Source organism: Micromonospora sp. NPDC023869, from assembly GCF_055559695.1.
Genome location: NZ_JBVHKD010000002.1, coordinates 913733 through 1029075, shown reverse-complemented (window position 1 = coordinate 1029075; position 115343 = coordinate 913733). Strand labels below are relative to the sequence as shown.

Annotated in this window: 103 protein-coding genes, 3 tRNA genes and 1 other RNA gene (1 of these 107 cut by a window edge); 49 read left to right on the top strand and 58 right to left on the bottom strand. The window is 71.6% G+C overall.

Annotated features, from left to right (window positions below; all coding sequences use genetic code 11):
- Positions 1 to 62: 62 nt before the first annotated feature.
- The 3 genes from ACZ31C_RS10510 to ACZ31C_RS10500 all read left to right on the top strand — a co-directional run bounded on the left by ACZ31C_RS10510 (position 63) and on the right by ACZ31C_RS10500 (position 1579).
- A complete protein-coding gene (locus ACZ31C_RS10510; RefSeq protein WP_191088564.1) occupies positions 63 to 230 on the top strand; it encodes a hypothetical protein in 168 nt (55 codons plus the stop codon).
- A gap of 130 nt (positions 231 to 360) precedes the next feature.
- Positions 361 to 891, top strand: a complete 531-nt coding sequence (locus tag ACZ31C_RS10505; RefSeq protein WP_465794970.1) for a tRNA adenosine deaminase-associated protein — start codon at positions 361 to 363, stop codon at positions 889 to 891.
- On the top strand, positions 881 to 1579 hold the full coding sequence (locus ACZ31C_RS10500) for a nucleoside deaminase (RefSeq protein ID WP_465794969.1): 699 nt from the start codon (positions 881 to 883) through the stop codon (positions 1577 to 1579). Before ACZ31C_RS10505 ends, ACZ31C_RS10500 begins: the two co-directional genes overlap by 11 nt.
- Positions 1580 to 1679: 100 nt before the next feature.
- Here ACZ31C_RS10500 and ACZ31C_RS10495 read toward each other — a convergent pair whose 3' ends face one another.
- From ACZ31C_RS10495 to deoD, 3 genes are all read right to left on the bottom strand, one after another.
- Positions 1680 to 2144 carry an acyl-CoA thioesterase gene (locus ACZ31C_RS10495; protein ID WP_465794968.1) on the bottom strand — a complete coding sequence of 155 codons (465 nt, stop codon included), beginning with the start codon at positions 2142 to 2144 and terminating at the stop codon, positions 1680 to 1682.
- Positions 2144 to 2779, bottom strand: a complete 636-nt coding sequence (locus tag ACZ31C_RS10490; protein WP_465794967.1) for a TetR/AcrR family transcriptional regulator — start codon at positions 2777 to 2779, stop codon at positions 2144 to 2146. The genes ACZ31C_RS10495 and ACZ31C_RS10490 overlap by 1 nt, the downstream gene beginning before the upstream one ends.
- A gap of 143 nt (positions 2780 to 2922) precedes the next feature.
- Positions 2923 to 3630, bottom strand: a complete 708-nt coding sequence (gene deoD / locus ACZ31C_RS10485; RefSeq protein WP_465794966.1) for a purine-nucleoside phosphorylase — start codon at positions 3628 to 3630, stop codon at positions 2923 to 2925.
- 75 nt (positions 3631 to 3705) lie between these two features.
- Here deoD and ACZ31C_RS10480 point away from each other — a divergent pair.
- A tRNA-Ser gene (locus ACZ31C_RS10480) sits at positions 3706 to 3792 on the top strand.
- 86 nt (positions 3793 to 3878) lie between these two features.
- Here the strand turns inward: ACZ31C_RS10480 and ACZ31C_RS10475 are convergent.
- From ACZ31C_RS10475 to ACZ31C_RS10460, 4 genes are all read right to left on the bottom strand, one after another.
- A complete protein-coding gene (locus tag ACZ31C_RS10475) occupies positions 3879 to 4373 on the bottom strand; it encodes a hypothetical protein (protein ID WP_465795029.1) in 495 nt (164 codons plus the stop codon).
- Positions 4374 to 4447: 74 nt separating this feature from the next.
- Complete coding sequence (locus ACZ31C_RS10470; protein WP_465794965.1) at positions 4448 to 5005, bottom strand: hypothetical protein; 558 nt, start codon at positions 5003 to 5005, stop codon at positions 4448 to 4450.
- Positions 5006 to 5191: 186 nt separating this feature from the next.
- On the bottom strand, positions 5192 to 6256 hold the full coding sequence (locus tag ACZ31C_RS10465; RefSeq protein ID WP_465794964.1) for a hypothetical protein: 1065 nt from the start codon (positions 6254 to 6256) through the stop codon (positions 5192 to 5194).
- A complete protein-coding gene (locus ACZ31C_RS10460; protein WP_465794963.1) occupies positions 6253 to 6594 on the bottom strand; it encodes a PadR family transcriptional regulator in 342 nt (113 codons plus the stop codon). The genes ACZ31C_RS10465 and ACZ31C_RS10460 overlap by 4 nt, the downstream gene beginning before the upstream one ends.
- Before the next feature lie 215 nt (positions 6595 to 6809).
- Between ACZ31C_RS10460 and ACZ31C_RS10455 the strand changes: the two genes are divergently transcribed.
- Positions 6810 to 7778 carry a DNA-processing protein DprA gene (locus ACZ31C_RS10455; RefSeq protein ID WP_465794962.1) on the top strand — a complete coding sequence of 323 codons (969 nt, stop codon included), beginning with the start codon at positions 6810 to 6812 and terminating at the stop codon, positions 7776 to 7778.
- Positions 7747 to 8526: a hypothetical protein gene (locus ACZ31C_RS10450; RefSeq protein WP_465794961.1), complete on the top strand. Its 780-nt coding sequence runs from the start codon at positions 7747 to 7749 to the stop codon at positions 8524 to 8526. Before ACZ31C_RS10455 ends, ACZ31C_RS10450 begins: the two co-directional genes overlap by 32 nt.
- 261 nt (positions 8527 to 8787) lie before the next feature.
- Here ACZ31C_RS10450 and ACZ31C_RS10445 read toward each other — a convergent pair.
- Positions 8788 to 8872 (bottom strand) — tRNA-Ser (locus ACZ31C_RS10445).
- An 81-nt stretch (positions 8873 to 8953) separates the two neighbouring features.
- On the opposite strand from ACZ31C_RS10445, the gene ffs reads away from it, so the two are divergent.
- The 9 genes from ffs (at position 8954) to ACZ31C_RS10400 (ending at position 19471) form a co-directional block, all read left to right on the top strand.
- Positions 8954 to 9043, top strand: an RNA gene (gene ffs / locus ACZ31C_RS10440) — signal recognition particle sRNA small type.
- Positions 9044 to 9278: 235 nt separating this feature from the next.
- Complete coding sequence (locus ACZ31C_RS10435) at positions 9279 to 12158, top strand: DNA polymerase III subunit gamma and tau (protein WP_465794960.1); 2880 nt, start codon at positions 9279 to 9281, stop codon at positions 12156 to 12158.
- Positions 12159 to 12282: 124 nt separating this feature from the next.
- Positions 12283 to 12591, top strand: a complete 309-nt coding sequence (locus ACZ31C_RS10430) for a YbaB/EbfC family nucleoid-associated protein (RefSeq protein WP_350698740.1) — start codon at positions 12283 to 12285, stop codon at positions 12589 to 12591.
- Positions 12592 to 12599: 8 nt separating this feature from the next.
- On the top strand, positions 12600 to 13193 hold the full coding sequence (gene recR, locus ACZ31C_RS10425) for a recombination mediator RecR (RefSeq protein ID WP_465794959.1): 594 nt from the start codon (positions 12600 to 12602) through the stop codon (positions 13191 to 13193).
- Between the two features lie 260 nt (positions 13194 to 13453).
- On the top strand, positions 13454 to 15115 hold the full coding sequence (locus ACZ31C_RS10420) for an ABC transporter substrate-binding protein (protein ID WP_465794958.1): 1662 nt from the start codon (positions 13454 to 13456) through the stop codon (positions 15113 to 15115).
- A gap of 78 nt (positions 15116 to 15193) precedes the next feature.
- Positions 15194 to 16198, top strand: coding sequence for an ABC transporter permease (locus ACZ31C_RS10415; protein ID WP_117227296.1), 1005 nt, complete (start codon positions 15194 to 15196; stop codon positions 16196 to 16198).
- Positions 16195 to 17157 carry an ABC transporter permease gene (locus tag ACZ31C_RS10410; RefSeq protein WP_350698735.1) on the top strand — a complete coding sequence of 321 codons (963 nt, stop codon included), beginning with the start codon at positions 16195 to 16197 and terminating at the stop codon, positions 17155 to 17157. Before ACZ31C_RS10415 ends, ACZ31C_RS10410 begins: the two co-directional genes overlap by 4 nt.
- Positions 17158 to 17168: 11 nt before the next feature.
- Positions 17169 to 18371 carry an ABC transporter ATP-binding protein gene (locus ACZ31C_RS10405; protein WP_465794957.1) on the top strand — a complete coding sequence of 401 codons (1203 nt, stop codon included), beginning with the start codon at positions 17169 to 17171 and terminating at the stop codon, positions 18369 to 18371.
- A complete protein-coding gene (locus ACZ31C_RS10400) occupies positions 18368 to 19471 on the top strand; it encodes an ABC transporter ATP-binding protein (protein ID WP_465794956.1) in 1104 nt (367 codons plus the stop codon). Before ACZ31C_RS10405 ends, ACZ31C_RS10400 begins: the two co-directional genes overlap by 4 nt.
- Positions 19472 to 19550: 79 nt before the next feature.
- On the opposite strand, the gene ACZ31C_RS10395 is transcribed toward ACZ31C_RS10400, so the two are convergent.
- Both ACZ31C_RS10395 and ACZ31C_RS10390 read right to left on the bottom strand, forming a co-directional pair.
- Positions 19551 to 19997, bottom strand: a complete 447-nt coding sequence (locus tag ACZ31C_RS10395) for a hypothetical protein (protein WP_449953048.1) — start codon at positions 19995 to 19997, stop codon at positions 19551 to 19553.
- The gene (locus tag ACZ31C_RS10390) at positions 19979 to 20641 is read right to left on the bottom strand and encodes an HNH endonuclease family protein (RefSeq protein ID WP_131053464.1); all 663 of its coding nucleotides are present in this window, start codon (positions 20639 to 20641) and stop codon (positions 19979 to 19981) included. Before ACZ31C_RS10390 ends, ACZ31C_RS10395 begins: the two co-directional genes overlap by 19 nt.
- Before the next feature lie 108 nt (positions 20642 to 20749).
- Between ACZ31C_RS10390 and ACZ31C_RS10385 the strand changes: the two genes are divergently transcribed.
- Entirely contained in the window at positions 20750 to 22246 is a 1497-nt protein-coding gene (locus ACZ31C_RS10385; RefSeq protein WP_465794955.1) for an MFS transporter, read from the top strand.
- A 67-nt stretch (positions 22247 to 22313) separates the two neighbouring features.
- Here the strand turns inward: ACZ31C_RS10385 and leuA are convergent, their stop codons facing one another.
- The 3 genes from leuA to ACZ31C_RS10370 all read right to left on the bottom strand — a co-directional run bounded on the left by leuA (position 22314) and on the right by ACZ31C_RS10370 (position 25946).
- Entirely contained in the window at positions 22314 to 24071 is a 1758-nt protein-coding gene (gene leuA, locus ACZ31C_RS10380; protein ID WP_465794954.1) for a 2-isopropylmalate synthase, read from the bottom strand.
- 240 nt (positions 24072 to 24311) lie between these two features.
- Entirely contained in the window at positions 24312 to 24860 is a 549-nt protein-coding gene (locus ACZ31C_RS10375) for a nitroreductase family protein (RefSeq protein ID WP_396751445.1), read from the bottom strand.
- Positions 24861 to 25037: 177 nt separating this feature from the next.
- Complete coding sequence (locus ACZ31C_RS10370; protein WP_465794953.1) at positions 25038 to 25946, bottom strand: hypothetical protein; 909 nt, start codon at positions 25944 to 25946, stop codon at positions 25038 to 25040.
- Between the two features lie 186 nt (positions 25947 to 26132).
- On the opposite strand from ACZ31C_RS10370, the gene ACZ31C_RS10365 reads away from it, so the two are divergent.
- A complete protein-coding gene (locus tag ACZ31C_RS10365) occupies positions 26133 to 27398 on the top strand; it encodes an aspartate kinase (RefSeq protein ID WP_396751449.1) in 1266 nt (421 codons plus the stop codon).
- Between the two features lie 5 nt (positions 27399 to 27403).
- Positions 27404 to 28465 (top strand): aspartate-semialdehyde dehydrogenase, encoded by a 1062-nt coding sequence (locus ACZ31C_RS10360; RefSeq protein WP_465794952.1) that lies wholly within the window; start codon positions 27404 to 27406, stop codon positions 28463 to 28465.
- 9 nt (positions 28466 to 28474) lie between these two features.
- On the opposite strand, the gene ACZ31C_RS10355 is transcribed toward ACZ31C_RS10360, so the two are convergent.
- Positions 28475 to 29848, bottom strand: a complete 1374-nt coding sequence (locus ACZ31C_RS10355; protein WP_465795028.1) for a GGDEF domain-containing protein — start codon at positions 29846 to 29848, stop codon at positions 28475 to 28477.
- A gap of 231 nt (positions 29849 to 30079) precedes the next feature.
- Positions 30080 to 30967 carry an META domain-containing protein gene (locus tag ACZ31C_RS10350; protein WP_465794951.1) on the bottom strand — a complete coding sequence of 296 codons (888 nt, stop codon included), beginning with the start codon at positions 30965 to 30967 and terminating at the stop codon, positions 30080 to 30082.
- Positions 30968 to 31312: 345 nt separating this feature from the next.
- Between ACZ31C_RS10350 and ACZ31C_RS10345 the strand changes: the two genes are divergently transcribed.
- From ACZ31C_RS10345 to ACZ31C_RS10335, 3 genes are all read left to right on the top strand, one after another.
- On the top strand, positions 31313 to 31771 hold the full coding sequence (locus ACZ31C_RS10345) for a lamin tail domain-containing protein (protein WP_465794950.1): 459 nt from the start codon (positions 31313 to 31315) through the stop codon (positions 31769 to 31771).
- Between the two features lie 166 nt (positions 31772 to 31937).
- Positions 31938 to 32168, top strand: coding sequence for a hypothetical protein (locus ACZ31C_RS10340; RefSeq protein ID WP_465794949.1), 231 nt, complete (start codon positions 31938 to 31940; stop codon positions 32166 to 32168).
- Positions 32169 to 32271: 103 nt separating this feature from the next.
- Complete coding sequence (locus tag ACZ31C_RS10335) at positions 32272 to 32508, top strand: hypothetical protein (protein ID WP_465794948.1); 237 nt, start codon at positions 32272 to 32274, stop codon at positions 32506 to 32508.
- A gap of 42 nt (positions 32509 to 32550) precedes the next feature.
- Here ACZ31C_RS10335 and ACZ31C_RS10330 read toward each other — a convergent pair whose 3' ends face one another.
- From ACZ31C_RS10330 to ACZ31C_RS10245, 18 genes are all read right to left on the bottom strand, one after another.
- Complete coding sequence (locus ACZ31C_RS10330; RefSeq protein ID WP_465794947.1) at positions 32551 to 33300, bottom strand: SDR family oxidoreductase; 750 nt, start codon at positions 33298 to 33300, stop codon at positions 32551 to 32553.
- A gap of 14 nt (positions 33301 to 33314) precedes the next feature.
- Positions 33315 to 34568 (bottom strand): ATP-grasp domain-containing protein, encoded by a 1254-nt coding sequence (locus tag ACZ31C_RS10325; protein ID WP_465794946.1) that lies wholly within the window; start codon positions 34566 to 34568, stop codon positions 33315 to 33317.
- A 22-nt stretch (positions 34569 to 34590) separates the two neighbouring features.
- Positions 34591 to 35535 (bottom strand): TauD/TfdA family dioxygenase, encoded by a 945-nt coding sequence (locus tag ACZ31C_RS10320; protein ID WP_465794945.1) that lies wholly within the window; start codon positions 35533 to 35535, stop codon positions 34591 to 34593.
- 191 nt (positions 35536 to 35726) lie between these two features.
- Positions 35727 to 36521 (bottom strand): GntR family transcriptional regulator, encoded by a 795-nt coding sequence (locus ACZ31C_RS10315; RefSeq protein WP_465794944.1) that lies wholly within the window; start codon positions 36519 to 36521, stop codon positions 35727 to 35729.
- 87 nt (positions 36522 to 36608) lie between these two features.
- Positions 36609 to 37358 (bottom strand): tryptophan synthase subunit alpha, encoded by a 750-nt coding sequence (gene trpA / locus ACZ31C_RS10310; protein ID WP_465794943.1) that lies wholly within the window; start codon positions 37356 to 37358, stop codon positions 36609 to 36611.
- Entirely contained in the window at positions 37355 to 38548 is a 1194-nt protein-coding gene (gene trpB, locus ACZ31C_RS10305; RefSeq protein ID WP_465794942.1) for a tryptophan synthase subunit beta, read from the bottom strand. Before trpB ends, trpA begins: the two co-directional genes overlap by 4 nt.
- Before the next feature lie 70 nt (positions 38549 to 38618).
- Complete coding sequence (locus ACZ31C_RS10300; RefSeq protein WP_465794941.1) at positions 38619 to 39917, bottom strand: MFS transporter; 1299 nt, start codon at positions 39915 to 39917, stop codon at positions 38619 to 38621.
- On the bottom strand, positions 39914 to 41158 hold the full coding sequence (locus ACZ31C_RS10295; protein ID WP_465794940.1) for an ATP-grasp domain-containing protein: 1245 nt from the start codon (positions 41156 to 41158) through the stop codon (positions 39914 to 39916). The genes ACZ31C_RS10300 and ACZ31C_RS10295 overlap by 4 nt, the downstream gene beginning before the upstream one ends.
- Positions 41159 to 41211: 53 nt before the next feature.
- The gene (locus ACZ31C_RS10290) at positions 41212 to 42246 is read right to left on the bottom strand and encodes an SGNH/GDSL hydrolase family protein (RefSeq protein ID WP_465794939.1); all 1035 of its coding nucleotides are present in this window, start codon (positions 42244 to 42246) and stop codon (positions 41212 to 41214) included.
- A gap of 46 nt (positions 42247 to 42292) precedes the next feature.
- The gene (locus ACZ31C_RS10285) at positions 42293 to 43348 is read right to left on the bottom strand and encodes a helix-turn-helix transcriptional regulator (RefSeq protein ID WP_465794938.1); all 1056 of its coding nucleotides are present in this window, start codon (positions 43346 to 43348) and stop codon (positions 42293 to 42295) included.
- 7 nt (positions 43349 to 43355) lie between these two features.
- Complete coding sequence (locus ACZ31C_RS10280; protein WP_465794937.1) at positions 43356 to 44591, bottom strand: ATP-grasp domain-containing protein; 1236 nt, start codon at positions 44589 to 44591, stop codon at positions 43356 to 43358.
- Between the two features lie 130 nt (positions 44592 to 44721).
- Entirely contained in the window at positions 44722 to 45369 is a 648-nt protein-coding gene (locus tag ACZ31C_RS10275) for a LysE family translocator (protein WP_465794936.1), read from the bottom strand.
- A gap of 36 nt (positions 45370 to 45405) precedes the next feature.
- Positions 45406 to 45546 (bottom strand): hypothetical protein, encoded by a 141-nt coding sequence (locus tag ACZ31C_RS10270; RefSeq protein WP_161594902.1) that lies wholly within the window; start codon positions 45544 to 45546, stop codon positions 45406 to 45408.
- A 31-nt stretch (positions 45547 to 45577) separates the two neighbouring features.
- A complete protein-coding gene (locus ACZ31C_RS10265) occupies positions 45578 to 47413 on the bottom strand; it encodes a carbamoyltransferase family protein (RefSeq protein WP_465794935.1) in 1836 nt (611 codons plus the stop codon).
- Between the two features lie 39 nt (positions 47414 to 47452).
- Positions 47453 to 49612 (bottom strand): iron-containing redox enzyme family protein, encoded by a 2160-nt coding sequence (locus ACZ31C_RS10260; RefSeq protein WP_465794934.1) that lies wholly within the window; start codon positions 49610 to 49612, stop codon positions 47453 to 47455.
- 302 nt (positions 49613 to 49914) lie between these two features.
- Positions 49915 to 50901 carry an Inducer of phenazine A gene (locus ACZ31C_RS10255; protein WP_465794933.1) on the bottom strand — a complete coding sequence of 329 codons (987 nt, stop codon included), beginning with the start codon at positions 50899 to 50901 and terminating at the stop codon, positions 49915 to 49917.
- Positions 50902 to 51414: 513 nt separating this feature from the next.
- Positions 51415 to 51488: transfer RNA gene (locus ACZ31C_RS10250), tRNA-Pro, on the bottom strand.
- A gap of 66 nt (positions 51489 to 51554) precedes the next feature.
- A complete protein-coding gene (locus ACZ31C_RS10245; protein WP_449949938.1) occupies positions 51555 to 52448 on the bottom strand; it encodes a metallophosphoesterase in 894 nt (297 codons plus the stop codon).
- A 25-nt stretch (positions 52449 to 52473) separates the two neighbouring features.
- Between ACZ31C_RS10245 and ACZ31C_RS10240 the strand changes: the two genes are divergently transcribed.
- Entirely contained in the window at positions 52474 to 52929 is a 456-nt protein-coding gene (locus ACZ31C_RS10240; protein WP_465794932.1) for a GatB/YqeY domain-containing protein, read from the top strand.
- Positions 52930 to 53043: 114 nt separating this feature from the next.
- Here the strand turns inward: ACZ31C_RS10240 and ACZ31C_RS10235 are convergent, their stop codons facing one another.
- The gene (locus ACZ31C_RS10235; protein ID WP_465794931.1) at positions 53044 to 55500 is read right to left on the bottom strand and encodes a penicillin-binding protein; all 2457 of its coding nucleotides are present in this window, start codon (positions 55498 to 55500) and stop codon (positions 53044 to 53046) included.
- Between the two features lie 403 nt (positions 55501 to 55903).
- On the opposite strand from ACZ31C_RS10235, the gene ACZ31C_RS10230 reads away from it, so the two are divergent.
- Positions 55904 to 56218: a WhiB family transcriptional regulator gene (locus ACZ31C_RS10230; RefSeq protein ID WP_350698672.1), complete on the top strand. Its 315-nt coding sequence runs from the start codon at positions 55904 to 55906 to the stop codon at positions 56216 to 56218.
- A 9-nt stretch (positions 56219 to 56227) separates the two neighbouring features.
- On the opposite strand, the gene bagB is transcribed toward ACZ31C_RS10230, so the two are convergent.
- Genes bagB through ACZ31C_RS10215 form a run of 3 tightly spaced genes read right to left on the bottom strand, consistent with a single transcriptional unit; the run spans position 56228 to position 59030 of the window.
- On the bottom strand, positions 56228 to 57379 hold the full coding sequence (bagB, locus tag ACZ31C_RS10225) for an ATPase BagB (RefSeq protein ID WP_465794930.1): 1152 nt from the start codon (positions 57377 to 57379) through the stop codon (positions 56228 to 56230).
- A 53-nt stretch (positions 57380 to 57432) separates the two neighbouring features.
- Positions 57433 to 58410 (bottom strand): ATPase BagA, encoded by a 978-nt coding sequence (gene bagA, locus ACZ31C_RS10220; protein ID WP_465794929.1) that lies wholly within the window; start codon positions 58408 to 58410, stop codon positions 57433 to 57435.
- Between the two features lie 26 nt (positions 58411 to 58436).
- Positions 58437 to 59030 (bottom strand): Rv0361 family membrane protein, encoded by a 594-nt coding sequence (locus ACZ31C_RS10215; protein ID WP_396751498.1) that lies wholly within the window; start codon positions 59028 to 59030, stop codon positions 58437 to 58439.
- Positions 59031 to 59356: 326 nt separating this feature from the next.
- Between ACZ31C_RS10215 and ACZ31C_RS10210 the strand changes: the two genes are divergently transcribed.
- From ACZ31C_RS10210 to ACZ31C_RS10180, 7 genes are all read left to right on the top strand, one after another.
- Positions 59357 to 59833, top strand: a complete 477-nt coding sequence (locus ACZ31C_RS10210; protein WP_396751500.1) for a hypothetical protein — start codon at positions 59357 to 59359, stop codon at positions 59831 to 59833.
- A gap of 62 nt (positions 59834 to 59895) precedes the next feature.
- The gene (locus tag ACZ31C_RS10205; protein ID WP_013736319.1) at positions 59896 to 60051 is read left to right on the top strand and encodes a DUF4177 domain-containing protein; all 156 of its coding nucleotides are present in this window, start codon (positions 59896 to 59898) and stop codon (positions 60049 to 60051) included.
- Between the two features lie 4 nt (positions 60052 to 60055).
- Positions 60056 to 60517, top strand: coding sequence for a RidA family protein (locus ACZ31C_RS10200; RefSeq protein WP_449949917.1), 462 nt, complete (start codon positions 60056 to 60058; stop codon positions 60515 to 60517).
- A 117-nt stretch (positions 60518 to 60634) separates the two neighbouring features.
- Positions 60635 to 61459, top strand: coding sequence for an MBL fold metallo-hydrolase (locus ACZ31C_RS10195; protein ID WP_465794928.1), 825 nt, complete (start codon positions 60635 to 60637; stop codon positions 61457 to 61459).
- The gene (locus ACZ31C_RS10190) at positions 61456 to 65073 is read left to right on the top strand and encodes an adenylate/guanylate cyclase domain-containing protein (protein ID WP_465794927.1); all 3618 of its coding nucleotides are present in this window, start codon (positions 61456 to 61458) and stop codon (positions 65071 to 65073) included. Before ACZ31C_RS10195 ends, ACZ31C_RS10190 begins: the two co-directional genes overlap by 4 nt.
- A gap of 143 nt (positions 65074 to 65216) precedes the next feature.
- Complete coding sequence (locus tag ACZ31C_RS10185) at positions 65217 to 65660, top strand: hypothetical protein (RefSeq protein WP_465794926.1); 444 nt, start codon at positions 65217 to 65219, stop codon at positions 65658 to 65660.
- A 31-nt stretch (positions 65661 to 65691) separates the two neighbouring features.
- Positions 65692 to 67164 carry a serine/threonine-protein kinase gene (locus ACZ31C_RS10180; RefSeq protein WP_465794925.1) on the top strand — a complete coding sequence of 491 codons (1473 nt, stop codon included), beginning with the start codon at positions 65692 to 65694 and terminating at the stop codon, positions 67162 to 67164.
- Positions 67165 to 67170: 6 nt separating this feature from the next.
- Here ACZ31C_RS10180 and ACZ31C_RS10175 read toward each other — a convergent pair whose 3' ends face one another.
- Entirely contained in the window at positions 67171 to 67500 is a 330-nt protein-coding gene (locus ACZ31C_RS10175; RefSeq protein WP_465794924.1) for a hypothetical protein, read from the bottom strand.
- A gap of 223 nt (positions 67501 to 67723) precedes the next feature.
- On the opposite strand from ACZ31C_RS10175, the gene ACZ31C_RS10170 reads away from it, so the two are divergent.
- The 3 genes from ACZ31C_RS10170 to ACZ31C_RS10160 all read left to right on the top strand — a co-directional run bounded on the left by ACZ31C_RS10170 (position 67724) and on the right by ACZ31C_RS10160 (position 71707).
- The gene (locus ACZ31C_RS10170) at positions 67724 to 69526 is read left to right on the top strand and encodes an alpha/beta hydrolase (RefSeq protein ID WP_465794923.1); all 1803 of its coding nucleotides are present in this window, start codon (positions 67724 to 67726) and stop codon (positions 69524 to 69526) included.
- 136 nt (positions 69527 to 69662) lie between these two features.
- A complete protein-coding gene (locus ACZ31C_RS10165; protein ID WP_465794922.1) occupies positions 69663 to 70604 on the top strand; it encodes a transporter substrate-binding domain-containing protein in 942 nt (313 codons plus the stop codon).
- The gene (locus tag ACZ31C_RS10160; RefSeq protein ID WP_465794921.1) at positions 70601 to 71707 is read left to right on the top strand and encodes a hypothetical protein; all 1107 of its coding nucleotides are present in this window, start codon (positions 70601 to 70603) and stop codon (positions 71705 to 71707) included. Before ACZ31C_RS10165 ends, ACZ31C_RS10160 begins: the two co-directional genes overlap by 4 nt.
- Before the next feature lie 9 nt (positions 71708 to 71716).
- Here ACZ31C_RS10160 and ACZ31C_RS10155 read toward each other — a convergent pair whose 3' ends face one another.
- The 8 genes from ACZ31C_RS10155 to ACZ31C_RS10120 form a co-directional block, all read right to left on the bottom strand.
- A complete protein-coding gene (locus ACZ31C_RS10155; protein ID WP_465794920.1) occupies positions 71717 to 72895 on the bottom strand; it encodes an acyl-CoA dehydrogenase family protein in 1179 nt (392 codons plus the stop codon).
- The gene (locus tag ACZ31C_RS10150; protein ID WP_465794919.1) at positions 72892 to 74898 is read right to left on the bottom strand and encodes an acetyl/propionyl/methylcrotonyl-CoA carboxylase subunit alpha; all 2007 of its coding nucleotides are present in this window, start codon (positions 74896 to 74898) and stop codon (positions 72892 to 72894) included. Before ACZ31C_RS10150 ends, ACZ31C_RS10155 begins: the two co-directional genes overlap by 4 nt.
- A gap of 147 nt (positions 74899 to 75045) precedes the next feature.
- The gene (locus ACZ31C_RS10145) at positions 75046 to 76647 is read right to left on the bottom strand and encodes an acyl-CoA carboxylase subunit beta (RefSeq protein ID WP_396742224.1); all 1602 of its coding nucleotides are present in this window, start codon (positions 76645 to 76647) and stop codon (positions 75046 to 75048) included.
- Entirely contained in the window at positions 76644 to 77846 is a 1203-nt protein-coding gene (locus tag ACZ31C_RS10140; RefSeq protein WP_465794918.1) for an acyl-CoA dehydrogenase family protein, read from the bottom strand. The genes ACZ31C_RS10145 and ACZ31C_RS10140 overlap by 4 nt, the downstream gene beginning before the upstream one ends.
- Entirely contained in the window at positions 77843 to 79621 is a 1779-nt protein-coding gene (locus tag ACZ31C_RS10135) for an acyclic terpene utilization AtuA family protein (RefSeq protein ID WP_465794917.1), read from the bottom strand. The genes ACZ31C_RS10140 and ACZ31C_RS10135 overlap by 4 nt, the downstream gene beginning before the upstream one ends.
- Positions 79618 to 80427 carry a TIGR03084 family metal-binding protein gene (locus ACZ31C_RS10130; protein WP_465794916.1) on the bottom strand — a complete coding sequence of 270 codons (810 nt, stop codon included), beginning with the start codon at positions 80425 to 80427 and terminating at the stop codon, positions 79618 to 79620. Before ACZ31C_RS10130 ends, ACZ31C_RS10135 begins: the two co-directional genes overlap by 4 nt.
- A gap of 18 nt (positions 80428 to 80445) precedes the next feature.
- Entirely contained in the window at positions 80446 to 81081 is a 636-nt protein-coding gene (locus ACZ31C_RS10125) for a TetR/AcrR family transcriptional regulator (RefSeq protein ID WP_465794915.1), read from the bottom strand.
- A 204-nt stretch (positions 81082 to 81285) separates the two neighbouring features.
- Positions 81286 to 81963 carry a Crp/Fnr family transcriptional regulator gene (locus ACZ31C_RS10120; protein WP_013736306.1) on the bottom strand — a complete coding sequence of 226 codons (678 nt, stop codon included), beginning with the start codon at positions 81961 to 81963 and terminating at the stop codon, positions 81286 to 81288.
- A gap of 217 nt (positions 81964 to 82180) precedes the next feature.
- On the opposite strand from ACZ31C_RS10120, the gene ACZ31C_RS10115 reads away from it, so the two are divergent.
- The 6 genes from ACZ31C_RS10115 (at position 82181) to ACZ31C_RS10090 (ending at position 87534) form a co-directional block, all read left to right on the top strand.
- Positions 82181 to 82843, top strand: coding sequence for an adenosylcobinamide amidohydrolase (locus ACZ31C_RS10115; protein WP_465794914.1), 663 nt, complete (start codon positions 82181 to 82183; stop codon positions 82841 to 82843).
- 57 nt (positions 82844 to 82900) lie between these two features.
- Complete coding sequence (locus ACZ31C_RS10110) at positions 82901 to 84109, top strand: CapA family protein (protein ID WP_465794913.1); 1209 nt, start codon at positions 82901 to 82903, stop codon at positions 84107 to 84109.
- Between the two features lie 60 nt (positions 84110 to 84169).
- Entirely contained in the window at positions 84170 to 84949 is a 780-nt protein-coding gene (nth, locus tag ACZ31C_RS10105; RefSeq protein ID WP_465794912.1) for an endonuclease III, read from the top strand.
- A 17-nt stretch (positions 84950 to 84966) separates the two neighbouring features.
- Positions 84967 to 85554 carry a TlpA family protein disulfide reductase gene (locus tag ACZ31C_RS10100; RefSeq protein ID WP_465795027.1) on the top strand — a complete coding sequence of 196 codons (588 nt, stop codon included), beginning with the start codon at positions 84967 to 84969 and terminating at the stop codon, positions 85552 to 85554.
- Positions 85555 to 85571: 17 nt separating this feature from the next.
- Entirely contained in the window at positions 85572 to 86291 is a 720-nt protein-coding gene (locus tag ACZ31C_RS10095) for an NUDIX hydrolase (RefSeq protein WP_465795026.1), read from the top strand.
- A 64-nt stretch (positions 86292 to 86355) separates the two neighbouring features.
- A complete protein-coding gene (locus tag ACZ31C_RS10090) occupies positions 86356 to 87534 on the top strand; it encodes a MarP family serine protease (RefSeq protein ID WP_465794911.1) in 1179 nt (392 codons plus the stop codon).
- 3 nt (positions 87535 to 87537) lie between these two features.
- Here ACZ31C_RS10090 and ACZ31C_RS10085 read toward each other — a convergent pair whose 3' ends face one another.
- The 3 genes from ACZ31C_RS10085 to eccCa all read right to left on the bottom strand — a co-directional run bounded on the left by ACZ31C_RS10085 (position 87538) and on the right by eccCa (position 93668).
- Positions 87538 to 88263 carry a phosphatase PAP2 family protein gene (locus ACZ31C_RS10085; protein WP_465794910.1) on the bottom strand — a complete coding sequence of 242 codons (726 nt, stop codon included), beginning with the start codon at positions 88261 to 88263 and terminating at the stop codon, positions 87538 to 87540.
- Between the two features lie 66 nt (positions 88264 to 88329).
- On the bottom strand, positions 88330 to 89646 hold the full coding sequence (gene mycP / locus ACZ31C_RS10080) for a type VII secretion-associated serine protease mycosin (protein WP_465794909.1): 1317 nt from the start codon (positions 89644 to 89646) through the stop codon (positions 88330 to 88332).
- Between the two features lie 74 nt (positions 89647 to 89720).
- Positions 89721 to 93668 carry a type VII secretion protein EccCa gene (eccCa, locus tag ACZ31C_RS10075; RefSeq protein ID WP_465794908.1) on the bottom strand — a complete coding sequence of 1316 codons (3948 nt, stop codon included), beginning with the start codon at positions 93666 to 93668 and terminating at the stop codon, positions 89721 to 89723.
- A 101-nt stretch (positions 93669 to 93769) separates the two neighbouring features.
- Here eccCa and eccD point away from each other — a divergent pair, with 101 nt between their 5' ends.
- The gene (eccD, locus tag ACZ31C_RS10070; protein ID WP_465794907.1) at positions 93770 to 95167 is read left to right on the top strand and encodes a type VII secretion integral membrane protein EccD; all 1398 of its coding nucleotides are present in this window, start codon (positions 93770 to 93772) and stop codon (positions 95165 to 95167) included.
- 30 nt (positions 95168 to 95197) lie between these two features.
- Here eccD and ACZ31C_RS10065 read toward each other — a convergent pair whose 3' ends face one another.
- The gene (locus ACZ31C_RS10065) at positions 95198 to 95704 is read right to left on the bottom strand and encodes an inorganic diphosphatase (protein WP_350698623.1); all 507 of its coding nucleotides are present in this window, start codon (positions 95702 to 95704) and stop codon (positions 95198 to 95200) included.
- Between the two features lie 478 nt (positions 95705 to 96182).
- Here ACZ31C_RS10065 and dacB point away from each other — a divergent pair, with 478 nt between their 5' ends.
- From dacB to ACZ31C_RS10045, 4 genes are all read left to right on the top strand, one after another.
- Positions 96183 to 97673 (top strand): D-alanyl-D-alanine carboxypeptidase/D-alanyl-D-alanine endopeptidase, encoded by a 1491-nt coding sequence (dacB, locus tag ACZ31C_RS10060; RefSeq protein ID WP_465795025.1) that lies wholly within the window; start codon positions 96183 to 96185, stop codon positions 97671 to 97673.
- A gap of 66 nt (positions 97674 to 97739) precedes the next feature.
- Positions 97740 to 98807, top strand: a complete 1068-nt coding sequence (locus ACZ31C_RS10055; protein ID WP_396742203.1) for a zinc-dependent metalloprotease — start codon at positions 97740 to 97742, stop codon at positions 98805 to 98807.
- 2 nt (positions 98808 to 98809) lie between these two features.
- Positions 98810 to 99838 (top strand): tRNA lysidine(34) synthetase TilS, encoded by a 1029-nt coding sequence (gene tilS, locus ACZ31C_RS10050; RefSeq protein WP_465794906.1) that lies wholly within the window; start codon positions 98810 to 98812, stop codon positions 99836 to 99838.
- Positions 99835 to 101469 carry a gamma-glutamyltransferase family protein gene (locus ACZ31C_RS10045; RefSeq protein WP_465794905.1) on the top strand — a complete coding sequence of 545 codons (1635 nt, stop codon included), beginning with the start codon at positions 99835 to 99837 and terminating at the stop codon, positions 101467 to 101469. Before tilS ends, ACZ31C_RS10045 begins: the two co-directional genes overlap by 4 nt.
- 211 nt (positions 101470 to 101680) lie before the next feature.
- On the opposite strand, the gene ACZ31C_RS10040 is transcribed toward ACZ31C_RS10045, so the two are convergent.
- Positions 101681 to 102640: a GlxA family transcriptional regulator gene (locus ACZ31C_RS10040; RefSeq protein ID WP_465794904.1), complete on the bottom strand. Its 960-nt coding sequence runs from the start codon at positions 102638 to 102640 to the stop codon at positions 101681 to 101683.
- A gap of 130 nt (positions 102641 to 102770) precedes the next feature.
- Here ACZ31C_RS10040 and ACZ31C_RS10035 point away from each other — a divergent pair, with 130 nt between their 5' ends.
- From ACZ31C_RS10035 to folE, 4 genes are all read left to right on the top strand, one after another.
- Positions 102771 to 102926, top strand: coding sequence for a hypothetical protein (locus ACZ31C_RS10035; RefSeq protein WP_465795033.1), 156 nt, complete (start codon positions 102771 to 102773; stop codon positions 102924 to 102926).
- Between the two features lie 99 nt (positions 102927 to 103025).
- On the top strand, positions 103026 to 103601 hold the full coding sequence (gene hpt / locus ACZ31C_RS10030; protein ID WP_013736289.1) for a hypoxanthine phosphoribosyltransferase: 576 nt from the start codon (positions 103026 to 103028) through the stop codon (positions 103599 to 103601).
- Positions 103602 to 103940: 339 nt separating this feature from the next.
- Positions 103941 to 105959, top strand: a complete 2019-nt coding sequence (gene ftsH, locus ACZ31C_RS10025) for an ATP-dependent zinc metalloprotease FtsH (protein WP_396742194.1) — start codon at positions 103941 to 103943, stop codon at positions 105957 to 105959.
- Positions 105960 to 106051: 92 nt separating this feature from the next.
- Positions 106052 to 106669, top strand: coding sequence for a GTP cyclohydrolase I FolE (folE, locus tag ACZ31C_RS10020; protein WP_117227356.1), 618 nt, complete (start codon positions 106052 to 106054; stop codon positions 106667 to 106669).
- Positions 106670 to 106733: 64 nt separating this feature from the next.
- On the opposite strand, the gene ACZ31C_RS10015 is transcribed toward folE, so the two are convergent.
- On the bottom strand, positions 106734 to 107456 hold the full coding sequence (locus ACZ31C_RS10015; protein ID WP_465794903.1) for a hypothetical protein: 723 nt from the start codon (positions 107454 to 107456) through the stop codon (positions 106734 to 106736).
- A complete protein-coding gene (locus tag ACZ31C_RS10010; protein ID WP_465794902.1) occupies positions 107453 to 110017 on the bottom strand; it encodes an FtsK/SpoIIIE domain-containing protein in 2565 nt (854 codons plus the stop codon). Before ACZ31C_RS10010 ends, ACZ31C_RS10015 begins: the two co-directional genes overlap by 4 nt.
- A gap of 197 nt (positions 110018 to 110214) precedes the next feature.
- On the opposite strand from ACZ31C_RS10010, the gene ACZ31C_RS10005 reads away from it, so the two are divergent.
- Positions 110215 to 110775, top strand: coding sequence for a hypothetical protein (locus tag ACZ31C_RS10005; RefSeq protein ID WP_465795024.1), 561 nt, complete (start codon positions 110215 to 110217; stop codon positions 110773 to 110775).
- A gap of 4 nt (positions 110776 to 110779) precedes the next feature.
- On the opposite strand, the gene ACZ31C_RS10000 is transcribed toward ACZ31C_RS10005, so the two are convergent.
- From ACZ31C_RS10000 to ACZ31C_RS09980, 5 genes are all read right to left on the bottom strand, one after another.
- Entirely contained in the window at positions 110780 to 111373 is a 594-nt protein-coding gene (locus ACZ31C_RS10000; RefSeq protein WP_465794901.1) for a hypothetical protein, read from the bottom strand.
- A gap of 13 nt (positions 111374 to 111386) precedes the next feature.
- Positions 111387 to 112556, bottom strand: a complete 1170-nt coding sequence (locus ACZ31C_RS09995) for a M23 family metallopeptidase (protein WP_465794900.1) — start codon at positions 112554 to 112556, stop codon at positions 111387 to 111389.
- 156 nt (positions 112557 to 112712) lie between these two features.
- Positions 112713 to 113270 (bottom strand): hypothetical protein, encoded by a 558-nt coding sequence (locus tag ACZ31C_RS09990; RefSeq protein ID WP_465794899.1) that lies wholly within the window; start codon positions 113268 to 113270, stop codon positions 112713 to 112715.
- Positions 113267 to 115222 (bottom strand): MFS transporter, encoded by a 1956-nt coding sequence (locus ACZ31C_RS09985; protein ID WP_465794898.1) that lies wholly within the window; start codon positions 115220 to 115222, stop codon positions 113267 to 113269. Before ACZ31C_RS09985 ends, ACZ31C_RS09990 begins: the two co-directional genes overlap by 4 nt.
- A gap of 1 nt (position 115223) precedes the next feature.
- Positions 115224 to 115343 carry the end of an ATP-binding protein gene (locus ACZ31C_RS09980; protein ID WP_465794897.1) on the bottom strand. 3249 nt of this gene lie beyond the right edge of the window, so the window shows 120 of its 3369 coding nt (coding positions 3250–3369); its start codon lies beyond the right edge, outside the window — the gene reads right to left on this strand; it ends in the stop codon at positions 115224 to 115226.

Genomic DNA, 115343 nt, shown 5'->3' with positions numbered 1-115343 from the left:
GTTGTTGTGCAGGCACCGAAACCCGTCTTGACTCGGCCGCCGTGACTCGGCACGCTCCCGGTATGGCCTGGACCACTCCGCGGCTCGATCCGGATCGCAGCCGTCGCCGCCTTCAGCTCCTGGCGCAGTTGGCGGACGCCCGCTCGGTGCGCGAACGCGAGCGGCCACAGCGGGCACGCACCGATCGGCTCCGCCAGCTGATCGCCACCCGCCGCCGCCTGACCGGCTGACCGGCGCCCGTCACTTTCCCCAGGAATGACCGGCCCTTCGGGGCGTTGACCGGTCGCCTGCCGACCCGACCGGCTAACGTGCACGCGTAACGGGTCGGCGTGTGCTGTGCCGAGGCTACTTGGGGGAACCGTGTCGTACTTCGCTGCGGCCGTCGTGCGGGAAAAGGGTGGCTGGACTGCCGCCGAGCTGAGTCTGCGGGGGGCCGCCGACGTCGACGAGGTGGCCGAGCGCCTCCGTGACCTCGCCCCTGACGCGGACCTGTCGCTGTTGTTCGTCGAGGCGGACGACACCTACCTGGTCATCCTCCGCCTGGACGAGGGCGAGGACCTGCGGGTCTTCGGCTCCGACTCGGCGTACGCCGAGGAGTCCCGGCTGGGCGGCCTGCTGGTCGGCGACCTCAAGACGTCGGTCACCGGGCTGGAGGACACCGAGGAGGTACGCCCGGCGGCGACCAGCGGTGGCGACGACAACGAGCAACCCGCCGTCGACCCGGAGGCGGACCCGGTCGGCGAGGCGGACCTCCTCACCGACCTGGGCATCCCCGCGCAGCGGCTGCTCGCGCTCTGCGCCCACGAGGGCATGATGCCCGCCGACGTCACCGCCGAGGTGTGCCAGGTGCTCGGCTGCGTGGACGACGTCGAGGAGTTGCGTGAGGTCTGAGCCCGTCGAGGGTGCGCCGGAGTCCGGCGGCGGTGGACCGGTCGACGCGACCGACCCGGCACTGGAGACGGTCCGGCCCGGCCAACCCACTCCCGGCGCGGTCGGCCGGGTGGGGCCGGGAGCGCACGAGGCGCTCGCCGACCTGACCGGCACCGGCCGACGACAGCGGCACGAACTCTGGATGCGTCGGGCGCTGGAGATCGCCGTGACCGGTGCTGCCGTTCCGGCTGCCGGCGTCGCACCCGTACCGGCCGAGGCCGATGCCGATGCGGCCGTACCGGTCGACGCCGATGCGGCCGTACCGATCGACGACGTGCCGGTGGGCGCGGTGCTCTACGGGCCCGACGGCGCCGAGCTGGCGATCGGCCGCAACGAGCGGGAGCTGACCGGTGACCCGACCGCGCACGCCGAGGTGCTGGCGCTGCGCCGGGCCGCCCAGCGGCTGGGCCGGTGGCGGCTGGACGGCTGCACGCTGGTGGTGACCCTGGAGCCCTGCACCATGTGCGCGGGCGCGTTGGTGCTGGCCCGGGTCTCGACCGTGGTCTTCGGCGCGTGGGAGCCGAAGACCGGGGCCGCCGGCTCGCTCTGGGACGTGCTGCGCGACCGCCGGCTCAACCACCGCCCCGAGGTCTACGGCGGCGTGCTGGAGGCGGAGAACGCCGCCGTCCTGCGCGCCTTCTTCCGCTGACACCGCCGCGTGTCGCGGCCGGGGTGTGCGCTGCCGCGTGTCGCGGCCGGTTGTGCGCTGCGTGTCGCCTGATCGCCGTCGGGCGGTGCCGTCCGAGGCGTCAGGCCGGGGTCGGGCGGAGCAGCGTGTCAGCCACCGCCCGGGCCGCCTCCGTCCACGGTGTCGGGCGCATGGTCGCCGGGTCCACCCGGACGATGACCCGCCGCCCCTGGGCGTACGTGGTGGTGTCGTCGTCCAGGGAGTGGAACCGGAAGGCGTACACGGCGCTGCTGGTGCCGAAGTGCTCCAGCCAGAAGTGCACGGCGATCGGGCCGGTGCCGGTGACCGGCGCGCGGTAGGTGATGCTGAACTCGCGGACCGCATGGAACACGTCCGGCGTGGTGGCCCGTCCGGCGCGGTAGGCCACCCCCCGATCCGACCAGTACGCGGTGATCGCCCGCTCCAGCAGCAACGCGTACCGGGCGTTGTGCAGCAGACCGAGCGCGTCGAGGTCGTCGAAGTGCACCATGGGCTGCCCGACGTGGCCGTACGTGACGGCGGACTGGTCGGCGAGGGCGTGTGTCATCAGGGGCCTTCCGGTAGCAGGGTGGGATCGGGGCACAGCGCCCGCAGGCGGGCCAGCACGCCCCGGCGGGCGTGTCGATAGGTCGTGTCCGGGTCGAGCAGGCGCGAGCGCATCGCCGCCGCGATCCCGTACGCGTCGATCTCGTACGCCAGCAACGCGACGTCCAGGTCGGCGGGGAGTTCGCCCAGCTCGACGGCCTCCCGCACGAGCCGCTCCAGGAACTCCGTCCAGGCGGCGAAGACCGCGGCGAGGCGATCCCGGACCGCTCCGGGCCGGGCGTTGAACTCGAACTCGGTGGTGGCGAAGAAGCAGCCGCCGGGCAGCACCCGCGCGGTGTAGAAGTCGATCCGCGCCTCGTGCAGCGCCCGGATGCGGCGTACGCCCCGGGGCGCGCGCAGGGCCGGCGCGATAATCCGTTCCTGCCACTGCGTGACCGCCCAATCGATGGTGGCGAGTTGCAGGGCCTCCTTGGACCGCCAGTGCGCGAAGAGGCCGGACTTGCTCACGCCGAGGGAATCGGCGAGGTGCCCGAGGGAGAGGCCGTCGAGCCCGTTGGCGGAGGCCAGGCTGACGGCGGCGTCCAGCACTGCGGTGCGGGTGCGCTCGCCCCGGGCGAGCCGGCCGTCGACGGTCATGCGGCGACCCTACTAAAGAAGACCGACCGGTCGTATTTATTTACGTGGTGACCATCGTCACCGGCCCTGACGTGCCGCGTCCCGCCACCGCGAGGCGGTGACGGGACGGTCGATGCGGCTGTGTCGGTGCGGCGGTGTGGTGCTCAGGCGATGATCGTGTCCAGTGCGATCTCGACCATCTGGCTGAACGTCTGCTCACGCTCCTGCGAGGTGGTCTTCTCGCCGGTCTTGAGGTGGTCGCTGACCGTCAACAGCGTCAACGCCCGCGCCTTGAACCGCGCGGCGATCGTGTACAGCGCGGCCGACTCCATCTCCACCGCCAGCACACCGTACTGCGCCAGGCTGTCGTAGAGGTCCGGCCGGTCGGTGTAGAAGGCGTCCGCCGCCAGGATCGGTCCCACCCGCATCGCCACGCCGCGCTGCTCGGCCACCTCCACCGAGGTACGCAGCAGCCCGAAGTCGGCCACCGGGGCGTAGTCGATCAACCCGTCGAACCGCATCCGGTTCATGTTCGAGTCGGTCGACGACCCGATCGCCGCGATCACGTCACGCAGCTTCAGGTCCTCGGTCAGGGCACCGCACGAGCCGACCCGGATCAGCGACGTCACGCCGTAGTCGTTGACCAGCTCGTGCACATAGATCGAGGCCGACGGCATGCCCATCCCCGAGCCCTGCACCGAAACCTCGACACCGTTCCAACGCCCGGTGAAGCCCAACATCCCCCGGACCGTCGAGTAGCAGGTCGCGCCCTCGAGGTAGGTCTCCGCGATCCACTTGGCCCGCAGGGGGTCACCCGGCATCAGGACCCGCTCGGCGATCTCGCCCGGCTTCGCGCCGATGTGCGTACTCATGGCAGAGATCCTGCCAGGCCCACCTGCCCGGGACCGGTTCGGCGTCGGAACCGACAGTCCTGTAACCTCGTCGGCGGTGGCGTGTCCGAGTGGCCTAAGGAGCACGCCTCGAAAGCGTGTGAGGGTTTACGCCCTCCGCGGGTTCAAATCCCGCCGCCACCGCTCGTGAACAACGAGAACGCCCGGCACGATCCCTGCGGATCGTGCCGGGCGTTCTCGTTGTCGCCCGTCGGTCGCCCCGCTGGCCGTCAGCAGGGACCGTGGCCCTCGACGAAGAGGCGGTGCGCCCAGTCCGCGTACCCGGCGATGATCTTCTGGACCGTGTGGCCGTCGTGCAGGAACAGGTAGGCGCGGTCGCCGTCGCGGGCGAGCAGGCCGTCGAAGCGGTGCGTTCCCGGCGGTGCGTGCAGCGCGCGTACCTCGGGATAACTGGTCCTGACCTCGGCGATCGGTGACCCGGCCGCGATCCCCTCCGGGGTGCGGACCGGGTCGCCGGCCCAGAGCAGGACCAGCCGGTCGTCGATGAAGACCGGGCTGATCATGTCGTGTCCGGCCAGCGTCGGACCGCAGGCGTCGACGTCGGTGCGGAGTATGCCGCGCCGGGTCAGTTCGCCCTCCGTGTCGCCGAAGTCGACATCGGACAGTCCGTCGAGGTCGACGACGCTGGCCGCGGCGACCGGCTCGCGGACGGCGATGGTGTCCGGTGGCATGGGTCCGCTGCCCGAGATCGCGGCAGCAAGCAGCAGTGTGGCGATGAAGCCGAATTGTCGCAATTTCATGGAATCCCCCAGTCCCCAACGTGACGGGAGCGAAGAGGTTATTGCCGCGCCTCCCATTCGTCGGCCAATTCGTCCCAGTAGTCGGCGCTCAGCCCGCGCCGGCCGTGCGTGAGCCAGCCCTCGGTGCTCCGCTCCACGTGCAGTCCCAGCTCGGCGAAGGGGTCGAGCCAGCGGCCCGGCTCCGCGCCAAGCTCGGTCAACGCGGCGTTGATCGGCCACTCTGGACGCGGCCCGTCGAACGCCGCGTCGAAGCGCGGCCCCCAGGACAGGGCGCCGCCCAACCAGACCGCCGCCGCCTGGCACCCGACCCCACCGGCGAACTCCGCCTCGACGTACGCCACCGGCCCCCGCCGCGACCAGCGGTCCAGCACCTCGACCAGCGTGGGGGAGAGCACCAGCGCGAACGGTTCCGCCGCGCTCGGCTCGTCGGCCGCATAGTCGGGCGGGGTGCCGGTCAACTCCGCCACCAACTGCGGCGTCACCGGCAGCAGGGCGAAGTCCTGCCGCAACTCGCCGAGCACCGCGTGGTCCAGGTCCCGGGTCTCCTCGCGCAGCAGGTCGGCGTCCGCCACGATCGCGCTGAGCTGGTAGCTCACCGAGTGTCCACAGCCTGTGGATAGAACGTGTGTACGACGGTGGTCGGGCGTGCTCGCCGTCGTCGGGCAGCGCTCGGCTCCATCCGGTCAGTATCGCGGTAACGGCGACTTCCGGCTGCCGTCGTCGGTCGTACCGCCAGAGGCCGCCCGGTTCGGGGCGGCCCCTGCCCTCGTTGCGGTACGTCCTCAGCCGGCCAGGGCGGGCTGCTGCGGTGGCTGTTCGCCGGGCCGGGCAACCAGGATCGCGGCGACGGCGACCAGAGCCCCGGCCACGGTGAGCCCGAGGATCAGCCAGGACGGCCCGAACGGGTAATAACCACTCGGGGTGAGCGCACTGTGCACGGTGATCACCCTCAAGTCATCGCCGCCGCCCCGGAACACCTGCGCGACGTGGTCGTACAGCGCCGCCGCCGGCATCGCCAGCGTCAGCAGTGACGCCGACCAGAGACCCAGGGCGCTCCAGCGCCGTCCGGGCGACGCCGCCACCATCCGGTACGCGACGGAAGCCGCGACCAGCCAGCCGAGAACCAGCCCGCCAGCGATTCCGACCGCGATCAACGGCAGGAAGGCGGCGGTACGCACCTGTCCGGCGTCGACCGAGACGGAGCCGGTATCCCCTGCGAGATGACCGGCTACGTGGACGATCAGACCGCTCGACTCGGCGCTGAACCAGGTGCCGTGCAGCGGCGTCTCGGTGAAGGTTCCGCCTTCTTCGACTGTGAGTCGTGTTCCGGAGATGGGCGTGAGCGGTGAGACCGACCAACCGTCGGCGGCGAATCTCTGACGTGCCTGCTCGGCGTCCCAGGTGTCGGTGATGCTTGCGGTGCTCCCGGCCGTGTCGGTCCGCCCCTGCATCGTCACGCTGGACAGCAGCGCTTCGTCGCTCGTTCCGGTGGCTTGTGCGGTGAGCCGGTTCATCTCGGCGACGTCGGGCAGGTCGGCGAACGTCTGCGCGCCCAGCCACGAGCCGGCGGCGGCACCGAAGGCTCCCATGGTCAACGCGGTGAGGACCGCCACGACGGCCAGGAGCGGACGGCCGGCGGGTAGCCGGAACCGCAACCGCAGACCGCTGGCGATCAGGTGCACCGCGTCCCCGGCGCGGGGACGGCGCTGTCCCGGTGCCGCCATCTCCAGCAGCGTGGTCGTCAACTCGGTGCCGTGCCGACGCCGGTGCCGTCGCGGATAGGCGAGCAGCAGCCTCCGGTAGCTGCGCTCCAAACTGTGGTCGGCCTCCGGCCACACGGTGGTCACGCGGGCACCGTCCCCAAGCCCGGTGCCCCGCCGAGGCGCTTGCCGAGCTGGCTCTCCGCTGCGGTGGCGTGGCGGCGTAACCGCGCGATCTGCTCCTGGAGGGCGGCGGCGCCAGTGTCGCTGAGCCGGTAGTAGCGGCGCAGCCGACCCTCGACTGCCTCCTCCCGGTCGACGACGAGCAGGCGCTGTTCGGTGAGCCGGTCGAGAGCGCCGTAGAGCGTGCCCGGTCGCAGTTTGACCTCACCGGCGGAGAGTTCCTCGACGGCCCGGATGACGCCGTAGCCGTGCAACGGCTGCGCAGCCAATGCGGTGAGGATCAGAAATGTGGGTTCTTGCATGGCAGCCAATATTACGGCCACCGTCATATACCGTCAACCGTTCATGCTCCGCCCGCTCCTGGGCGGTGCTGCTTTGGTCGGCGGTGCTGTCGCCGGTGCGGCCAGATGCGCTCTCGGGGCGTGAGCCTGGACAATGGCGCTACCGTGACCGGGCGGAACAGTCGTACGGCTGTACGAGGATTCGGGTCGTTGGTAAGTCGAGGGAAGGAGCGGCAATGAGCCCCGTGTCGCTGCCACCGATGCACAGCACTTCTAGGATCGGTGCCATGCCAGAAGGCCATCAAGTGCAGGTGGCGGCCCTCGTCGCGCTGCTGCGCCAGCCTGGTGCCCGCTGGACTGAGGTGGCTGCGGAGGTGCTTGCCGAAGGTAGTGCACTTGCTGTTCTGCGCCGCCAGATCGGTGCGGGAGAGACTCTCTTCGGCGATGATCCGGTGCGGGATGCGCTGGGCGCTGCTCGGGCCGAAATGCAAGCCTGGGCAGCGGAGGGCATCGGGGTCTACTCGTTCTTTGATGACGCCTATCCCGCACGTCTGCGTGACATCCACCAGATGCCGCCGATCGTGTTCACGCGGGGCACGCTCGCCGAAGACCGGCGGGCGGTGGCTGTGGTCGGAACCCGTAGGCCCACGGAACGTGGCGTGGGTATCGCCGAGACCTGTGCCACTGCTCTGGCGGAGTCGGGTATCACCGTTGTCTCAGGTCTAGCAGCCGGAATCGACACGGCGGCGCACGCCGCAGCCCTGCGTGCAGGTGGTCGCACAGTGGCGGTTATCGGCACTGGGGTCAATAAATCCTACCCCACAGCAAACAGGCAACTGCAGGATCAGATCATCGAAGACGGCCTGGTGCTCAGCCAATTTTGGCCAGACGCGCCACCCGCCAAGCACACCTTCCCAATGCGAAATGCCGTCATGAGCGGCTACGCGGCGGCGACGGTCGTGGTGGAAGCGGCATACCGTAGCGGAGCTCGGATGCAGGCTCGCCTCGCGCTGCAGCACGGCCGACCAGTGGTCCTGACCGACTCGCTCATGCAACACGACTGGGCGCGTGAGTACGCCGACCGGCCAGGTGTGCACGTCGTATCGACAGCTAACGAGCTCGTTGCCACGGTCGAACTCATCGTGCACCAGATACCCCATTCCCCTCAGGCACTTGAAGGTCTACCGCGTCTTGCCGACCTATAGACAATGGGCGACCGCCCAGCATGACGAGATGCAGGTGGTTGAGCGACAGCGCAACTATCTGCGCAGCCCATTGCCGGCGGGCGATGGCATCTGTGTCGTCTGCCGCAGCACTGCGGGGAGCGGATTCGAGCTGTGCTATCAGTGTGGCCAGCACCGTTCTGCATCCGGCGGTATTCAGGCAGACGTCGTTGCCCCGATCGCCTATTCGGTGGCGAGGGAGCAACATGATCACAATCTCATCGTCTACAAGTCCGCTCAGCCGTCGGCGGTCGCGATGGGAAACCTCTCCTCGCTGACGGTCCTCTACCTCGCGTTTCACTGGGATTGCTTCGCGGACGTGCTTGGTGGTCGTTTCACCCACGTCGTCACGGTTCCCTCCACGCGGGGCCGACCGGGCGTCCACCCGCTCGAGACCATCGTGGCGAGACGTCTGCCTCTCCCTGTTCTTCGCCCAGTCTCGAACCCTGCCTACCGTGGTGACGATCGGAGTTTCCGTCACGACCGTTTCCAGCTGCCGCAGAGCAGCGCCTCCGGCGGCAGAGTTCTGCTACTCGATGACACATGGACGACGGGCAGTCGGGTCCAGTCGCTGGCTTTCGCCCTCAAGGCAGCCGGGGCGGTAGCCGTTGCAGCAGTCATCATCGGTCGCCGAGTCAACCCGTCGTATGGCCCGTCAGCCCTCCTCATGGAGCGGCTACGGGCAGCGCGGGAGTTCGACATCGCACGCTGCGTGGCGGAAGGCGCGTGAAGCTTTGCATGAGTATGGCCAGGCACGAACTGTCACCCGCCGGTCTCACCACCGGTCTTCCGCCTGCATGAGCATCCGCAGCTGCTCGCCGGTCCGACGCCGCTCGGCCACGCTGCACGACGAGAGAGCCAGCCGCCGTACCTGCTGGTTGGTTCGGAAGGCGGAAACCGGAGGAGGGCGAGTGGCCCTGGCAGGCATCACGTAACGACTCAGGGCCGGTCCCCGTGGGGCCGGCCCTGTCGTTCGTGCTGCTCAAGCGAGCGGAGGATACGAGATTCGAACTCGTGAGGGTGTAAACCCAACACGCTTTCCAAGCGTGCGCCCTAGGCCTCTAGGCGAATCCTCCGTCGAACAGAGTACAGGTCCCTGCCGACCCGCCAACCCCACCACCCCCTGAAGATCGGGGACGGGTCGGGTAGGCTGGAGCCACCTCCCGTGCGGCGGTATCTCGTGAACCTCCCCAGGGCCGGAAGGCAGCAAGGATAAGCGAGCTCTGCCGGGTGCACGGGAGGCCTTTCTGTCTCCGGCACCGCGCCTCCCCTCCTACCCAGCGTGGTCAGGCGCTGAGCTGTCGGTGTTAACAAGGGGCCCTTCCTCTACCGGAGGCGTTAATAAGGTGCCCTTCCTTGCACTCGGCGCTGCACCCGGTGCCGCCCTCGGAACGACAACCGGAACACCCGGTTCAGCGGGGTGGGTGGTCAGTGGGGTGTGCGCGGGGCGAGAATGGCGCGGTCGAGAGGAGGCGGGACGCCGTGGCACTGGCGCTCTACCGCAAGTACCGGCCGCGAACCTTCGCCGAGGTCATCGGGCAGGAGCACGTCACCGAGCCGCTGTCGCAGGCGCTGCGTAGCGGGCGGCTCAACCACGCGTACCTCTTCTCCGGGCCGCGTGGCTGCGGCAAGACCTCCAGCGCCCGGATCCTGGCCCGGTCGCTCAACTGCGAGCACGGTCCCACCCCGGAGCCCTGCGGCACCTGTGACTCGTGTCGCTCGCTGAGCGGCGACGGGGCCGGCTCGATCGACGTCATCGAGATCGACGCGGCCAGCCACGGTGGTGTGGACGATGCCCGTGAGCTGCGGGAGAAGGCGTTCTTCGCGCCGGCCAACAGCCGCTTCAAGATCTATGTCATCGACGAGGCGCACATGGTCTCGTCGGCCGGCTTCAACGCCCTGCTCAAGCTGGTCGAGGAGCCGCCGGAGTACGTCAAGTTCATCTTCGCCACCACCGAGCCGGAGAAGGTCCTCGGCACGATCAAGTCGCGGACCCACCACTACCCGTTCCGGCTGATTCCGCCGAAGACCCTCCGGCCATACCTGGAGCAGCTGACCGAGGCCGAGGGCGTGCAGGTCGAGCCGGCGGTGTTCCCGCTGGTCGTGCGCGCCGGTGGGGGCAGCGCCCGGGACAGCCTCTCGGTGCTCGACCAGCTCATCGCCGGTGCCGGCCCGGACGGGGTCAGCTATGCCCGGGCCGCCGCGCTGCTGGGCGTCACCGACGCGGCGTTGATCGACGAGATGTGCGACGCGCTGGCGGCCGGGGACGGCGCGGCGGCGTACGCGACCGTCGACCGGGTGGCCGAGGCCGGGCACGACCCGCGCCGGTTCGCCTCGGACCTGCTGGAACGTCTGCGCGACCTGATCGTGCTCCAGCAGGTGCCGGACGCCGCCACCAAGGGGCTCATCGACGGGCCGGACGACCAGATCGAACGGATGGCCGCCCAGGCCCAGCAGCTCGGGCCGGGCACGCTGTCCCGGTGCGCCGACATCGTGCACGACGGCCTGGTGGAGATGCGGGGTACCACCGCGCCCCGGCTGCTGCTGGAGTTGATCTGCGCCCGGATGCTCCTGCCCGGCGTCGACGACTCCACCGGCGGCCTGCTCCAGCGCCTGGAACGCATGGAACGTCGGCTCACGCTCGCCGGCACGGACGCGCCGTCGGCCGCCGTCGGCTCCGCACCCGCGACCGAGCCCGCCACCGTACGCACTGCGCCTCCCGCCGCGCCCGCGGCTGCCGCCGCGCACCGGGCCGGGACCGGCACGCCGGCTGCCGCCCCCACCTCGACCGGTCCCGCCCCGACGGGGAGTGCCGCTGGCACACACGACTCCGACGACACCGCCCACACGGGCGGAGGTGCCGCAGGTGGCTCCGGCGGCGATGCGGGTCAGGCCGTGCCGGTCGCGCCGCGTCGTCAGGTGCCGCCGTCGGCCGTCATGCCCGACCCGGCGACCCCGGAGCCGCCCCGCCCCGGTGCGGCGGCGACCGGCGAGCTGGACGCGGTGGCGGTGCGCCGGGTCTGGCCCGAGGTGGTCGGCAAGGTCAATCGGAGCAACAAGCGGATTGCCGCGCTGATGCGGGACGCGGTGGTGCGGGACCTCGACGGTGACACGCTCGTGGTGACCGTGAAGTCGACCGTGCTGGCCAAGATGATGACCGACCACGCCCGGGTGCTCACCGACGCGCTCTATGAGGAGTTGGGCGGGCGCTGGCAGATCCGGTGCGAGGTGGCCGGCGAGCGGGGCGGTATGTCGCCCGGCAACCCTCGTGCCGCCGGCTCGGCTCCCGCCCGTCCGACGCCCGCCGCCGAGGCTCCGAGCCGCCCCGCCGCTGAGGGGCCTGGCCGTCCCGCTGGTGCGGGGACTCCGGTCGACAGCGGTTCGTCTGACGGCACGGCCCACCCGGGCTCCGCTGGCCGCGCTCCCGGAGGTGCCGCTGCTGCGGGTCCCGCCGGTGCGGCAGCGGCCGGTCGACCCGGCGGCGTCGACGCGGGCACTGGCGGTGGTGCGAACGCTGGCCCCGATGCTGCTGACGCAGGCCGTGCCGGGGGCACGGCCGGTGGGAGCCTCGGTGGCGCGACTGGTAGCGCACGCTCCGGTGGTGCGGCCCACACGGGTGCGCCCGGTTCTGCGCACCCCGGTGCTGCCGGACGACCGCAGGGCCGGGCCGGTGGCGGTGGAGGCCCGTCGGCCGCGTCGAGCGAGGACGACGACGGGGGCTGGCCGGAACCGGCGCGTCCCGGTGGCTCGACGCCGCCCGCCGGGTCGGGCGGTTCAAGCGGGTCGGGCGGGTCGGACGAGGCATGGCCGGAGGCGGCCCGGCCGGGCGGTGCGTCCGCGTCGACCGTCGCCCCGGCAGCGCAGGCCTCGGTCGCGGATGGCCGGTCCGCTCCGGCGTCGGGCGGTCACGCCGTGGAGGCCGCGGCAGGCCGGTCCGGTGCGGCGGCCCCGCCCCGGCAGGCTCCGGCGGGCAACGGCAACGGCAATGGCAGCGGCGGTGCCGGTGGCGCACCGGTCAGCAGCGCGATCGCGGCGGCCCGGGCTGCGGCGGCCGGGCGGGGTACGCGTACCGCTGGGGCGGGCACACGTACCACTGCGGCGGGCCGGCGGACCGCGGACGCGGAGTTCGCCGGTGAGCCCCCGTACGATCCGGACTTCGACGGTCCGGGGCGCGGCGGCGGGCGTCCGAGCGGTGGCCCGCCCGCCACGGCGCCGGTCTACGAGGGTTTCGACCCGGGCGACGAGCCGGGGGACGAGGTCATCGACGAGAAGACCGCCCGGGAGTCCGGCGAGGCGCAGGCAGTACGTCTGCTGCGGGAGGCGTTCGGCGCCGAGAAGATCGACGAGGTGCCGACCCGCTGACCCACGCACCGCGCCCGGTGGGCGGGTGTGGCCGCCGGAGTGTGGTCGGTGGGCATGGTTAGGGTGGGCGTGGTCTTGTAGACGAGTCGAGGGAGCGATCGTGCGGCCTGGTGGACAGCCGAACATGCAGCAGATGCTGAAGCAGGCGCAGAAGATGCAGCAGCAGATCGCCAAGGCGCAGGCCGAGTTGGCCGAGGCCGAGGTGACCGGCACCGCCGGTGGTGGTCTGGTCACCGCGACCGTGTCCGGTGCCGGTGAGATCAAGAGCATCAAGATCGACCCGAAGGCGGTCGACCCGGAGGACGTGGAGACCCTGGAGGACCTGGTCCTCGCGGCGCTGCACAACGCCACCGCGGCGGCCCGTGAGCTGACCGACCAGAAGATGGGCCCGGTCGCGGGTGGGATGGGCGGCCTCGGCCTGCCCGGGTTCTGAGCCACCCGATGTATGAGGGTGCCATCCAGGATCTGATCGACGAGCTGGGGCGCTTGCCGGGTGTGGGCCCGAAGAGCGCCCAGCGGATCGCCTTCCACATCCTGTCGGCGGATCCGGCCGACGTGAACCGGCTGGCCGGAGCGCTGCGCAAGGTCAAGGACCTGGTGCGCTTCTGCACCACCTGCTACAACGTCGCCGAGTCGGAGCAGTGCCGGATCTGCCGTGATCCGCGTCGCGGCAACGAGGTGATCTGCGTGGTGGAGGAGCCGAAGGACGTCGTCGCGATCGAACGGACCGGTGAGTTCCGGGGGCGGTACCACGTGCTCGGCGGGGCGATCAATCCGCTGGAGGGCATCGGGCCGGACAACCTGCGTATCCGGGAGCTGCTGGCTCGGCTGAGCGGCGGCGAGGTCCGTGAGTTGATCCTGGCCACCGACCCGAACACCGAGGGCGAGGCGACCGCGACCTACCTCGCCCTCATGGTCAAGCCGATGGGGATCTCGGTGACCAGGTTGGCCAGTGGCCTCCCGGTCGGCGGCGACCTGGAGTACGCCGACGAGATCACCTTGGGCCGTGCTTTCGAGGGCCGCCGCGCGGTCTGACCGAGGGCGGGTGGGTGTGACACCAGCGGCGGCGGCTCACCCGACCACGTAACAGATTGATATCGATTGTATGGGTTGATTGGCCCCTTTTGTCGCATAGCCTCTGAGTGTGTCTGCTGGTGGCCGGTCACTAAGGACACGATCCGGTACCAAGAGCTTCGCGCGCCGTTTCCCGGCGGTCGAAGTGGGAGCTATGGTCACCGCCATCGGTGACCCTGTCACCACGTTGTCCGTAACCCCAAGGACGAGGTGAAGCACCCATGCGTGCATCCAGGCCGAAGGTCGCTATCGCGGCTGTGGCGGCCGCGGCCCTCGCGGTAGCAGGCTGTGCCGAAAGCGATCGCGAAGGTTCCAGCGGTAGTAGCAACGAGACCCTCGTCTTCGGCGTCGCCGGAGACCCGAAGGTGCTCGACCCCAGCTTCGCCAGCGACGGTGAGTCGCTGCGTGTGGCGCGTCAGGTCTTCGAGACGCTGGTCCGCCCGGAGGAGGGCGGCACCAAGGTCAGCCCCGGCCTCGCCGAGTCCTGGGAGCCCGACGCGGCGGGTACGACGTGGACGTTCAAGCTGCGTTCCGGCGTGAAGTTCCACGACGGCACCGACTTCAACGCCGAGGCCGTCTGCACGAACTTCGACCGTTGGTACAACGCCAAGGGCCTCATGCAGAGCCCGGACGTGACGGCGTACTGGCAGGACATCATGGGTGGCTTCGCCGCCAACGAGGACGACACTCTCCCGGAGAGCCTCTTCAAGTCCTGCACCGCCACCGACGCGACCACGGTCAGCCTGGCCTTTACCCGGGTCTCCAGCAAGATCCCGGCCGCCCTGATGCTGCCGTCCTTCTCGATCCACAGCCCGAAGGCGCTGCAGGAGCACGACGCCAGCAACGTCACGGGCAGCGCGGACGACATCAAGTACCCGGCGTACGCGACCGAGCACCCGACCGGTACCGGTCCGTTCAAGTTCAAGTCCTGGGACGTCCCGAACAAGACGCTGACCCTGGAGCGCAACGAGGACTACTGGGGCGACAAGGCCAAGCTCAAGAGCCTGATCTTCCGCACCATCTCGGACGAGAACGCTCGTAAGCAGGCGCTGCGTTCCGGTGACATCCAGGGCTACGACCTGGTCGGACCGGCCGACGTCGAGCCGCTCAAGGGCGAGGGCTTCAATGTCCTGACCCGTCCGGCCTTCAACATCCTCTACCTGGCGATCAACCAGAAGGGGAACCCGAAGCTGGCCGACCTCAAGGTCCGGCAGGCGCTGGCGCACGCGATCAACCGCCAGGCGCTGGTCGACTCGAAGCTGCCCCCGGGCGCCCAGGTCGCGGTGAACTTCTTCCCCGAGACCGTCGAGGGCTGGAACGGCGACGTCACCAAGTACGACTACGACGTCGACAAGGCCAAGTCGCTGCTGGCCGAGGCCGGCGCGTCGGACCTGACCCTGCGGTTCCACTACCCGACCGAGGTCACCCGGCCCTACATGCCGAACCCGAAGGACCTGTTCGAGCTGGTCTCGGCGGACCTCCAGGCGGCCGGCATCAAGATTGAGCCGATCCCGCTGAAGTGGAGCCCGGACTACCTCAACGCCACCACCTCCGGCTCCGCGCACGACCTGCACTTCCTCGGCTGGACCGGTGACTACGGCGACGGTTACAACTTCATCGGTACGTTCTTCGACCGGCAGAAGGACGAGTGGGGCTTCAACAACCCCGCGCTGTTCGAGAAGTTCAAGCAGGCGGACACCACCGCGGACCAGGCGGCCAAGGTGGCGCTCTACAAGGAGATCAACGCCGACATCATGAACTTCCTGCCCGGTGTGCCGATCTCGCACGCACCGCCGGCCATCGTGTTCGGCAAGGACGTGACCGGGGTCAAGGCGAGCCCGCTCACCGACGAGCGGTTCTCCACCGCCGAGTTCAAGTCCTGATCTGACGCATATAGAACGCGGGCGGGCGCTGTACCACAGCGCCCGCCCGCTACCCTCAGCACACCCTTCGAGGCCGCCGTGTTCCGGTTCATCGTCAGACGCCTCCTGCAGCTGATACCCACGCTGTTCGGGCTCTCCATCCTGTTGTTCATCTGGCTCCGGCGGTTGCCCGGTGGCCCCGAGACCGCCATCCTCGGCGAGCGGGGCACACCCGAGATGCGCGCCGCGATCCGCCGCAATCTCGGCCTCGACGAGCCGATCCTGATCCAGTACGGCCGGTTCGTGCGGCGGATGGTCCGCCTGGACCTGGGTACGTCGATCTCCACCAAGCGCGAGGTCACCACCGAGTTCCTCCAGCGCTTCCCTGGCACCGTCGAGCTGACCGTCACCGCGATGGTGATCGCGATCGGCATCGGTATCCCACTGGGCTACCTGGCCGCCCGCCGACGCGGCCGCTTCCTCGACCACGCCTCCGTCGGCGGGTCGCTGATCGGTATCTGCATCCCGGTCTTCTTCCTGGCGTACGTGCTGAAGGCGATCTTCTCGGAGAACCTCGGCTGGTTCCCCTCCAGCGGACGGCAGGACCCGACGATCGGCGCCACCCGGATCACCAACTTCTTCGTGCTGGACGGGCTGATGACCCGGGAGTGGGACGCCGCCGCCGACGCGCTGTGGCATCTGGTCCTGCCCGGGCTCGCGCTGGCCAGCATCCCCCTGGCGATCATCGTCCGGATCACCCGGGCCAGCGTGTTGGAGGTGCTCAACGAGGACTTCGTGCGTACGGCCGAGGCCAAGGGCCTGACCGAGAACGTCGTACGCCGCCGGCACGTGCTGCGTAACGCGATGCTCCCGGTGGTGACCTCGATCGGTCTGCTCACCGGCGGTCTGCTCTCCGGCGCGGTGCTCACCGAGACCGTCTTCGCGTTCAGCGGGATCGGCGCCTTCCTCGCCGAGGCCATCAACCAGCGCGACTATCCGGTCCTGATGGGCTTCATCATGATCATTGCGGTGGTGTACGTGCTGGTGAACCTGATCGTGGACCTCTCGTACAGCCTGATCGACCCGAGGGTGAGGGTCCGATGACGATCATCAGTGGCAAGAAGCGCGAGAAGATCGACCGGCTCGCCGAACTCGCCGCGCGCGAGGAGGAGCGGGGCGTCAGCCTGTGGCAGGACGCCTTCCGGCGGCTGCGGCGCAACCCGGCGGCCATCATCGGCGCGGTCATCCTGGCCATCTTCGTGCTGGTGGCGCTGATCGGCCCGTTCCTGGTGCCGTACGGCCCGACGGACACGATGGGCATCCGCGAAGGCGTGATCCGACCGGGCACCATCCCCGGCCCGTCCAGCGAGCACTGGTTCGGCTACGACCACCAGGGTCGGGACGTGTTCAGCCGGATGGTGGTGGGCGCCCGGCAGACCCTGCTGGTCGGCGTGGTGGCCACCCTGATCGGTCTGGCCGTCGGCGCGCTGATCGGCGGCGTCGCGGGTGCCGCCGCCGGCCTGGGGGGCCGCTGGGGGCGCTGGATCGACAGCGTCCTGATGCGGTTCATCGACATGCTGCTGGCGCTGCCCAGCCTGCTGCTCGCGGTCAGCATCGCCGCCCTGCTCGGCCGGAGCCTGACCACCGTGATGATCGCGGTCGGCATGGTCTCGGTGCCGGTCTTCGCCCGGCTGCTGCGCGGCTCGATGATCGTGCAGTCGAACAGCGACTACGTCCTCGCCGCCACCTCGCTCGGCGTACGCAAGTCGAAGATCGCGCTGACCCACGTACTCCCCAACTCGCTCGCCCCGGTCATCGTCCAGGCGACGCTGACCCTGGCCACCGCGATCATCGAGGCCGCCGCGCTCTCCTTCCTCGGGCTCGGCAACCCCGACTCGGCCACCCCCGAGTGGGGCGTCATGCTGGCCGACGCGCAGCAGTACCTCGGAGTACGGCCGGAGCTGGCCATCTATCCGGCGGTCGCCATCATCATCACCGCCCTGGGATTCACCCTGCTCGGTGAGGCGATGCGCGAGGCCCTCGATCCGAAGCTGCGGAAGTAGGAGGGTTCGTAATGGCACTACTCGAAGTGGACGACCTCTCCGTCACCTTTGCCCGGCGCGGTCAGCGCGCCGTGCACGCCGTCGACGGGGTGTCCTTCTCGGTCGACGCCGGTCAGGTGGTCGGCCTGGTCGGTGAGTCCGGCTGCGGCAAGTCGGTGACCTCGCTGGCCATCATGGGCCTGCTGCCCAAGCAACCCGGCCTGCGGGTCGGCGGCAAGGCGGTGTTCGACGGCACGGATCTGCTCCAGCTCGACGACCGGTCGCGGCGGGACATCCGGGGCCGCGATGTCGCGATGATCTTCCAGGACCCGCTGTCGTCCCTGAACCCGGTCGTACCAATCGGACTCCAGGTCACCGAGGTGCTGACCCGGCACCGGGGGATGAAGGGCGCCGCCGCGGCGAAGGAGGCCGCCGCACTGCTGGACCGGGTCGGCATCCCCGACCCCACCCGGCGGCTCAAGGAGTACCCGCACCAGCTCTCCGGCGGGATGCGGCAGCGCGCGTTGATCGCGATGGCGGTGGCCTGTCAGCCCCGGCTGCTGATCGCCGACGAGCCCACCACGGCGCTCGACGTGACCATCCAGGCGCAGATCCTCGAACTGCTCAAGGACCTGGTCCGAGACTCCGACACCGCGCTGGTGATGATCACGCACGACCTGGGCGTGGTCGCCGGCATGTGCGACACGATCAACGTGCTCTACGGCGGCCGGGTGGTCGAGACCGCCCGGCGGCGTCCGCTGTTCCGCGAGCCCCGGCACCCGTACACGGTGGGGCTGCTCGGCTCCGTGCCGCGCCTGGACGCCGGGCGCGGCGAGCGGCTCACGCCGATCCCCGGTTCGGTGCGTGACCTGCTGCCCTGGCCCGAGGGCTGCGCCTTCGCGCCGCGCTGCACCCGTCGGGTGGACGCCTGCGTCGGCCAGCCGCCGGAGCTGGTGCTCACCCACGCCGGCCGCAGCTACCGTTGCGTCAACCCGGCCCCGTTGCCGGACCCCACGCCGGCTACGCCGTCCGCCGAAGCCGCACCGTCGTCCGCCGAGGCACCGTCGTCCGCCGAGGCACCGTCGTCCGCCGAGGTCGAGCCGTCTGCCGAGGCCCGGGCGTCCGCCGGGACTGCGGCGGTCGCCGAGGCACCGTCGGTCGCCGAGGCGGCCGCGCCCGTCGAGGCGTCGGGTACCGGCCAGGTGCCCGCGCCGCGCGAGGAGGAGAAGTCATGACCGAGAGCGACGTCCTCGTCGAGGTGCGGGACCTCAAGGTGCATTTCCCGATCAAGCGGGGGGTGCTGTTCGACCGGACGGTCGGCCACGTCAAGGCGGTCGACGGCGTCGACCTGAGCATCTCGCGCGGCAAGACGTACGGCCTGGTCGGTGAGTCGGGCTGCGGCAAGTCCACGCTCGGCCGGGCGCTGCTCCAGCTCAACCCGCCCACCGCAGGTGAGGTGCGCTTCGACGGGGTGGAGTTGACCACGCTGGCGCCGCGCAGGCTGCGGACCATGCGGCGACGGATGCAGATGATCTTCCAGGACCCGATGTCCAGCCTCGACCCGAGGCAGAACGTCGAGTCCATCCTCACCGAGGGCCTGCAGACGCACGGCATCGGTGGCGACCGAGACGGCCGCAGGAAGATCATCGGCGAGACGCTGGACAAGGTGGGCCTGCCCCGTTGGGCGTTGTCCCGCTACCCGCACGAGTTCTCCGGCGGTCAGCGACAGCGCATCGGCATCGCTCGCGCGCTGGTGCTCGGGCCGGAGCTGATCGTCGCCGACGAGCCGGTCTCCGCCCTGGACGTGTCGATCCAGGCGCAGGTGATCAACCTGCTCGACGAGTTGCAGGACAGCCTCGGCCTCACCTATCTGGTGATCGCGCACGACCTGGCGGTGGTGCGGCACATCTCCGATACCGTCGGGGTGATGTACCTGGGCGGCCTGGTCGAGGAGGCGCCCAGCGACCGGCTCTACACCGAGCCGCTGCACCCGTACACCCGGGCGCTGATGTCGGCGGTGCCGGTGCCGGACCCGGACGTCGAGGACCGCCGGGAGCGGATCCTGCTCTCCGGTGACCTGCCGTCGCCGGCCAACCCGCCGTCGGGTTGCCGCTTCCACACCCGGTGCCCGTGGGCGCAGCCGACCCGGTGCGCCGACGAGCGGCCGGTGCTGCGGGAGATCGGCGGCAGTCGGGTCGCCTGTCACTTCGCCGAGCAGATCGCCAGCGGCGAGATGCGGCCGCACAAGGTGAGTGCGGAGATCGTCCGCCCGGAGGGCGAGGGCGAGGAGCCCGGCGTGGTCTCCGCACCCAGCGAGCCGGGCACGTTCGTCTAGCTGAGCTGTTAGCAGGGGTCCCTTTCTATGCCGCAGGCGTTAGAAAGGGACCCCTCCTTACATCCGGGTGCAACCAGGATCAGCCCTCGGGACGGTTCAGCAGGCCGACCGCGATGCTGTGCACCGCGTCCAGCCCGGCCGCGTCGGCCAGCGCGGCGCTGCCGCCGGTGACCGCGTACCACTCGTCGGCGTCCTTGTACTGCACGTGGAGGGTGACCCGGCCGTCGGCGAGGTCGGTGCGCAGGGTCAACTCCCCGGTGACCACGCCGACCTCGTCGGTCATCACCCCGCCCGGTCCGGGCACGATGTCCGTGGTCCGACTCTGCGGACCGGTGGCACCACCGGCGTCGGCGGTCATCCCGGCACCGGGTACCTCCACCTCACCCGCAGCCGCGCCGTCGGCGGTCATCCCGGCGGTTGCCGGGCCCGGGCTGCCGCCGGCCGCCGCGGCGTCGTCTCCGCCCGCGTCGGGCGTCCGTTCGGGTGCCGGGGTGCCGCCGGCTCCGGTTACGGCTTGCTCTCCCATGTGCAGCCCTCCAACATGTCGGCCAGCGCGGCCTTCTCAGCACTGGTGATCGTGAGCTTCCAGTGGTGCTTCACCGCCACCCAGTCGCCGGCATACTGGCACCAGTATGACCGGTTTGGCGGTTTCCACTGGGACGGATCCTGATCACCCTTTGCCCGGTTGGAGGAGGCCGAAACCGCGAAGAGCTGCGGCCGGTCGAGGTCGTTCGCGAAATCACTACGCTTCGAGTCCTCCCACTCGTCCGCGCCGGAGCGCCACGCGTTGGCGAGCGGGACCATGTGGTCGATGTCCACGCTGGACGGGTCGGTGAAGGTCCGTCCGTCGTACACGCTCTCCCAGTTGCCACCCACCACGTTGCACCCGGAGTGCTGGATGTCCTTGCCGTCGCGTTCCAGGACGGTGTCACGGACGTCGCAGTTCTGGCCGGTCTTGCGCCAGTGCGAGAAACGGTTGCGGCTGTAGCCGCGCATCGGGTTGGCTTCGGCGACGGTCAGTTCGGAGAGCATCTGGGTGGCGGTGCCACCGTCACCGCTGGTGGGCGACACCTCCGGCTCCACCAACTCGACGCAACCGGCCGCGCCTAGGGTCAGCGCCGCGACGAGCGCGAGCGCCCCCAGGGCGCGAGGTCCTGATCTGGTACGCACAGACGACACCTCTCCAGCTTGCGGGCTTTCGGCGATCCCGCACAGTACCCGGGCCCAGTTTCGGCGATTCGTGGTGTCTCACGTATGGCGCACGGCACATTGGTAGTCATGCCCGACACCGCGCCCGCACTCCGGCTGAAGTCGCACGCCGGCCGAGGCACGCTGGCCGCCGCCGTCCTCGCCTCCGGCATGGTCTTCCTGGACACCACCGTGGTCAACGTGGCCCTGCCCCGACTCGGCGCGGAGCTGGGCGCCTCGGTGGCGGGACTACAGTGGACGGTCAACGGCTATCTGCTCACGTTGGCCGCGTTCGTGCTGCTCGGCGGGGCGCTCGGCGACCGCTTCGGGCGACGGCGGATCTTCCTGCTGGGCGTGGTCTGGTTCACCGCCGCCTCGGTGCTGTGCGGGCTGGCACTGCGTACCGACTGGTTGGTGGCCGCGCGGTTCCTCCAGGGTGCCGGCGGCGCGCTGCTCACCCCCGGCTCGCTGTCGCTGCTCCAGGCCAGCTTCCACCCGGACGACCGGGGCAAGGTGATCGGGGCGTGGTCCGGGCTCTCCGGCGTCTCCACCGCACTCGGCCCGTTCATCGGCGGATGGCTGATCGACGCGCTCTCCTGGCGGTGGATCTTCTTCCTGAACCTGCCGCTGGCCGTGCTGGTGGTGCTGGCCGCGCTGCGCTGGGTGCCGGAGAGCCGGGACGAGAGCGCCTCGCGTAGCCGGGGCGGGCGTCGACGCTTCGACGTGGCCGGTGCGCTGCTCGGCGCGGTGGCACTGGCCGGGGTCACGTACGCGCTCGTCGACGCGCCGGGTCGCGGGATCAGCTCACCTGCCGTGCTGGTGTCGGCCCTGGTCGCGGTGCTGGCCGCGCTGGCGTTCGTGCTCGTGGAGCGCCGTCGCGGCGAGACCGCGATGCTGCCCACCGGGCTGTTCGGCAGTCGACTCTTCTCGGTGCTGAACGTCTTCACCGTGCTGGTGTACGCCGCACTCGGCGGGTTCACGTTCTTTTTCGCCGTCTACCTGCAGAACGTGGTCGGCTGGTCGGCGCTGCTCACCGGCCTGGCCCTGCTGCCGATGACGGTGCTGCTGCTGGTCGGCTCGCCGAAGGCCGGAGCGTTGTCGGCGAAGATCGGGCCGAGGCTGCCGCTGGCCGTCGGCCCGGTGCTGGCCGCCGTCGGGCTGCTGATGCTGCGGGAGGTGGACGCGGGTGCGTCGTACTGGCGGCAGGTGCTGCCCGGGGTGGTGCTGTTCGGTGCCGGGCTGACCCTGGTGGTGGCGCCGTTGACCGCGTCCGTGCTGGCCGCCGTGGCGGACCGCTTCGCCGGGGTGGCCAGCGGCTTCAACAACGCCGCATCCAGGGTGGGCGGTCTGCTGGCGGTAGCCGCGTTGCCGCTGCTGGTCGGGCTCAGCGGCACAGGCTACGAGCAGCCCGCCGAACTCACCGCCGCCTACCGGGGCGCGCTGCTCTGGTGCGCCGGCCTGCTGGTGGCCGGTGCGGTCATCGCCGCCCTGCTGGTACGCCGTCCGAACCGCCGACCACCGCCCGCACAACCCTGCCACTCCATGCCCGTCTCCACCCCGGACGACTCGGCCGCCCGGGACAGGTGAAAGGAGGGGTCCCCTGCTATGCACGAGGCGTTAGCAGGGGACCCCTCCTTACATTGCAGCCGGCCGGTCAGCGACGGGCGCGGTTGACGGCGCTGGTGACCGCCTTGACGGAGGCGGTGACGATGTTCGCGTCCATGCCGACGCCCCAGACCGTCCGCCCGTCCACCTCGCACTCCACGTACGCGGCCGCCTGCGCGTCACCGCCGGAGGAGAGCGCGTGCTCGTGGTAGTCGAGCACCCGTACGCTCACCCCGGCCGAGCCGAGCGCGTTGACGTACGCGTCGATCGGGCCGTTGCCGATCGCGGTCACCGAGCGGGCCTGGCCGCCCACACCAACCTGCGCGGTGATCTCGACCTTGCCGTCGGCGCTGCCGATGGCGTACTCGGTCAGCGTCACCGCCGGGTCGCTCTGGTGGTCGAGCAGGTACTGCGTGGCGAAGATCTGCCACATGGTGTCCGGGCCGACCTCGCCACCGTCGTGGTCGGTGACCTGCTGCACCACGCCGGAGAACTCGATCTGGAGCCGTCGGGGCAAGTCCAACTGGTGCTCGGTCTTCATGATGTACGCGACGCCGCCCTTGCCGGACTGCGAGTTGACCCGGATCACCGCCTCGTAGCTGCGACCCAGGTCCTTCGGGTCGATCGGCAGGTACGGCACCGCCCAGGTGAATTCGTCGACGGGTACGCCGGCCGCCGCCGCGTCGGCGTTCAGCGCGGCGAAGCCCTTGTTGATGGCGTCCTGGTGGGAGCCGGAGAAGGCGGTGTAGACCAGGTCACCGGCGTACGGGTGGCGCTCGTGCACGGGCAGTTGGTTGCAGTACTCGACGGCCCGCTTGACCTCGTCGATGTCAGAGAAGTCGATCATCGGGTCGATGCCCTGGGAGAAGAGGTTCAGGCCCAGCGTCACCAGGTCGACGTTGCCGGTGCGCTCGCCGTTGCCGAACAGGCACCCCTCGATCCGGTCCGCGCCGGCCAGCAGGCCCAGCTCGGCGGCGGCGACGCCGGTGCCCCGGTCGTTGTGCGGGTGCAGGCTGAGCACCAGGCTCTCGCGGCGGGGCAGGTGCCGGTGCATCCACTCGATCGAGTCGGCGTACACGTTGGGCATGGCCATCTCGACCGTGGCGGGCAGGTTGACGATCAGCTTGCGGTCCGGCGTGGGGTCGACGACCTCGATGACCTTGGCACAGACCTCCAGCGCGTACTCCAGCTCGGTGCCGGTGTACGACTCCGGCGAGTACTCGTAGTGGATCTCCGTGTCCGGCGTGTGGATCTCCGCGTACTTCTGGCAGAGCCGGGCGCCGGTGGTGGCGATGTCGGCGATGCCGTCGCGGTCCAGCCCGAAGACCACCCGTCGTTGCAGCGTGGAGGTGGAGTTGTAGAAGTGCACGATCGCCCGGCGCGCGCCGCGCAGCGCCTCGAAGGTCCGGTCGATCAGGTGCTCCCGGCACTGCGTCAGCACCTGGATGGTGACGTCGGCGGGGATCATGTCCTGCTCGATGAGCTGCCGGACGAACTCGTAGTCGGTCTGGCTGGCCGACGGGAACCCGACCTCGATCTCCTTGTAGCCCATCTGGACCAGGAGCTGGAACATCCGGCGCTTGCGCTCCGGCGACATCGGGTCGATCAGCGCCTGGTTGCCGTCGCGCAGGTCGACCGCGCACCAGCGCGGTGCGGTCTCGACGTGCCGGGTCGGCCAGGTGCGGTCCGGCAGGTCGATGCGGAACTGCTGCTGGTAGGGCTGGTAGCGGCGGTGCGGCATCTGGCTGGGACGTTGCCGGGCGATGGCATCGGAGTCAACGTCGGTGGTGCCGGCTGGGTGAGCCATGGCGGATTTCTCCTGGGGTCATGTGTCGTCAGCGACGGGGGTCGGCAGGGATGCCGAGCGAAAGATCCGGGACTGTGCTGGCGGCGCGGTTCGACTCCGCGACGAGGTGCCGGCCGTCAGGCCTCGTCGCGGCGACCAAGGAGGAGGTACGCCTGCCACATGACAGGGTGACCCTACGTGATGGGACGTGGTGTGGGAAAGACCCGTCCGGAGTGTGAGATGGAAATTGCGCCTAACCGCTCAGTCGACGGCCTCGCCGCAGCTCAGGACGAGTTCGGAGAGTGGGCGACGGTGGCGTAGAGCGGTCTCGTCGGCCAGCAGGTCGGCCGGAAGGCTCAACGGATCGCCGAGTTGGCCGACCGCGACCACCACGTACGGTCGCACCTCGCCGGGGAGGTCCAGGTCGGCGATCAGCCCGGCCCGGTCGAAATCGGTCACCTGGCGTACGTGCAGTCCCAGCGCGGTTGCCTGCACGCTCAGGTGGGCCACCGCCTGCCCCAGGTCGTACGCGGCGTACGCCTGCTCGGTCCGTCGGTACGCGCCGAGCACCAGGGCGGCGGCGCGTCCGGCCCACCGCTGCTCGGCCGGTGCCAGGTTGACCAGGATCCGCTTGAAGGTCTGGTCGTCGCGGTGTCCGAGGGCGAACCGCCACGGCTGCCGGTTGTCGACCGACGGTGCCCACCGGGCGGCTTCCAGCAGGGCGGCCGCCTCGGCCCGGGGCAGTTCCGTCACCGGGTCGAAGGACCGGGGGCTCCAGCGGAAGGCCAGCACGGGGGTGAGGTCGGTCATGCGTAGAAGCGTCCCGTATGAGGCATTTGGCGGTTATGTCGGGGCCGCCGAATGTGGGAAACGACACCCGTAACGGGACGGCCGGCCGGACGTTGCCGATGGGGCCTGCCCCGACCCGCCGCCGGACCAAGCACCAGGCCCGGAGTGGTGGCCCGGATCTGGAGACCCGGCCCGGGCCTACCCGCCGCCGGTCGGCTCGGTGTCTCCCGGTTCGGCGTCACCCGCTCCGGGTTCACCCGGCACAGTGCCGCCCGGATCGGTGCCGCCCGGATCGAGATCGGACGGCGTGGGCGGCGGTGGCGGTGCCTCCATGCCCAGCGGTTCGCCGTCGACCACCGGCCCCGCGAGCTGCACGGTGGCCGGCGCGGGCTCGGGCGGACCGGCCAGCGTCAGGGTGCCGAACGCCGCGCGGACCGCGGTCGGGGTGCCGTCCTCGTCGAAGCAGTAGATGCCGACGTCCAGCGGTGGGTTGATCGAGGCGGCCGTGGTCTCCACCGAGTAGCAGACGCCGGTGGCCTCGGGCGGAGCCATCGCGGGGGAGACCGACAGCGGGGCACGCCGGTCGGTCAGCACGTCCAGCCAGTCGGTGAACGGGTGCTGCACGCGGGGGTCGAGTCGGCGGGGCAGCGTGTCGTCGCGCTCGCCGACGCGTACGCAACTCGCCGCCTCGGGCCGGGTCGCCGAGGGCAACGCGCACTGGAACAGTCCGTCGGCGGTGGCCGCGAGCGAGACGTCCGCCGTGCCGCCGAGCGCGCCACCGGGTACGTCCACCCGCCAACTGCCGTCGTTGGCGCTGGTCACCACGACCGAGCGGTCGGGAGTGTCGGCCACCCGCAGGGTGTACCGGGCGACCATGTGCCGATCCTGCGCGGCGGCGGCGAGCGCGGCCAGTTCGTCGCGGGCCGCGTCCTGGCCCACCGGTCGTGGCGAGGCGCTCGGCGGTGGCGGCGGATCGTCCGGCGGGTCCGAGGAGCAGCCGGCGAGCAGGACGGGCAGGGCGAACGCGATCGGGGCGGTCAGGCGGACGGCGGGACGGTGGGCGGCGTACACCCGGCCATTCTCGGCGTTGGGTGCGCTTGCGGACACCCCCGGAAAGGTCGGCCTTTCCGGCGTGTCGCACACCACCTCGCCCGCCGCGCCGGGCCGGATCGTGGGATCACCTGACCCGGCGGTCAGAGCGGCCCGATACCCTGAGGTCGTCCGACCCGCGCCGCCGGCCCCGGTGCCGGCGGCGTCGGCACGCTCAGGGCAACCGGGAGGGAGTGCGCCGTCGTGGCACTCGTGGTGCAGAAGTACGGCGGGTCCTCCGTCGCCAACGCCGAGCGGATCAAGCGGGTGGCCGAACGGATCGTGGCCGCCCGTAAGGCCGGCGACGACGTCGTCGTGGTCGTCTCGGCGATGGGCGACACCACCGACGAGTTGCTCGACCTGGCCAACCAGGTCAGTCCGCTGCCGCCCGGGCGCGAGCTGGACATGCTGCTCACCGCCGGGGAGCGGATCTCGATGGCGCTGCTCGCCATGGCGATCCACAACCTGGGCTACGAAGCCCGTTCGTTCACCGGTTCGCAGGCGGGTGTCATCACCACCTCGGTGCACGGCCGGGCGCGGATCATCGACGTCACGCCGGGGCGGCTCAAGGGCGCGCTGGATGAGGGCGCCGTGGTCATCGTCGCCGGGTTCCAGGGTGTCTCGCAGGACACCAAGGACGTGACGACGCTGGGCCGGGGCGGCTCGGACACCACCGCCGTGGCGCTGGCCGCCGCGCTGCACGCGGACGTGTGCGAGATCTACACCGACGTGGACGGCATCTTCACCGCCGACCCGCGGATCGTCCCCAACGCCCGGCACATCAAGCAGATCACCTACGAGGAGATGCTGGAGCTGGCCGCCTGCGGCGCAAAGGTGCTGCACCTGCGCAGCGTGGAGTACGCCCGCCGGGCGGGACTGCCGATCCACGTCCGCTCGTCATACTCGACCAACACCGGCACCATGGTCATCGGATCGACGGAGGAGCTTCCTGTGGAGCAGGCACTGATCACCGGCGTCGCCCACGATCGCAGCGAGGCCAAGATCACCATCGTCGGGGTGCCCGACGAGCCGGGCGCCGCCGCGCGGATCTTCGACACCGTCGCGGGTGCCGAGATCAACATCGACATGATCGTGCAGAACGTCTCCACCGAGGGGACCGGGCGCACGGACATCTCCTTCACCCTGCCCAAGGCCGACGGCCCGACCGCGATGGCCGCGCTCAGCAAGATCCAGGAGTCGGTCAACTTCAAGGGTCTGCTCTATGACGACCACGTCGGCAAGGTCTCCCTGATCGGTGCCGGGATGCGTTCGCACCCGGGCGTCGCGGCCGGCTTCTTCGCCGCGCTCGGCCAGGCTGGCGTGAACATCGAGATGATCTCCACCTCGGAGATCCGGGTCTCCGTGGTCTGCCGGGACACCGACCTCGACGCGGCCGTCCGGGCCATCCACGAGGCCTTCGACCTGGGCGGCGACACCGAAGCCGTGGTGTACGCGGGAACGGGACGGTAGCGCGGATGGCCGGGCTGCCCACCCTGGCCGTGGTCGGGGCGACGGGCGCTATCGGCACCGTGATGTGTGAGTTGCTCACCGGGCGTCGCAACGTCTGGGGTGAGATCCGCCTGCTCGCCTCCGAGCGGTCGGTCGGGCGCAAGCTCCGCTGTCGGGGCGAGGAGTTGACCGTCCAGGCGCTGACCGAGGAGGCGTTCGACGGCGTCGACGTGGCGATGTTCGACGTACCGGACGAGGTCGCCGCGCACTGGGCGCCGATCGCGGTACGCCGGGGCGCGATCGTGGTGGACAACTCGGGCGCCTTCCGGATGGCGTCGGACGTTCCGCTGGTGGTTCCGGAGATCAACCCCGAGCAGGTCCACGAGCGGCCCCGGGGCATCGTCGCCAACGCGAACTGCACCACCCTGGCGATGATCGTCGCGGTCGCACCGCTGCACCGCGAGTACGGCCTGCGTGAGCTGGTGCTCGCCTCGTACCAGTCGGTCTCCGGGGCGGGTCAGCGCGGCGCGGACACGCTGCACGACCAGTTGGCCAAGGTGGCGGGCGACCGGCTGCTCGGCTCGCGTACCGGTGACGTGCGGCAGGCGGTCGGTGACGACCTCGGCCCGTTCCCCGCACCGATGGCGCTCAACGTGGTGCCGTGGGCCGGTTCACTCGTCGACGACGGCTGGTCCTCCGAGGAGATGAAGATGCGCGACGAGTCGCGCAAGATCCTCGGTACGCCGCACCTGAAGGTCACCGCCACCTGCGTACGGGTGCCGGTGCTCACCGGTCACTCGGTCGCCGTACACGCCGTCTTCGGCACCGAGATCAACGCCGAGGGGGCCCGTGGCGTGCTGCGCAACGCCCCCGGTGTGATCGTCGTCGACGACCCGGCCGCCGGTGAGTTCCCGATGCCGATCGACGCGGTCGGGACCGACCCGTCCTGGGTCGGCCGGATCCGTCGTGCCCTCGACGACCCCCGCGCGCTGAACTTCTTCGTCACCGGCGACAACCTCCGCAAGGGCGCCGCCCTGAACACCGCCCAGATCGCCGAACTCCTGGCCAAGGAGATCACCCAGCGCTGAGCGTCGCACTCAGGCGGCGGCGAGGCGGACGCCGTCGCGACCCTGCCGTTTCACCGCGTAGAGCGCCTGGTCGGCGCGGCGCAGCGTCACCTCGGGCGACTCGCCCGGCCGGGGCAGGGCGACACCGACGCTGATCGTGCGGCCGATCCGGCGGGCCGCCTCGGTGAGCCGTTCGGCCACCCGGACGGCCTCCTCGGGACGGCTCACCTCGATCACTGCGACGAACTCGTCGCCGCCGACCCGGTACAGCTCGTCACCCTGGCGCAGCGCGCCCTCCAACGCCCGGGCCAGGCCGACCAGCACCCGGTCACCGGCCTGGTGCCCGTACGTGTCGTTGATCGTCTTGAAGCCGTCCACGTCGATCGCGAGCAGCGCGGTCCGCCCCGGCGTGGCGCTGGCGATCCGCTGGCCGAACGGGCCGGTGTGCCGCAGCCCGGTCAACGGGTCGGAGCTGGCCTGCTCGCGCAGCCGATCCAGGGTGCGCAACCGGTCCAGACAGCTCCACGCCTGACCGGCCAGCAGCTCCATCAGGTTGACCGTGGTGGGATCGGGACGCAGCAGCCGGTCGTCGGCCACCAGCAGCACCCCGCCACGCCGGGCCGGGCCCACCGGCACCGTGACCAGCGTCCGGACACCGGCCCGCACCAGCGGCTCGTGTTCCACGGTCGGCGGGTGGCCCGCCTCGCCGAGGGTGTACCCGGCCCCGTAGCGATGCGCCCGGTCGATGATGCCGCGCAGCGCCTCCGGACCCGCCTCGGTCAGCTCGGCCCGCATCCGACTCTCCAGCTCGCCGGGCGCCACGGTCGGAGCACCCAGCCGTACGCCACCCCGGCCGCCGAGCACCAGGACGGCCGCGCCGAGCGTGGAGACGTCCCGGGCCGCCCCGATCGCGGCGGTCATCAGATCCCACTCGGTGCCGGCGGCGGTCATCGCGGCGGCGTGCCGGAGCAGCTTCTCGCTGCGGCTCTCCGTCGGTCCGCCCAGCGCGACGATCCGCGCGCCGAGGCGGGCGGCGACCCGCTCGGCGGTGGTCCGCCAGGCGGCGAGGTCGGCCGGGCCGGTCCACTGCACGTCGAGTACGCCGATGACCCGCCCGGCCGGATCCGGAACCGGCACGCACACCTCGGCGGTGACGTCGGGGCGTACCGGGATGTGATCGGGATCGGTCGTCACGTCCGGGGCGACGACCGCCGTGCCACCGGTGTAGACCCGGCCGACGATCCCGGCGTCCGGCGCGACGGTGGCGAAGACCTGCCAGGAGCCGGTGGCGGCGACACACCGGAGCCGGTCGTGCACGTGCAGCAGGACGGCGATGGTGGCGGGGGTGTGGCGGGCCAGCGAATCGACGGTGGCCTGGCACACCTCGGCGACGGTCGACGCCATCGGCAGGCGGACCGTCACGTCGCGGAGGACTTGCTGCTGATCCACTCGCACGTCGTTCCAGGTCGGGTACGCCTCCCGGCGGCACCGGGAGGATGACCAAGCGTACTCACCGGAAACTGGGAGCGAGCTGGACTCGTACACATGTGCTATCCACAGGCTGTGGATGCAGGCTGTGGACCAGCGCGGACGCCTGCGGCGACAGCGTGCCGGCAAGCGCGCCGAGCCGGCGGATCAGCCGCGAGCCAGGCGGCCGGTCTCCGCACCCTGCGCGTCCCGCAACACCAGCACGTCGCCGTCCAGGCCCGCCTGCCGCGCGGTGATGAGCCAGAGACCGGTCGGCACGTTGTCGCAGCCGATCATGGTGGAGACGCCCCCGGTCGCCAGGAACGCGCCGTCACCGCCGGTCGCCCAGCGTCCGGGCGCATAGCTGTTGCAGCCGTCCGAGCCGGTCCAGGTGCCGTCGGCGACGAACTCAACGGAGGCGGGCTTCGGCCATCGGCCTGCTGAATCAGCCGCCGCCCCCACCGGCACCCAACGTCCGACCAACTCCTCCGACGTGGGGCCGGCGAGGTGGGCGGGTAGCGCCGGGGGCGCGGCCAACCAGCGTCGCGTCTCGTCGGTCACCGTCGGCGGCCGGAGCCAGGACGGGTCCATGTCCGGTTCGCTGTCCGGTCGCCCACCGGGGCGCAGCCGGGCCAGTTCCGCACCGGCGTCGTCCAGGAGGACGCGGGTGTCACCGTCGGCGCGGAACCCGTCGGCCCGGAGCAGCCAGCCCGGTCCTGCGTCCGGCGCGGCAGTGCAGCCCCCACCGTCTCTGGTGGGAACGGTGTGCATGTCGGCGATGAGGAGGCCGCTCTGGTCGGCGTTCCAGCTCCCGTGCCGTACCCCGCAGCCGTCGAAGACCCGGAGAGAGCGGTCGGTGAACTGGACGACGGTGCCTGACCCCACGTCCGTACCGGCCGCCGTCCACGAGCCGATCAGCGCGGTCGGTTCCTGCTGTGCCGCCGAGGCGGCGTCGATCGTGACCGGATCCGGTCCGGTCGACGTGGTGTCGTGCTGTGCACATCCGGTGAGCACCAACGCGGTCGCGGCGATGGTGCCGATCAGGTATCGGCGCATGGTCCCCTCGTTCCCTCGGCCTGATGATGGGACGTCGGGTACGCCGACCCGGTTGCACGGGGCGACGAGAGGTTCCCGCCCGAAGGTCCACAGTGGTCGCCGAACGCATCGGACCAGGTCACCGTTCGGCCGGCATGTGGTCCGCCCCTCGCCGCACGGTGGGGCGCGGAGCGGTCGGCGGAGACGACCCGGCCGGCTGTCGATCGACAGCCGCCCGGCCGTAATCAGTGGCGCGCGGTGCGTGAGTACCTCACATTGCCGCAACTCGTCGTTAACCTCGCTCCGTCACGCGTCGGCGTGACATGTCCGCGCCGCAATTCGGCGCTTCCCGTGGGGGTAACACGCATGTCGAGAAGGTTCATCGGGCTGGTGTCCGCGCTCGCCGTGGCGCTCGGTGGCTCGCTGGCCGTCGGCGCTCCGGCGCAGGCCGCCACCCCGGCCATCGAGATCACGAAGGTCTACTACGACTCGCCGGGCACGGACAACCGCTCGAACGCCAGCCTGAACGCCGAGTACGTGAAGCTCACCAACCGGCGCGCCCGCACCATCAACCTGAAGAACTGGACGCTGCGCGACAAGGCCAACCACGTCTACACGTTCAGTGGGGACGTGAAGCTCGCCAAGGGCAAGAGCGTGGTCATCCGCACCGGCAAGGGCACGAACACCGCCAAGAACCGCTACTGGGGTTCGGGCAACTACGTCTGGAACAACACCGGCGACACCGCGTACCTGCGCAACGCCAGCGGCAAGCTGATCGACAAGTGCGCCTGGTCGAAGAAGGGCAAGGGATACACCGCCTGCTGAACGGGTAACCGTTGTTCGGCGCAAGCGTTGTGGCGTCGAGGGGAGTCTCTCGCACGGGCTTGATCTCACCGAGGCGTCGCGGTTCTCGGTGAGATCGAGTTCTGTCCGTGGGCCAAGGGATCACGGATGATGTGCCTCCTTGGCAGCGAGCCGTAGCCTGAGAGTCGTGCGCCGCCCACGCCTCCGATCGATCCTGTTCGGTCTCGGTCTCCTGCTCTGGCTGGTGGCCGGTCTCGGCCTGTGGTTCGGCTGGTCCGGTCGGTACGGGTCCCTGCTTCTGATCGCCGCAGGCGCACTCGTCCACGGTCCGAGCCTTGTTCAGGAGTGGCGGGAACGCAGGTCGAAGTCGCCGGAACCGGCGGACCGGGTACTCCGGCACTACCCCAAGTGGTGGTGACCACGTACATCGGAGGGCACGTCCCGCCACGGGACGTGCCCTCCGATGGTGCTGGTCGGCGGACGTGCGAGGGAGTCCTTGCCGGGTGAGATCTAATGATCTCGTGCCCAAGTTCTTCGACGCCACACTCAGCAACCACCTGCGCTACCCGCTGTGGGTCTTCGCGGTGCCGGTGGTCCTCTTCGCGATCATTCCCACCTGGATCCTGGCCGAGCGCGGCGAGATCTTCGCCGCCGTGCTGGTCGTGCTCGGCTACGTGCAGGCGGTCATGCTGGGGCGGGTCCGTCTCGCGAAGAGTCTTGTCGCCCAGGGGAAGGTGAAACCCGAGGACCTGGGCTGAGTCGCACCGCTCGCGGCGCGACCCAGCGCGGAGTCCCGTCCGTCAGCCGCCGAAGATCGGCTGACGGTGCACCTTGTGCTGGGCGGCCTGGGCGACCGGGCGGACGACGAGACGATCCACGTTGACGTGGCTGGGCAGCGCCACCGTCAGGGCGATGCACTCGGCGACGTCCTCGGCGACCAGCGGCCGGTCCACGCCCGCGTACACGGCGGCGGCCTTGTCCGCATCGCCGGCGAACCGGTTGACCGCGAACTCGTCCGTGCGGACCATGCCCGGGGCGATCTCGATGACCCGCACCGGTTCGCCGCAGAGTTCCAGCCGGAGCGTCTCGACCAGCGCGTGTTCCGCGTGCTTGGCGGCGGTGTAGGTGCCGCCGGACTCGTAGGTCACGTGCGCGGCCGTCGAGGTCACGGTCACGATGGTCGGCGCGTCGGAGGCGCGCAGCAGCGGCAGCAGCGCCTGGGTCACGTACAGCATGCCCAGGACGTTGATCTCGAAGCTCCGCATGAGGTCCGCGGGCGAGGTGGTGGCCAGCGGGTCGGCGCCCACCGCCCCGCCCGCGTTGTTGACCAGCAGGTCGCAGCGGTCGAGCCCGGCGGCGAGGGCCTGCACGGACGCCTGGTCGGTGACGTCGAGTGCAACGGCCTGTCCACCGATCTCGGCCGCCAGCGCTTCGAGTCGGTCCAACCGGCGGGCCGCCACCACGACGAAGAATCCGTCCTTGGCCAGCCGGCACGCCGTGGCCGCGCCGATCCCGCTGCTGGCACCCGTCACCACTGCGGTGCGCTTCATGGTGTTCTCCCTCATCAACCGGTGACGAAGTCTATCTGCGCGTTGATCGCCTCGGCCTTGGCGATGGCGTCGAGCGCGTCCGTGCCGGAGGCCAGGATGTAGCCGTTGCTACAGTCCGCGACCGTCAACAGCGGTGCGACCTCGTCGCCGGGGTTCTTGGTGATGACCACGGCGGTGTCCTCGGCGCCCAGCTCGAACAGGTACGGCATGAAGACCCGGGCCGACTCGCCGGGCGGGATCCGGCGTACCGTCGCCGGGATGTCCTCGCTGACGGTGATCGACGTGATCGGTCCCGGCTTCGGGGTCAGGAACAGGGCGACCGCGCCCCCGATCGGTGCGGGCGATTCGAGCGGCAGCTCGTCGATGCCCAACGGCACCGTCAGGAACATGCGGTTCAGGTCCAGACCGAAGGCACGGCGTACCAACTCCGGCGCGCCGCTGCCGGCCAGGCGCGCGTGGGATTCGAGCACCCGGGGTCCGTTCGGGGTGAGGACGAACTCGCTGTGTGATGGCCCCTCGGTGACACCGACGGCGTCCAGGAGCTTCGCGGTGAGTTCCCGGAGTTCCGCGAGGTGGGGCACGGCGACCCGACTCGGGGTGCTGACCTCCCACTCGACGAACCGGTCGTTCATCCGGTATTCCGAGTAGCCGATGGTGAGGTGCCGGCCCTCGAAGGAGAACGAGTCGACGCTCACCACCGGGCCGGAGAGGAACTCCTCGGCCATCGGGGCGGTGATGCCGGCGGCGGCCAGCTCCGACATGGCCTCGGCCACCTGCGCCGGGGTCCCGACCTCCTTGATGTGCAGGCTCGCCGCACCGTCGATCGGCTTGAGGACGATCTTCCCGCCGACCTGCTCCAGGAACGAGACGGCCTCCTCCACGGAGTTGACCACCTGGTAGCGGACGTTCTCCACGTCGGCCTTGGCCAGGCACTCCCGGGTGAGGGACTTGTCCTTGAGCGCGCGGGCGGTGAACTCGGTGACGCCGGGCAGGCCGAACATGTCCACGACGTAGCCGGACGAGATCGCGGCGACCTCGGTCGTGGTCATCACGCGGTCGAACGGGCGCTCGGCGTGCAGCGGGCTGAGCGCGGCGTGGATGGCCGGGCCGTCGTCCAGCGGAGCGTGTACGACCCGTTCGGTGTGCGCCAGGATGGACGGCTCGTACTTGCCCTCCTCGTGCACCAGCACGACGTCGATGCCGAGTTCCTTGGCGCCGTGGATCGGCGCGGGCATGCCACCGATGACGGCGACGCGATATTCACCCATGGTCATCCTCCTGGTGTCCGGGTCAGCTTGCATAGCAGCGGCGCAACCAGCGGGCGGTGTCCGCCGGACCGGGCCGGAACGCCCGACGGCGGTGCAGCACCCGGTAGTTGTCGAAGATCAGGAAGTCGCCGGGTCGCAGCACGAACGCCTCGGACCGCGCCTGGTCGAGGGCTCGTACCCACCGGTCGAGGGCGGCGGTCGCCGCCGGCGTGTTCGGTGCGACCGTGCCTAGGTCGAACCGCGCCCGCGTTCCCTCGTAGCTCTGCTCCAGCAATGCGGTGTCCCGCAGCGGCGCCGTCTCGTCGGTGGAGGCGGGTGGGCCGACGGTGAACTGGGCCGACTGCAACTCCTGCACGGTGGTCTCGTCCAGCGCGGCCACGGCCTCCTCGATGGCGAGGACCTCGGTGGGCACCTGCTCGTCGTTGCGGACCGCATAGAAGCTGAGATAGCGCGGGACGTACCGGCGCGGGTCGACGCCCTTGCCGCCGAAGGGGAGGTGCGGGTTGTCGGTGTGCCAGGAGAACTCGGAATCCGCCCCCCAGGAACTGGTGGTGCCCGCCGCCGCCGGGTTCGGGGCCACGTTGCGGATGTACCGGCCGGTGTTCTCGTAGTCGACCGCGAACGGCGTCAGCGAGAGCAGTTGCAGCAGACCGAAGTGCAGGGCGTTGGTCACGGCCATCGCGGGTTCGTCGGTGAAGCCGTCGCGCGGCGTGGCCGGGAACTCCTGCTGCGGCAGGTTGCCGATGGTCAGGACGTGCGAGCCGGTGGCCGGGTAGAACGTCAGTGCCTGGAGGATCTCGCCGGGCAGGTGGGTCTGCAGGGCGTGTGCACCGATGCCGGCGAGGATCGCCTCGTGGGCGTCCGAATCCAGTTCGATGTCGCAGACGGCGGCCGTGAGCTCCTTGTCGAGCAGGTCACGGGTCCGGTCGTTGAGATGGTGACGGGCCACCCGGAGTGCACGGGTCATCGTCGGCTCCGATCATGAGGGGTCGCCGCGAATCACCAACTCGCGGTCGGATCAGGTGCCACGTCCAGTCGTCGTGCACCCGAGACCTCACGATGCCGCACGGCGACAGCGGGTAACAACGCCGTCACGGAGGCCAGAAGTGGCCAGGCACCTTGCTGCCGTCTCTGCTCACCGGCCGGAGGTGAATAGACCTACGGGGTGCCGTCGCCCGGCGCGACCGGGGAGCGCACCGCGCCCCACCGGACCGACAACCGCGTTGCCGCCCGCTCGGCACGGATCTCCATGGCGTCGCCGACGACCACCGCCCGGTCGACCACCACGGCGGTCCCGTCCAGGGCGATCGTCGTCCGTTCGCTGACGAAGACGGGACTGCCGGGTGGTTGGCGCAGGTGCCCGACGGCCGGCGCGGCCAGCAGGGACGGGACGATCCGTTCCGAGGCGCGCAGGATGGCGACCCCGGCGTCGGCCAGCGCGGCATAGAGCGACGTCCGGACGAAGTCGCGGTCCTGGATCGTCGCTGCGTACGGTGGCCGGACCCAGGAGACCTGGTGGATGGCGGGACGGCCGTTGAGCAGGCGCAGCCGTTCCAGCCGCAGGGAACGCTCGCCGCCACCGTCGCCGAACCGATCGACCACCCAGGCCGGCGGTCGGCGCATCGCACCGGACAACACCTGGGTGACCACGTCGTGGCCCTGCTCGCGAAGGTCCTCCGTGAAACTGCGCAGCGTGTCCACGCGGTACGCGGCCTGGACCGGTGTGACGTAGGTGCCCCGCCCGGCCTGCTGGACGATGAGCCCCTGCTCGGACAGTTCTTGGAGGGCCTGGCGCAGCGTCATCAGCGTGACGCCGTAGTGGGTGCTCAGCTCCCGCTGCGCCGGCAGCGCCTCGCCGGGCTCGTACTCGCCCTGCCGGATCCGGGCCGCCAGGTCGGCCGCGATCTGCCGGTAGCGCGCGGTCGGTCGCCCACCCGCCGTCGCCTCACCCATGGGTGTCTCCCGTCCCTGCGGCCGTACCGGTGCCCAGTGTGGCCCACGGTCGGCGACCGGCCGCACCGGGCACCCGCCCGGCTCGCGTCACCCGGGAACTGGCGCGCCCACCTCGTCCAACGCCGCGCGGAACTCCGCGACCACGGCCCCGACCTGGGCGGGGTCCGCACCGTCGAGGACCATCCGCATCAGTGCCGAGGCCACCACCACACCGTCGGCGGCCTTGGCCGCCTCCACCGCGTGCGCGGGCTGCGAGATGCCGAAGCCGAGCAGCACCGGCAGGTCGGTCAGGGCCCGTAGGTCGCGGGCGAGCCGGACGGCGTCCTCGGCGAGCCGGTCGCGCTCACCGGTGGTGCCCATCACCGAGACGGCGTAGACGAAGCGGCGACTGCGCCGCGCGATGGCGGCCAGCCGAGGGCCGGGGGTGGTGGGCGCGGCGAGCAGGACCAGGTCGACACCGGCCGCCGTGGCACTGGCCGCCAGCTCGTCCACCTCGTCGATCGGCACGTCGGGCACGATCAGCCCGCTCACCCCGGCCGCCGCGAGGTCCGCGCAGAACGCCGGGTCGTGCATCACCAGGTTGTAGTAGGTCATGGCGATCAGCGGTACGTCGACGTCCACCTCGGCGAGATCGTCGAGGATCGACCGGACCGTGGCCCCCTGTTGCAGGGCGCGGTAGGACGCCTGTTGGATCGTCGGCCCGTCGAGGATCGGGTCGGAGAAGGGGAGCCCGATCTCGATCATGTCCGCGCCGCTGCGCGCGTACGCCTCGACGTACCTGGTCCAGTCGGGTCGGATGCCCCCGGTCACGTACGGGACCAGCAGCTTGCCGCTCATGCGGTCTCCCGGATGGTGTGGATGTCCTTGTCGCCCCGGCCGGAGAGCGCGACCAGCACGGTGCTGAACGGCGGCAGCTCGCCGCTCTCCGCGGCGCGGATCACCCAGGCGATGGCGTGGGCCGATTCCAGGGCGGGCAGGATCCCCTCGGTGCGGGCCAGCCGCCGGACCGCTGGGATGACCTCGGCGTCGTTGACGGTGACATAGCGCGCCCGGCCGGAGTCGTTGAGGAAGGCGTGCTCGGGGCCCACGCCCGGGTAGTCGAGCCCGGCCGCGATCGAGTGCGCCTCGCTGACCTGGCCGTGCTCGTCCTGCAGGACGTACGAGCGGAATCCGTGCAGCACGCCGACCCGGCCGAACGCGACCGCCGCCCCACCCTCGGCCTCCACGCCGACGAGTCGGGCCGGGGTGTCGACGAAGCCGGCGAAGGTGCCGGCGGCGTTCGAGCCGCCGCCGATGCAGGCCACGACGTAGTCGGGCACGCCGGTGCGTAGTTCGGCGGCGCACTGTGCGCGCGCCTCCTCGCCGATGACCCGCTGCAACTCCCGCACGATCCACGGGTACGGGTGCGGGCCCATGACCGAGCCGATGCAGTAGTGGGTGTCGTCGACCCGGGTGACCCACTGCCGCAGCGCCTCGCTGGTGGCGTCCTTCAGGGTGCGGCTGCCGCCGGTGACCGGAACGACCTCGGCGCCGAGCAACTCCATCCGGAACACGTTCAGCGCCTGACGCTCGACGTCCTTGGCCCCCATGTAGACGGTCGCCTCCAGGCCGAGCAGCGCGGCGGCGGTGGCCGTGGCGACGCCGTGCTGGCCGGCGCCGGTCTCGGCGATCAACCTCGTCTTGCCCATCCGGCGTGCCAGCAGGGCCTGGCCGAGCACATTGTTGATCTTGTGCGAGCCGGTGTGGGCGAGGTCCTCCCGCTTGAGCAGCACGTTGATGCCGAGCTCCTCGGAGAGCCGCCAGGCGGGCGTGAGCGCGGTCGGGCGTCCGGCGTGCACCGCGAGCAGGCGGTCGAGGTCGCGGCGGAAGCGCTGGTCCGCCCATGCCTCCCGGAACGCCGTCTCCAGCTCGGTGCAGGCGGGGATCAGCGACTCGGGGACGAAGCGACCCCCGTGCCCGCCGAATCTGCCGCGCTCGCCGGGATCGGCCATGACGCTGCCGTTGGGCAGCACGGTCAGGTCGGTCACGTGGACTCCAACTGTTCTAGAACTGTTGAAGTCAGGATGACACACCCGGCAGGCCGGACGGAAGCCCGGTTCATCGAGAACCCACGCCGTCCGGGTCGCGGGGACGCGCTCGACGTCCGGGCGGGGCACCGTCCCGAGGCGTACCCGGATCGTCGCCCGGGTGGCCACGCATGGTCCGCAGCGGCGAGAAGTAGACCGGCAGGACGGCGACCAGGCTGAGTACGGCCCCCACCCAGAGGGCCTCCCGGAGCCCGACGCGTTCTCCGAGGAACCCGCCGAGGAACGAGCCGACCGGCATGGCCCCGAAGACCAGGAAACGGATGGTGGCGTTCATCCGGCCCTGCAACTCCTGCGGACACAGTTGCTGGCGGATCGCCATGCTGTTCACGTTGTTGATCACCAGGCCGGTGGAGACCAACGCGTTGCCCGCCCCGGCGAGCCAGAGTCGCCAGTCGGCGTCGGCGAGCGGCACGACCAGACCGGAGACGCCGGCCACCGCCATGCCGACCCAGACCGCCGGTCCCGGCCCGATCCGGGCGGTGACCCGCCGGACGACGAACGCCCCGACCAGCCCGCCGATCCCGCCGACGGCGAACCACAGTCCCACCGTTCCCGGGGCGATGCGCAACTGTTGGGCGAGCAGGACCACCACCACCGTCCCGGTGACGAAGACCCCGAGGTTGAACAGGGCGCCCGAGACGGCGAGGGCCCGCAGGGACCGGTGTCCGAAGACGAACGACAGCCCCTGCCGGATCTCCCGGACCAGGTGGCGGTCGGTGCCACGCGCCGGAACGGCCTCCCGCATCCGGATCCCGCAGAGGACCACCGCCGAGGCCAGATAGCCGCCCGCGACGGTGAGCACCGCGAGCGGCGCCCCCAGCCACTGGACCAGGTAGCCGCCGAGCGTGGGACCGCCGACCTGCGCGACGGACCGGGTGCTCTCCAACTTCGCGTTGCCCTCGACCAACTGCCCGCGTTCGAGCAGCAGCGGCAGGTAGCTCACGTACGCGGTCTCGAACAGCAGCGTCCCCACGCTCACCCCCAGCGCGACCACGTACAACTGGGTCAGGGAGAGCACGTCCAGGTAGGCGGCCACCGGCACCCACGCCAACAGCAGACCGCGCCCGAGGTTCGCCACGATCATGACGGGACGCTTCCGCCGCCGATCCACCCACGCACCGGCGGGCAGGCCGACCACGAGGAAGGCCACGGTCTGGAACGTCGCCAGCAGCCCGGCCTCGAACGCGGTCGCGTCCAGGGCCAGGATCGCCACCAGGGGCAGGCCGACCCGGCTGAAGTGCGCGCCGAACTGCCCCAGGGTCTGCGTGGCCCACAGCAGCCGGAAGTCGCGGTGCACCAGGAGCGTCACGTGTGGAACTGGATCTGCTGGTCGACCAGGACGCAGGTGGCCACCGCCGAATCGGCGTCCGCACCGGTGGCCAGCACGTAGCCGGAGCTGCAGTCCGCGAGCGTCTGGATCGGGGTGATCACGTCGCCCGGATTCTTGTGCACGACCACGCCGACCGGGACGTCGACCAGCTCGCCGAGCAGCGGGAGGTACACGTCGGCCAGCTCGCCGGGCGGGACCCGCTTGACCACCGCCGGGATGTCCTCGGCGACCGTGACGGCGCGGATCTCCCCGGGCTCGGGCCGTAGGAACCGGATGGCGGCACCCGCCGTGGGCTGCGGAGACTCGGCGGGCAGCGCGTCGATGCCGAGCGGCACGGTCAGCCACATCCGGGCCAGGTCCAGGCCGTAGGCCCGGCGGACCAGCTCCGGGATGGCGTGACCACCCATCCGGGCGTGCGACTCCAGCACGCGGGGACCCCGCTCGGTCAGGACGAACTCGCTGTGCGAGGGGCCCTCGGTGAGTTCGACCGCGTCCAGCAGTCGCACGGTGAGGTCCCGAAGCTCGGGCAGGTACGGCGCGACGAGCCGGCTCGGCACGCTGACCTGCCACTCCACGTGGTACGAGTTGACCAGGTACTCGGAGTAGCCGACGGGCAGGTGTCGGCCGCCGAAGGAGAACGACTCGACGCTCACCACCGGACCGGTGAGGAACTCCTCGGCGAGCACCGAGGTGTTGCCGGCCTCGGTGTGCACGCGCCAGGCGTGGCCGAGCTCGGTCGCGTCCGCCACCCGCAGGATGTTCCGGCTGGCGGCGCCGTCGACCGGCTTGAGGACGACCGGGCCGCCGACCTCCGCGAGGAAGTCGCGCGCCTCGCGTTCGGAGCGCACCACCCGGAACCGGACCGGGCTCAGGTCGTACTTGGCGAGCCGCTCGCGCATCAGCGCCTTGTCCTTGAGCAGGCGGGCCGTCTTCTCCGAGGTGCCGGGCAGGCCCAGGCCGTCCACCACGTGTCCGGTGGGTACGCCCCACGGCTCGGAGACGGTCAGCACCCGGTCGAAGGGGCGCTGCTCGTGTAGCGGGCGCAGCACGTCGAGCATCGCCTCGCCGTCGGCCAGCGGGGCGTGCACGATCCGCTCGCAGTGCTGGCGGATCGACTCCTCGTACTGCCCCGGTTGGTGCACCAGGACCACGTCGACGCCCAGGTCCCGGGCGCCCTTGATCGGGGCGGGACGGCCTCCGATCACGGCTACTCTAAACATCGGTTCCGCACCTTCTCGTGGGGTTGAGGGGTTGCCCGGCCATCGCTGCCGGCTCAGGACAGGCCGAGCTGATCGGCGAGCAGCGCGGCGACGATGTCGTTGCCCTCGTCGGTCAGGTGGGCCCGGTCGACGTACAGCCAGGACTTGTCGGTCACGGCCGCGCGCAGGACCGGGTTGAGGTTCACGAAGCGGACGCCCTGCCGCTCGCAGGCGGGTGCGAGAGCGTCGGCGTAGCGCTGCCCGGCCGCCACCGAGGAGACGTCGCCATAGAGGGCCTCCCACGTGCCCAGCTTGGAGATCCGGTCCAGCTCGTCGAAGATCAGCTTCTCCTCGGGCGCCGGCTCGGCCCGCAGCCAGGTGGCCATCGGCTGCAACACGAAGGAGACCCGGGCGCCGGTGGCGGCGGCGAGCACCTGCCAGCTCGCGAGGTGCCGGCCGACCAGGTCGACCGCGCTGGCGATCGCGTCGTCGAGTTCGGGACGGACCTCGTCCGGCGACGGCCAGGAGGGTACGGCCGGCTTGGCCCGGCGACCGAAACCGCGTGACGTCTTACGGTGCCGGGCCCGTACCTCCTCCATCTGCTCGAAGAACTCGCCGCAGAAATAGAACGGTCCCTGGTCGGCGCGGTGCATCTCGACCAGCCGGGACATCACCAGGGTGTTGAAGCCGCTGAGGATGACGATCTCCTCGACCGGCGGCAGCAGGTGCCGGTAGAGCAGGAACAACAGCAGTTCCTGGGTCGAGTTGTAGCAGTGGCCGGCATAGGTGAGCCACGGGCGGGACGAGGCGTGCTTCGTCCACAAGCGCGACGCCATCGTGGTCGCGTCGCTGGTGGAGCCGTACCCGAGCGGGACGGACCCGCCGACCAGCAGGCGGACCGGCCCGTCGGGCAGAGTGCTGCCGACCGAGGCCTGCTCGTCGACGCCGTGGGAGATCCGGAAGCCCAGCCGGTCGGTGTTGATCGCTTCCGACCGGTAGTCCGGCCGGTTGAAGTACATCAGGTACGGGAGGTACTGGGTCTCCCCACGGGACGAGAAGTCGTCGTACTGCACCATCTGCGGCGTCAGGATCTCGCGCTGGAGTTTCACGTCGTCGGTTCTCCTTGTCGGAAGGGGAAGGGAAGAGGCGGAGGGGTCACCAGAGCGGACTGACGTCGGTCCGGCCGGACTGGTCGGAGTCCGCCACCTCGTCGGCGAGGATCCCGAGCTGGGCGATCCTGATGCCGGCCTGGAAGCGGCTCGACACGTTGAGGCCCTTGAGGATCGAGGAGATGTGCCGTCGGCAGGTGCGCAGCGCCATGCCCAGCCGGTTGGCGATGGCCTCGTCCTTGAGCCCGGCGGCCATCAGCCGGAGGATGGCCATCCGGGTGCCGAGCGACACCTCGTCCATCTGGTCCTCGGCGAGTTCGAGCGGGATCGCGTTGGCCCAGAGGTGCGTGAACGTGCGGTGCAGGTACTCCACCACCACGTCGTCGGAGATCACGGCGGCAGCGTGATCCGCCGTCCCCGGTGCGTCGACGGGCACGAAGGCCACCCGGCGGTCGAAGATGATCAGACGTTCGAAACTCGCCGCCGTGGTGCGGATGCCCCCGCCGTACGCCGCGACCGCCTTGGCCCGGGCCGCGAGGCCCGGATTCGCGCGGGCGGTGTGGTGGTACACGAACTGGCACCGCAGCCCACGTACGAAGATCGAGGTCACCGACGCCTCGGAGGCGCTGAACTGGTCCGTCGACCGGGGACCTCCCGGACGCAGCGAGAGGATCTCGGTGGCGCAGCGCAGGATCGCCGAGTCGATCTCGTCGCGAATCGCCTTCTCGCCCTGGACGACCCGTACGCCGTCGTGCTGCCGGCCGTACTCGGCCAGCCGCCGGCCGATCGACTGGAGCACCCGGCTGTTGGCGGCCATCGCCTGTTCCCGCTGGCGGATCTCGTCGGTGAGCGGCGCGTTGAGGATGCTCAACGCGACGTCGGGATGCACTGCGGTCAGGCCACCGTCCTCGGCGCGGGAGAGCAGGCGACGCCGGACCAGGTTCTCGCAGGCGTGTGCCCACTCGCCCCGGCTGATGCCGATCTCCGGCGGCGGGCGGTCGGCGTGGAGCCGACTCCCCAGCACCGCGTGTTCGTACGCGGCGGACTCGGCGCTGCTGAGCGGGCCACGCTGCTGGTGGACGCAGGACACGGAGGTGCTCATCGTGGCGTCAGCGTGCCGGCGGCAGGTCCGACCGGCTGGGCACGCACTCCAACCAGAGCTGGCCCGCCGTACGCCGGATGGCCTTCTCCACGTCGTCGGTGGCCGCGCCGGAGAACCGGAACCGTGCGCCGACGTGCTCGTAGCCGCCGGCCTTGGGGATCTCGGTGCCGACGGCCGGGATCACCCGGGCGTAGGGCCACTCGGACACCGGCAGGTCGAGTTCCGCGACGGTGATCCGGCAGGGCGCGGGCACCGGCGTCGGCACCAGCAGCCAACCGCCGACCCGCTGGTCGCTGATCTGCCGCACGATCGGGCTGCGGCCGAGCTGGATGTGGATCGCCGCTTCCATCAGGTCGACGCCGTGCACCTCGCGCCAGACGAACGGGATCTCGGCGCCACCCACCCGGGAGCCCGCTTCCAGGAAGTTGATCCGGACGGTGCCGTCGGCCTCGGTGCCGACGAACGCCTCCATGTGGAACACCCACGGTGCGTCACCGAAGGCGGCGCAGGCGTCGGCGAGGAACCCACCGAGCGGACCGAGCAGGTCGGCGTCGTCCACCTCCACCGAACCGAGCACGTCTCCGGCGGCGAACTCCATGCAGGTGTTGACGTAACGCGAGGCCCGCCAGGGACCAAGCTCGGTGCCGGTCCACAGGCCGTCGATGTGGAAGACCTGGTCCGGGCAGAAGGTCTGCACCATCCGGGGTTCGGGCGGCAACCGGTCGAGCGCGGCCAGGTCGTCGACCGAGTTCAGCCGCAGCACGTCACGGCTGGCCGTGCCCCGACGGGGTTTGACGATCAGCGGCCAGCCGTGGGAGTCCGCGAACCGCACGACGGCCTGCGTGTCCGGTGCGTCGGCGAACGTCGGGACGGCGACGCCGCCGCGCACGACGGTCTGCGCCATCACCAGCTTGTCGCGGAACCGGGCCAGTCGGTCGGGCCGGTCACCGGCCACCGCCAGGCGGGCCCGCAGCTCGGCCGCCGTGTCCAGGTCGCCCTCGTTGAGGGCGACGATCCGCTCGGGGACGCCGAATCGCGCGATCAGTCCGTCGGCGGCGGCGCTCACCAGGTCCAGGCGGTCGGTGGCGGCGACGAGCGCCACGGCCGCAGCCGACGCGGGTACGGCGGCCGTGGCCAGTTCGGTGCAGACGTACGTGACGTGGTGCAGGTCGTGATCGAGGTATTCCGCGTACCCCGCATAGTGATCGCGCCAACGGTGAATGATCAGAATGTGTGGCTTCATCGGGGCGTGCTCCTCGCCTTTCCGTCGATCCCATGATTCGAATAGGCGGCGAGTTCGAGGTCGCCACCGAACACGTAGTCAGGAAGTCGCTCGGCGGCACGCAGTAATTGCCCGACGTTGCCGGAATCGACTATTGCGGTACCGATGCCTCCGTCCGGTCGAATGCCATGCTCGCCGCGAGACCGATCAGAACGGTGCCCATCATGTAGCGCTGTGCCCGCAGCCAGGCCGGCTTCCGGGAGAGGAAGGCGGCGACCGCACCCGCGGTGAGCACGATGAGGCAGTTGACGGTCAGTGCCACCGTGATCTGGATCAGCCCCAGGGAAAGGCTCTGCGCCGCGATGTCGCCCTTGGCCGGGTCGACGAACTGCGGGAGGAGCGACACGTACAGCACTGCGATCTTGGGGTTGAGCAGATTGGTCATCAGGCCCATCGTGAACAGCTTCCGGGGCCCGTCGACGGGCAGGTCCTTGGGCGCGAAGGCGGACTGGCCACCGGGCTTGAGGGCGTTCCACGCCAGCCACAGCAGGTAGCACGCACCCGCGATCTTGATCGTCGTGTAGAGCGCGGGCACCAGCGCGAACACCGCCGAGACGCCGGTCACCGCGGCAAGCAGGTAGACGAAGAATCCGACGGCGACCCCGAGCAGGGAGACCAGGCCGGCCGGGCGGCCCTGGGTGATCGACCGGGACACCAGATAGATCATGTTCGGCCCGGGGGTGAGCACCATTGCCAGGGCGACGGCGGCGATGCCCAGCCCTGCGTTGACGTCGATCACGTCTTTTCTCCTGCTTCGGATAATGGGCAGCCGAAATCACAGCGGCCGTTCGTGGAAATCCCAGTAGGTGCTCAGCTCCGGCTGCAGCTTTCTGCGCAGCGGATCGCGAAACACCCGGAAGAATATACCAACCGGAACGAATATCAGAAGATAGGCCAGGATCCACAGAAGTTTCATGATCAACCCTCGTCGGTGCGGAAGCGGTCGGTCAGTCCAGGGCGATCTCGTCGCGCCAGTCGCCCTGCTCCCGCCATGCGGGCTGGTCGGCCTTGTGCAGGAGGAAGTTGCCCATCGCGAGCAGGTCGATGTTGGTGCGCATGAAGCACTGGTAGGCGTCGTGCGGAGTGGCCACGATCGGCTCACCCCGGACGTTGAACGAGGTGTTCACCAACACCGGGCAGCCGGTGATCTGCTTGAACGAGGTCAACAGCCGGTGATAGGCCGGATTGGACCGGGCCGTCACCGTCTGCACCCGCGCCGAATGGTCCACGTGGGTCACCGCCGGAATCGTCGACCGGTGCACCTTGAGCCGGTCCAGCCCGGTGGCCGTCGCCGACTCCGACACCTCCCGGCGTTGCCGCCCGGCGACCGGCGCCACGATCAGCATGTACGGGCTCTCCTGGGCCAGGTCGAAGTACTCCTCGACGTCCTCGGCCAGGACCGAGGGCGCGAACGGTCGGAACGACTCCCGGAACTTGATCTTCAAGTTCATGGTCGACTGCATGTCGACGTCACGCGGGTCACCGATGATCGACCTGGCGCCCAGAGCCCGGGGCCCGAACTCCATCCGACCCTGGAACCAACCGACGATCTTGCCGGTGGCCAACTCCTCCGCCACGTGTTTGGCGATGGCGTCCTCGGCCAACCGGGTGTACGGCACACCGAGGTCGTCCAGGAAACGGGCGATCTCCTCGTCGTCGAACGCGGGACCGAGCAGGGCGGAGGACATCCCGTCGCCGCCCTCGGCGAGGTGTGCGCGGGGCGCGCCCGACTCCGTCGCGACCATCAGGGCGGCACCCAACGCGCCCCCGGCGTCACCGGCGGCCGGCTGCACCCACACCGAGTCGAAGAGCCGCTCCCGGACGACCTTGCCGTTGGCCACGCAGTTCAACGCCACGCCGCCGGCCAGACACAGGTTGGTCTCCCCGGTCAGCTCGCGGGCGGTCCGCGCCAGCCGGGTCACCACCTCCTCGGTCACCAACTGCACCGAGGCGGCCAAGTCGAACTCGCGCTCGGTCAGCGGGCTCTCCGGCTCGCGCCGGGGGCCACCGAACAACCGCTCGAACCCACGGCCGGTCATCACGCGACCGCGCAGGAACTCGAAGTTGCGCATGTTCAGCCGGAACGAACCGTCGTCCTTGACGTCGATCAGGTGCTGCCGGATCACGTCCGCGTAGCGCGGCACACCGTACGGGGCCAGCCCCATGAGCTTGTACTCGCCGGAGTCGACCTTGAATCCGCAGAAGTAGGTGAAGGCCGAGTAGAGCATGCCCAACGAGTGCGGGTACCGGATCTCCGCCACCTGGCGCAGCTCGCGGCCCTGCCCGTGCCACAGCGTGGTGGTCGCCCACTCGCCGACGCCGTCGATGCAGAGCACCGCCGCCGACTCGTACGGGCTGGGCAGGAACGCGGAGGCCGCGTGGGACTCGTGGTGCCGTCGTACGCTGATCTCCGGGACCTCGGCCGACCCGAGCGCCGCCAACGACCGGCGTACCTCGCCGATGGTGTCGCGCTTCCAGGACATCCACTCGGGCAGGACCCTGGTGAACGCCTCCAGCGAGAACGGTGCCGAGCCGGCGAAGCTCGTCAGCACCCGGCCGAACTTCAGCTCCGGGTCCTCGTAGTAGGCGACGGCGTCCACGTCGCTCAGCGTGACGCCGCCCTCGGCCAGGCAGTACCTGACGGCCTCGGCCGGGAAGGACGGGTCGTGGCGCTTGCGGGTGAACCGCTCCTCCTGGGCGGCCGCGATGGGCGTGCCGTCCCGCACCAGCACCGCCGCGCTGTCGTGGTAGTAGGCGGACAACCCCAGAACCAGCTTTCCCACTGGCGTTCCCCTCGATCGTGGGTGTGGGTGGGTGGACGGTCAGATGGCGGCGAGTGACCTGCTGGCCTTGCGGGCGCGGCGAAACGCCCGTCGTGCCAGCAGGCCGGTCGGTGGGTTGAGCGAGCGGAACCCGGTGCGTACCCGGTCCCAGACCTCGGTGATCGCCTGCGCGCCGTGGGACACCGGCAGCGAGGCGAGATAGGTGTCCACGGCGTCGGCGGCCCAGGCGGAGTGCCCGGTGGCGACGTTGTCAATCGTGTTGTGGATGTCCACGAACTTCGTGGAGAAGCCGTAGCTCTTCAGCGCCTGGCGGGCCCGGCGGTACGTCCCGCCGACGCCGGACAGCTCCATGGCCAGGTTCAGCCCGAGGATCTCCGGCATGAACGTACGCGGGAAGCGCCCGATGCTGAGCCAGTACACCGGAAGCTCGAAGGACCCGTCCCGGAACCCGTCCCACTCGGCGAACTCCCGCGACGCCGTCGGTGGCACCTGGACGTCCATCTCGGCGAGCACCTCCCGATAGATCAACGGGTGGTTCATCCGTGGCACGCCGTTGCCGAGCTCGTCCCAGTAGGTCTCGAACAGGAAGTAGCCCTGCTCCGACGCCGCGTGTTCGTAGTCGGTGAACCCCTGGAGCCAGGCGCCGTCGATCAACGTCAACGGGGCCAACTGCACGGTAGAGTCGACGAGATCCTCCCGCGTCGGCATCGGCGCGTCGGCCGACTCCTCGAAGTCACGCCCCTGCCGGTCGTGCTGCTCGACGAGCCAGGGGCGCAGGCCCTCCCGGCCCCACACGTCGGGCAGCCGCTGCGGGTCCGTCGCCATGTTGTGTCGGGACCGCGCCAGCCAGCCCCGCACGTAGTCGACCGCGAACCGGCGCACGGCCGGGGTGTCCGTCCGCTGCTGGAGCAGGTGGTACGCCTCCCGGACGTCAGCCGGCTCCCGGTCGCCCGTGACCGGACCGCCCGCGACCGCGCCGACCGTGACCGAGGCCAGCAGTTCCGGGGAGACCGTCCGCTCCTCGTGGACCGGCCCGAGGCGAGCCCGCGTCGGCTGCCCGGTGGGGAGCGAGTCGATCCAGCGGCGGATGACGACCAGGTCGGCCGGGGAGAACACCCGGAACATCGGGCCCCGTTCCCCGACGAGGCCGTTGACCAGCGGACTCTGCGCGGAGCGGCCCGGTTTGACCAGGCGGCTGGCGGCCAGCTCGGCCAGCAACCCGCGCGGATCCGTCCGAGCCTCCTCCAACCAGCTCGACAGCGGCCGGTCCGCCACGGTGAAGTCCCGGTGGTAGACGGCGCCCTCCCGCGCCCGGTGGCGGAGCAACTCGGCCATCTCGTACGCCGGGTCGAGGGCCTCCTCCAACTCGGTGAGAAGACTCGTGCTCCACCGCCTCAGCACGGTGAACGCCCACCGGAAACCGTCGGTCACCCGGGCCAGCTCCGCGTCGTCGAAACCGTGCTCGACGACGTCCAGGCACAGCTCCAGCCCGGTCCGCGTCTCACCGTCCCGGGCAGCGGACGGATCGATCGCGCTCCAGTCCACGAGCTGCGGATGCGCCTGACGCACCAGCCGCAGAGCGGGCAGCAGTCCGACCGTACGCAGACACAGGTCGGCGCCGATGATCTCGGGGCGGAACTCGGCCGGTCTCCGGCTCATGGCCAGCAGGGTCGCGGGCAGACAGAAGTGGTGGTCGGCCACCCGGGGGTCGTGCACCAGCCGGGCCACCGGCACGGCGTGCTCGGACAGGTGCAGGTGACGGAGCAGGGCCAGGTACACGCTGCCGCGCGAGTCCTGCGGCCGTCCGACACCGACGTCGGAGGCGTACAGGGTCAGGATGCGCAACGTCGTCGCGTCGTCCGCGTTTCCCGGCGCACTCTGCCACTGCAACCAGGCCCCGGACCGCAGCGCGAGTGGTGCGGCCGCGAGCGCGGTGCGACGGACCAGGGACTCCGTGGCCGGCGGAGCCGTGGCCGAGGAGACCAACTCCTCGAACCGGCGGGACTCGGCGGTCGACCAGCGCACCGCCTCGTCCCGCAGCCCGTCCAGTGCTGCCGGCAGCGACTCACGGTCGGCGGTGTCGCCGATCTCCGACCGCAGCCGCGCGACGAACGGGTCGCCCGGAAAGGAGGTCTCGGGGTCGACCGCGATGACGAACAACTCACGGGACCGGGTCTGCTGATCAAGCGGTCGGCCCACATGCCGACCCGACGGAACGACTTCTTTCGTTGACACTGCCAGCTCCTGGCTCTATCCGTGTCTGCTATCCCGAAACAATGTGGTAATCAAATGTTCGGACGGAATCTTGACGGCACGGAGGGTCCGCGCGACAAACATGCCACTTGTCGCGACGGGGAAGGTGTCGTCGTCTCGGGAAGCTAGAACATCGGGTAGATCGAGGCGTCGTTCTTCGGCTTCTTCTTGCGGCCGAAGATCTTGTTAAGAATTCTGCGTACCACGTTCATTCTTCTGCCCTCACCTGAGACGGGCCGGTGTCGGCCCTAGGACGAGAAATTCAACTGCTCGGCCAACAGTCGGGCCACCAGGTCTAACCCGTGGTCGGTCATGTGGGCTCGGTTGACAAACAGCCAGCTGTCGTCCTTGACGCTGGTCGCGAGGAGCGGATTGATGTCCAGGAACCTGACGCCGATCTTTTCGCAACCCAGTTGCAGCAGCTCCGCATATCTGCGGACCGAATCCCTGGTGGCGATGTCACCGAACAGTTCCCAGAAGTTCGAGATCTTGTCCAGCTCGTCGAAGAGCCGCTTCTCCTGCGGTGCGGCCGTCTCGCGTACCCAGGTGGCCAGCGGCTGGAGCACGAACGTGATCCTGGTGTCGGTGGCGGCCGCGAGCTGCTGCCACGACTCCAGATGCCGCACGGTCAGCGCAGCCGCGTCCGCGATGCGGACCTCCAGCGTGCGAACCGGTTCGTCGCCGCCGGTCGGCGAGACGCCGGAGCCGAAGGGATGCGTCCGGTACTGGGACTTGAGCTTGTCCATCTGGCCGAAGAAGTCGCCACAGTTGAAGAACGCGCCGTCGTCGCCGCGCTGAGCGGCGGGCAGGCGGGCCAGGGCCAGGTTGTTGAGCCCGGACACGATAACGATCTCCTCCACCGGCGGCAGCAGGTGCCGATAGAAGAGGAAGAGCAGCAGCTCCTGGGCGGAGGAATGGCTGCGGCCCGCGAAGTTCAACCAGGGCAGCGCCGGTGCGTGGGTGGTCCACAGTCGCGAGGCGAGTGTCGCCTGATCGCAGGTGGCTCCGATGCCCATCGCCATGGAACTGCCGGCCACCAGCCGGATCGGACCGTCGGCCGGCTTCCCGCCCGCCGACGCATGGTCGTCCGCTCCGTGCGAAAGGCGAAAACCGAGACGATCCGTATTGATGACCGGGGAGCGGTAGTCCACGCGGTGAAAATGCATCACATAGGACATCCAGCGTGCCTGGCCGCGTTGGTCGAAATCATCGTAAACAAGCATCTGCGGGGTCAACTCGGAGCGCGCCGAGCTTGGACAACGCACTGTTCCCCCCATTGAGAATTTTCAGCCGGGGCCCCCAACCCATCTACGGCCGTTGTTGCGTGAGTACGGTAACACGCACAGTGGTGGAGGAAAAAGGGTCGACCGCGGGAATTATCGCCTGTCTGGTTTATCCTGGGTTGAGTGGAGGATTCCCGAACCAGCAAACATTGAACTGATCTCAGCGACTTTGCGCGTAGGTATTTGTGTTCGAAACGAGGTGCCCCGATTGTGCTGGCGGCCGTGTCGAGTGAGGTCAGGCGGCCTTTCGGGTGTCCTCGGACTGTAGTGCACCATCACCGTTCTCGGGGGATGGGACGCGCGGTCGACGTGGCTCCGGCGACGCCCGGACCGTTCGGCCGAATGACGTGCGCCACTATCCGGCCGGCGGGCCGGCGGGCCGGCGGGCGACGGCACGCACCGGACCCGCTGCGCACAAGAGTGAGGCCCTGACCGGCGATAATGCCGGTCAGGGCCTCACATCTGTCGGGGTGGCCGGATTCGAACCGACGACCTCTTCGTCCCGAACGAAGCGCGCTACCAAGCTGCGCCACACCCCGAGGCGTGCGGACAAATACTAGCCCACCCGCCCCGGGGGTCAAACTCGGTACCCCCGGGGCGGGAGTTCAGCGGGGGATCAGGGTGAGCAAGCTGGCCTCGGGCGGGCAGGCGAACCGGACCGGGGCGGTCGGGTGGGTGCCGAGGCCGGCGGAGACGTGCAGCCAGGAATCGGAGCCGGGCCAGCGGTGCAGGCCCTTGGCCATTGACCGGGGCAGCCCGCAGTTGGTCACCAGCGCGCCCACTCCCGGTACGCACACCTGGCCGCCGTGGGTGTGACCGGCGAGCAGCAACCCGAAGCCGTCGGCGGCCATCTCGTCGAGCAGCGCCGGTTCGGGGGAGTGGGTCAGGGCGATGGAGAGATCGGCCGAGGCGGAGACCGGGCCGGACACGGAGGGGTAGTCGTCGCGTTCGATGTGCGGGTCGTCCACACCGGCCATGTCGATCGCCCGGCCGCCGGCCTTGAGCGTGACCCGTCGATTGTTCAGGTCGGTCCAGCCGGCCCCGGTGAAGACGTCACGCAGTTCCTCGTAGGGCAGCTCGACGCCCTCGGTGTACTCCCGGTCGGGCAGGAAGTAGCTGAACGGGTTCTTCAGCACCGGGCCGGTGTAGTCGTTGGAGCCGAAGACGAAGGCGCCCGGGTAGTCGAGCAGCGGCTGCAGCGCCCGCAGGACGCCCGGCACCGCCCCCGGGTGGGCCATGTTGTCACCGGTGACCACGACCAGGTCGGGGTCGAGGGCGGCCAGCGAGGCCACCCAGTTCTGCTTGCGTACCTGGTTGGGGGTCATGTGCAGGTCGGAGAGGTGCAGGACGCGCAGCGGCTCGGTGCCGGTCGGTAGCACCGGGACGTCGAAGCGCCGGAGGGTGAACATGTTGCGCTCGACGAGGGACGCGTACGCCAGGGCGGCGGCGCCCGTCGCGACGGTGGCGGTCGCGAGCCGGAATAGTGTGCGCTTTCGCATGCCGATCAGGGTAGTTTGGGCGACCATGAGCACGCTGAAGGACCGCCTCACCGCCGACATGCGCGCCGCCCTCAAGGCCCGCGACGAGCTGACCACCTCCACCCTGCGGATGGCCCTGGCCGCCGTCGGCACGGCCGAGGTCTCCGGCAAGGCCAAGCGTGAGCTCAGCGACGACGAGGTGCTGGGTGTGTTGACCAAGGAGGCGAAGAAGCGCCGCGAGGCCGCCACCGCCTTCGCCGACGCGGGTCGCGCCGAGCAGGCCGCCAAGGAGACCGCCGAGGGCGAGGTGCTGGAGCGTTACCTGCCGAAGCAGCTCTCCGACGCCGAGCTGACCGAGCTGGTCACGGGGGCGCTCGCCGCGGGCGGGTTCACCGGCAAGGCGCAGATGGGACCGGCCATGAAGGCGGCCCAGGCTGTGGTGGCCGGCCAGGCCGAGGGTGGTCGGGTCGCCGCCGAGGTACGCCGACAGCTCGGCCTCTGACCCTGCACCGACGGGTACGCGCCGGGCCGCCGACCACGCCGACCAGACAGAACGGGCGGGCATCCCTCTCCAGGGGTGCCCGCCCGTTCACGTGCGGTTCGGTTCGACCGGCGGTCAGCCGCCCGGTCGGTCCGGGGGCCGACCCGGGTTGCTCGGCGGTCCGCCCGGTCCGCCGTTGCCGTTGCCGTTGCCGGCGTCGTTGTTGCCGCCACCACCACCGGAGCTGACCAGGATCGTCACGATGCCGTTCTTGATGGTGCGGCCCTCGGGGCTGGTGCCGGCGGCGGTGCCGGCCGGGCATTCCGAGGTGACCCGGTTACTCGAGACCACCGGCTGGAACCCGGCGCCGGAGATGCGTGACCTGGCCTGGTCGACGGAGGTGCACTTCACACCTGGGATGCTGCGCTGATCACCCTCGGAGATCTTCTTGCCGGGTGGATCGAAGTTGATCCCCTTCTTGCCGTCCATCGCGGCTTTCAACGCCTCATAGACCGGCGGGTTGATGCCGTCCGCCGTCTTGTGCCTCATCTTGACGTTCGTCTGCGGCCAGTCCGGGTCGGCCAGGATGCCGGCGACCGCGTACTGCTTGGTCATCGCGACCAGGGAGGCGGTCTTCTCGGAGTCGGTGGTGCCGGACTTCCCAGCGATCGGCTTACCGACGATGCCCCGCCCCTCGGCCGCCGTCCGACTTCCACCGCACTTGGTCGTGGGGGAACTGTCGCCGACCGGGCAGCGGGCCGCGTCCACGGCCGCCCTGGCCACGTCCGTGCTGATCCGCTTCTCGCAGCGCGGGTTCGCCACGTCCAGCTTGTTGCCGTCCAGATCGCGGATCTCCTGCACCGGGGTCGGCTCGCAGTACTTGCCGTCGGCGGCCAGCGTGGCGTAGGAGTTCGCCAACTCCAGCGGGGTGACCTGCGAGACGCCCAGGGTGAAGGCGCCCCACTGGTTCGCCGACTCCTTGGTGCGCGCGAGGTCCGCGTCCTCACGCTCCCGGAACTCGATACCCAGGCGCTTGGCCACGTCCACCACGTTCGCCGCGCCCACCTGCTGTTGCAGCGGGACGAAGTACGTGTTGGTCGAGGCGGAGAAGGCGCTCCACATGTCCTTCACGCCGCCGGGCTGCAGGTTGGAGTTGGTCGGGCAGTAGAAGTGCGTGCCAGGGCAGGCGGCCGGACTGCTGGGGCTGATGATGTACTCCGACTTGAACTGCTGCGGCGCGTTGATGGTGTAGCTGAGCGGGATGCCCTTCTCCAACGCGGCCACGATCGTGTAGATCTTGAAGACCGAGCCGGCCTGGTAGCCGGTGATCCCGTCACCGCCGGTCAACAGCGGGTTGACCGTGTTCGGGTAGTTACCGCGCTTGCCGTTCTCGCGCTGCTTGGGATCGCTGTGCGGCAGGTTCTTCGGCTTGTTCGGGTTGTCCAGCTTGAAGTTGCGGTTCACCGAGAGGGCCCGGACCCGGCCGGTGCCGGGCTCGACCACCGCGATCATCGCGGCTTCCTTGGACTTCACCGACTTGGCCTTGCGGACCGCCTTGTCGGCGCCGTCCTGGGCCTGCGTGTCGAGCGTGGTGACGATCGTGTAGCCGCCGCTCTTGAGGAGCCGCTCCCGGTCGTACGTGGTCGAGCCGAACGTCTCCTGCGACATCCACCAGCGGTAGAAGTAGTCGCAGAAGAAGCCCCAGGCGTTCTTCTTGGTGGCGACGCAGCCGTTCGGCGCCCGCTTGCCCTTGACCACCAGCTTGACGGCCTTGGCCTTGTCGGCGTCCTCCTGGCTGACGGCGCCGGTCTTGACCATGTTGTCGATCACGTAGTCGCGCCGGGCGACCGCCTGCGGGTAACCGCTCTTGGTGGTCGGGTCGAACGAGGTCGGCGCCTTCACCAGGCCGGCCAGCATGGCGGCCTCGTCGACCGTCAGGTCCTTCGGCGGCTTGTTGAAGTAGACCTGGCTGGCGGCGTAGACGCCGTACGCGCCGTTGCCGAACGCGGCGAGGTTGAGGTAGCTCGTCAGGATCTCGTCCTTGCTGAGCGTCTTCTCGATCTGCAACGCGTAGTTCATCTCGCGCAGCTTGCGGGCGCTGGTGTCCTCCGTCGCGGCGACCACGTCGGCCGGGTGCGTCGCCGAGTACGCGATGCCCATCCGGACGTACTGCATGGTCAGGGTCGAGGCGCCCTGCCGGTCGTTGCCGGCGGCGCTGTTGTTGACGAAGGCACGGGCGACGCCGTTGAGGTCGACTCCGTTGTGGTTGTAGAAGTCGTGGTCCTCGGCCGCGATGATCGCGTTGCGCATGTTCTCGCCGATGTCGGCGAACGTGATGTCGCGCCGGTTCTCGTCGTACATCGTGGCCAGCGGTGTCTTCTTGTCGGACGCCAGCAGGTAGCTGATCTGGGGGGCGCGGGACACCGTCAGTTCCTTCGGCAGTGCGCCGAAGGTCTCCGCGCCGGCCTTGGCGGCCAGGCCAGACATCGCCACTGCGGGAAATGCCGCTGCGGCGACCACTACGCCGGCCAACAACCCACAGATGAGCAGCGATGCGGCGTTGGTCAGGATGTTGTGGTCACGCTTCCGCATCCAGGTCACCTCGACAGGGTACGCGAACAGGTAACGAGGGGCGCTTGGGCATCTTTCCCCATTTCCTGCGCGCGCCGTCCTCGTTGTGCTAGACGCGTGGCACCGGCGATCTGGTTGCCTGTGATCCGTGCCGAGTTTCCTCCGCCTACCGGGTGCCGCGCAGCGTTTTCGCGGACTCCGGCGGGGTAAGCGGGGGTCCCGAGCCCGAGAGGTCGGGAGTGTCCGGAATGATGGATTTGGCCGACAACGTTGCGTAATCGGGTGACTACAGAGCATGATGGTTGCGGCGACAGCGCCACATGTCGTCTGTGCCGCCTTGGGGTAAGGCGTGCCGGATGACCGGGGGGAATTGCCGGCTGGCCCGCGACGGCGTCGGTAGTACTGCAAGGGGGGACGAGTACAGATGGGCATGATCACTGACTGGCCGTCGTTGGCGGCGTGTCAGAACGGGGACCCGGACGCGTTGTTCGTACAGGGCGCCGAACAGAACGTGGCCAAACGGATCTGCCGGAGTTGCCCAGTCCGCTACGAGTGCCTGGCCGACGCGTTGGACAACCGGATCGAGTTCGGTGTCTGGGGTGGCATGACCGAACGCGAACGTCGGGCGTTGCTGCGCCGGCACCCGCAGGTGACGAGCTGGCGCAAGATGTTCGAGGCGGCGATGAAGAAGAACGCCAAGGACAAGGCCGGCAAGGACAAGATTCTCGCCACCACCTGACCGGCGCGGTCAGGAGCGGCCGATCGCCGCCCCGATCGTCCGCAGCCCGTCGACGTCGTGCACGTCGGCGGGCTGTGCCGTCACCGACACGGCCGGCACCTGCGGGAACGCCTCGGTGAACCGCGCCGCCACCCGCTGCTCGCGTACCGCCTGCTCGGCCAGGGCCGCGTGGGCGCGCAACACCTCGACGACGCCCTCGTGGCCCCCGGTCAAGGCCAGCCGGTCGGCGGCGGCCCGGCTGGCCGACGCGTCCAACCCGGTGTCGGCCGGACGGTGCACCCGGTTGAGCACCAGACCGGCCAGCGGCATGTTCTCCTCCCGCAGCCGCCCGGCGAAGTAGGCGGCCTCCCGGACCGCGTCCGGTTCCGGGGCCGCGACCAGCAGGAATGCCGTCTCACTCGCCTGGAGGATGCGGTACGTCTGCTCCGCCCGCTGCCGGAACCCGCCGAACATCGAGTCGAGCGCGGCCACGAAGCCGGACAGGTCCGTCAGCAACTGCGCGCCGAGGATCTTCTGGACCACCCGGGAGAACATCCCGAACGAGGCGGTGACCAGGCTGAACATGCTGCGCCCGCCGGTCCGTGCCGGGGCCAGCAGGAGCCGCAGCATCCGCCCGTCGAGGAACCGGGACAGCCGTGCCGGCGCGTCCAGGAAGTCCAGCGCCGACCGCGACGGCGGAGTGTCCACCACGATCAGGTCCCAGTCGCCGCGTGCGTGCAACTGACCCAGCTTCTCCATCGCCATGTACTCCTGCGTACCGGCGAAGGTGGAACTCATCGCCTGGTAGAAGGGGTTGGCGAAGATCTCGGACGCCTTCGTCGGGTCGGTGTGCGCGAGCACCACGTCGTCGAAGGTGCGCTTCATGTCGAGCATCATGGCGTGCAACTCGCCGCCGCTGTCCTCGACGTCGATCCCCTTGACCTGTCGGGGCGTGTTGTCCAGCTCGGTCAGGCCGAGCGACTGTGCCAGTCGCCGAGCCGGGTCGATGGTGAGCACCACCGTACGGCGACCGTGTCGCTCGGCCGAACGGAGCGCGAGCGCGGCGGCTGTGGTCGTCTTACCCACCCCGCCCGCACCGCAGCAGACCACGATCCGTACGCCGGGATCGGCCAGGATCCGGTCGACGTCCAGCGGCGGCGCGGCGTTGTCGGAAGGCACCAATCGAGCGTATCGGCCCGACCCGGTCCGCGCGGCGGGCCGAGGTCAGGTGTGAGTCAATCGCCCCGCACCAGGGCGGCGGCGAGCACGTCCAGGCCGGCGCGGTCCACCCCGTCGGGCAGCAGCGGCAGCTCCACCCGGGGCACGTCCAGTTCCGCCAGGTCGGCGCGGAGCGAGTCCTCCAGCTCCCGGCGGACGGCCTGGTCCCGTGCCTCGTCGCGCAGCCCGGCGAGGGTCCGCCGGTCGGCGGGCAACCCGGCGGCGCGCAGCCCCCGCGCAAGCTCCGCCTCGGTGACCATGCGTCCCGTCGGCAGCGGCGGCCGGGTTCCGTTGACGATCACCCGGCCCACCCCGAACCCGAGCGAGGTCAGCTCGGCGATGGCGTCGACGGTCTCCTGGACCGGCATCTCCTCCAACAGCGTCACCACGTGCACCGCGGTCATCGGCGATCGCAGCAGCACCGAGACCCCTTCGCTCTGGGTCTTGATCGGGCCGACCTTGGCCAGCCGGGCGGTCTCCGCGGTCACGTTCAGGAAGCGGGCGATCCGGCCGGTCGGCGGGGCGTCCAGCACCACCGCGTCGTACACCCGCCGTTGCTCGACCCGGCGGGTGGTGGCCTCCTTGACCTTGCCGGTGAGCAGCACGTCGCGCAGGCCGGGAGCGATGGTCGTGGCGAAGTCGATCGCGCCGAGCTTGCGTAGCGCCCGCCCGGCGGCGCCCAGCTTGTAGAACATGTCCAGGTACTCCAGCAGCGCCTCCTCGGCGTCCACCGCGAGTGCCCACACCTCGCCGCCGTCCGCCGCGTCGGCCAGGTGCCGCTCCGCGTACGGCAGCGGGTCGGTGCCGAAGAGCTGGGCGATGCCCTGACGCCCCTCCACCTCGACCAGCAGCGTGCGCCGCCCATCGGCGGCCAGGGCCAGGGCCAGGGCGGCGGCCACGCTGGTCTTGCCCGTGCCGCCCTTGCCGGTCACCACGTGCAGGCGGGCGGGCCACTCCGTACCGGCCCGGTCGGCCGGGCGCTGCGCTGCTCCCACCGGCCGAGCCTATCCAGCCGGTCGACTCAGGCGACCTCGCAGACCCACCAGCCGCTCTTCCGGATCACCGTGAAGCGCAGGTCCTGGTCGGCGATCTTCTCGTCGGCGGTGGTCACCGTCACGGTGGTGGTGACGGTGGCCCGGTCCCCGGTCTCGTTGTCCACCTTCGGGGTGTCCCAGCGGAATCGGGGGGTCTGGTGCGCCGCCACGTACTCCTCGACCTCGGCGACCTTCGCCCGGATCTTGTCCTGGTCGCGTGCGCCGGTGCAGACCAGCCGGGCCGCCTTGGCCGCGTCCCGCTCCTGGTAGACCGCCGTGAGGAAGTCGTCGACCGCGACCGACGGATCCTGGGCGCCCTCGCCGGACTCGGCGTTGCGCACGGTCAGGAACGCCACCACACCGCCGCCGGCACAGAGCAGCAGCACCACGGCCAGGGCGATCGAGGCCACCAGGGCACCGCCCCGTCTGCGGGACGGCGCGGTCGGCGGCGGGTACGGCGGATAACCGCCGGGCGACGCCGCAGCCGGTCCCGGACCGGCCGGCGAGGAGGGGGCGACCGGTGGGCCGGCCGGCAGCGGGTCGGTGGGGCCGGTCGGGCCGCCAGCGGGTGGCTGGGTCATCGCGTACCCCCGGGTGCGGCGCACCGCCGCGCGACGGCGACGGGCGTGGGATGGGGCGGCCGGGCCGGGCGCCCGTCCAGACGGGAAGGGTAGCGGTCCATCGGTGGGGTGCGGGGGTCCCGGTGTCACCTGTGCGGGCGGCGCGATCAGTTTCCTGCTGGTGAGGTGTCGCAAATGTGACGAAAGGCCGATGGGCGTGCGCGTCCTGTTGATGGGACCGCCACGGCGGCCCTACCGTCGCTCCGGCACGCCCTGACTGGGCTGGCCGCAGCGGTGCCGGACCGGCCGGCGGCGCCGTGACCAGGTACGACGCCCGGAGGCAGTGCATGCGCGACATCGACAACACCCCCCGAGCCCAGTTCTCCGCCGGGGGCCGGCGGGGCAGCCGGACGGCCGGCGGCGAATCCTCCGGCCGGCTTCCGGTCAACGAGCGGTCGTACCGGCGTACCGCCGACCCGGTCGGGATGGTCGAGCCGGCCGGCGGGCGGGACGACGAGGTTCCCGGCTACGTCATCCACCTGCCCGTCCGGGTGGCCGACCTGGCCGCGGCGACCGCGTTGGCCGCCCGGGTGGCGACCTCGCTGAACTTCCTGCCCGAACTGGACGCGGGGGAGACCGAGGTGTCGACCGCCGACGACCAGAACAACCGGCACCAGGTCTTCTGCGACCTGCTGCTGCCCGACCGCAGCCGGTGCCCCCAGCCGTACGACCACAAGGGCCTCTGCGGGGACGTGTCGATCGCCCCCGAGCAGCGTCCCGCCGCAGAGCAGTGGCCGACCTCGGAGCAGCGTCCCGCGTCCTGACCGGCCGGCGGACCGTAGGCTGTGCCCCGAAGTGTCCATGCCACCGAGGGAGCTCTCCACCGATGCAGAAGTGGGAATACGCCACGGTCCCGCTGCTGGTCCACGCGACCAAGCAGATCCTCGACAACTGGGGTGAGGACGGCTGGGAACTGGTCTCCGTCGTACCCGGGCCGAACCCGGAGCAGCTCGTCGCCTACCTCAAGCGCCCGAAGGCGTGAGGCCGTGAGCAACGGACCGCACGCAAAGTTGGCGGAACTCGGGCTGGAGCTGCCGGAGGTGGTGCCGCCGGTGGCGAGCTACGTCCCGGCGGTGCAGTCCGGCCAGCACGTGTACGTCTCCGGGCAGCTCCCGATGGCCGAGGGCAAGCTGCTGGCCACCGGCAAGGTCGGCGCCGGTGTCTCCGCCGACCAGGCCAAGCAGCTCGCCGAGCGGTGCGCCCTCAACGCGCTCGCCGCGATCGACGCGCTGGTCGGCCTGGAGAACGTCGTCAAGATCGTCAAGTTGACCGGTTTCGTGGCGAGCGCGCCCGGCTTCACCGGTCAGCCCGGTGTCATCAACGGCGCGTCCGACCTGTTCGGCGCGGTGTTCGGCGAGGCCGGTCGGCACGCCCGGTCGGCCGTCGGCGTGGCCGAGTTGCCGCTCGACGCGCCGGTCGAGGTCGAGGTCATCGTCGAGGTCGCCTGACCCGACGTCACCGTGATCTTGCGGTTCCGCCCGGACGAAGGCCCCTAACGAGGGCGAATCGGGGAGCGGAACCGCAAGATCGCGGAGGTGCGTCCCCGGGGTCGTACGATCGCAGCCATGGGAGGGCATGTGACGGGGGCGGTGACCGCCCTCGCCAGCGAGCTGCCGGAATGGGTGACGCTGCTGCGGGCACCCAACCCGGGGCCGATGACGCTGGACGGCACCAACACCTGGCTGCTGCGCGCACCGGGCGCGGAGTTCGGGGTGGTGGTCGATCCGGGACCGGCCGACGAAGCGCACCTGGCCGCGATAGCGGAGTGGGGACCGGTCGGCCTGGTGCTGATCACCCACGGGCATCCGGACCACACCGAGGGCTCGCCGCGCCTGCGTGACCTGCTCGGCGGGGCACCGGTACGCGCCGCCGACCCGGCGCACAGCATCGGCGGAGCGGCGCTCGACGCCGCTGGTGACGTGGACGGGCACGGGCTGGACATCCGGCTCGTACCCACCCCCGGGCACACCGCCGACTCGGTCTGTTTCCTGGTCGCGCACGGTGGGCGGCAGGTGGTGCTGACCGGCGACACCATCCTGGGACGGGGCACCACCGTGGTCGCCCACCCGGACGGCCACCTCGGTGACTACCTGGCCAGCCTGGAACTGCTCGCGACGTACCGGGGGATTCCGGCGTTGCCGGGCCACGGGCCGGCACTGGCCGACTGCGGTGCCGCCGCCGACTTCTACCTGGCCCACCGGCGGGCCCGGCTGGACCAGGTCCGAGCGGCGTGCGACGGCGGGGCGCGGACCCCGGCCGAGGTGGTCGCCGTGGTGTACGCCGACGTGGACCGGTCGCTGTGGTGGGCGGCGGAGTGGTCCGTGCGCGCCCAACTCGAATACCTGGGCCGGGAATCCGAAGGTGACGCCGCGAGGTTGGACCGACCGTGACCTGCCCGGTGTGCGGAACCGTCGCGGTGCCCGGCGCCCGGTTCTGCCACAACTGCGGCGCGGCGCTGCCGGCCGCCGCCACCCTGCCCGCCACCGAGCGTCGGGTGGTCACCGTGCTCTTCGGCGACCTCTCCGACTTCACCTCGTGGTCCGAGGACCTCGACCCGGAACGCGTCGGCGCGGTTACCGACCGGGTGCTGGCCGCCCTGGCCGGTGCGGTGAAGACGTTCGGCGGGCACGTCGACAAGCTCACCGGTGACGGGATCATGGCGGTCTTCGGCGCCCCGGTCGCGCACGAGGACGACGCCGAACGCGCCGTCCGGGCCGCCCTGTCCATGCAGCGGGCGGTCCGTCGGGTGCTCGACGACGAGCGCGGCGGCGGTGCGCCGCTGGGGCTGCGCGTCGGGCTGAACACCGGTGACGTGATCGCCGGCATCCAGGCCGCCATCGAGTACACCGTCATCGGCGACACCGTGAACACCGCCGCGCGGCTGGCCGACGCCGCCGCCGTCGGCGCGGTCTACGCCGGGGCGCGGACCGCGGCGGCCACCCGGCACGTCGCCAGTTGGCGGGCGCTGCGACCGTTGCGCCTCAAGGGCAAGCGCGAGCCGGTCGAGGCGTACGAGCTGCTCGGCCTGCTGGACGCGCCGGGCACCCGCTCCGGCCTCGGCGACGAGGCGCCCTTCGTGGGCCGGGAGACCGAGATCGGCCGGGTCGCCGGTCGGCTGGCCGAGGTGATCGACCGGGGCGAGACCCGGGTGCTGCTGATGACCGCCGAGGCGGGCATCGGCAAGTCCCGGTTCGCCGCCGAGGTGGAGCGCCTGGCCGCCGGCTACGACGTCGGCGCCGGACGGTACGCGGCGCACACCGGCGCCCGGGTCCTCTCGGTACGCTGCGCCGCGTTCGGTGAGCGCCGTCGGCTGGCACCCCTGGCCGACCTGGTACGCGCCGCCGCCGGCCTGCCCAACGACACGGCCACCGCAGTCACCCGGGCCGCCGTCGAGGAGCGGCTGCGCCGACTCGGGCAGCGCCTCAGCCGCTCCCGCACCGCGCCCGCCCCGGTCGCCGTCGACCAGTTGCTGGCCCTGCTCGGGTACGCCGAACTGCCCGCCGCCGCTCACACCGACCAGAGCGAGTGGACCGGCACCCAACCGCCACCCGACGCCGAGGCGGTGCCCAACGCGGTGGCCGACCTGCTCAGCGCGCTCGCCGAGGAGGCGCCGCTGATGGTGGTGGTCGACGACCTGCACGACGCCACCGCGGAGACCATCGGCGCGCTGGAGGTCACCCTGTCCCGGCTCGACGGGCCGGTCCTGGTGCTGCTGCTCGGGCGGCCCGAGCTGGTGCGTACCGCGGGCACCCTGGCCCGGGTCGCGGACGCCGAGGTGCAGCCGTTGCCGCCGCTGCGCGGCGCCGACGCGTCCCGCCTGCTCACCAGCTACCTCGGTGGCGGGCGACTGACGCAGGCCGACGCCGACCGGCTGCTCGCCACCGCCCAGGGCAACCCGTTCTATCTGGCCGAGCTGGTCACCCTGCTGATGGAGCGCGGCGCGCTGACCGCCGGGGCGCGCAACGACTGGCGGCTGGCGCCCGGCTCGCTCGGCAGTCGGCTGCTCTCCCGCGACCTCGCGGCCGTGCTCGCGGCCCGGATCGACGCGCTGCCCGCCGAGGCCCGTTCGGTGCTGCGGGACGCCGCGGTGGTCGGGGACACGGTGCCCGACGGTGCGTTGCAGGCGCTGCGCGAGCAGCGGGCCGGACGCGACGGCCGACCGGCCGCGGTGGCCGCGCTGGAACTGGACCGGGCCGTGGAGGAGCTGCTGCAACGCCGCATGCTGCACCGCACCCGCACCGGGTACGCCTTCGCCACCCCGCTGATGCGGGAGGCCGCGTACGCCGGGATCAGCAAGGCGGAGCTGGCCGAGCGGCACGCCGCGCTGGCCCGGTGGGCGAGCCCGGCGGCCAGCGTCAGCAGCGGCCTGGGCGGCCCCGACCTGGTCGCGACCGGCACCACGGCCGGTCCGAGCGGCTTCACCGAGGCGGTTCGGGACGACTTCGTGGCGCAGCACGTCGAGCGGGCCACCGCGTTGGCCGACGCGGTCACGTTGCGTCCGGACGCGCCGGCCCGGGCGGTCGCCCCGCTGGGCGTCGCCGCGCTCGGCCGGGCCACCCGACGCGCCCTGCACGAGGGCGAGCCGGCCCTCGCCGTCGAGTACGCCGAGCGCGCCGCCGAACTGGCCCGCGTGGACGGCGTACCGGCTTCCGACCGGGTGGTGCACGCGCGGGCGCTGCTCCAGGTCGGCCGGGTGGCCGACGCGCTGGCGTCGGCCGAGAAGATCGCCGCCAACGCCGGGGACCAGGCGACCACCCGGGTCAGCGCGCTGCTGCTCGCTGGGCAGGCCCAGCAGGCGATGGGTGACCTGCGGCGGGCCGAGACCTGCTGGCGGGAGGCGTTGCAGGTGGCCTCCGACGCGGACCTGCCGAGCCTGCGGGCGTCGGCGATGCGTCGGCTGGGCATGGCCGACTTCCTGGCCGGCCGACTCGGCGAGGCGAGCAGCCGATTGGCCGCCGCCTACCAGGTCAGCCTGGCGGTGCAGGACCGTCGAGGTCAGGCGTGGTCGTTGCAGAACCTGGCCTGGGTGACCACCACCCGGGGCGACTTCGCGGGTACGGACGCGGTGCTCGGCCGGGCCGCCCGACTCTTCGCCGAGCTCAAGGACCCGTACGGGCGGGCGTGGCTGCGGGGCACCACCGCCTTCGCCCGGCTGCTCGCGGGTCGGCTGAGCGAGGCGCGTCGGCTGGCCCGGATCTTCCTGCCCTTCGGGGAGCGGGTCGGCGAGGCGTGGGCGGTGGGCACGCTGCGGGCGGTCGACGCGTACGCCAACGCGGAGCTGGGCGAGCTGCTGGACGCGGACCGGGAGGCCCGGCGGGCGTACCGCGAGTTCGCCGCCGCCTCCGACGAGTGGGGGCAGGGTTTCGCGCTGGTCGTCCGGGGTGTGGTGGCGCGTGGCCTGGGCGAGCCGGAACACGCCGCCGACCTGCTCACCGACGCGCTGGAGTACGCCGGCCGGACGGCTCATCCGCTGCTCACCGGTATGGCCGGCACGCTGCGCGGCTTCGTGGCGCTGGACATGGGCGACGTGGACGGCGCCGAGCGGTACGCGCGGACGGTGCTGACCAGTGTGGAGCCGCACAACCCGCAGGCGCCCGCACAGGTGGGGCCCCGGGTGCTGCTGGCGACGGCCCGGCTGGCGGCCGGCGACTCCGGCACCGCGGTCGGACTGCTCGCCCCGGTGGCCACCGCCGCCGCCACCTCGCCGTCGCTACTGTTCTCCCGTCGGCAGTCGATGGCCCGTTACGCCTCGGCACTGCTCGCACACGGGCAGTGTGAGCAGGCGTTGGACTGGGCCCGGCGGGCGGCGGCCACACCGGCCGAGGACGTCCGCAGCCAGGTGGTCGCCGCCCGGGTACGCGCCGAGGCGCTGGCCGCCTGCGACCGGTCGGCGGAGGCGTTGACCAGTGCCGAGGAGGCGGTCCGGCTGTCGTACGCCACCGAGCAGCGCAGCGAGCGCGCCGACGCCGAGGCGCTGTACACCCGGCTGCGCGACGCGCGCTGAGCCGCGCCGCCGGCCTGTCGACATGGTGCGGTCCGGCCGGTTCTGTCGGTTCCGGTGATGTCGTCTGTCCGGGTCGACCGCTACCGTGCACGGTGCACGCGGCGGTCAACATGGGCGGTCGTGCCGTCAAGGGGAGGGCTCAGATGAGGCTGCCGCGCTCGGTCGCCGGCTGGACGATCGCGGTGTTCGGCGTGTTGGCGCTGGTGATGGGCGCGGTCGGGCTGCTCTGGCCGGAGGCGATGCTCGGCATGCTCGGCTTCGAGATCCCGGCCACCCGGGCGCCCGGCGACTACACGGGCGTGTTCGTGACCGCCTCGTCGATGGCCTCGTTCAACATGGGGGTCTACTACCTGCTCGCCACCGCCACCGAGTGGCGGGCGTTCTACCGCTTCACCGTGGTGTTCCGGTTGGTCACGTTCACCGTGTTCACCCTCGCGGTGCTGGCCGACGTGGCGCCCGGCCGGTTCTTCGGCGTGGCGGCCTGGGAGGGCGTGGGCGCTCTGGCCACCGCCGCCGGCCTCCGGTGGGACTCCCGGCGCAGTGCGGAAACCTCGCCGGAGCGGTCGCCCGCCGATGCGGTTCACTGAGCCGCCGGTCCAGTTGGGTATTTTCGGAACCGTGACCGACACCCCGCCCGGCGCCCTGCCGACGCCCATCGTGCCTGGTCTGACTGATTTGCAGGTCTTTGCCCGGGGAGGCTACGCGACCGTCTACCGGGCCACCCAGATCTCGGTGGACCGCGAGGTCGCGGTCAAGGTCGAGAACCGCACTCTCGCCAGCGACCGGGACCAGGCCCGCTTCCTGCGCGAGGCGCGGGCGGCCGGTCGGATGTCGTCGCACCCGCACGTGGTCGACCTGTTCGACGTGGGGGTCACCATCGATCAGCACCCCTACCTGATCATGGAGCTCTGCGACGGGTCGTACGCCGAACGGATGCGTACCTCGCCGTTGGGCGCCGCCGAGGCGCGGGACCTTGGCATCAAGATCGCTGACGCGCTCGCCCACTCGCACGCGGCCGGGGTGCTGCACCGCGACGTCAAGCCGGCCAACATCCTCTATTCGCACTTCAACACTGCGGTGCTGGCCGACTTCGGGCTGGCCGTGGTCGCCGAGATGCGCGACGCCACGGTCGCCCTGGAGGTGCTCACCCCGGCGTACGCGCCGCCGGAGATGTTCAGCCACAGCCCGCCCTCACCGGCGGTGGACGTCTACGCGCTCTGCGCCACGCTCTACGCGGTGATGCACGGCCGGCCGCCACGCTGGCAGACCGAACGCAACCCGAGCCTGGTCACCGTGCTGGAGATGTTCCACCAGCCGATCCCCGGCATCCCCGGCATCCCGGAGGAGCTGGTCGACGTGCTCCGCGCCGGGATGGCCAACGATCCGGCGGACCGCCCCTCCGTCGTGCAGTTGCACGACATGCTGGTCGGCCTGCAACTGGAGGGTGCCGGCCCGCCGAGCCCGCCGATCGGCCTGCTCGGCGGCGGACACCACGGCGGCTTCCGGGGCCCGGGTACGCCACCCGACGCCGGGGCCACCGGCACCTCTACCGAGCGCAGCCGGGGACGGCGCTGGTTCCTGGGCGCCACCGGCGTGATCGCGCTGGCCGCCTCGGCGGGTGTGGGCGCCTGGGCCGCCGGAGGGCTCTCGTCAGGTCAGCCCACCGGTCCGACCCGGCCGATCACCACCGGTGTGCACCGTCCGGGCTGCGCCGCTCTGCCCGAGGCGCTGCCGGAGGGCGCCCGGTGCGCGGAGGAGCTGGAGTGTTTCGGCCCGGTGCAGGTACGCGCCCAGCGGGCCGAGGCCAGCCAGGTGCCCTGCGACATCCGGCACACCTGGGAGAGCTACGCCGAGGGGGAGTTGCCCCGCACGCTGCTCGACGCCGACCACGACGAGATCGTGGCGGATCCGGCCGTTCGCAAGATCTGCAACACGGAGACGTTCCGCCTGGTCAGCGGCATCGACAAGCCCACCGGGTGGAATCTGGAGGTGCTGCCGCCGGCCGACGCGCAGACCGACACCACCTACCGCTGCCTGGCCGGGCGAGGTCTGGACGGGCTGGCGTCCCCCACCCTCACCGGCGGCGGCTGAGCGAGGTCAGTGGCTCGCGTCGCGGCGGTAGCGGTCGCGCATCGCCCGGACGGCCTCCCGGTCGCCCAACGTCTCCAGGGTGTCCGCGTCGATGCCGGGCGCCTGGGCCATCGGATGGACCGGTGGGGTCGGCGGCGGCGGCTCGGCCGGACGGGCCTGCCGGGCGGCGGTGACCGCCACCCCGGTGACGATGGCGAGCAGGACGCAGCCCAGGGCCATCGCGACCCCCAGCAGATCCTGCCGGGGCTCGACGGCCAGTGCCACCAGCAGCCACAGTGATCCGAGTGCGGCGACCACTGCCACGGTGCGCGCGTCAGGTCCGGGGAGGCGTCTCACGCGTCCAGAATGTCGGAGATTGCCGATCTGTCAACAGCAGCCGGTCGAGCACCTGCGTAACACCTGATAACTCCAGCCTACGCGATGCGGGAATCATGACCTTGACGCCTGCATTGTCGGACATGTTGCTGTTCATCGGACCGCATTCATCGCCCGACGTCTCTAGAGTGGCGGGGGTCGAGTCCGACTCGACGCGTCCCGTATCCCACCGGAAGGCGTCCACATGCCACGACCAATCCGGAACCTCGCCGCCGCAGGGCTCGTCGGCGCGCTCCTCGCCGGAGCGGCGGTCGTACCCGCCAGCGCCGCACCCACCACGATCGGCGGGGGCATCGCCACGGTCTCCCACCGCACCAGTCCGCTGGAGCGGCTGCGGGTCGACCGCGTGCCCACGCCCAAGCTGGACTGGTACAAGTGCTATGACTACGCCGAGTGCGCCACCGTCGACCTGCCGCTGGACTACGACCAGCCGAAGGGCGAGACGACCGAGATCGCGGTGCTGCGGGTCAAGGCACGGGACCAGAAGCGCAAGATCGGCAGCCTCTTCGTGAACCCGGGCGGCCCGGGCGGTTCGAGCACCAGCTTCGCCCTCGCCGCGCCGTACGTCTTCGGTGACGAGGTGCTTGACCGGTTCGACATCGTCGGCGTCGACCCGCGTGGCGTGGGCGCCGGCGAGCAGCTCCGGTGCTTCCGGTCGGTCAAGGAGCAGACCCGGGCGTACGAGGGGGCGAACGTCGCCTTCCCGTACACCAAGGCCGAGGAGAAGGCGTACGTCGCCGCTGCCATCCGGATCGGCAAGGGCTGTTCGACCACCGGCAAGCCGCTCAGCGGCGCGATGTCGACCGCTGAGGTCGCCCGCGACATGGACGTGCTGCGGCGGGCGGTCGGCGACAAGTTGCTGTCCTACGTGGGCTTCAGCTACGGCAGCGTGCTCGGGCAGTACTACGCGAACATGTTCCCCGACCGGGTGCGCGCCGTGGCGATCGACGGCGTGCTGGACCCGACCGCGTGGCTGGGTGCCGGTGCCGCCGGCAACCTGGGCCAGGAGGACCGGATGCGCAGCGCGCAGGGCGCGTACCTGGCGCTTCGCGAGATCCTCAAGCGTTGCAAGACCGCCGGGGTGGACGCCTGCCCGTTGGCCTCCGGTGACCCGGCCGCCCTGTTCGAGCTGGTGGCGAAGCGACTCAAGGCCAAGCCGCTGGTGCTGGAGGACCCGGACCTGGGCGAGTACACCTTCACCTACGCCGACTTCGTCGCCATCATCGCGGGCTCCCTGTACGGCCCGTACGGCTACATGGACGTCGCCTACCTCACCGAGGAGCTGCTGGTCCTAACCGACCCGTCGGCGGCCGGCGCGGCCCGTACGCAGGCACGCACCTCGCTGCTCCAGCGGGCCGAGAGGGCGCGGGAGGAAGTCCGCGCCTACGACTTCCCGTACGAGAACGGGCTGGAAACCTTCCTCGGGGTGGACTGCACCGACGCGAACCACCCGAAGGACGCCGCCTCCTGGGCGGCCCGGGCCGCGAAGGCCGACAAGCGCGATCCGTACTTCGGCCGGTACTGGACCTGGGTCACCGCACCCTGTGCCCGGGACACCTGGACGGTGCGGGACGAGGACCGCTTCACCGGCCCGTTCGACCGGCGGACCGTCAACCCGGTCCTGGTCGTCGGCAACTACTGGGACCCGGCGACCAACTACCGCGGTGCCGTCGCCTCCGCCACGCTGCTGCCGAACAGCCGACTGCTGTCCAGCGACAACTGGGGCCACACCGCGTACGGCACGTCGGCCTGCGCGACCGGCGCCATCGACGCGTACCTGCTGCGGTTGACGCTGCCGAAGAAGGGCACCGTCTGCCACGGCGACATCCAGCCGTTCGAGGAACTGCCGGAGTCGGCGGCAGCCGTCCGGGTCGACACCTCCAAGGAGGACCTGGCGGCCAAGGGTGCGCCGCGCCGCGGTGCGCCCAAGCAGCTCCCGCCGGTGGTCGTGCCGATGCCGGGGATCGGCGCGCTGATGGCGCGCTGAGGTCGCGACACACCCTCCGGGGTGCGGCGGGCAGTCGGATGCCCGCCGCACCCCGGTGCGTTTCACGGCGGTGTCGACTGGCAGGCGCTCGCTACTTTCGGTGTCATGACAACTTCGGAAGGTAGCGAGGTGATCCATGGTCAGTCGGTTCTCCACCACCCGCTTCCGCTCGGTGGCCACCACCCTCGCGGTCGCCCTGACGCTGTTCCTGGGCGCGGCGGCCGGCTGTGACAGTCAGCAGGAGCCGGAACTGCCCTCGGTGCAGGAGAAGCTCCGCGAGTCCCACATCTGGGAACAGAACGTCCTGCGGATCGGAGTGGCGACCAACGAGCCGCTGATGGGCGACGTACGCGACGGTGGGCACGTCGGCTTCGACGTCGAGATCGCCCGCTACGTCGCCGCTTCGCTCGGCTTCGAGGGCGACCAGCGGATCGAGTTCGTGTCGGTCTCCACCGAGGACCGCATCCCCGCCCTCCAGGGCGGCATGGTCGACCTGGTGGTGTCCAGCTTCTCCATCACCGAGGAGCGCAAGAAGGAGGTCAGCTTCGCCGGGCCATACCTGGTGACCACGCAGGAGGTGCTGGTCCCGAGCCGGCACCGGGACACCATCCGGACCATTGAGGACCTGCGGAACCCGAAGTTCCAGATCTGCACCAGCGGTGGCTCCACCACCGAGGCGGAGCTGGAACAGCACCAGGTGCGCGCGGCGGTGGTGAAGGACGTCGGCGACTGCGTCGAGGGCATCCTGGACGGCCGGTACGACGCCGTCAGCTCGGACGAGACGATCCTCGCCGGCTTCGTGGCCCGGTACCCGACCGAGTTCGAGATCGTGGACATGCCCTTTGGCACCAGCGAACTGCTCGGCATCGGCGTGCCCATCGGCGACCCCGCGCTCCGTGACCTGGTGGCGTACTTCCTCGACAAGAGCTACCGGCAGGGACGCAACGGGGAGATCAGTCCGTGGCAGGTCGCGTACAACCGGACGCTGGGTCCGTGGCTGCGGACGGAGAAGCGGCAACCACAACCGCTCGACGTGCCCCGGCTGGTCGACTTCGACGACAAGGTGCCGGGGCGATGAGCACGCCGGCGGCGACCACCGGCAACGCCCCGGACGCCGACCGGCCGGTGCCGTACCAGGTGGCGCCCTCCGTCCCGGCGGATCTGCCGGTGGACGGTCCCGCCAGGTCGAGTGGGCGCCTGGACGTCGACGTCGATGTCGACGCGGACCGGACCGAGCGCCGGGCCCGCGCCAGCCAGTCGTTCTGGACGGTGGTGGTCGGCGTACCGGCGATCTTCTCGGTGCTCCGGCTCGGCGTCGAGGCCGGCGGCGAGTTGCAGACCACGCTGCTGCTGGTGGCCAACGTGGGACCGGTCAACATGCTGGCCGGCTTCCTCACCACGGCGGCCCGCCTGCTCTGCACCGCGCTGGTCGCGGTGTTCGCGCTCGGCGGGGTGCTCGCGGCCAGCCGGGAGGCCACCGCCCGCCGCTCGCTCTTCGCCCGCTGGATGGACGTCACACCGAGCTGGTTCATCGCGGCGAGCTTCCTGATGGCCCTGGTCACCTGGCCGCTGCTGTACCTTCCGCTGCTGTTGCCGACCCTGGCGGCGGCGTTCGGGCTCACGCCGGTCCGGCTGCACGAGCGTCCGGTGGTCCGCGTCCTGATGATCACGGCGGGGTACGCGGGCTACCTGTGGCTGCTCGTCCCCACGATGCGCGACGCGTGGCGGCAGGCCGAACCGCTGCCGATCGCGCTGCTGGTGGTGCCGCCGCTGCTGGCGCTCTTCGTCGCCGGGCCGCTGCCCCGGGTGGTGCTGCGGGCCTTCGCCCCATTGAGTCAGGCCGCCGTGCTGGTGGTGCTGGTCTGGGCGGCGCTGCCCGTGATCAGCGCACCGGTGCTGCCGCTCACCGTGACCACCGTCGGGGCCACCGCCGAGGCCACCGAGGAGATCCGGGGACACGTGGTGACCACCGACGACGTGCACACCGTGATCCTCCAGGAGCGGGGCGGCGTCCGGTACGTACCCGTCGACTTCGTACGCGAACAGGTGCTCTGCCCCTCCGAGGAGGAGCTGCCCCGCTACCGTCTGTGGATCCACGACTTCCACGTCGAGGACTCGCTGCTGGAGGGGCTGGGCAGGCGGGTACGCCCGGTGCACCGGGTGGACGCCGCCTGCCGGTGAACCCCCGGCTCAGTAGGACTTGTCCTGGCCGAGCACGTGTTGGGCGACGAAGTTCAGGATCATCTCGCGACTGACCGGGGCGATGCGACCGGCCCGTACCGCCCCGAGCAGCGTGGCCACGCCGTACTCGGTGGTCATGCCGGCACCGCCGAGCGCCTGCACGGCGGTGTCGACCGCGAGCGCGGCGGCCTCGCCCGAGGCGTACTTGGCCATGTTGGCGGAGATCCCGGCCTCCAGGTCGCGGCCCGCGTCGTAGAGCGCCGCCGCCTTCTGGATCATCAACCGGGCCAGCTCCACCTGGACGGCCGCGTGTGCCAGAGGATGGGACACGCCCTGGTGCGTGCCGATGGTGCGTCCGCCCCAGACCTTGCGGGTGGCGGTGTACTCCGAGGCGCGCTCGATGGCGTACCGGCCGGTGCCGGCGCCCATCGCGGCGACGGTGATGCGTTCCGGGTTGAGCCCGGAGAACAACGCCGGCAGCCCGGCGTCGAGCGACTCACCGACCAGCGCGTCGGCGGGCAGCCGGACCTCGTCCAGATAGAGCAGGAACTGGTTCTCCGGGGAGAGGATCTCCATGTCCAGCTTGGACCAGGTCAACCCGGGCGCGTCGGTCGGCACGATGAACAGGGCCGGCTTCAGCCGCTGCCCCGCGCCGTCCGTGGCGTTCTCATCCCCGGCCCGGGCCACCACGAGGACGTGCCCGGCCTCGTCGACACCGGAGATATAGCACTTGCGACCGGAGAGGACCCAGTCGTCGCCGTCGCGACGGGCGACGGTGCCGAGGCGGTGGAAGTTCGACCCGGCCTCCGGCTCGGTGATCGCGAAGACGATCTTCTGGGAGCCGTCGGCCAGGCCGGGCAGGTGGCGTTTGCGCTGGTCCTCGGTGCCGTGCCGGGCGATGACGGTGGCCGCGATGGCGGGGGAGACCACCAGCAGCAGCAACGGGCAACCGGCAGCGGCCAACTCCTCGCAGACGATGGCCAGGTCGGTGATGCCGCCGCCCCCGCCGCCGTACTCGGTGGGGATGTTGACGCCGAGGTAGCCGAGCCGGCCGGCCTCGTGCCACAGCTCGGTGGTGTGCTCGCCGGCCTTGGCCTTTTCCACGAAGTAGCGGTGGCCGTACCGCCGGCCCAGCGACCGGACCGCGTCGCGGAGCTGCTCCTGCTCCGGGCTCAGGTCGACGTTCATGACGATGCCTCCTCGATGGGGGTGACCACGGCCAGCACCGCGCCCGTGTCGACCTGGCCGCCGGCCGCTACCGGCAGCTCGGTGACCACGCCGTCGGTCGGGGCGAGCACGGGGTGTTCCAACTTCATCGCTTCCAGGGTCAGCAGCAGGTCACCGGCGGCCACCCGCCGGCCGACCTCCACGTGCACCCGGGCCACCGCCCCGGGCAGCGGGGCGAGCAGCGACCCGGCGGCCAGCTCCGCACCGGGCGCCGGGAAGCGCGGCAGCGTGGTCAGGTTCGCCGTCCCGTCCGGGCCGTCCACGAAGACCGCCGCACCGACCAGATGCACCCGGTACGCCCGGCGCACCCCGTCAACGTCGAGCACCACCCGCTCCGGGCTCGCCTCGACCAGGGTGACCGCCGGTGCCCCGTCCTCCGGCGTCCCGGTCTTGGGCGTCCCGGTCTCCGACGTTGCCGACCACTCGGCGAGACAGCCGTCGCGGTTCAGCCGGTAGCGCACCTCGACCTCCCCGTCCGGGCCGGTGAACTGGGCGACCTGCGGGAAGGCGGGCACGTTGCGCCACCCGGAGGGCAGCCCGGCCAGCACTGGCGCGGCAGCACGCCGGGCCGCCGCCGAGGCCAGCGCGGCGGCGAGCGCGACCAGCGGCACCTCGCCGGGCGGCAGCAGTGGGGCGAAGACCTGGGGATGGCGTTCCAGGAACCCGGTGTCGACCTCCAGCACGCCGAACTCCCGGCTGCGCAGCACCCGGACCAGCAGGTCCCGGTTGGTGGTCACGCCGTGCAGCTCGGCGCGGGCCAGCGCGGCGGCCAGCGTACGGGCGGCCTCGGCCCGGGTGGGCGCCCAGGCGACCAGCTTGGCCAGCATCGAGTCGTAGTGCACCTGCACCGCCGAGCCGTCCCGCACCCCGGAGTCGAGCCGCAGGCCCCGGGTCGGCGCGAACTCACCGACCACCCCGGGGACCGCGAACCGGTGCAGGGTGCCGGTGGCGGGCAGGAAGTCCTGGGCCGGGTCCTCGGCGCAGAGCCGCACCTCGATCGCGTGACCCTCGACCGGCGGCGTCACCGTCAGCGGCAGCGGCTCGCCCTCGGCGACCAGCAGTTGGAGCCGGACCAGGTCCAGCCCGGTGACCGCCTCGGTCACCGGATGCTCCACCTGGAGACGGGTGTTCATCTCCAGGAAGTGGAAGTCGCCGTCCGGGGCGAGCAGGAACTCCACCGTGCCCGCGCCGACGTAGTCGACGGCCCGGCCGGCGGACACCGCCGCCGCGTGCAGCCGTTCCCGCAGCTCCGGGGCGAGCACCGCCGGAGCCTCCTCGACGATCTTCTGATGCCGGCGCTGGATCGAACAGTCCCGTTCGCCGAGCGCCAGCACGCTGCCGTGCCGGTCGCCGACGATCTGCACCTCGACGTGGCGGCCCCGCTCGACGTACCGCTCGATGAAGACGGTGCCATCGCCGAACGCCGACGCGGCCTCGCGGCCCGCGCTCGCCACCGCCTCGGCGAGACCGTCGGCGTCCCGGACGATCCGCATGCCGCGCCCGCCACCACCGGCGGACGCCTTCACCAGCACCGGGAAGTCGGTGACCTGGCCCGGATCGGTCCAGGTGGGCAGCATCGGCACGCCCGCCTCGGCGAGCAGCGCCTTGGCGGCGAGCTTGTCACCCATCGCCGCGATCGCCTTCGCCGAAGGACCGACCCAGGTCAGCCCGGCGTCGGTCACCGCCGCCGCGACGTCGGCGTTCTCGGCGAGGAAGCCGTAGCCCGGGTGCACGGCGTCCGCGCCGGACCGGCGGGCCGCTGCCAGGATCAGGTCGATCCGCAGGTACGTCTCGGCGGGCGTGTTCCCTGGCAGGCGTACCGCCCGGTCGGCCTCGGTGACGAAGGGCGCGTCGGCGTCCGCGTCGGAGTGCACCGCGACCGTCTCGATGCCGAGCACCCGACAGGTGGCGATGATCCGGCGGGCGATCTCGCCCCGGTTGGCGACCAGAAGCCTGGTGATCATGGCAGCAGAGCCTTTCTCGCGCTCATCGGGCCGGCCTTTCGTTCGCGACTGCGGGACTCCGCTTCGCTGCGTTCCTCGCGCTCACGGTGCTGTCTTTTGTTCGCGACTGCGGGACTCCGCTTCGCTGCGTTCCTCGCGCTCACGGGTCTACATCCGGAAGACGCCGAAGCCGGCGGCACCGCGTACCGGTGCGTTGTGCACTGCCGACAGGCAGAGCCCGAGGACGGTACGGGTGTCCCGGGGATCGATCACCCCGTCGTCGTAGAGCCGTCCGGAGAGGAACAGCGCGCCGGACTGGGACTCGATCTGCTGCTCGACCATCATCCGCATGGCGGCGTCGGAGTCCTCGTCGAACTCGTGGCCCCGGGCGGCGGCGGCCTGCCGGGCCACGATGGAGAGCACCCCGGCCAACTGGGCCGGACCCATCACCGCGGAGCGCGCGTTCGGCCAGGTGAACAGGAACCTCGGCTCGTACGCCCGGCCGCACATGCCGTAGTTCCCGGCCCCGTACGAGGCACCCAGGTTGACCGTCAGGTGCGGCACCGTCGAGTTCGACACCGCGTTGATCATCAGAGCGCCGTGCTTGATGATGCCGCGCTGCTCGTACTCGGTGCCGACCATGTATCCGGTGGTGTTCTGCAGGAAGATCAGCGGAGTGTCGGCGGCGTTGGCGAGCTGGATGAACTGCGTCGCCTTCTGCGCCTCCTCGCTGAACAGCACCCCCCGGGCGTTCGCCAGTACGCCGACCGGGTACCCGTGCAGTTCACCCCACCCGGTGACCAGGGCGGTGCCGTACGCCGGCTTGAACTCGTCGAACTCGCTGCCGTCGAGCAGTCGGGCGAGCACCTCGCGCGGATCGAACGGCACCTTGAGATCGGCGCTGACGATGCCGAGCAACTCCTCCGGGTCGTGCCGGGGCGGGCGCGGGTGCGGCGTACGCGGACCCGGCCCCTGTTTACGCCAGTTCAACCTGCGGACGCACTGTCGGGCCAGCCGGATGCCGTCCCGCTCGTCGGCGGCGAGGAAGTCGGCCAGACCGCTGCGGGTCGCGTGCATCGCCGCACCGCCCAGCGACTCGTCGTCGGCGTCCTCGCCGGTGGCCATCTTCACCAGCGGCGGCCCGGCCAGATAGACCTGCGAGCGCTCCCGGATCATGATGGTGAAGTCCGACATCCCGGGCACGTACGCACCACCGGCGGTGGCGTTGCCGAAGACCACGCTGACCGTGGGGATCTTCTCGGCCGAGAGCCGGGTCAGGTCACGGAACACCCGCCCTCCCGGAATGAAGATCTCCGCCTGGGTGGGCAGGTCCGCGCCGGCCGACTCGACCAGGTTCACCATCGGCAGCCGGTTGGCCAGCGCGATCTCCCCGGCCCGCCGGGTCTTCGCCAGCGACCACGGGTTCACCGCGCCCCCGCGTACCGTCGGGTCGTTCGCCACGATCAGGCACTCGACGCCCTCGACCACCCCGATGCCGGTCACCACGCTGGCCCCGACCGGGAAGTCCGTGCCGTACGCGGCCACCGGGGACAGTTCCAGGAACGGGCTGTCGCGGTCCAGCAGCAGCTCGATGCGCTCGCGCGGCAGCAGCTTCCCGCGTGCGTGGTGCCGGGTCACGTACTTCTCGCCACCGCCGGCCCGTGCCTGGTCGAGCGCGGCGTCCAGCTCGGCGATCCGGTCCCGCAACGCCTCCCGGTTGGCCCGGTGGGTCGGCGAGGTGAGGTCGACCGTGCTCTGCAACGTGGTCATAGGCCGATGCCCTTCGCGACGATCTCGTTCATGATCTCGGTGGTGCCGCCGCCGATGCCGAGGATCCGGGCGTCCCGGTAGTGCCGCTCCACCTCGGCGTCGCGCAGGTAGCCGAAGCCGCCGTGCAGTTGCAGGGCCTGGTCGACCACCCAGTCGCTCGCCGCCACGGCCACGTTCTTGGCCATCGCCACCTCGGTCACCACCGGCTCCCCGGCGACGACCCGGGCGGCCACCTGGTGCACGTACGCCCGGGCAGCCTCGGCGCGGGTGTGCATCTCGGCCAGCCGGTGCCGGACCACCTGCCGTCCGACCAACGGACGACCGAACGTGGACCGGTCCCGGCACCAGCGCACGGACAGCTCGACGCAGCGCTGCGCGATCGCGTACGCCTGGGTGGCCAGGGAGAGCCGCTCGGCGGCGAAGTGCTGCATGATCGCGAGAAAGGCGGTGCCCTCCTCGCCGATCCGGTTCGCCACCGGAACGCGTACGTCGACGAAAGAGAGTTCGGCGGTGTCCGAGCAGTGCCAGCCGAGCTTCTCCAGCCGTCGCCCGACGGTGAACCCGGGCGTGCCCTTCTCGATCACCAGCAGGCTCAACTCGCCGCCGCCCGGTGGGCCGGTCCGCACCGCCGTGGTCACGAAGTCCGCCCGGACACCACTGGTGATGTACGTCTTCGCACCGTTGACCACGTAGTACTCGCCGTCCCGGCGGGCATGGGTGCGGATCCCGGCGACGTCGGAGCCGGTCTCCGGCTCGGTGACGGCGAGCGCACCGATCGTCGTACCGGCGAGCGTCGGCCGGACGTACCGGTCGACCAGGTCGTCATCGACCGGCGGGCGCTGCACCGGCGGGCCGGCCGCGCCCGGGAGCGTGCCGCCCAGCCGGCCGCCGGCCGCGGCGACCATGTGCGGCAGCGCGATGCCGTGCGTGAACAGGGCCGCGACCAGCCCCGACGATCCGCCGGAGCGGATCACCTCCTCGGTGACGACGATCGAGTCGAGCAGGTCGCCGCCGCTGCCGCCGACCGACTCGGGGAACCCGACGCCGAGCAGCCCGGTCCGCGCGGCGCTGACGTGCAGCGCGCGCGGCACCTCACCGGCCTTCTCCCAGTCGGCCAGGTGCGGCAGCACCTCCCGGGTCACGAAGGCCCGGGTCAGCTCGCGCAACTGACGCCGCTCCGGCGTGTCCACGATGGTCATGCCTGCGGCCCCCCGGCCGCCGCCGGCCCGGCGGGCAACTCTGCGCCGGCTGATTGCGGCCCGGTGGGCAGCTCCGCCGGCAGGTCGACCACCCGGGCGCGGAGCAGCTCGCCGAGCGCCTTGGCCTGCGGGTCGAACCGGGTCGATCCGGCCACCCCGGGCCCGAGCAGTCCCTCGACCACGAAGTTGACCGCGCGCAGGTTCGGCAGCTCGTACCGCCGCACGGTCAGCGGGGCGGTCTCCGGCAGCAGCTCGGCCATCCGGGCCACGGTCAGCCAGCCGCGCAGCCACGCCCAGGTCGCGTCGGTACGCGCCCAGACGCCGAGGTTCGCGTCGCCGCCCTTGTCGCCCGAGCGCGCCCCGACCAGCTCCCCGAGCGGCCCCCGCCGCGTCCCCGCGCCGGCCGCCGGAGGTAAGGAAGGGTCCCCTGCTATCGCCTGGTGTATAGGAAGGGACCCCTCCTTACACCGCACCGGGGGTGGGGGGATGGTGCGGCGGGTGCCGTCGGGCAGTACGGCGACGTGGGTGACCGCGTCCTGCGGAACGGTGTCGGTGGTGAAGACGCCGTACGGGGTGGCGTCGCCGGGCAGCGTGGTCAGCGTGCAGCCGGGGTAGGAGGCCAGCGCCAACTCCACCGCCGCCGCCGAGAAGGCCCGTCCGGCCCGCGTCCGGTCACCGTCCCGCAGGTGTACGTGCAGCAGCGCGCTCGCCACCTCGGTGTCGGTCGCGTCCGGGTGGTCGGTACGGGCCAACTGGAACTCCAGCCCGTCGGTGCCGACCGCCGCCTCCAGTTGTGCCCGGACCAGGGCCGCCTTCGCCTCGATGTCCAGCCCGCAGAGCACGAACGTCATCGAGTTGCGGAACCCGCCGAGGTTGTTGACGCCCACCTTGAGCGTCTCCGGCGGTGGCGTGCCCCGGACACCGCAGACGCGTACCCGGTCCGGCCCGTCCGGGCTCAGCTCGACCGTGTCCAGCCGGGTCACCACGTCCGGCCCGAGGTACGCGGGCGCACCGACCTCATAGAGCAGTTGCGCGGTGACCGTCTCGACGGTGACCGCGCCGCCGGTGCCGGGGTGCTTGGTCAGCACCGACGAGCCGTCGCGACGCAGCTCGGCGACGGGGAAGCCGGGCCGGTGGCCGCCGTCGGGCAGCTCGGTGAAGAAGCTGTAGTTGCCGCCGGTGACCTGTGCCCCGCACTCGATCAGGTGCCCGGCCACGGTGGCGCCGGCCAGCGCGTCCAGGTCGTCGTGCGTCCAGCCGAAGTGGGCCACGGCCGGGCCGACCACCAGGGACGCGTCGGTGACCCGGCCGGTCACCACCACGTCCGCCCCGGCGTCGAGGCAGGCGGCGATACCGAACGCCCCGAGGTACGCGTTCGCGGTGAGCGCGTCCGGGCGGGCCAGGGCGTCGCCTTCGACGTACCCGACCCGCACGGGCAGCCCGAGCCGGTCGGCGAGGGTGCGGATCGCGGCGGCCAGCCCCGCCGGGTGGAGTCCGCCGGCGTTGGTGACCAGCGTGACCCGACGGTCCAAGGCGGTGCCGAGGCATCCTTCGAGCTGTCGCAGGAACGTCCTCGCGTACCCCAGGTCGGGGTCGCGCATCCGGTCCCGACCGAGGATCAGCATGGTCAACTCGGCCAGGTAGTCGCCGGTCAGCACGTCCAGCTCGCCGCCGTCGAGCATCTCCTGCCAGGCGGAGAACCGGTCGCCGTAGAAGCCGGACGCATTGCCGACCCGCAGCACGTCGGTGCCGGCCGGCCGGCCGGACGCGCTCACGCGGTGGCTCCGGCAGGGTCGCCGCCCGGTGACCGGGGCGCGGGGGCGGGACCGGGGGGTCCGGCGAACGCCTGCGCCACGTCGAGCCACGCGTCGGCCACCGGCCCGTCGGCGACCAGGGCGGTGTCGGCGCGGTGTCGCCGCCGGGTCACCAGCAGGCAGAAGTCGCGCGCCGGGCCGGTGACCCGGTCGGTCGCGTCGGGTGGGCCGAAGGCCCAGGTGTCACCGGCCGGCGCCCGCAGCTCGACCCGGACCGGCGCCGTCGGCACCGTCCGGCCGTGTGCGGCGAAGCTGTGCCCGACGGTACGGGAGCCCAGGTGTGCGATGTGCCGCAGCCGGGCGGTGGCCGGCCGGGACACGCCCAGCGCGTCGGCCACGTCCTCGCCGTGCGCCCAGGTCTCCATGATCCGCGCGGTGGCCATCGAGGCAGGCGACATGCGGGTGCCGTACCAGGGCAGTCGCTGTCCGGTCGGAGCGGCGGCGAGCGACGCCGCGAGCGTGCTGCGGCCGACCCGCCAGCGGCTCAGCAGCACCTCCGACGGGGCGAGGAACGCCTCCGCGCCCGCGTCGACCAGACGGGCCGGGTCCGGGGCGGCGGCGATCGAGGCGTGGAACGCGTCCGGGTCGGTCGCGGCCAGGTGGGACACGTGGTCGGTCCAGGCCAGGTGGGCGATCTGGTGGGCGACCGTCCAGCCCGCCGCCGGGGTGGGCCGCTCCCACTCCGCCTCGGGCAGGGGCGCGACGAGCGCGTCGAGCTGCGCGGACTCGGCGGCCAGGTCGGTGAGCAGGACGGCCAGGTCGACCACGGTGCCTCCGGTGGGGGATCAGTCCCGCTCGCCTTCCGGCCGGGTGTCGGCGGGGGTGAGCAGTGCGGTGAACTGGCGTTTCCAGGCGTGCAGGAGGGCGGCCCGGCGGGCCGAGTCGTCACTGAGCAGGTTGGCCACGCCGAGTCCTCGGAGCAGGTCGAGGGTGGCCTGCACCGCCTCGCGTACGCCTGGCCGTCGCTCGTCCACGCCGAGCAGCTCGACGGTCAGGCGGTGCATCTCCCGCCCGACCCGGGTCTCCAACGGCAGCAACGCGGCCCGCAGTTCGGCGTCGGTGCGGGCGGCCACCCAGAGTTCGAGGGCGGCCACGAAGAGCGGTCCGGTGAAGGCGGCGGCGAGCAGGTCGACCACCCGGTCCAGCCGGCGGGGGCCGGCCGGCAGTGCCTCCGCCTCGGCCCGCAACTCCGCCGCCCGGCGTTCGGTCAGGTGTGTCACGGCGGCGGTGACCAGGGCGGTCCGGGTCGGGTAGTGGTGCAGCTGGGCGCCTCGGGAGACTCCGGCCCGGGCCGCCACCACCGTGGTCGTGGTGCCGGACCAGCCGTGCTCGACCAGGCACTCGACGGTCGCCTCCAGCAGCCGGGCCTGGGTGGCGCGGCTGCGCTGCTGTTGAGGGACGCGGGTCGATGCGGGAGGCACGGACACAGCCTGCCGCCCGAAAAACAAACAGTCAAGACTGACTTTTTTGCGGCCGAGCGGTGCGCCGCCCGTCACGGTCACCGGCGACGGTGGCGAACCCGGACACGAAAACCGCCCGGCCGCGACCCCGCCTGAACGCGGCTGCCCGGACACGACACCGCCCGGTCGCGAGTGGGCGACCGGGCGGTGGAGGAAAGAGGGTGGTCAGACCCGCGCGCGACGGGCCAGGCGCTCCGGATCGAGAATGATGATGCTCTTGCCGTCCAGCCGGAGCCAGCCCCGCGAGGCGAAGTCGGCCAACGCCTTGTTGACCGTCTCGCGGGAGGCGCCGACGAGCTGGGCGATCTCCTCCTGGGTCAGGTCGTGCGTCACGCGCAGCACGCCGCCGTCCCGGGTGCCGAAGCGGCCGGCCATCTGGAGCAGGTTCTTGGCGACCCGGCCGGGGACGTCGGTGAAGATCAGGTCGGCCAGGGCGTCGTTGGTCCGGCGCAGTCGGCGGGCGAGTACGCGCAGCAGCTGCTCGGCGATCTCCGGCCGGTTGTTCAGCCACGGCCGCAGCGCCTGCTTGCGCAGCCGGGCCAGGCGGCTGTCGGTCACCGCGGTGGCGGTGGCCGTACGCGGACCCGGGTCGAACAGCGACAGCTCGCCCACCATGTCCGACGGGCCCATCACCGCGATCAGGTTCTGCCGGCCGTCCGCGGCCCGTCGACCGACCTTGATCTTGCCGGACAGCAGGATGTAGAGACTGTCGCCGGGCTCGCCCTCGTTGAACACGACCTCGCCCTTGCGGACCTCGATCGTCTCCATCTCCTTGGCGAGCGCCTCGGCAGCCTCCGGGTCGACTCCCTGGAAGATCCCGCTGCGGGCCAGTACCTCGTCCATCGCGCACCTCCGGTTGCGCGTGCCGTCTGTCGGCCGGGTCGCCGTCCGCTGATCCCTCGCGCGCCGCCCAGTCTAGGCGCACGTGAGCAGGAATCAGAGGTGCACCCCTGGAATCTTGATCGTTGGGCGTAACCTTCCCGTGTCGGTCGCCCGGTACCATCGCTCGCCCGCGCGGGCCGCCGACGACCGGCGGGGCCGTCGGCCGTAGGGTCACGGCGTGCTGAGCGAGCCCCAGGTGACCACCCGCCACGAGGACGGAAGGGACATTCCGCTACTCGTGTGGCGCGCCGTGCGGCCGTTGCGGGCGGTCGGCACCGGCCCGCTCGGTGGCGGGCTCGGCGTACGGCGATGGGTGCTGAACGCGACCGTGCCGATGTCGTACGACCGGGACGACCCCGCCGACCACCTGGCCGGCATGGCCCGGCGGCTCGGCCTCGACGGACCCGGGGTGGGCCTGCTGACCGGCGTCGACGTGACCGAGGTGGTCGCCCGGACCGACACCGGCGTGCAGGTCTGGGCCACCGTCGGCCTGGGTACCCCGGTGCCCGCGGCGGCACCCGACGTGGCGGCCCCGGCCCAGCGGGTCGGCACGGTCAACATCGTGGTGTACGTGCCGGCCCGGCTCGGCGACGCGGCCCTGGTCAACGCGGTGGCCACCGCGACGGAGGCGAAGGCGCAGGCGATCGCGGACCTCGGCCTGCCCGGCACCGGCACCCCGACGGACGCGGTCACCGTGCTCTGCCCGCCGGACGGGCCGGTCAGCGCGTACGGCGGCCCGCGCTCGGCCTGGGGCGCCCCGCTGGCCCGCGCGGTGCACGCGGCGGTCGCGGCGGTCGGCACCGACACCGTCGTCCCATGGTCGGATCGGCTCCGAGGCTGAATCCTCCACCCGATCGGCCGTCGTCGCGGTGTTTCCCGCCCGGTAGGGTCGCCCCCGATGTATGCTCGCGCCCCCCTCGCGTCACGTTCGCGTCGCCGCGCCCCCCTCGCGTCGCGTCCGCGCCCCCACGCCGCACTCGCGTCACGTTCGCGTCGCCGTTTCCCGGCTGCGCTCGGTGCGCTGCTCGCCGTGTTGCTGCTCGCCGGTTGCGCCGATCTCGGTCAGGAGCCGGTCTGGCAGCCCGGCGCGGGCGGTGGTGGGACCGCCGGGCCGGTCGAGTCGACTCCGCCCGAGGTCAAGACCATCTCCCTCTCCGCCACCGGTGACATCGTGATGGGCAACGCGCCCAACCGGCTGCCGCCCAACGGCGGCAAGGGCTTCTTCGACTCGGTCAAGAAGGCGATCGCCGCCGACGTGGCGATGGGCAACCTGGAAGAGCCGTTGACGGTGGACACCGGCACCGGCAAGTGCGGGGCGAACTCGACCCGTTGCTTCCAGTTCCGTGCGCCGCCGGAGTACGCCGCACACCTCGCCGAGGCCGGGTTCGACCTGCTCAACCAGGCCAACAACCACGGCTACGACTTCGGGCCCAAGGGGTACGAGAACACCCAGAAGGCGCTGGAGGAGCACGACCTGGCGCACACCGGGGCGCCCGACCAGATCACCGTGGTCGAGGCCGACGGCGTCAAGGTCGCGGTGGCCGGCTTCTCGTCGTACCGCTGGTCGAACAGCCTGGTCGATATCCCGTCCGCGAAGAAGGTGATCGAGAAGGCCGCCACCATGGCCGACATCGTGGTGGTGCAGGTGCACATGGGGGGCGAGGGCTCGGAGATGACCCGCACCCGTCCGGGCACCGAGATGTTCCTCGGCGAGAACCGGGGCGACCCGATCAAGTTCTCCCGCGCGATGATCGACTCCGGCGCCGACCTGATCGTCGGCCACGGCCCGCACGTGCTGCGGGGCATGGAGTTCTACAAGGGCCGACTGATCGCGTACAGCCTGGGCAACTTCGCCGGTGGCGGCGGCATGCTGAGCAACAACGGCCGCCTCGGCTGGGGCGGCGTGCTCAAGGTGACCCTGGAGCCGGACGGCACCTGGTCCGAGGGGTCGTTCGTCTCGACGTACATGAACGGGATCGGCAAGCCGACCATGGACCCGGACGACCGAGGCCTCGGTCTGCTCCGCGAGCTCACCAAGCTCGACTTCCCGGAGACCGGTGCGCAGTTCACCAAGGCAGGCAAGATCAGCCCGCCGGACGAGGGCTGATCGCCGACTCGGCCGTGTGGGCCGATCGGAGCGTCGGCGCGGCGACGTAGGCTGGCCGTCGTGACCAGAAGCGCCCCCGAGACCGACCTCGGTCGTACGCGTCGGGCGCGGCGGATCGGCCGCGTGCTGACCGAGACGCATCCCGACGCCCACTGTGAGCTGAACCACGGCAACGCGCTGGAGTTGGCCGTCGCCACCATCCTGTCGGCTCAGTGCACGGACAAGAAGGTCAACGAGGTCACGCCGAAGCTCTTCGCCCGTTACCCGAGCGCCGCCGACTACGCCGGGGCGAACCGGGACGAGATGGAGGAGCTGATTCGGCCGACCGGCTTCTATCGCAACAAGACCAGCTCGCTGATCCACCTCGGCCAGGCCCTCGTCGAGCGGCACGACGGCCGGGTGCCGGGCCGGCTGGCCGACCTGGTGACCCTGCCCGGGATCGGCCGCAAGACCGCCAACGTCATCCTCGGCAACGCCTTCGACGTGCCCGGCATCACCGTCGACACGCACTTCCAGCGGCTGGTCCAGCGGTGGCGACTGACCGCCGAGACCGACCCGGTCAAGATCGAGCACGCGATCGGGGCAATGTATCCGAAGCGCGACTGGACCATGCTGTCGCACCGGATCATCTTCCACGGCCGACGGGTCTGCCACGCCCGCAAGCCCGCCTGCGGCGCGTGCACGCTGGCCAAGCTCTGCCCGTCGTACGGCACCGGCCCGACCGAGGCCGCCGCCGCCGCGAAGCTGCTCAAGGGTCCCCGGGCCCGTGAACTGGCCGTCGCCGCCGGAGTCGACCCCGACCTGGTGCCGGTGCAGGCGGTCCGGGCGGAGGCGCCGTGATCCGCCGACTGGCCCTGATGTCCCTGCCGCTGCTGCTGCTCGGCACCGTGGCGTGCACGCCCGAGAATGACCAGCCCTCCGCTGCCGGGCCGGACACGGGCACCAGCCGGCCGTCCCCGTTCGAGGAGTGCACCTCCCTCGTCGCCGAGCCCGGCGCTGCCGGGAACGGCACTCCGCAGGGCGACCGGCTGCCCGAGCTGACCCTCACCTGCTTCACCGGTGGCACCCCGGTCGCCGTGCGCGACATCCCCGGGCCGGCCGTGATCAACATCTGGGCCTCCTGGTGCCCGCCCTGCCGCGAGGAACTGCCCGCCTTTCAGCGGCTCAGCGAGCAGACCGAGGGGCAACTGCGGGTGATCGGGGTGAACACCCAGGACAGCCGCCGCGCCGCGCAGTCCATCGGCGAGGACTTCGGCGTACGGTTCCCGATGCTGTTCGACCAGGGCAAGGCGTTCCAGCGGGCTCTGGAACGCAACGCGTTCCCGATGACGGTGTTCGTGGGCGCCGACGGCGGTGTGCGGCACATCGACACCTCGGGCGTCCTCGACGACGCCCGCCTCGCCGAACTCGTCCAGCAGCACCTCGACATCGCGGTACCGGCGTGAGCGAGGTGCCAGCCGGCGTGACCGGGGGCCGGGCGGCGTCCGGCACGCGGCGGCCGGTGCCGGACTGGCTGGACCCGCTGCTGGTCCGGCTCGGTACCGCACGCATAGAGGACTTCACCCAGGTCCGCACCCCGGAGCAGGGCGGCCGGGAGAGCGCCGTGCTGGTGCTGCTCGGTGAGGACGCCGAGACCGGCCCGGACGTGCTGGTGCTCCAGCGGGCCGCGACGCTGCGTAACCACGCGGGCCAGCCGGCCTTCCCGGGCGGTGCCGCCGACCCGGGCGACGCCGACGCCGCCGCGACCGCGCTGCGCGAGGCCAACGAGGAGGTCGGCCTCGACCCGGCCAGCGTCACCGTGCTGGCAGAGTTGCCGAGACTGTGGATCCCGGTCAGCGAGTTCGTGGTGACGCCGGTGCTCGCCTGGTGGCACTCGCCGCACCGGGTGCACCCCCGGGAACCGGCCGAGGTGGCACACGTGGCCCGACTGCCGGTCACCGAACTGGTCGACCCCGACAACCGGGTCCGGGTACGCCACTCCAGCGGCTGGGTCGGCCCCGCCTTCTCGGTCCGCGGCATGCTGGTCTGGGGCTTCACCGCCGGGGTGCTCGCCGCGCTGCTGGAGATGGGTGGCTGGAGCCGACCGTGGCCGCACGGACGGGTGATCGACCTGCCCCCGTCGGGCGCGTCACCCGCCCCCTCGGCCGGGACCGACGAGGTGGACGAGAGCGCGGTCCGCTGACCGCGTAGTCACCTTCCGCAAGCGATCGTCTTCCCACGAGCCTGCGGCCCGTACGCTTGACCCCGTGTCGGCCGTTGATCTCGTTCTGCTGTTACTCATGCTCGTGTTCGCGATCAGCGGATACCGACAGGGGTTCGTCATCGGGGTGCTCTCGTTCTCCGGGTTCTTCCTCGGTGCGCTGATCGGGCTCCAGATCGGGCCGATGATCGCCCAGCAGTTCGTGGACAGCGGCACCCGGGTGCTGATCTCACTCGTCGCCATCTTCGGCCTGGCGGTGATCGGTCAGGCGCTCGCCGGATGGCTCGGCTCCCATCTGCGCCGCACCATCGCCAGCGACACGGGTCGACGGCTCGACGACATCGGCGGCGCCTTCGTCTCGCTCTTCGCGGTGCTCCTGGTCGCCTGGCTGGTGGCGGTGCCGCTCGGCTCCTCCTCGGTGCCCTGGCTCGCCAACTCGGTACGCAGCAGCGCACTGCTCAACGTGGTCGACCAGGTGATGCCGGACCAGGCCCAACAGCTCTCCACCGCGCTGCGCGACACCGTCGACACCAACGGCTTCCCGGACGTCTTCGACGGGCTGCGCCGTACCCAGGCCCGGCAGGTCGAGCCGCCCGACCCGGCGCTGGCCGGATCGCCCGTGGTGGCCAACGGCCAACAGTCTGTGGTCAAGGTGCTCGGCTCGGCCAAGAGCTGTTCGCGCCGCATCGAGGGCTCCGGCTTCGTGTACGCCGACGACCGGGTGATGACCAACGCGCACGTGGTCGCCGGCACCGACTCGGTCGCGGTGGAACTGCGCGGCGAGCGGTACGACGGCGTCGTGGTCGTCTACGACCCGGACCGTGACCTGGCGGTGCTGTACGTGCCGAACCTGCCCGGCCCGTCCATGCGGTTCGCCGCCGGCAACACCACCTCCGGAGCGGACGCCATCGTGCTCGGCTTCCCGCTCGACGGGCCGTACAACGCCCAGTCGGCGCGGATCCGCGACGTCGACCGGATCAAGGGGCCCGACATCTACTCGTCCGGGGAGGTGACCCGGGAGATCTACACGATCCGGGCCCTGGTGCGCAGCGGCAATTCCGGCGGACCGCTGGTCTCCTCGAACGGCCTGGTGCTCGGGGTGATCTTCGCGGCGGCCGCGTACGACCCGAACACCGGCTTCGCGGTGACCGCCGCCGAGGCCCGGCCGGTGGCGCTGGCCGGTGCGGAGCGTACCCGGGGCGTGGGCACCGGCGAGTGCACCTGATGGTCAGTTGTCGGGCGGCGAGCGCCGGGCCAGGAGAGTGAAGGCCACGGTGGTCGCGGTGACCACCGCCGTGCCGAGCAGCCATCCGGCGACCACGTCGCTGGTCCAGTGCACGCCGAGCGCGACCCGACTGAACCCGGTGACCAGGGCGATGGCCAGCGCGGCGGACCAGACCGCCGCCCGGGCCGCCGACCGGGCCCTGGTCCGGGGCAGGAACACCACGAGCAGCACACCGGCGGCCAGCGCCGCGTTCAGCGCGTGTCCCGACGGGAAGGACAGGCCGGGGGCCAGCGCCACCGGCTCGGGCAGATCCGGTCGCGGACGGCCCACCACGAGCTTGAGCAGCGGCCCGAGCAGGCCGCCGAGCACCATGGTGGTGGTGACCCAGACGGCCAGCCGCCGCGCACCCCGGTAGGCCAGCCAGACCACCAGACCCAACGCCCCGGCACGCAGCGGCATCGGCGCGAACACGTCCGTCCAGAGGCCCATCACCGACACCCAGGCCCGGTGGTCGTGGGCGAAGTCGTGCAGGTCGGCGGTGATCGCCGCGTCCAGCCGGCGCAGCGGCGGCCAATCGCCCACCACCAGCGTGGCGAGCAGCACGAACGGCACGAGCATCGACAGGCCGGAGGCGGTGTGACCGGGACGCAGGCCCGCCGGGCCGTCCGCGGGACCGAACGGGTCGCGGACCGGCGGGGGCGCTGTCGTACGCCGGCCTGAGGCACTCACGCCGACGGTTGTACCCCGCCGAGCAGGATCGAAGACCCGGGATCGCCGGATTGCCCGTGGACCCGCTCAGCGTCGCCGCAGCCGGCGCACCATCAGCGCCGCGCCGGTGACCAGGGCGACGAGGATCGCCGAGCCGACCCAGAGGCGTACCGGGCCGGTGTCCTCCGCCGCCCCAGCGGCGCGCGCCCGCCACCGGGTCTCCTGCTGCGACCCGGTCAGGCCGAGCTGCTCGGCGTCGTGGTCGCCGACCGGCACCGAGCCGGGTGCCGGGCCGAAGCCGGTCACCCCGGGCGAGTCGTTGTCGTCCAGCGGGTTGTCACCGACCAGCGGGACGTCCGCGGTCAGCGCCGCGATCGGGTCGACCAGCCCGTAGCCGAACCGGTCGTCGCGCCCGGTGGGCCCGATGTCCTTGGCGGTGACCAGCAGCCGGTTAACCACGTCCCCGGCGGACATCTGCGGGTAGCGGGACCGGACCAGGGCGGCGGTGGCGGCGACCAGCGGCGCCGCGAAGCTGGTGCCCTGCACCCGCCAGTACCCCTGCGGAGGCCGGGCGCCGACCAGGCCGCTGGCCGGGGCGGTGAGGACGGTGGCGCGACCGGTGATCGCGCCGCTCCACAGGTTGTCGCTGTTGCGCTCCAACCCGGAGACGGCGATGACGCCCGGCTCCCGGGCCGGGTACCACACCTTCGCCTCCGGTGACGTGGCGAGATTGCCGGTGCAGGCGACCACCACCACGTCCTTGGCGAAGGCGTAGTCGATGGCGGCGGCCAGGGCGGGGCTGTCGCCGTTGCCGCCGAGCGACAGGTTGATCACTTTGGCGCCGTTGTCGACCGCCCACCGGACGCCCTTGGCGACGATCAACGCGTCGTCGTACCGGTTCTCCTCGTCGAGCACGCGTACCGGCAGGATGCGGGAGTCGGGGGCCAGCCCCACCACGCCCCGGCGGTCGTCGTTGCGTCCGGCGATCAGGCCGGCGACCGTGGTGCCGTGCCCGACCGGATCGGGTTCGGCGGCACCGTCCGGGGAGACCAGGTCGAGACCGGGAAGCACCTGACCGGCCAGGTCCGGGTGGGAACCGTCCACGCCGGAGTCGATCACCGCGACGATCACACCGCGCCCGGTCGAGGTACGCCAGGCGATCTGCGCGCCGAGCTTGTCGAGTTGCCACTGCTCGTCACGGACCTGGTCGGCGCGCTCGGCGGTGTCCGGGGCGAAGGCCACCGGCACGCCGAACGAGGTCGGGGCGACCGGCACGGCGGCGGCCGGCACGACCGCGACCGCGACCGACAGCGCCGTGACCGCCGCCGCCAGCAGCACGCGATGCGCGAACCGTCGCGGCCCCGGCGGGCCGCTCTGCCGCACCCTGGTCACATCCTCAGCCATTCGTCGCAGGGACACATGACGATCGGAGATTACCGGTTCGCTCCGGCTTCCAGGGACGTTCCGTGGACTCGACGTCACTGTGGCGGCAGGTAGGCCAGCTGAACCAGGCGGACGCCCTCCCGCCGAGTGGACAATCGACCACGTCCGGGCGGCAGCGGACCGGGCCGGACCGCACCGACCAACGCACCCTCCTCGGGGCTGCCCGACATCACCAGGCCCGAGGTGGACAGTTCGCGTAGTCGCTGCACGACCGGCTCGTACTGGGCGCGGGCGGCACCGCCGCAGCGGCGTACCAGCACCAGGTGCAACCCGACGTCGCGGGCGTGCGGCAGGTGCTCCTCCAACGCCCGCAGCGGGTTTGCCGGCCCGCTCGCCACCAGGTCGTAGTCGTCGACCAGGACGAACAACTCCGGGCCGGTCCACCACGACCGGTCGCGCAACTGCGCCGGACCGACCTCCGGACCGGGCGTACGGTCCTGGAGATAACCGGCTGCGGACTCCACCAGGTCGGCGGTGTGCGAGGCGGCGGTGCCGTACCCGATCAGGTGTTCGGTCCCGATCGCGCCGAGCAGGCTGCGCCGGTAGTCCACCAGGATCACCCGCGCCTGCTCCGGCGTGAACCGGGTGACGATCGTCTGGGCCAGCGCGCGGAGGAACGACGACTTGCCGCACTCGGCGTCGCCGTAGACCACGAAGTGCGGCTCGGTGACGAAGTCGAGCACCACCGGACGCAGGTCCGCCTCGGCGATCCCGACCGGGATCCGCAGCCCGGCGGTGGTGGCCAGGTCGACCTCGGCATAGGGCAGCACCGCCGGGAGCAGTCGCACCCGGGGCGCCGGCGGACCGGACCAGCCCTCCGCCGCCCGTCGCACCAGAGCGGCGGTGTCCGCGTCGGCGAGCTGCGGCAGAGCGGTGAGGAAATGCAGGCTCCCGTTGGTGATGCCGCGACCCGGCGTACGCTCCGGCACGTCCGCTGCCGCCCGCCGGGCGACCACCGAGTCCGACGGGTCACCGAGGCGCAGCTCCAGCCGCGAGCCGAAGAGGTCCCGGATGGCCGGTCGGAAGTCCAACCACCGCACCGCCGTGGCCACCACGTGCACGCCGTAGGAGAGTCCCCGGGTGGCGAGGTCGGTGATCAGCGGCTCCAGGTCGTCGTACTCGCCGCGCAGCGTCGTCCAGCCGTCGACGACCAGGAAGACGTCGCCGAACCGGTCGGAGCCGGGCGCCTCGTCGGCGGCCTGCTCGACACGCCGACGCCGCCAGGCCGCCATCGACTCGACACCGAGTTCGGCGAAGGCGCGTTCCCGGTCCGTCAGCAGGGTGGCCATCTCGCCCACGGTGCGTCGCACACCGGTCGGGTCGGCACGACCGGTGATCCCGCCGACGTGCGGCAGGTCGCGCAGCGCGGCCAACCCGCCGCCGCCGAAGTCCAGACCGTAGACCTGCACCTCGGCGGGAGTGTGGGTGAGCGCCAGCGCGCAGATCAGCGTCCGCAGCGCGGTGGACTTCCCGCTCTGCGTACCGCCGACCACCGCCACGTGCCCGGCGGCACCGTCCAACGCCAGCCAGAGCAGGTCGCGCCGCTGCTCGTACGGCTTGTCGACCACCGCCACCGGCACCTGCAATGCCCCGTGCAGCTCCGGATTGCCGGAGCTCAGCCCCCGGGACGGGTGCACGGCCACCGGCCCGACCACCTCGTCCAGCCCCGGTGCGCCGTCCAGCGGCGGCAGCCACACCCGGTGTGCCGGCGGCCCCTGGCCGGCGAGGCGTCCGATCAGCAGGTCCAGCAGAGTCTCCCGGCCCGGCTCCTCGTCCTCCTCGACGACCGGAGCGACGGGCGGCTCCGGTTCGGGTGTGAAGTGGGTGGTGAAGGTGAGCAGACGTGGGCGCTCGGATCCGGCCGCGCCGACCGCCGCAGTACGTCGACGGACCGCCCCGGAGACGTACGCGGTCTTGAAACGCACCAGCGGCTCGGTGCCGGAGCGCAGGTAGCCGTGACCCGGCGAGCGGGGCAGCTCGTACGCGTCCGGCACGCCGAGCACCGTCCGCGACTCCAGCGACGAGAAGGTCCGCAGACCGATCCGGTACGACAGGTGGGTGTCCAGCCCTCGCAGCCGGCCCTCCTCCAACCGCTGGCTGGCCAGCAGCAGGTGCACCCCGAGCGACCGCCCCAACCGGCCGATCTGCACGAACAGGTCGACAAAGTCGGGCTTGGCCGACAGCAGCTCGGAGAACTCGTCGCAGACCAGCAGCAGCGACGGCAGCGGGGCCAGCGCGCTGCCGGCCGCCCGGGCTCGCTCGTAGTCACGCAGGCCGGCGAAGTTGCCGGCGCGACGCAGCAGCTCCTGCCGGCGTACCAACTCGCCGTTGATCGCATCGACCATCCGGTCCACCAGCGGCAACGCGTCGGCCAGGTTGGTGATGACGGCGGCGGTGTGCGGCAGCCGGTCGAACGAGGCGAAGGTGGCCCCGCCCTTGAAGTCGACCAGCACGAAGTTGAGCTGCTCGGAGGAGTGCGTGGCGGCCAGCCCCACCACCAGGGTCCGCAGCAGCTCGGACTTGCCCGAGCCGGTGGCCCCGATCAGCAGCCCGTGCGGACCCATGCCGTCCTGCGCCGACTCCTTCAGGTCCAGCTCGACGGCGGCGCCGTCCACCCCGACGCCGATCGGCACCCGCAGCCGGTCACGGACCGACCGGGGCGCCCAGCCCTGCTCGGTGGTGAAGCTCTCCGGGTCGCCGATGTCGAGCAGCTCCGGCAGGCTCGGCTCGGCACCGGTCGCGGCGTCCGGACCACGGGCGGCGGCCGGGCGCAACGGCGCCAGCCGGCGGGCCACCGCCTCCGCCTCGGCGACCCCCAGCGCGTCGGCCGTGCCCACCTCGGCCGGTCCGTCCGCCGAGTGCGAGTGCAGTCGGCCCCCGCGCAGTTCCAGCAGCAGGGCGAAACGGTCCAGTAGGCGTGGCGGCGGGCAACTCAGGTCGATCAGGGTGACCGCGTCGATGCCGCCGTCACCGGCCAGCTCGGTGGCACCGGTCAGGTCGCCGCCGTCGAGCACCACCACCAGGTGCGGACCGTCGGTGGCCGGACCGGCCGGGCTGAACCGGGACCGGCTGGCCAGCACCTCGTCGAGCAGCTTCTCCAGGTCCACCGCCGCGCTGGCGACCAGCCGGACCGGGCCGAGGGCGTCACCCCGGGACGGGTGACCGGCGTGCGGCAGCCACTTGACCCACTCCCAGGCAGCCCGCCGTTCCGGCCCGGCGCAGACCGCGATCAGCAGCTCGTCCGGGGAGTGGAAGACCGCGAGCTGGGTGAGCATCGCCCGGACCAACGACTGCGCGGCCGGTGACCCGGCGGGACCGGCCGGCGCGGCCCGGACGAACACCCGGGCGAAGCTGCGCAGCGACACCGCCACCGGCAGGTCCGGCACCACCGAGTACGCGTCGAGGAAGCGACGCAGCGCCCCGGCGGTCATCGGCTCCAACTCCTCCAGCGGCCGGGTGACCGGTGGGACCAGCGGAGTGGCCAGCGTCTGCGGCCCGACGGCGACCCGCACCACGGCGAAGTCCGGATCGGTGGGGCGACGTTCCCAGACCCGGTGGCTCTCGACCGTCGACCAGAGGCCCTGCGGATCCGGGTGCCGGTAGCAGAGGCCGCTGCGCTGCCGGGCCGCGGTCTGCCGGACCTGCCGTCGCAACGTCGCCAGGTGCCGCAGGTACTCGCGGCGGGCGGCCATCATCTCGGACTTCCGCGGGCTGCCCGAGGCGCTGCCCCAGGAGGTCACCAGCATCGCCAGCGTGGACAGGCCGAACATCGCGCCGACCACGTACGCGTACGCGCCGCCGCCCCGCCCGAACATCATCGCCATCGCGATCGTGCCGCCGAGCATCGGCAGCACCATCAGCATCTGGTGCCAGCGTCCACCGGTGCCGGCCGGGATCTCCGGCGGGGCCTGCACCGGCACCTCGCCGACGGGGATCTCCGGTGCCGGACGTCGGGCCGGCCGCCGGACGACGACAGTGGACACTCGACCTCCCGACGACGCACGGTGACCCGAGCCTGGCTCATGGTAGGTAATCTCCTTCCGTCCGCGCAGGCCGTCACCCCGCTCGATATGGAGATCAGCCGATGACGATCGGGCTGGCCCGGGTCACCGTCAGCTCCCCCCTCCGCCGGGTCGACGTGGCCCTGCCCGAGCAGGTACCGCTCGTCGAGCTGCTGCCCGAGGTGCTCCGGCACGCCGGTGTCGGGCTCGCCGACGACGGCGAACGGCACGGCGGCTGGCTGCTGCGCCGGGCCGACGGCAGCACGCTCGCCACCGGACAGGCGCTGCTCGCCCAGGGAGTCCGCGACGGCGAGGTGCTGCATCTGGTGCCCGGCCGCGCCGAGTGGCCCGAGCCCGAGTACGACGACGTGGTGGAGGCCATCGCCGACGGCGCACGACAACGCGGTGCCGCCTGGTCACCGGAGGCCACCCGGGTCGCCGCGCTGGCCGGCGCCGGAGTGCCGCTCGGCGTCGGCCTGGTCGCCCTGATCGCCTCCGGCCCCGACGTTCAGGCCACTTGGCCGGTGACGACCCTGGTCACGGTCCTGCTGGTGCTCGCCGGCACGGTGTTCTCTCGGGCCCGGGGCGACGGCACGGCCGGTGCCGTCCTCGGCGGGTACGCACTGCCGTACGCCGCCGTGGCCGGTGCCCTGGCGGTCAGCTCGGGCGACCCGGTCGGTCCGCTCGGTCTGCTGCGCTGGGTCGGTGCGGAGGAGGCGCTGGCCGCAGCGGTGACACTGCTGCTGGTGTCGGTGCTCGGGCTGCTCGGCGTGGCCACCCGACAGCGGGTCTTCGTGGCCGGGGTGGTGGTCGGCGCGGTCGGTGTCCCGACCGCCCTCGGCGGGGTGCTGCTCGGCCCGGCCGGCGCGACGGCCGTCCTGCTCTGCGTGCTCGCCTTCGCGATCGGCGCGGTCCCGCTGCTGGCGATCCGGCTGGGCCGGGTGCCGCTGCCGCCGACCACTCTGCCGACCGGCACCGCCCACGACCTGGACCAGGCTCGTGACCTGCCCGATCGCGGCCGGGTGTACGCGGCGGTCGCCCGCACCGAGGAGATGCTGACCGGAATGCTGATCGGGCACGCGGTGCTGGCCGGCGTGGCCGGTCTGGTGCTCGCCGTCACCGGTGGCGTCGCCGGCTGGCTGCTGGTCGGGGTGACCTCGATGGTGTTCCTGCTGCGCGCCCGGCTCTTCGCGGCGGCACGGCACCGGGTGCCGCCGCTGCTCGCCGGGCTGGCCGGGTATGCGGCCCTCGGCACGGTGCTCGCCGTCGACACCGCGACCGGACCGCTGCTCCTGCCGGTTGGCGGCCTGCTGGTCGGTCTCACGGTCGCGGCGGCCGGCACCGGCTACGCCCACCGGCCGGTCTCGCCCTACGTCGGGCGGATCGCCGACCTCACCGACACCGCTCTGGTGATCTCCGTGGTGCCGGTCGCCTGCGCGGTGCTCGGACTCTACGAACGGGCCCTGGGACTGCTCGGCTGAGCAATCCGGCGGGCCCGTCGCGAGGTCGGGTCAGTGCGTGGTCTCGCCGCGCTCCTCGGCGTCCTTGGCTCGCCGGTAGGAGGCCAGGATCTCGGTCTCGGCCTCGGTGCGCCCCACCCAGGTCGCGCCCTCGACCGACTTGCCCGGCTCCAGGTCCTTGTAGACCTCGAAGAAGTGCTGGATCTCCAGCCGGTCGAACTCGCCGAGGTGGTGGATGTCGCGCAGGTGCTCCTGCCGGGGGTCCTCGTACGGCACGCAGAGGACCTTGTCGTCGCCGCCCTTCTCGTCCGTCATCCGGAACATGCCGATGGTGCGGCACCGGATCAGGCAGCCGGGGAAGGTGGGCTCGGGCACCAGCACGAGGGCGTCCAGGGGGTCGCCGTCCGCGCCGAGGGTGCCCTCGATGAAGCCGTAGTCGGCCGGGTACTGGGTGGAGGTGAAGAGCGTGCGGTCCAGCCGGATCCGGCCGGTCACGTGGTCCACCTCGTACTTGTTGCGGTGACCCTTGGGGATCTCAACCGTGACGTCGAAATCCATTCGCACGCTCCCTCGTTCGCCGACGCTGGCTTGACGGAACCGGCGACCAGCCCGGACAGGCGAATGCTCGCCCACCGAGTCCGGCCGCCGCATAGTCTTCGGACCGAAGTAGTGTCACCCAGGCCGGTTTCCGGTGGGGGAGGAGGGGGTCGTGGGGAGGGAAGATTCACACTACCGTCCGGAGGGTGCCGCCGAAGGTGGTACCGCGACACCGCCGGTCGCACCGGCGACCGGGCGGGTAGTGGTGCCTGGCGCGCACCTGCTCCGGACACCGTCGCCGACACCCGCGGACCCCGCTCCGACGAGCCCGGCACCCGGTGCCACCCCACCCGCCTCCGGCACCGCGTCCGTGCCGCCCGGTACCACGTCCGGTCCGGTCGGTCGGGTGAGCGTTCCGGCCGGTTCCGTGGCGGTCCCGGCCGCAGCTACGTCCGGGGCGGCCGACACGCCGTCCGGCCCGCAGGCTGACTCCGGCGCGGTGCCGCCGGCCCCAGCCGGGGACACCGCCGCCCCGGCCGACCAGGGGACACCGCCCGCGCCGCCGTCCGCCCCACGCCGACGATTGCCGCTGGTGCTCGCCGCCGTGCTGGCGCTCGTGCTGGTCGGGGTGGGAGTGGTCGTGGTACGCCCCGGCCCCGTCGGTCAGTGGCTGGGCGATGACCACGACACGTCGACGGTCGCGGAGTCGCCGGAGCCCGATCCGGTCGCGGTGCTGGCTGCGGCCGACATCGGCGCGCCCGTGCCCAGTGCCGACGGGATGCGTGTGTTGCTCGACCCGCTGATCGGTGACGCCGCGCTCGGCGACCGGGTCAACCTCGCCGTGGCCGACGCCCTGACCGGGCAGTTGCTCTTCGACCGGGGCGGTGCCGAGGCCACCGTGCCGGCCTCGGTGACGAAGTTGCTGACGGCGGTCACCGTGCTGACCGCCCACGGCCCCGGTCATCGGATCCCGACCCGGGTGGTGGCGGGTGCCCAGCCCGGTGAGGTGGTCATCGTCGGTGGCGGTGACCCCTCCCTGTCCGCCGGTGCCAAGGGCTTCTACACCGGTGCCGCGAGCCTGGAAAGCCTCGCCGAGCAGGTGCGTACGGCCCTGGGTGGCACCCCGCCGACCAGCGTCGTGGTCGACTCGTCGCTCTATCCCGGGCCGGTGTTCGGGCCGGGCTGGGACGACGACATCCCCACCGGCGGCTACGGCGGCGCGGTCACCGCGCTGATGCTCGACGGTGCCCGCAAGGACCCCAAGGCGGGGCGGGGCTGGGCCGAGCGGGTGCCCGAGCCGGACCTGACCGCCGGGCGCGCCTTCGCCAAGCTGCTCGGCGTACCGGCCGGTGCGGTACGCAAGGGCACCGCCCCGGTGGCCCCGGTCGACGCGACCGGCGGCACCGAACCCGGCACCGAGTTGGGCGTGGTGCACTCGCCACCGTTGATCCGTCTGGTCGATGTCATGATCAGCGAGAGCGACAACATCGTCGCCGAGGCGTTGGCCCGCCAGGTCGCGTTGGCCCGCGGCCAGCCCGCGTCGTTTGCCGGCGCCGCCACGGCGATGGCCGAGATGGTGCCCGAACTGGGCCTGCCGGTGGACGGGCTGACGCTCGCCGACGGCAGTGGCCTGTCCCGGAAGAACCTGATCAGCCCCGCGCTGCTGACCGAACTGCTGGCCCTCGCGGCCGGTCCGGACCGGCCCGAACTCGGCGGCATCTTCGGTGGACTGCCGGTCGGTGGCTGGTCCGGCACGCTGCGCGACCGCTACGGTTCGGCACCCGGCACGGACGCCGGTGTAGGGGTGGTCCGCGCCAAGACGGGCACGCTGACCCGGGTGCACGCCATCGCCGGTGTGGTGACCACCGCCGAGGGACGGCTACTCACCTTCGCGGTGCTCACCGACCAGGTGCCGCCGGAGGGCATGGAACCCGCCCGGTTGGCGCTGGACCGGATCGCCGCGGCGCTCGCCACCTGCGGCTGCCCCTGACCGGGAAGGCCGGTGCACCCGGCGCGATCCGGGGACGGGTGTCGTGGCGCGGGTACGGTGGGTGGCATGGCGCAGTTCGTGGACTGGGATCTGGCCGCCGCTACTGCGGGGGCGCTGGGCAAGTCGGGCCCCCGGGTGTCGTATGCCGAGGCCACCGAGGTGGTCACCGAGCTGCGCCGGTTGACCGACGAGGCGGCCGGGCACGTCGCCGACTACACCGGGTTGACGTCGCAGGTGGCCCATCCGCCGGTGCGGGTGGTCGACCGGCGGGACTGGGCGGCGACCAACATCGCCGGCCTGCGCGAGGTGATCACCCCGCTGGTCGGCCGGCTCGCCGAGGACAAGCAGCCGGGCGCGTTCACCGAGGCGATCGGGTCGCGGGTCACCGGAGTCCAGGCGGGAACGGTGCTGGCGTACCTGTCCGGCCGGGTGCTCGGTCAGTACGAGGTCTTCTCCGCCGACCCGGGTCAGCTTCTGCTCGTCGCGCCGAACATCGTCGAGGTGGAGCGGAAGCTGGGCGCCGAGCCACGGGACTTCCGGCTCTGGGTGTGCCTGCACGAGGTGACCCACCGGACGCAGTTCACCGCGGTGCCGTGGATGCGGGCGTACTTCCTGGGTGAGGTGCAGGCGTTCGTGGACGCCTCGCAGGGGGGCGAGCACCTGGTCGAACGGCTGCGCCGGGGCGTGGGCACCCTCGCCGACGTGGTCCGCAACCCGGAGAGCCGGGCCAGCGTGCTGGACATCGTGCAGACCCCGGGGCAGCGCGCCGTGCTGGACCGGCTGACCGCGCTGATGACGCTGCTGGAAGGGCACGCCGAGTTCGTGATGGACGGCGTCGGGCCCCAGGTGATCCCGAGTGTCGAGCGGATCCGGGCCGGATTCGACCGTCGTCGGGAGGCCGGCAACCCGGTGGAGAAGGCGGTCCGCCGCCTGATCGGCATCGACGTCAAGCTCCGGCAGTACGCGGAGGGCCGCAAGTTCGTCCACGCGGTGGTGGACCGGGTCGGGATGGAAGGCTTCAACCGGATCTTCCAGTCCCCGCTGACGCTGCCCCGCCTCTCCGAGTTGAGCGAACCGGACGCCTGGGTGGCCCGGGTGCACGGTCCCGTCGGGCCGAAGCCCCCCGCCGACTGAGCATGGCCCCACTCGCCCCGTCGGTCGCCGCGATCCGGGTCGCGGTCCGTCGCGCGCTGGCCGAGCTGACGGCGTCCGGACCGGTGCTGGTGGCCTGCTCCGGCGGAGCCGACTCGCTCGCCCTGGCCGCCGCCGCCGCGTTCGTGGCACCCCGGTCGGGACGGGTCGCCGGGCTGGTCACCGTCGACCACGGGTTGCAGCCCGGATCCGCCGAGCGGGCCCAGGCGGTCGCGGACTGGGCGCGGCAGAGCGGGCTGGCACCGGTGGAGGTGGTCCGGGTGGAGGTCGCCGGCCGACCCGGTGGCCCCGAGGCCGCCGCCCGCCAGGCCCGCTACCAGGCGTTGGTCGAGGTCGCCGGTCGGTACGGGGCGGCGGCGGTGCTCACCGGGCACACCCGGGACGACCAGGCGGAGACGGTCCTGCTCGCGCTGGCCCGAGGTGCCGGCCCCCGTGGGCTGGCCGGGATGCCGGCGTACCGGGAACTGGCTGGGGTGCCGCTGCTCCGGCCGCTGTTGGAGACCGCTCGGGAGCAGACCCGGGCGGCGTGCACGGCGCTGGGCCTGACTCCGTGGGAGGACCCGCACAACACCGATCCGGCCTACGCCCGGTCGCGGGTACGGGCCGACGTGCTGCCCGCGCTGGTCGAGGCGCTCGGCCCGGCGGTGGTGGACAACCTGGCCCGTACCGCCCGGCTGGTCGCGGCGGACAACGCGGTGCTGGACGGGCTGGCCGTCGAGGCGCTGACCGCCGCCCGGCATCCCGACGATGGACTGGCCGTCAAGGCGCTGGCCGACCTCGCTCCCGCGCTGCGGGGTCGGGTGCTGCGTGCCTGGGCGCACGAACTGGGCGTCGCACCGGCCGCCCTGTCGCACCGGCACGTCGTCGCGCTGGACACGCTGGTCACCGACTGGCGGGGACAGGGCGCGGCGTACCTGCCGGGTGGGTTGCGGATTCGCCGGCACCGCGACCGGCTGCTGCCGGCGGACCGGCCCGCCGCACCCCCGACGGACGACGACGAGGTCGACACGTGACGTACCCCCGCAGGCCGCTGTTCGCCCCGCACGGCGCGGTCGCCACCAGTCATCCGCTGGCCACGGCGGCCGGGCTGGCCGTGCTGCGCCGGGGTGGCAACGCGGTCGACGCCGCCCTGGCCACCGCGACCACGCTGACCGTGGTGCAGCCGCCGTCGAACGACATCGGCGGTGACCTGTTCGCCATCGTCTGGGACGGCCACCGGCTGCACGGTCTGAACGCCTCCGGCCGGTCGCCGGCCGCACTGACCCGGGACCTGGTCCTGGCCGCCACCGACGGCCGGGGTGCCGATCCTGCCGACGCGCTGGGCGGGACGCAGGCCCGGGGACCGGCGATGCCGGCCCGGGGCTGGCTGCCGGTGACCGTGCCGGGCGTGCCGGCGGGCTGGCGCGACCTGCACGACCGGTTCGGTTCGCTGCCCTTCGCGGACCTGTTCACCGACGCGATCGGGTACGCCGAGCACGGCCATCCGGTCTCCACCGGTACCGCCGAGACCTGGGCCCGAGCGGTCGCCGGACACGCCGGCCGCACCGGCGGGGAGTACGCCGAGTTCGCCCGGGTCTTCGCCCCGGAGGGACGGGCACCCCGCTCCGGCGAACGCTGGCGCAACCCGGACGCCGCGCGGACCCTGCGACTGATCGCGCAGAGTGGGGCCGAGGAGTTCTACCGGGGCCGGATCGCGGCGGCCCTGGCCGACCACGCGGCCCGGACCGGTGGGCTGCTCACCGGTGACGACCTGGCGGCGCACGCCTCCACCTGGGTCGACCCGGTGCCGGTCGGCTACCGGAACCACGAGGTGTGGGAGCTTCCGCCGAACGGGCAGGGTGTGGCCGCCCTGATCGCCCTGGGCATCCTCGACGGGCTCGATCCGGCCGACGCGTCGTGGCGGCACCGGCAGATCGAGGCGGTCAAGCTCGGCTTCGCCGACGCGCACGCCCACGTCACCGACGTCGACCGGATGCGGCTGCCGGTCCAGGCGCTGCTCACCCCCGAGCACCTGGCCTCGCGCCGGTCCTCGATCACCGAGGACGCCGCCGATCCGGTCGCCGGGGTGCCGGAGCGCGGCGGGACGGTGTACCTCTGCACGGCCGACGACGACGGCATGATGGTGAGCCTGATCCAGTCCACCTACCTGGCCTTCGGCTCGCACGTGGTGCTGCCCGGGCACGGCTTCGCCCTGCAGAACCGAGGTCTCGGCTTCCGCCTCGACGCCGACCACCCGAACGTGGTGGGCCCGGCGAAGCGGCCGTACCACACCATCATCCCCGGGTTCCTGACCCGCGAGGGCGCGCCGGTCGGGCCGTTCGGGGTGATGGGCGGACACATGCAGCCCCAGGGACACGTGCAACTGATCTCGTCGACCGTGGACGCCGGTCTCGACCCGCAGGCGGCGCTGGACGCCCCGCGCTGGTACTGGCACGCCGGCCGGGCGGTGCTGGTGGAGGAGCACCTGGCAGCCGGGCCGGGCGGTGCTGAACTCGTCGCCGACCTGCGCGCCCGGGGTCACCGGGTCACCGTCGCGGACGAGCCGGCCGTCTTCGGGTACGGCCAGGCGATCTGGCGGCGTCCCGACGGCGGCTACGTCGTCGGCTCGGAGTCCCGGGTCGACGGTGCGGCCGGCGGTTTCTAGGTCCTGCGTCGACGGTGCGGCCGGCGGTTTCTAGGTCCTGCGTCGAAGTCCCTGGCCGGCCTGCGGCGGGCCCAAGCGACGACCGGCCGCGTTGGCAATTGGTCCGGATACCGGTGTTGTATCCGGACCAATTCCCGCCTTGCCGGACCGCCGCCTGGACTCCGCCTCGGCTCGACCGAGGACTTCGACACAGGCCCCAGGCGTAGCGGGGTCAGCCCGCTGGAACTCGGTCGCGGAACGTGGTGCGGTACGCGTGCGGGGTGGCGCCGACCCGGCGGGTGAAGTGGTGCCGCAGCGTGGCGGCGTCCCCGAAGCCGGCCCGCTCGGCGACCACCTCCACCGACAGTGCGGTGTCCTCCAGCAGCCGCCGGGCCAGCAGCACCCGCTGGCCGGTCAGCCAGTCGTGCGGGGTGGTGCCGGTCTCCGCCCGGAACCGGCGGGCGAAGGTCCGGGGCGCCATGCCCGCGCGGGCGGCAACATCGTCGACGGTGAGCTGCTGGTCGAGCCGCTCCATCAGCCACTCCAGCACCGGCTCCAGGGTGGGGGCCTCCGGTGCCTTCGGAATCGGCGCCTCGACGTACTGCGACTGGCCGCCGTCGCGGTGCGGCGGCACCACCATCCGTCGGGCCAGCCGGGTGGCGACGGCCGAGCCGTGCTCCTGGCGTACCAGGTGCAGGCAGGCGTCGATGCCGGCGGCGGTGCCGGCGCTGGTGAGCAGCCGGCCGTCCTGCACGTAGAGCGAGTTGCAGCGGACCTGGGCACTCGGGTGGCGGCGCTGCAACTCGTCGACGTGCCGCCAGTGCGTGGTGCATTCCCGGCCGTCGAGCAGCCCGGCCTCGCCCAGCAGGTACGCCCCGGTGCAGACGCTGAACAGGTGTGCCCCCCGGTCGGCGGCCCGCCGCAGCGCCTCGCGCACCTCGGCGGGCGCTCCGGTGCCGTGGTGCGCCGGCACGGCCACCAGGTCGGCCTGGTCGATCGGGCCCAGGTCGGCGGTGGGCACCAGGCCGAAACCGGCGATGGTACGCACCGGGGCACCCTGCGGGCTGCACAGGTCGAACCGGTAGCCGGGCAGGCCGTCGGCGGTGCGGTCGGTGCCGAAGACCTCGGCGAGCACGCCGACTTCGAACGGGGCGACGCCGTCCAGGGCGAGTACTGCGACCGAGCGGAGCATGTGACGAGGGTAACCCGAGGGGTGGCGGGAAATCGAGGGTGAATGGCATTCCTGCCACTGTCCGGCGTGTGGCGAGGCGCGGAGACTGGTGTCAGCCCGGTGCACCGGCGGCGAGATCACCATAAATCAGATGAAAGCGAGCGTCGCCATGGGACTCCTGTTCTTCCTCGTGTTCTTCCTGCTCCTCGCCCTGCTCTCGGCCGCCGGGTTGACCGCGGACAGCCGCGACTCGGCCGACTGGAAGCCGTCCGACGGCGGCCACCGCTGGCGGTCCCACCCGTCCTGAACTGATTAGTGCTCTTCGTCCCCAAAAATCCGGGCCGGGGTCGCCCGAAAGAGGCGGCCCCGCCGACGACGAACCCGGGGCGTACGGCAGGCTAGGGCCATGGCTGACGGCTCCTGGTACGACGCCGACATCGACCACGTGATCATTTCGGAGGCGCAGATCCGCGAGAAGACCGCGGAACTGGCCAAGCAGGTCTCCGCGGACTACGCCCACGTCACCGACGGGCTGCTGCTCGTCTGCGTACTCAAGGGCGCGGTCATGTTCATGGCCGACTTCGCCCGGGCGCTGGGCCGCCAGGGCCCCCCCGCCGAGCTGGACTTCATGGCCATCTCCTCCTACGGCCAGGGCACCACCTCCTCCGGGGTGGTCCGGATCCTCAAGGACCTCGACCGGGACATCGCCGGCCGGCACGTCGTCGTCGTGGAGGACATCGTCGACTCCGGGCTGACCCTCTCCTGGCTGCTGCGCTACCTGGAGTCCCGGTCCGCGGCGAGCGTCGAGGTGGTCGCGCTGTTCCGCAAGCCCGACGCGGTCAAGGTGACGGTGCCGGTGAAGTACGTCGGCTTCGACATCCCGACCGAGTTCGTCGTCGGGTACGGCCTGGACTTCGGCGAGCGCTACCGCGAGCTGCCGTACGTCGGCGTACTCAAGCCGGAGGTGTACGCCCGGTCCTGACCCCGGCCCGATCGGCGCGGCGGCCGAGTCCGGTGCCGCCGGTCCGGCCGACGTTCAGCCGACTTTCAGCTGGTCGGGCTACCGTGGACTCCGGTGACGGTGGGATCCGCTCTCCGTCACGCCGGTCGACACCCGGTTCGCCGTACGCGTAAGTGCTGGGCTCGCCAGCTCAGATCCGTCTCATACGGTGTACCGTCGAATGACCGTGGCGCGACAATTCGTGCCCCGGGGTCGAGGCCGGCCCGCACGGCGGCTCCGGCAGCCGCCCAGGCGGCGACACCCACAGTCGGTCAGGACGTCGATCAGGAGGATGCGGGCGTCTCGGCGCTCGACAACAGCATGGAACGTACGCGTTTCTTCCGCCGACCGGTGTTCTGGGTCATCCTGGTCATCCTCGGCGCCGTCGTGCTCAGTCAGTTGTTCACCGGTGGGCCCAGCTACCACCGCGTGGACACCTCAGTCGCGCTCGACCAGCTCAACAAGGGCGGCATCGAGAAGGTCGTCTTCCAGGACAAGGAACAGACGATCCAGCTGAACCTGGCCGAAGAGGCCGAGTTCGGCGAGACGAAGACCAAGCTGATCGAGGCCCAGTTCCCGTACGAGGTCGGCAACGAGGTCTGGAACCAGGTCCTCGACGCCAAGGCGAACAACCGGGTCACCGGGCCGGCCGACACCGAGGTGTCGTCGGACAGCATCTGGGTCAGCCTGCTGGTCAACCTGCTCCCCATCGTGCTGCTCGTGCTGCTGCTGCTGTTCTTCATGTCGCAGATGCAGGGTGGCGGCTCCCGGGTGCTCAACTTCGGCAAGTCCAAGGCGAAGATGATCACCAAGGACACCCCGAAGACCACCTTCGCGGACGTCGCGGGCTCCGAGGAGGCCGTCGAGGAGCTGCACGAAATCAAGGACTTCCTGCAGAACCCGGCGAAGTACCAGGCGCTCGGCGCGAAGATCCCGAAGGGCGTACTCCTCTTCGGGCCGCCCGGAACCGGTAAGACGCTGCTCGCCCGGGCGGTCGCCGGTGAGGCGGGGGTGCCGTTCTACTCGATCTCCGGTTCCGACTTCGTCGAGATGTTCGTCGGTGTCGGCGCCAGCCGGGTCCGCGACCTGTTCGAGCAGGCCAAGGCCAACGCTCCCGCGATCGTCTTCGTCGACGAGATCGACGCCGTCGGTCGTCACCGTGGCGCCGGCATGGGCGGTGGTCACGACGAGCGTGAGCAGACCCTGAACCAGCTCCTCGTCGAGATGGACGGCTTCGACGTCAAGGGCGGCGTCATCCTGATCGCCGCCACCAACCGGCCGGACATCCTCGACCCCGCGCTGCTGCGCCCGGGCCGGTTCGACCGGCAGATCCCGGTCGACGCCCCCGACATGGAGGGCCGCAAGGCCATCCTGCGGGTGCACGCGAAGGGCAAGCCGTTCACGCCCGACGTCGACCTCGACTCGGTGGCCAAGCGGACGCCGGGCTTCAGCGGCGCCGACCTGGCCAACGTGATCAACGAGGCGGCCCTGCTGACCGCCCGCAAGGACCAGCGGGCGATCAGCAACGAGTCGCTGGAGGAGTCGATCGACCGGGTGATCGCCGGTCCGCAGCGCCGGACCCGTGTGATGGGCGACCAGGAGAAGAAGATCACCGCGTACCACGAGGGTGGCCACGCGCTGGTCGCCTGGGCACTGCCGCACGCCGCGCCGGTGCATAAGGTGACGATCCTGTCGCGCGGTCGCTCGCTGGGGCACACCCTGGTGCTGCCCACCGAGGACAAGTACACCCAGACCCGCGCCGAGATGATCGACACCCTGGCGTACGCGCTGGGCGGCCGGGCCGCCGAGGAACTCGTCTTCCACGAGCCCACCACCGGTGCCGGCAACGACATCGAGAAGGCCACCGCACTGGCCCGCGCGATGATCACGCAGTACGGCATGAGCTCCAAGCTCGGTGCGATCAAGTACGGCACCAGCGGCGACGAGCCGTTCCTCGGCCGCAACATGGGCCACGAGCGGGACTACTCCGACGCCGTCGCCGCCGAGATCGACGGCGAGATGCGGGCGCTGATCGAACTGGCCCACGACGAGGCCTGGGAGATCCTGGTCGAGTACCGGGACGTCCTGGACAACATCGTGCTCGAACTGATGGAGAAGGAAACCCTCTCCACCGCCGACATGGCCCGGATCTGCGCCCGGGTGGTGAAGCGTCCGCCGATGGCGCCGTACAACGGCTTCGGCAAGCGGCAGCCCTCCACCGAGCCGCCCGTGCTCACCCCGGCCGAGAAGGACGCGCTCAAGGTGCAGGCCGAGGCCGACGGCGCCCAGGCCACCACGGTCGGTGGCGTCAGCTCGAACAACTCGGACGGCCCGCACTGAGCACCGACGACACGGCGGCCGGTCCCCAGCCACGGGGATCGGCCGCCTCGGCAACCGAGCCCGACATCGATGACCTCGACGATCTCGACTACATCGCCGCCCGGCTGGTCAACGGCCGGCTCACCGGCCGCCCGGTCGAGGACACCATGGACCTCGGCCGGATCGAGAAGGCGGTCCGCGAGATCCTGATCGCGGTCGGCGAGAACCCGGACCGCGACGGCCTCCAGCAGACCCCGGCCCGGGTGGCCCGGGCGTACGCCGAGCTCTTCGCCGGCCTACGGGTCGACCCGGCCACGGTGCTCACCACCACCTTCGAGGCCAACCACGAGGAACTCGTCCTGGTCCGGGACATCGACGTGATGAGCCTCTGCGAGCACCACCTGCTGCCGTTCCGAGGCAGCGCACACATCGGCTACATCCCCGGGCCCGACGGTCGGATCACCGGCCTGTCCAAACTGGCCCGGCTGGTCGAGGTCTTCGCGCGGCGTCCGCAGGTGCAGGAGCGGCTCACCTCCCAGATCGCCGACCTGCTGATGGAGCGGTTGGCGCCACGGGGTGTGGTGGTCGTGCTGGAGTGTGAGCACATGTGCATGGCCATGCGCGGCATCCAGAAGTCGGGCGCCAAGACGATCACCTCGGCGGTCCGCGGGACCCTGCAACGGGACGCCAAGTCCCGTGCCGAGGCGATGGCCCTGATCATCCCGCGCTGAGCGGCTCGGGATCTCCCCGGCACGGGGACCGGCCGGGCACCGGTGCCGCCGGAGCCCGGCCCGCTCAGGCGGCCAGCATCGCCAGGACGATTCCGGCCGTGACCAGCACCGCCGGGACCAGGCAGACCAGCGCGCCGAACCGAGGTGTCCGGTCCACCCGCTCACCCGGTCGAGGCGGGAAGAGCCGCCCCACCGCGAGCCAGCCCGCGCCGAACGCCACCGCCGGTGCCGGCAGGCCGACCAGCAGCGCCAGCACCGCCACCGCGTCGCTGTCGGCGACCAGGTACGCCACGATCTGGAGCAGCGGCACCAGCAGCCCCAACGGCCCGTAGAGGAGCAGGTTGCGCGGTCGGGTCGACCAGTGGGCCGCCCCGGGCAACCCTCGGGCCGCCAGGACGTCGTCCGCACCGTGCGCCCAGCGGTTCGCCTCCCGCAACGCGGCCAGCACCGTCCCCGACCCACCGGTCATCGCACGGGTCGCCTCGGTCAGCTCCGGCGGCGCGGGCATCAGCGACATCGGCGGTACGCCCAACTCCCGCAGCCGGGCCTCCTGCGGCGCCAACCGGGTACGCACCGACGTCAACTCCTCGCGGGCGGCCTGGACCGTGCGCGCCTGCTCGCTCGCGGCGGTCGCCGCGTCCCGGCGTACCCCGTCGAGCTGACGGGTCGCGGCCAGATAGTCGGTCCACGCCGCCGCCACCGGATCCGTGGAACCGGACGGCGACGTCCCACCGGTCCGCTGTCGGACCGGCCCGGCGGTCGTGGTCGACGATCCGCTTCCCGTCACGCCGCCTCCCCGTCCACGTCATCCGGCACGTCGTACGGCACCAGCACCAGCCCACGCTCGGCCGGGCCGTCCCAGAGGACCACCCGCCCGGCCCGGGGCCGCCACTCCACCGGCCGACCGAACACCGGCGTGAGCTGCGCCCCCGGCACACCCGCGACCGCCACCGCGGTCAGCTTGTCGACCGTCTCCTCCGGCCCCAGCAGCGCCGCGAACGACGGCACCGTGCGCCACCACCCGAGCAGATGCTGCCCCGCCGGTGGGCCCTCCCGCAGCAGCATCCGCAGCCGATCCGGTGGCAGCTGCTCCGGCGGCGCCACGTCCAGCCCGAACACCACCAGGTAGGCGGGCTGCCCGGCGTCGACGACCGCGAGCAGCCCGGCCAGGTCTACCGTCTCCACCGGATGCCGGTGCGCCAACTCCTGCGCCAGGTCGTCGGCTGACGACCGCGACTCGGGATCCGGTACGGCGATCACGAAGCGTGCCGTTCCCGGCGGGTGGTGCGCCGCAGTGCTCCGGGCGGCCGTGGCCAGCAGCCGGGTCGCCTCCGGTCGCGGCCCGAGTACGGCCAGGTTGCGCCCGGCGGCCGGGCCGAGCGGCACCATCACGGTGCTCCGTGCCACGTCCACCGCCCGCCCGAGCAGCGCCGCCGGCGCCAACGTCTGCCCGGACTCGGCCGAGCGGTGGCGCGGATCGTTGCGCAACGAGGGGTACGCGTACCCGGCGAAGACCACCGGCGGGACGCTGCCCTCCGGACGCGCCTGCCAGAGACGGTGCCGCAGGCCCTCCACGACGTCCGGCTCGTCCTGCGGATCGGGGAACCGGACCATCCGCTCGTGTCCCCGAATCGCGCCACGCGGACCACCGAGCCCCCCGGCGGTGTTCACCACCGCGCTGCCCACCGGCAGCCCGGCCGCCGAATCGTTGGTCGGCTCCAGCACCGGCCCGCCGCCCGGCAGCGCCACCCGCACCGGGAACTGGCCGAGCAGCGAGTCCCGCTGCCCACCGTCGCGTACGCCCAACCCCAGATCGCCCTCACCGGCCAGCACCAGGTGCACCCCGTACGCCCGGCCCGTCCTGGTCAGCGCGTCCAGCCGGGCCACCACGTCGGCGGCCAACCGGTCCCGCTCGGCGAAGAGCAGCGGCAGGTTCTCCACCACGCAGACCACCCGGGGCAGCCGTCGGTGTCGCCGTAGCTCGGCGAAACGTTGCCCACCCGCGCGGGTCGCCGCGTCGGACCGCCGTTGCACCTCCGCCGTCAACTGCTCCAGCAGGTCCAGCACGTACTCGCGGTCGGCGGCCATCGCCGCGGCCCGTACCTGTGGCACCCAGGACCGGTCCCGCTCGGTCTGCAGGAACTCCGCGAAGGACTCGCCCGCACCGAGGTCGACCAGGTACAGCTCCAGCTCCTCCGGGCCGTACCGGGCGGCGAGACCGAGCAGCGCCGTGGTCAGGAACGTGGCGCGACAGACCCGGGACCGGCCGCTGACCAGCCAGTGCGGCGTCAACTCGGTGAAGCCGAGGGGCACCGGACGCCCACCCGCGTCGCCGACCGTGGTGCTCAGCCCGTCGGTCGCCTCCAGCTGCCACAACTCGTCGCTCTCCGGCGGCAGCAGGCCCGACAGCGACAGCCGGGTACCGGCCTCGATCTGGGCGGCGAGTCGGCGGCAGACGGTGTCGACCAGCTCAGCCGGTGGATCCGGCTCGACGAACACCGGCGAGTTCAACCCACCCGGCGAGCCGGTGCCCGCGCTGGCGAAGGGTGCCCCGGGCGGGTCGCCCAACAGCGCGTACGCGGTCCGGACGGAGAGCGCGGTGGCCCGGGGCAGCGGATTCCGTCCGCCCGTCGGCCACCCGGCGACCACCAGGTGCAGCCCGGCGGTGGTGCCCTGCTCGGCGAGCGCCTCGATCCGCGCCAGGTCGGTCGCCTCGGTGCCGTCCGGCAGGGCGGCGACCACCAGCAACATCGACCGGTCGTGCCGGCGGGTACCCGAGGCCCCCGGCGTCACCCACCGTTCCGCCTCGGTCAACACCGCCCGCAGTCCGTCGACGTCCGTGGCCGGCGGCGGGAGCACCCCGGCGTCGCCAAGTGCCCCGAACGGCCCGAGCACCCCACCCGTCGCGTCCACCGCCCGCACCAGCAGCGCCCCCGCCGGTGTCGCCGCCACCAGTCGCAGCAGTACGGCCCGCAGCAGCCCGGCCACCCGAGGATCGTGCGCGTCGACGTCGACGGCCAGATGCCCGGTGCCGACCAGCGGGACCAGCGCGGGGAAGCGAGCGTCGTCCAGCGGCGCGGCGGTGCCCACCCGAACGAAGGGCGGTGGGCCCTCCCCGGCGGGACAGGTCGGCACGATCGCGTCCAGCTCGGTACCGGCCCAGCCGGGCGCGAGGATCAGTGCGGCGCCGCGCAGCCGTTCGGCGAGTGCGTACTGGCGACGTTGGTCGGCGGGAGCGGGACGGGTTTCGTCGAGGACGGCTGCCGCCGCGGTGACCGTCGCGGCAGCTCGGCGGTGCAGCGCGGCGGCACGGAGCGTCCGTGCCTTCGGACCGCCCACCGCGTCCACCTCCTCCGCCCGAGGTCGGCACCAGGTCCCGGGCAGAGACGACGGTATCCCAGTCGCGGCCCCTCCTCGGGGATGCGCGGCGCTGCAGCGCCGGTGTTGTCGTGGATCTCACCGGTCGCCAGTGGTCCGTCACGATCTGCTGAATCTGGGGCATTGGGTCCACAGCGTCCAGCCGATAGCCTCAGGGGGTGGAATCAGTGCCGCCCCCCGCCGGTTCCCAGGTCTCCCGCGTACCGGCGCAACGGACCCCGCCGGAGGAGGATCTGGCGCCGCCCTCGACCGCGCCGGCGCCACCCCAGCCTCGGCGGCGACTGCGGAAGGTACTGATGGTGATCACCGGGGCGGTGGCGACGCTCTGCCTGGCGGGCGGTATCACCGGCTTCGTCATGTACGACCGCGCCACCACCCCCGACCGGGGTACGCCAACGGTGGTAGTGGACAGTTACTTGCGCGCGTTCCTGATCGACGAGAACCAGGTGCGGGCGGATCTTTTCACCTGCGAGGGCAACACGGATCTGGAACAGCTCAGCCAGCTGAGGAGTGATCTAGAAGCCCGGGAACAGCGCTTCGGCGTCAGCATCATGGTCAGTTGGGGAAACCCACGGGCGCAAGAGGACGGCGACACAGCCAAGGTTCGAGTTGATCTTCTATTCTCGGCCCGTGTTGATGGTGTCCGGCAGAATGACCGTCAGACCTGGTTGTTCACAACGAGACTCGGCGATGAGTGGCGTGTGTGCTCTGCAGTTGTCGAGGGCTGAACTACTACTCGACCCATAGCAGGTGTACGGGTACCTCCAGTGTGGTCGGGGACTGGCCGCGCCAGGCCCAGCGGTACCACTCCAACTCGGGCGCGACCCGTACGCAGATGTCGCCTTCGGCACCGGAGTAGGTCTCGGTGACCGCGCGTAGGTCGCGGTGCTCGACGGTGTCGACCATGTGTACGACGCGTCGGCCGGTGACCGCGTCGGCCTCGAAGACCGGGGTGGGGGACCGGTGCGCGGGAGCGTCCAGCGAGACGAGCCGCAGGCCGTTGTCGTCGGCAGGGGGGGTACGCGAGCCCACCGTCTCGACCCAGACCCGCTCGACCGGTACCAGTGGTGCGAAGACCTCCACCTGGTCGGACTCGGCGCGATACCACTCGTGCTCCGGGATGACCGGCACGTAGGTGCGACTGTTCTGCACCACCCGCTCGTCGGCCCGCAGGTCGGTGCGCCATCCGAGGCCGGGCAGCCCGACCAGGACGCGTTGCCCGCGCAGATCGACGCGGCCGGCGGCGGGCACGATCTCGATCGGGCGGGGTGGTCGTGGCGCCCAGTCCGGCTGGTCGGCGAAGGGGTCGGGAAGGGGCCCGGTCATGACGACGGGTCTCTCACCCCGCGCCCTTGAGCGGTGCGCCCTTGGCGCGCATGAAGGGCACCGGGTCGATGGCGCCCCGGCTGCTGCGGTCTCCGTCGACGTGCACCTCGAAGTGCAGGTGCGGCCCGGAGGAGTTGCCGCTGCTGCCCACCTCGCCGATCACCTCACCGGCCTGCACGGTGTCACCTACCTGGACGCGGGGACGACTGACCAGGTGACAGTATCGGGTGATGACACCCTGGGCGTGCAGCACGTCCACGAACCAGCCGCAGCCGCCCTTATTCGGCCAACCGTCCACGTTGCAGCTCAGACGTCCGCGCCGGTCTGGGTCGCACCGCGAGACGATGACCCGGCCGGTGGCCGCGACTCTGATCAGGGTGCCCTTCGGCGCGGCGATGTCCACCCCGTTGTGCCCGGGGCGGCTGGCCGTCCGGAAACCGGAGCCCACGCCGCCGGGGATGGGCGCGGTCCAGCCGGAGGCGGCGATGTCGCCCGACGCGGCCGCGTCGCACACCTGCTGGCCAGCGATCAGTGCTGTTCGGGCGGCACCACCGGCGAGCGCGTCGACGATGCGCGAGGCGAGTTCCTCGTGCTTGGCGTACGCGTCGGGAAAGGCGCTGATCTGGACCCGCTGGGCGGCCACGGTCAGTGGCAGCTTCTCCCAGTCGGGTACGTCCACGAGCTTCTCGTAGAACTTGCGGGACGCGTACGCCGGGTTCATCCGCTGCCGGACCGACCCCCATGAGGCGCGCTGCTGGAACAGACCAACCGAGTCGTGGTCGGCACCGACGCCCTCGTTGGGGATGTCATTCGACTCGGCGACAGTACGGTTGGCCAGGTTGAGCAGCCGGGACTCCTGCATCGCGGTCGCCACGGCGACCACCCATCCCCGGGCCGGCACCTTCATCTCCTGGCCGACCTTGATGATGACTGCGGCGTTGCGCATCTGCCGCTCCCCGTAATCGGAGAACCGGGGCATCTTGCCGGTGACGTCGACCGTGAAGTCCCCGGTGCACTCCATGCTGACCGGGTCGATCTGCTCGGCGGACTCACCACCCAACTCGGTGAGGAAGAAGGCACCGGCCCCACCCGTGCAGCACAGTAAGGCGAGCGCGGCGGTGAGCGCTGCAGCGAGTGCGCCCACCCGCACCGGCGGCCGACGCGGACTACTTCCGTTGCTCATGACGGCACTCCGCTTCGCTTCGTGCCGCCATGAGGCACCACTGCACCGTGACGATGATTCGCTCGCTGACGCTTGCTCATGACGGCACTCCGCTTCGCTTCGTGCCGCCATGAGGCACCACTGCACCGTGACGATGATTCGCTCGCTGACGCTCGCTCATGCTCGCTCCCAGTCCACGGCGTCGACCAACCATCGCCCGTCCGGCGCCACCAGTTCGAGCCGGAGCCGCCCGGTGTCGAGCGTGACCAGCGCCTCCACGAATGTCTCGCCCCGAGGACGCACGGTCACCTCCTCGGTCAGTTCCCCGGCGGGCACGCCTGCGGGGTCCGCGCCGGCGAGCTTGTCGAGGAGAGCCGGGGTGGCGAACGGGCGTAGCTCCTGATGCCACTGCTCCGCAGACTGTCCGGGCTGTCCGAGCCAGGCAGTCGTGAAGCGTTCCGCGATCCGCTCCGGTGTGGGCTCGCCGGGGCGGGTGACCGGTGACGGCGTCGTGGTCGTCGAGATCGCGCCGTCGTCGCCGGTGGTCGGGTGCACCGTGGTGATCGGCGCCGGCGGGCGGTTGCTCAGTCCGGCGGAGGAGCCGTCCGGGCCGGACACCACCCGGGCCGCCCCGACCACGCCGATCACCAGGACCGCGATGCCGAGCGCGACGCCCAGCCGGGACCGCAACAACCGGGTGAAGACGAACTCGGTCGCGCGCCGCACGATGCTCACCGGGCCTCGGAACGAACCCGCGGCGTCACCTTCTCGGGTGCCCGCTCAGCCGAGCCCGGCCGGTAGATGGCGAACGACGGGTTCTCCTCGGGAACGTCCGGCGCCGTCCAGGAGGCGGGCTGACGACGGCGCGGGCGCGGCGCGGAGGGCCGGCCCTCGGGGCGTTGCTCCTCGGCCGGGGAAGGTGTGCCCTTGGGTTCCCGGCCGTCCGGGCGCTGCGGAGCGTCCGGACGCTGTGGAGTGCCCGGGCCGCCGACGGGGACCGGGTCCGGCCGGGCCTCGGGGCGCACCTTCGGCTGCTCCGGCGCCAGGGCTCGGCGCCGCCCCATGCCCGGCTCGGTGGTCCCGCCCGGCTCGGCCACGTCGAGCCGGGCGGCGGTACGCATGTCCCGGAAGAACCTCCGGTGCCAGGACCCGGCGGAACTGACCGCCTCGCTGCTGTCCTTCCCGCCCAACTGGGTGATCCGGCGGTAGGGGCGCAGCAGCAGCCAACCGACCACTCCGCACAGCCAGACCAGGACCACCTGCAGCCAGCCCGGCAGCGTGGCGGTGCTCATGATGAGGTCGACGGCGAAGAGGTAGATGGCGGCACCGGTGCCGAAGATCGCGATGTTGAAGAGAGCCGCCACCACAGCGTTGCCGAGACGACGCAGCCCGGCGCTGGCTGGACGGAGCAGACCGATCGTGCCCAGGATCGGCGCGGCGATCACCGCCCACCGGAAGATCAGGAAGCCGAGCAGGACGAGCAGTGACGCGGTCAGGTCGAACATCGCGAAGAGCAGGGCGGCCAGTACGGCGATGAAGCCCGCGCCGACCCGATCCATGTCCCGGACGCCCTGCAGGTACTCGAACGCCTCCGGATCCTCCCGCTCGATCTGCGCCGCGACGGTCATCCACTGCTGCTTCTTGGCACTAATGGTGGCCTCGCGAAGTTGAGGACTGGCCCTCAACTTCTCTGCCTCTTCCCACGATAACGACTTAGCATCATACAAGGCCTCGCCGTATTTGCGAGCAGTCTCACTGTCTGCTGAGCCCAATGCGCCGCGAAGCCAGTTTCGGTAAAGAAGTGCTTCGGTTGCGGTATCACTCGCCCGGACTGCAGGTGGCCGTTTGTCCACGCAGGCATCCGGATTTGGCATTACGCATCTTTCAGGCGGAATTGTCTCCGCAGCAGGCCCTACGGCATCATGCACGACGCCTAGAGTGGAAACTAATGCTCCGTCGGCGAGGTTAGCCGACTTGACCGGCCAAGCGGCTAGCGCGGTTACCGCTATCATTACCACCAGCGCCCACCCCGCGGTGGTCATGGCATTGCTCATGTCGGACTGGCGGGATCGCCAGAGCAGATACAACCCAACGACGCAGAGCGTGACGATGCCGAAGACGCTGAACACCTTCTGGTAGATCGCCTTGGTCGCCTGCTCTACGAGGGGATCGGCCCAACCCCACATCGTTCCGGGCTCCCACGCGCGCTCACGAAGCGCGTTTGAGGCGCCGATGATCGCTGTGGCCATCATGAACTCGCCGTTCGCGATGGTGTTGGTGAACTTGTAGTCCGGGTGCAGCAGGGTCGTGGCGCAGCCGGACTCAACCTTGTAGGTGCTGTAGCTGTAGCCGGCGTAGCCGTAGTTGCTGTAGTAATCGCCAGACCCACGCATTGTGTTCGTTGGGGGTCTCGAGGCGAACCAGCCAGCGATGCCGGAGTCCGGTGCGGTCGGTGTCGGGGGGTTCAGGCAGGTGGCCTCCGACTCCGCGACCTGCTGGAGCTTTGCGACGCAGGCCCGGAAGTCGACCTGCCACTCCTGCACGGTGCACAGGTCGGCGGAAGCCTGGTATGCGACCGGGGCGGCGTACGCGGGTGTGGCGGTGAGCCCGGGCCAACTGATCGTGGCCCCGGCGAGGACGCCGAGTGCCAGGAGGAACGCCGTGATCCTTGCCCGGGCCCTCGCCATGTCACGCCTCCATGTCAGGCAGGACGGTCGGCAGCACCCCTGCGGCGGCGGCGATGGCGGCGGGGGTGGTATCGAGGTGACTCAGCAGTCCGTCCACGTAGGAGACGTCGACTCGGACCTT

Bases quoted from the DNA above. Each gene is read 5' to 3' on its own strand.
- ACZ31C_RS10165 (WP_465794922.1), top strand. From the start codon at position 69,663: ATGGTCAGTCGGTTCTCCACCACCCGCTTCCGCTCGGTGGCCACCACC.
- deoD (WP_465794966.1), bottom strand. From the start codon at position 3,630: ATGAGTACGCACATCGGCGCGAAGCCGGGCGAGATCGCCGAGCGGGTC.
- ftsH (WP_396742194.1), top strand. From the start codon at position 103,941: ATGGAACGTACGCGTTTCTTCCGCCGACCGGTGTTCTGGGTCATCCTG.
- ACZ31C_RS10035 (WP_465795033.1), top strand. From the start codon at position 102,771: ATGAAAGCGAGCGTCGCCATGGGACTCCTGTTCTTCCTCGTGTTCTTC.
- ACZ31C_RS10235 (WP_465794931.1), bottom strand. From the start codon at position 55,500: ATGCGGAAGCGTGACCACAACATCCTGACCAACGCCGCATCGCTGCTC.
- ACZ31C_RS10510 (WP_191088564.1), top strand. From the start codon at position 63: ATGGCCTGGACCACTCCGCGGCTCGATCCGGATCGCAGCCGTCGCCGC.
- ACZ31C_RS10245 (WP_449949938.1), bottom strand. From the start codon at position 52,448: ATGCGAAAGCGCACACTATTCCGGCTCGCGACCGCCACCGTCGCGACG.
- ACZ31C_RS10455 (WP_465794962.1), top strand. From the start codon at position 6,810: ATGAGCCCCGTGTCGCTGCCACCGATGCACAGCACTTCTAGGATCGGT.
- ACZ31C_RS10395 (WP_449953048.1), bottom strand. From the start codon at position 19,997: ATGGGAGAGCAAGCCGTAACCGGAGCCGGCGGCACCCCGGCACCCGAA.
- ACZ31C_RS10350 (WP_465794951.1), bottom strand. From the start codon at position 30,967: ATGCGCCGATACCTGATCGGCACCATCGCCGCGACCGCGTTGGTGCTC.
- ACZ31C_RS10330 (WP_465794947.1), bottom strand. From the start codon at position 33,300: ATGAAGCGCACCGCAGTGGTGACGGGTGCCAGCAGCGGGATCGGCGCG.
- ACZ31C_RS10375 (WP_396751445.1), bottom strand. From the start codon at position 24,860: ATGACCGACCTCACCCCCGTGCTGGCCTTCCGCTGGAGCCCCCGGTCC.
- tilS (WP_465794906.1), top strand. From the start codon at position 98,810: ATGGCCCCACTCGCCCCGTCGGTCGCCGCGATCCGGGTCGCGGTCCGT.
- ACZ31C_RS10355 (WP_465795028.1), bottom strand. From the start codon at position 29,848: ATGGCGTCGACCGTCGCCGAGGTGTGCCAGGCCACCGTCGATTCGCTG.
- ACZ31C_RS10170 (WP_465794923.1), top strand. From the start codon at position 67,724: ATGCCACGACCAATCCGGAACCTCGCCGCCGCAGGGCTCGTCGGCGCG.
- ACZ31C_RS10270 (WP_161594902.1), bottom strand. From the start codon at position 45,546: ATGAAACTTCTGTGGATCCTGGCCTATCTTCTGATATTCGTTCCGGTT.
- ACZ31C_RS10410 (WP_350698735.1), top strand. From the start codon at position 16,195: ATGACGATCATCAGTGGCAAGAAGCGCGAGAAGATCGACCGGCTCGCC.
- ACZ31C_RS10195 (WP_465794928.1), top strand. From the start codon at position 60,635: ATGGGAGGGCATGTGACGGGGGCGGTGACCGCCCTCGCCAGCGAGCTG.
- ACZ31C_RS10100 (WP_465795027.1), top strand. From the start codon at position 84,967: ATGTCCCTGCCGCTGCTGCTGCTCGGCACCGTGGCGTGCACGCCCGAG.
- ACZ31C_RS10385 (WP_465794955.1), top strand. From the start codon at position 20,750: ATGCCCGACACCGCGCCCGCACTCCGGCTGAAGTCGCACGCCGGCCGA.
- ACZ31C_RS10280 (WP_465794937.1), bottom strand. From the start codon at position 44,591: ATGAAGCCACACATTCTGATCATTCACCGTTGGCGCGATCACTATGCG.
- trpA (WP_465794943.1), bottom strand. From the start codon at position 37,358: ATGAGCGGCAAGCTGCTGGTCCCGTACGTGACCGGGGGCATCCGACCC.
- ACZ31C_RS10400 (WP_465794956.1), top strand. From the start codon at position 18,368: ATGACCGAGAGCGACGTCCTCGTCGAGGTGCGGGACCTCAAGGTGCAT.
- ACZ31C_RS10000 (WP_465794901.1), bottom strand. From the start codon at position 111,373: ATGACCGGGCCCCTTCCCGACCCCTTCGCCGACCAGCCGGACTGGGCG.
- ACZ31C_RS10065 (WP_350698623.1), bottom strand. From the start codon at position 95,704: ATGGATTTCGACGTCACGGTTGAGATCCCCAAGGGTCACCGCAACAAG.
- ACZ31C_RS10120 (WP_013736306.1), bottom strand. From the start codon at position 81,963: ATGGACGAGGTACTGGCCCGCAGCGGGATCTTCCAGGGAGTCGACCCG.
- ACZ31C_RS10040 (WP_465794904.1), bottom strand. From the start codon at position 102,640: ATGCTCCGCTCGGTCGCAGTACTCGCCCTGGACGGCGTCGCCCCGTTC.
- ACZ31C_RS10140 (WP_465794918.1), bottom strand. From the start codon at position 77,846: ATGACCATCGTGGACACGCCGGAGCGGCGTCAGTTGCGCGAGCTGACC.
- ACZ31C_RS10325 (WP_465794946.1), bottom strand. From the start codon at position 34,568: ATGGGTGAATATCGCGTCGCCGTCATCGGTGGCATGCCCGCGCCGATC.
- ACZ31C_RS10145 (WP_396742224.1), bottom strand. From the start codon at position 76,647: ATGACCACGTTGCAGAGCACGGTCGACCTCACCTCGCCGACCCACCGG.
- ACZ31C_RS10210 (WP_396751500.1), top strand. From the start codon at position 59,357: ATGCGCGACATCGACAACACCCCCCGAGCCCAGTTCTCCGCCGGGGGC.
- ACZ31C_RS10160 (WP_465794921.1), top strand. From the start codon at position 70,601: ATGAGCACGCCGGCGGCGACCACCGGCAACGCCCCGGACGCCGACCGG.
- ACZ31C_RS10320 (WP_465794945.1), bottom strand. From the start codon at position 35,535: ATGACCCGTGCACTCCGGGTGGCCCGTCACCATCTCAACGACCGGACC.
- ACZ31C_RS10215 (WP_396751498.1), bottom strand. From the start codon at position 59,030: ATGACCCAGCCACCCGCTGGCGGCCCGACCGGCCCCACCGACCCGCTG.
- hpt (WP_013736289.1), top strand. From the start codon at position 103,026: ATGGCTGACGGCTCCTGGTACGACGCCGACATCGACCACGTGATCATT.
- ACZ31C_RS10345 (WP_465794950.1), top strand. From the start codon at position 31,313: ATGTCGAGAAGGTTCATCGGGCTGGTGTCCGCGCTCGCCGTGGCGCTC.
- ACZ31C_RS10420 (WP_465794958.1), top strand. From the start codon at position 13,454: ATGCGTGCATCCAGGCCGAAGGTCGCTATCGCGGCTGTGGCGGCCGCG.
- ACZ31C_RS10055 (WP_396742203.1), top strand. From the start codon at position 97,740: ATGGCGCAGTTCGTGGACTGGGATCTGGCCGCCGCTACTGCGGGGGCG.
- ACZ31C_RS10360 (WP_465794952.1), top strand. From the start codon at position 27,404: ATGGCCGGGCTGCCCACCCTGGCCGTGGTCGGGGCGACGGGCGCTATC.
- ACZ31C_RS10430 (WP_350698740.1), top strand. From the start codon at position 12,283: ATGCAGCAGATGCTGAAGCAGGCGCAGAAGATGCAGCAGCAGATCGCC.
- ACZ31C_RS09985 (WP_465794898.1), bottom strand. From the start codon at position 115,222: ATGGCGAGGGCCCGGGCAAGGATCACGGCGTTCCTCCTGGCACTCGGC.
- ACZ31C_RS10155 (WP_465794920.1), bottom strand. From the start codon at position 72,895: ATGAACGTCGACCTGAGCCCGGAGCAGGAGCAGCTCCGCGACGCGGTC.
- ACZ31C_RS10230 (WP_350698672.1), top strand. From the start codon at position 55,904: ATGGGCATGATCACTGACTGGCCGTCGTTGGCGGCGTGTCAGAACGGG.
- leuA (WP_465794954.1), bottom strand. From the start codon at position 24,071: ATGGCTCACCCAGCCGGCACCACCGACGTTGACTCCGATGCCATCGCC.
- ACZ31C_RS09995 (WP_465794900.1), bottom strand. From the start codon at position 112,556: ATGAGCAACGGAAGTAGTCCGCGTCGGCCGCCGGTGCGGGTGGGCGCA.
- ACZ31C_RS10285 (WP_465794938.1), bottom strand. From the start codon at position 43,348: ATGAGCACCTCCGTGTCCTGCGTCCACCAGCAGCGTGGCCCGCTCAGC.
- recR (WP_465794959.1), top strand. From the start codon at position 12,600: ATGTATGAGGGTGCCATCCAGGATCTGATCGACGAGCTGGGGCGCTTG.
- ACZ31C_RS10185 (WP_465794926.1), top strand. From the start codon at position 65,217: ATGAGGCTGCCGCGCTCGGTCGCCGGCTGGACGATCGCGGTGTTCGGC.
- ACZ31C_RS10110 (WP_465794913.1), top strand. From the start codon at position 82,901: ATGTATGCTCGCGCCCCCCTCGCGTCACGTTCGCGTCGCCGCGCCCCC.
- mycP (WP_465794909.1), bottom strand. From the start codon at position 89,646: ATGGCTGAGGATGTGACCAGGGTGCGGCAGAGCGGCCCGCCGGGGCCG.
- ACZ31C_RS10150 (WP_465794919.1), bottom strand. From the start codon at position 74,898: ATGATCACCAGGCTTCTGGTCGCCAACCGGGGCGAGATCGCCCGCCGG.
- eccD (WP_465794907.1), top strand. From the start codon at position 93,770: ATGACGATCGGGCTGGCCCGGGTCACCGTCAGCTCCCCCCTCCGCCGG.
- ACZ31C_RS10495 (WP_465794968.1), bottom strand. From the start codon at position 2,144: ATGACACACGCCCTCGCCGACCAGTCCGCCGTCACGTACGGCCACGTC.
- ACZ31C_RS10405 (WP_465794957.1), top strand. From the start codon at position 17,169: ATGGCACTACTCGAAGTGGACGACCTCTCCGTCACCTTTGCCCGGCGC.
- ACZ31C_RS10240 (WP_465794932.1), top strand. From the start codon at position 52,474: ATGAGCACGCTGAAGGACCGCCTCACCGCCGACATGCGCGCCGCCCTC.
- ACZ31C_RS10295 (WP_465794940.1), bottom strand. From the start codon at position 41,158: ATGTTTAGAGTAGCCGTGATCGGAGGCCGTCCCGCCCCGATCAAGGGC.
- ACZ31C_RS10205 (WP_013736319.1), top strand. From the start codon at position 59,896: ATGCAGAAGTGGGAATACGCCACGGTCCCGCTGCTGGTCCACGCGACC.
- ACZ31C_RS10460 (WP_465794963.1), bottom strand. From the start codon at position 6,594: ATGCAAGAACCCACATTTCTGATCCTCACCGCATTGGCTGCGCAGCCG.
- ACZ31C_RS10490 (WP_465794967.1), bottom strand. From the start codon at position 2,779: ATGACCGTCGACGGCCGGCTCGCCCGGGGCGAGCGCACCCGCACCGCA.
- ACZ31C_RS10315 (WP_465794944.1), bottom strand. From the start codon at position 36,521: ATGGGTGAGGCGACGGCGGGTGGGCGACCGACCGCGCGCTACCGGCAG.